This is a genomic window from Streptomyces sp. NPDC102437 (genome assembly GCF_044765565.1).
In the GTDB taxonomy this organism is placed as follows: Bacteria; Actinomycetota; Actinomycetes; order Streptomycetales; family Streptomycetaceae; genus Streptomyces.
This window is the reverse complement of record NZ_JBIWKI010000019.1, coordinates 1-112566: the sequence shown is the minus strand read 5'-3', so window position 1 is coordinate 112566 and position 112566 is coordinate 1. Positions and strand designations below refer to the sequence as shown.

The following is a 112566-nucleotide window of genomic DNA, read 5'->3' as shown; positions in this document are numbered from 1 at the left end:
GCGCACCTGCACCCGGGCCCGGGGCAGTCCGCTGCCGGGCTCGTAGGGGCGCGGTGCGAGTCTCGTCCACAGCAGGACCGAGTCGGGAAGCGGGTCGCCGGAGGCGACGCCGAGGGTGAACGGGTCGTCGCCGATCTTCTTCGCGTCCAGTTCGGCGGCGCTCGCGGTGCCCGCGGCGGGCAGGTTGACCGAGAAGGCGAGCGCGGCGGCCGCGCCGGTGACGGTGAGGAAACGGCGGCGCCCGACCTGCCTGGCGGCGTCGCGCATCTCCTGCTGGTGCGATGAGTGTGTCATCTGTCCCTCCCCTGGCTGGTGATGTACTGCGGCAGTTCACCGGCCCAGCGCATCGGGCGGCTGTCGTGTTCGCGTCGCCCGGGCGTCGGGGGGATGAGGAGTGCGGCAGCAATGGTCCCCGGGGACAAAGCACGCATCCCATGTGCCTCCTCGGCCGCGGGCGACCCTGGGCGGCCTCGCGCACCCTCGGGGCGGCAGGGCGTACGCTGCGGCGTCATGAGCAACAAACTGTTGAATTCCGACCCGGAGCCCGGCCCGGAGTCCGGTCCGAAGACGGCGGTCGTGACGGGCGCGGGCTCCGGCATCGGCCGCGCGGTGGCGCTCGCTCTGACCGGTGCCGGCTGGTCGGTGGCGCTCGCGGGCCGGCGGCCCGGACCGCTCGCCGAGACGGCCGCGCTGGCCGGGGAGCACGCCCGGGTGATCACCGTCCCCGCCGACGTGTCCCGCCCCGAGGACGTGACCGCGCTCTTCTCCTCGGTACGGGAGTGCTTCGGCCGCCTCGGTCTGCTCTTCAACAACGCGGGTACGTTCGGCCCGCGTTCGGTCCCCGTGGAGGACCTCTCGGTGGCGGACTGGCGAGCGGTGGTGGACGTGAACGTGACGGGCGCGTTCCTGTGCGCGCAGGCGGCGTACCGGCTGATGAAGGAGCAGGACCCGGAGGGCGGCCGGATCATCAACAACGGCTCGATCTCCGCCCATGCGCCGCGCCCGCACTCGGTCGCCTACACCACGACCAAGCACGCGATGACGGGGCTGACGAAGTCGCTGTCGCTGGACGGGCGTCCGCACCGGATCGCCTGCGGGCAGATCGACATCGGCAACGCGGCGACGGACATGACCGAGCAGATGCGGACCGGCATCCTCCAGGCCAACGGCGAACTCGCGGTCGAGCCGGTGATGGCGGCGGCGGACGTGGCCCGGACGGTGCTCCACATGGCGGAGCTGCCCCTGGAGGCGAACATGCAGTTCGCGACGGTACTGGCGACGGCGATGCCGTACGTGGGGCGCGGCTGACGGGGCGTCCCCGACAAGCAGCCCACGAAGGGCAGTTGCCCCGCCGCCCGAAGGGGCGATTCCGCTCCGGCCGTCCGGGGCGGGAATGCCCCGGGCCGCGACACGGTTGACCAGCGGCATGAGCCGTCATCCGGACACCCAGGTCCTTCGCTACACCGCGTTCTCCGCCGACCCCGAGGGCGGCAATCCCGCCGGGGTGGTCCTCGACGCGTCCGGACTCGACGGCGCCGCCATGCTGGCCGTCGCTGCGGAGCTGGGGTACAGCGAGTCGGCGTTCCTGACCGGGCGGGGAGAGCCGGCCGGTGCCGGGGCGCCGGGCGCCCGGGAATACACCATCCGCTACTTCAGCCCGAAGGCCGAGGTCCCGTTCTGCGGCCACGCCACCGTCGCGACGGCCCTCGCGCTGGCCGAGCGCGACGGCCCCGGCGACCTGGTGTTCAACACGCTCGCGGGCACGGTCCCGGTCACCGTCACCCGGGAGGGTGCCGAGCTCCGCGCCACGCTCACCAGCGTCGAACCGGACGTCATGGACATCGCTCCCGACGACCTGGCCGAGGCGCTCGCCGCGCTGGACTGGCCGGCCGCCGGTCTCGACCCGGCCCTGCCGCCCCGGATCGCCTTCGCGGGCGCCCGCCACCTGGTGCTGGCCGCCGCGACCCGTGAACGTCTCGCCGACCTCTCCTACGACTTCGCGCGCCTCGAAGCGCTGATGCACCGGCTGGACCTGACGACCCTGCAACTGGTGTGGCGGGCCGCACCGGACGTCTTCCACGTCCGCGACCCGTTCCCGGTCGGCGGCGTCGTCGAGGACCCCGCCACGGGCGCGGCGGCGGCCGCCTTCGGCGCCTATCTCCGCGACCAGGGCCTCGTTCCCGAGGCTGTCGTCCTCACCCTCCACCAGGGCGAGGACATGGGCCGCCCCGGCACACTCACGGTCGAACTGCGGGCGGACGACGCCCGGGTACAGGTGAGCGGAACCGGAACCCGCATCGGGGGCTGACCGGTCCTGGCAGGCTGGGCACCATGGACCAGCAGAGCAGCCACGCCCACGAGGACCACGACCGCGAGGACCGGAGCCCCGGCACCTGGCGGACGATCGACGAGCTGCACGACTGGCTCGACGCGGAAACCGGCATCCCGCCCGAGCAGGATCTGCTGCTGAGGATGCTGAAGCTGTCCGAGGAGGTGGGCGAGGTCGCCCAGGCCGTCATCGGGGCGGTCGGCCAGAACCCGCGCAAGGGCGTCGGCCATTCCTGGCAGGACGTGGAGGCCGAGCTCTGCGACGTCATCGTGACGGCGATGGTGGCCCTGCGCACCCTCACCCCCGACGCGGCAGCCGTCTTCGACCGGCATGTGCGACGCGTCGCGACACGTCCGCGCGCCCCGCTCGCCCCGTCCCCGCAGCCCCCCGGCACCGCGTCCTGACCAAGGGTCACGGGGCATGGCGGGGCGGCAACAGGTGGCTGAACAACGGGCGACCAGCTCTGGGGGCTACGATCGCGGGCACCGGAGCGAGACCAGGAGTGCCGACCGTGTCCGAACCACGCATCGCCGTATCCGTCATCACCATGGGCGATCGCCCGAAGGAGGTCGAGGCCCTGCTGGCCTCGGTGGCCGGCCAGGACGTCCGTCCACACCGGCTCGTCGTGGTGGGCAACGGGTCGCCCCTCCCCGACTTCAGCACGCTTCCCGGCCTGTCCGATCTGTCCGGCGGGGTGACCACGATCGAGCTGCCCGAGAACCTGGGCTGCCCCGGAGGCCGCAACGTCGCCCTGCAGAGGCTGGCGGAGTTCGGCGACGTGGATGTCGTCATCGAACTCGACGACGACGGGCTCCTGGTCGACAACGGGGTGTTCCGCAAGGTCCGGGAGCTGTTCGCCGCCGACCCGCGGCTCGGCATCGTCGGCTTCCGGATCGCCGACGAGCACGGCGAGACCCAGCGCCGCCACGTGCCCCGGCTGCGCGCCACCGACCCGATGCGGGGCGGCCCGGTCACCGCGTTCCTGGGCGGCGGCCACGCCTTCTCCATGAAGATGCTCGCCCAGACCGGCCCCTGGCCCGCGGAGTTCTTCTTCACCCACGAGGAGACGGACCTGTCCTGGCGAGCGCTCGACGCGGGCTGGAAGATCCTCTACGAGCCCGATCTGCTGCTCCAGCACCCCAAGACCTCCCCGGCCAGGCACTCCGTCTACTACCGGATGACGGCCCGCAACCGGGTCTGGCTGGCCCGCCGGAACCTGCCCCTCCCGCTGGTCCCGGCCTACCTGGGCACCTGGACCCTCCTCACCGTGGCCCGCACCCGCTCGGCGACGGGTCTGCGCGCCTGGGCCGGCGGCTTCGCGGAGGGTGTCCGTACCCCGTGCGGGCGAAGGCAGCCGATGCGCTGGCGCACGGTGTGGCGGATGACGAAGCTGGGACGGCCGCCGGTCATCTGAACCGTCGGCCCCGCGGCCGGATCACGACGCCCGGATCCGCGTCCCGGCCCATGGTGCGGCTCCGAGTTCGGCATCATGGGCCGCTGCTCCGGTCGTCTTCGTACGGGAGGATCTGCCGCAGCAGGCCCCTGGGGTGACCGCGTCTGCGCCATTCCCTCGGGTATCCGACGGAGACCTCTTCGAAGCGCACCCCGTCGTACCAGGTAGTACGGGGTATGTGCAGATGGCCGTAGACCACCGCCGCCACGTCGAACGACCGCCGGTGCCAGTCGGCGGTGAGCCGGGTGCCGCACCACTGGGCGAACTCGGGGTACCGCAGGACGTCCATCGGTTCGCGCACCAGCGGCCAGTGGCCGGCGAGGACCAGCGGGATCCCGGGATCGTGTGCCGCCAGCCGCTTCTCCGTCTCCGCCACCCGCTCCCGGCACCAGGCGTCACGGCTCGGGTAAGGGTCCGGGTGCAGCAGGAACTCGTCGGTGCACACCACCCCCGTCCGGTACGCGTAGGCGAGGGACTCCTCCTTGGTCGCCGTGCCCGGCGCCCGGAAGCTGTAGTCGTACAGCACGAACACCGGCCCGACGGCCACCGGGCCGTCGGGCCCGGACCACAGCGGATACGGATCCTCCGGGGTGACCACCCCGAGGCTCCGGCAGAACCCGACCAGGTGCTCGTACCGCTCCTGGCCCCGCAGCCGGACCGGATCGCTCTCGGGCGTCCACAGCTCATGGTTCCCCGGGGTCCAGATCACCCACTTGAACCGGCCCGCGAGCAGCCGTAACGCCCACTCCACGTCCGCCATGCGCTCCGCCACGTCACCGGCGACGATGAGCCAGTCGTCGTCCGAGCCGGGCCGCAGGGACTCGGCGAGGGAGCGATTGTCCGCCATCCCCACGTGCAGGTCGCTCACCGCCAGCAGAGAACCGCGGCTTCCATCGGTGCGATCGGACATGCAGAACCCTCCCACGCAGTGACTGAACGAATAGTGCCCCAGCGCGGACCGACCCGGCCGGTGGCGGCCGGAACCGGGCTGCCGGAACTGGCGACCGGAACGAGCCGAGGGATGATGGAGACGTCCGTGGACGCGGCGCGGGACCGTCGGCAGGGCAGGGCCGGTAGAGGGAGCTGAGTACGAGGTGGACGGCATGACCCTCCCGGGCGCCCCCGGGCACAACGGGCTCCCGTTCGCGGACGGCGCGGCCGGGGCCCTGCTCGACGGGGACGGACTGATCATCGGCTGGACACCCGCGGCGGAGGAGCTGTTCTCGCTCCCCGCCGACCAGGCCTGCGGCCGTTCCGCCATGGAGCTGCTCGCGGATCCGGACGGCTGGCCCGAACCGCCCGGCGAGTACCGGACGAGCTCCTGGTACGGCGAGACCACGGTGCGTACCGGCCGGGGCGAGGAGCTGGGCATCGCCTACCAGGTGCTCCCGCTGACGGGCGACGGCACCGGGACGTCCGCGGGCGCGGCCCGGTTCTTCGTGCTGTGGGCGCCCGCCGGGACGGTCGCCCGGTGGCAGCAGGACCAGGCGTTCACCCGGGAGCTGTTCCTGCAGGACCGGCTGGGTCTCGCCGTGTTCGACGCGGAACTGCGGCTGGTCAGGACCAACACCCATCTGATGCCGTACTCCGGCCTCCTGCCGGATCTGCGCAACCATCGGCTGGGGGACTTCCTGGAGGCGCCGGGCGCGGCGGCGATCGAGCTGCGGCTGCGCGAGGTGCTGCGGACCGGCCGCCCGCTGATCCTGGCGGAGGAGACCGTACGGACCATCGAGGATCCCGGCGGCGGGGTGGTGATGGCCGTCTCGGCGTTCCGGCTCCAGGCGCCGGACGGGCAGGTCTTCGGCGTCACCGCGCTGTTCACGGACATCACCGAGCAGCGCCGCTCCGACGAGCGCCTGGCGATCCTGCACCGCGCCACCGCCGCCGTCGGCGGATCGCTGTCCGTCACCGGCACCGGAGAGGAACTGGCCGCCGTGCTGGTGCCCGGCCTGGCCGACCTCGCCGTGGTGGAGATCGCCCGAGCGGTGTTCACGGGCGAGGAGCCGGCTCCCGGCAAGGACGGGACGGTGCCCCTCCGGCTGACCGCGGCGGCCGGGGAACGGGCCGGGGAGGTGGCGACCGGCACCGTGGTCCCGGCCGATGCCCGCTGTGCCCCGGCCGTCGGAGAGTCCCCGGTGTCGATGACAGCCCCACTGCGGGCCCGGGGCAGTTTCCTCGGCCGGGTGACCGTACGACGCGGCCCCGACCGGCCCGACTACGCGGCGGCCGACCTGGACCTCCTGTGCGAGATCGCCGCCCGCGCGGCCCTCGCCCTGGACAACGCCCGCCGCTACACCCGGGAACACCGGGCCGCCATCGGCCTGCAGCGCAGCCTGCTGCCGCCCGCGCAGGCCGAGACCGTCGCGGTGACGACCTCCGGCTTCTACCTGCCGGCCGACACCGCCAGAGGCGTCGGCGGCGACTGGTTCGACGTGATCCCGCTGTCCTCCGCCCGGGTCGCCCTGGTCGCCGGGGATGTGATCGGCCACGGTCTGGGGGCCACCGCCACCATGGGGCGGCTCCGTACCGCCGTCCGCACCCTCGCCGATCTCGATCTGGAGCCGGACGAGCTGATGGTGCACCTCGACGACCTGGTCTCCCAGCTCCGAGACGAGCCCGGACAGCCGGACGAGCTGGACGAGCTGGACGAGCTGGACGGACTGGACGGACTGGACGGACTGGATGAAGCCGTCGGATCAGACGGATCGGGTGGACCAGGTGGACAGGGTGCGTCCGGCCGGTACGACGGACCTGATCGGCCCAGCCCGGTCACCCCACCGGACGAAAGCGGGTCGCACAGCGGTCTTCTCCGGGCCGACCCGGTCGGCGCCACCTGCCTGTACGCCGTCTACGACCCGGTGTCACGGCGCTGCGCGATGGTCTCCGCCGGACACCCCCCGCCCGCCGTCGTGGACCCGGACGGGACCGTCTCGTACGTGCCCCTCAACCCCGGGCCGCCGCTGGGCGTCAACGGTCTGCCCTTCGAGGTGACCGAGGTGGAACTGGCGCCCGGCAGCCTGCTCGCGCTCTACACCGACGGGCTGATCGAGGGCCGCGACAGCGACCTCGACGAGGGCATGGCCGAACTGAGCCGCCGGCTGGCCCGCCCCGGCGCCGCCACCGCACCGTTGCGCGAACTCGGCCAGGAGATCATCTCCGCCCGGCCCGCACACCAACTCGCCGACGACGTGACCCTGCTGCTCGCCCGCACCCATGCGGTGCCGCCCGGCAACACGTCCGCCTGGCCCGTGGCCGCCGACCCGGCCGCCGTCGCCCAGGTCCGGCAGGACGCGGCCCAGCAGCTGCGCGAGTGGGGGCTGGAGGAGCTCGTCTTCACCACCGAGCTGGTGCTGAGCGAGCTGGTCACCAACGCCATCCGGCACGCCGGCGGCCCGGTCGAGGTGCGGCTGATCCGTGCCGGGCAGCTGACCTGTGAAGTCTCCGACCCCAGCGCCACGCAGCCCCGCATGCGCCGGGCCCTGCTCACGGACGAGGGCGGCCGCGGCCTGTATCTGGTCGCGCAGCTCACCACGCGCTGGGGCAGCCGCTACACCCGGCGCGGCAAGACGATCTGGGCCGAGCAGCCGATCCCGGACGCCGTGGACGCCGAAACCATCTGACCGGCCCGTCACCTCCGTACCGGCTGAACGGGCCGAACCGGCCGCACGCCCGAACTGGCCAATCCGGCCGCACGCCCGAACCGGCCGATCCGCTTCCCGTCACGTCGGCCCGCCTCCGCCGCCCGCCGTACCGGCTCACTGAACTCCCGTACGCCAGCAGCCGGTTACCCGCCTTTGACGTCCGGCCCACCCATCGGACGGCTTCCGTCGGCGTGCACGACCCCGGCGCGCATCGCCCCCGCCGGGCCGTACGGCGACCCGGACGACCTCTTGAGTACCCCAACGCCCCCATGCTAGAAAACGCTTACCACGCTGGCATTCCCGCACTGGCTCACTCTCCCCCGGAGCTTCGATGACAACTGCATGGTCCCGTCGTGCCCTGCTGGCCACGGGCGGCGGTGCGGCGCTCGCCCTCGGCCTGCCGACCGCCGCGTCCGCCACCGGCTCCGCAGCCCTCCCCGCTTCCGCCACCACCACCGCCGACGCCGCCGACGAGTTCGCCGCCCTGCGTGCGAAGTGGCGCGATCTGTACCTGGGAACCGGCTTCAGCCCGACCGCCGAGCCCTTCAAGTCCAAGCTCGCCGACCTCGGCACCCAGGCAAGCGGTTTCCTTTCCACGATGGCCCCCGCGCGCGGCTCCCTCTGGCCGGACCTGGTCTATCTCGACCCCGAACCGGACACCGACACCGAGTCGTTCAACTTCTCCGCCAACATGAACACCGGTTACAACCGGCTGCGCACCATGGCGGAGGCGTACGCCCAGCCCGGCACCGGCGTCACCGGCGACACCGGCCTCAGGGACGCGGTCATCACCGGCCTCGACCACCTGTACGCCGACGTCTTCAACGAGTCGACCGCCCGTTACGGGAACTGGTGGAACTGGCAGATCGGCGCGCCCCAGGCCCTCATGGACACCTGCGTGCTGCTGTATGACGCCCTGTCGGACGCCCAGCGCGCCAACTACTGCAATGCCGTGGACAAGTTCCTGCCCGACTCCGCCGTCGGCTCGTACACCGGCACCAGCACCGGCGCCAACCGCGTCGACCTGTGCCGCGGCATGATCCTGCGCGGCATCGTCGGTGCCAACGCCGCCAAGGTAGCGCTCGCGGTCGCCGCGCTCTCGCCGGTCTTCCCGTACGTCACGACCGGCGACGGCTTCTACCCGGACGGTTCGTTCGTCCAGCACACCTCCATCCCGTACATCGGTGGCTACGGCGCGGTCCTCAACGACGGTCTCGGCCGGCTGTTCGCCCTGCTGCGCGGTTCGGCCTGGGAGATCACCGATCCGGGCAGCCGGCAGTTCCTCGACACCATCGACGCGGCCATCGCCCCGTTCATCTACGACGGCCTGATGATGGACAACGTCTCGGGCCGCGGCATCACCCGCGCCGGCACCAGCGACCACACCCGTGCCCACGGCGTGATGGCCTCCATCGTGCTGCTCGGCATGGGCGCCGGCCCCGAGGAGAACGCCCGCTGGCGGGCCATGGTCAAGGGCTGGCTGCAGCGCGACTACTACGCCCCGGCACTCAAGGCCGGCTCACTGAGCCTGGTCAACACCGCCCGGCTGCAGACCCTGTTGGACGACACCGCCGTCACCGCGTCGCCGGAACCGGCCGCGCACCGGGCCTTCCACAACATGGACCGGGCCACCCACCGCCGCCGCGGCTGGGGCGCCGGTCTCTCGATGGCCTCCGAGCGGATCGCCCACTACGAGTTCGGCAACGGGGAGAACAAGCGCGGCTGGCACACCGGCGCGGGCTGGCTGCAGTGGTGGGGCGACGGCGCGGGTCTCGAACAGTACTCGGACGCGTACTGGCCGACCGTCGACCCGTACCGGCTGCCCGGCATCACCGTCTCCCGGAAGAAGCTCGCCGACGGGCAGGGCGGCGCCTGGGCCAACCCGAAGCCGGGCACGAAGTGGGTCGGCGGCACCGGCGACGGCGAGTTCGGCACCACCGGCCAGCACCTCCAGGGCCTGGCGAGCACGATGCGCGCACGCAAGTCGTGGTTCTGGCTCGACGACTGCGTGGTCTGCCTCGGCTCCGGCATCACCTCCGCCGACGGCGCGGCCGTCGAGACGGTCATCGACAACCGCTGCCTCGGCGCGAGCGGCACACAGCGGCTGCTGCTCGACGGCGTGGCCCAGCCCGCCACCCAGGGCTGGACCACCACCCGCACCACCACCTGGGCCCATCTCGACCGGCATGCCGGATACGTCTTCCCCGGCGGCACCGAACTGCACGCGCTGCGCGAGGAGCGCACCGGCGCCTGGAAGGACATCAACGACGGCGGCACGACCACGCCCAACTCCCGCCGGTACGTGACCCTTTGGAAGGATCACGGCACCGACCCGGCGGACAGCTCCTACGCGTACATCCTGATGCCCGGCGCGAGCAGCAAGCGCACCGCCGATCGCGCCGCGGACACCGGCTGGCTGCAGATCCTCGCCAATGACGCCGGACGCACCGGCATCCGCGTTCCCTCCCTCGGCTTCACCGGCGTCAACTTCTGGGCGGCGGGCACGGCGGGCAAGGTCACGGCGAGTGCGCCGGTCTGCGTGCAGATCCACGAGAAGCGCGACGGCACCGCCACGATCAGCGTCTCCGACCCGTCCCGCACCGTCACCGGCCTCACCCTCACCTGGAAGCGGCCCGTCAAGTCCGTCCTGTCCAAGGCGGAGACGGTCACCGGCGTCCAGACCGGCTCGTCGGTGACCATGACCTTCGGCGACCTGAGCCGGAGCCGCGGCGCCACGCACACGGTGCGCGTCCGGGTGCAGTGACCACGGGCCTGATGCGGTGACCACGGGATGGCCCGGCGTGCCCTTCGGGTGCCGCCGGGCCATCCTGGGCTCCGGGATTGCGGGGCTCCGTGGCTTCGGGATTGCGGTTGCCGCAGGGCTTCGGGGTTGCGATTGCCGCAGCGGCAGCTTCTACCGTCCTGACCAGGGCCGGAAAGACCGGCCCGGTGAGGTGGTCGTGAGGGGCGGCGATGGTCTGGCCGATCGCGGAGGTCGCCCGGATGTCCGGTGTGACGGGCGAAGGTGCCGCCTGCCCCGGCTCACTCGGTTTCCGCCCGCCCCGGCTCACTGGCGGCATCGCCCGGCCCGCGCCGGAGGGCCGCGTCGAGCAGGGTCACCAGTTGCCCGACCCGTTCCTGTGCCTGCTGCCGGTCGTGCGCACCGGTCATGAGCAGGTGGTGGACGGTCCCCACCAGGGCGAGGGCCGCGGCGGCGGTGTCGGCCCGTTCCGCGATCCGGCCGCCCCGCCGTTCCGCGTCCAGGTAGCCGGTGATCGCGTCCTGGACCGTGTCGAAGCCCGGCGCACCGCCCGCCAGGGCCTCGCGGATGTGCGAGGAAGCCCCGGGGCGGGTGAGCGCCAGCCCGGCGACGGTGGGGCCGGCCGAGGACAGCAGCGCGAGAGCGGTGCCGTGGAGGTTCTCCGCGACGGTGCCCTGCCCCACCCGCCCCCGGAGCTCCTCGGCGTGCCGGGCCACCCGCGCGAACCGGTCCAGGACCAACTCCGCGACGAACTGGTCCAGTCCGCGGAAGTGGGCGTGCAGAAGGCCCTTCGCGCAACCCGCCTCACCGGTGATCGCCCTGCTCGTCAGGGCGCCCGGCCCGTCCCGCTCCAGCACCCGCTCCGCAGCGGCGAACAGCCGCTCGCGGACGTCCGGAGTCGTCACACCACGCGGTGACACGGCGTCCCTCCCTCTCAGCCCGTTTACAGTATGGGCGATTGCCCATACCTTGAATGGGCGCCCGCCCATACTAGTTGCTCCGAGGCCCGCGGGCGCCTGAATCCAGGGGAGATCCGCGTGCGCCACATCGCCAACAAGGAGCAGGACCAGGCATGGAACGGTTACGAGGGGAGCTACTGGGCCGCCAACCAGGACCGCTGGGACGGTGTGAACGGAGGGTTCGACGAGCCCCTGCTCGCTGCCGCGGCCATCACCGCACAGGACCGCGCCCTCGACATCGGCTGCGGTGCGGGGCGCACCACCCGGCTCGCCGCGCGCCGGGCGAGCGGCGGGCAGGCGCTGGGCCTGGATCTGTCGGCCCCGATGCTGGCCCGTGCGCGGGAGTCCGCGCGGCGCGAGGGGATCGGCAATGTCGCGTTCGAGCAGGCGGACGCCCAGGTCCATCCGTTCGGGCCCGTGCTCTTCGACGTCGCGATCAGCCGCTTCGGGGTGATGTTCTTCGCCGATCCCGTCGCCGCCTTCGCCAACATCGGGCGAGCGCTGCGCCCCGGCGGCCGTATCGCCTTCGTCTGCACCGCGCGGGCTGACCGGAACGAGTGGCTCCAGGCCATTCGGGGGCTGGACGGCCTCCTGCCCTCCGGCGGGCTGGGCGCCCCGGGCCCCGGCATGTTCTCGCTGGCGGACCCGGAGGCCGTGCGTGACGTACTGTCCCGCGCCGGGTACGAGGCCATCGCCTCGACGCCGGTCGAGGCGTACGGGACCTGGGGGCGGGACGCCGCCGACGCCGCCGCCTTCCTGCTGGGCTCCGGCCCCGGCCGGCATCTGATGAGCCGGGCCGGGGAGGACGACCGGGACCGGGCCCGGCGGCGGCTCGTCGCCCTCCTGCGGCCCCATGAGCGGGAAGGCGCAATCCGGTTGCGCAGTGCCGCCCGGTTGGTCACCGCACGACGGCCCGGGTGAAACGAGGGGCGGCGTCCGCCGCCGGGGCGGACGCCCACCCCCGGCAGCGGGCGCCGCCCGGCCGCAGTCGTCGAGGAGCACCCGCCCCTTTCAGGCCGTGGCCTTTTCCGGCCGGTCACCACTGCCCACAGCCTCACCCGAGTCCCCGGCGGCGGGTGCGGTACGCAGGGTCAGCAGGGCGGCGAGAGCGCCGACCACCGCGAGGGCCGCGGCGCCGAGGAAGGCGGCGGAGAAGCCGTCGGTGAGCGCCACCGGGTTTCCCTGCTCACCGGCGCCGTGCGCGGCGGCCAGTGCCGTCATGGCGGCGAGCCCCAGTGCGGAGCCGACCTGGTAGCTGGTGTTGACGATCCCCGAGGCGAGACCGCCCTCCTCCGGACGGGCGCTGGAGAGCGCGGTGCCGAGCGACGGGATGAACGCCAGCGACATACCCACCGCCGAGAGCAGGGAGGCGGGCAGCACGTCGACGAGGAAGTTCCCGTCCGGGCGGGCGAGCGAGAGCCAGAACATGCCCGCCCCGAGCGCGAACAGCCCCAGGACGATGAGGGGCTTGGGCCCGAACCGGGAGATCAGCCGCGGCGCCAGGACGATCATCATGATCATGATGGCGACGGTCATCGGCAGCAGCGCCGAGCCGGAGGCGAAGGCGCCCAGCCCCAGAACCTGCTGGAGGTAGAGGTTGAGGAAGAACCACATGGGGATCCACGCGGCGGCCATGAGCAGCTGGGCGATGTTGGCGCCGGCCAGGTTGGGCGCCCGCCAGATGCCCAGCCGCATCAGCGGTTCGCGCCGCTTGGCCTGGATCGCGACGAACGCGGCGATCAGGGCCGCACCGGCCAGGAGGACCCGCCAGGTCTCGGCCGAACCCCAACCGGTCTCGGGAGCACGGACGATGGCGTAGACGGCCGCGGCAAGACCCGCCGTGACGGTGACCGCGCCGGCCAGATCGATCGAGCCGCGCCGCCCCGCTCCCGAAGGCATGACGGCGGGCGTGGCGATCAGGACGACGAGGGCGACGGGGATGTTGATGTAGAACACCCAGGGCCAGCTGGCGTACTGGGTGACGACCCCGCCGAGGAAGACTCCTGCGGTACCGCCGGCCGGGGCGGCCGCGCCGTACAGCGCGAAGGCCTTCCCCAGTTCCTGGGGTCGCGAGCCGAAGAGGGTCATCAGCAGGGTGAGGGCGGACGGCGCGATCAGCGCGGCACCCACACCCTGCAGGGCCCGCCCGGTCAGCTCGACCCAGACCTCACCCGCGAGGCCCGCGGTCAGGGACCCCGCGGCGAGGACGACCCATCCGACGCTGAACAGGCGCCTGGCGCCGAGCAGGTCCGAGAGCCGCCCGCCGAGCAGCAACAGCCCGCCGAAGGCGACGACGTAGGCGTTGAACACCCACGACAGGTTCTCCTGGGAGAACCCCAGGTCGGCCTGCATCTCGGGCAGGGCCACGCCGATGATCGACGTATCCATGATGACGATGAACTGGGCCAGGGCGATCAGCGCGAGCGCGGACCATCTCCGCGAATCGGTTGACGCGTTCGGTGATGCCGACATGGTCATAGCGAGCACTCCTATACGGGAGGGGGGTATCTACGCGTCGTGAATATACCCCCCCGGGGTATCAATGACCAGCGCCTGGCGACACGGGACGGCCGACGGGTTCCACTCGCAGCCGGGCCGGTGGCCGTCAACACGGCGTACCAGGTACTCACGGACCTCGGGCTGAAGTCCGGGGAGACCGTGGTCGTGGACGGGGCCGCCGGTTGGTGTCGGGTCCGTGGCCGTGCAGCTCGCCAGGCATCTCGCCGCGACCGTGATCGGTACGGCGAGCGAGCGCAACCACGCGTACCTGCGCGCACTCGGCGCCGAACCCGTGACGTACGGCGAGGGGTTCGCCGAGCGGGTCCGCGCCGTCGCCGCGAAACGCGTGGACGCGGCGTTCGACGCTGCCGGGAAGGGCTCGCTGCCGCCCCTCGTCGAACTCGTCGGCGGCCCGGACCGCGTGGTCACCATCGCCGATCACCGGGCGGCGGAGCACGGCGTACGTTTCGCGTCCGCCGGCCCCGACGCGATCCGTGAGCGCCTTGAGCAGGCGGCCGCGCCGGTCGTGAGCGGCGGACTCACCCCGTCCGTGGCGAGGACGCACTCCCTGTCCCGGGCCACCGACGCCCACCGGGAGAGTGCGGGCGGCCATGTACGCGGCAAGCTGATCATCACGCCGAACTGACGGAAGGAGCCGCCCCACCGGCAGGCTGCGACCATCACGCCTATCGTTAAAAGATGAGTAAAGCCGAGCATGAGACCGGTCCCCAAGGGGCGCTTGTCTGCCCGGTCTGCAAGCAGCCCGTGACCGCGGTTGTGAAGAGACGGCACAAGAGTCTCGGAATCTTCGTACCCGTGTGGCACCCCGGCCCCTGCCACAACCCCGAATGCCCCGAATACCTGGAGGCCCCGGCCCCGGAGCAACCTGACCACCAGGACACCTGACACGGCCGAGTCCGGCGAGTCGCCCGCCTCCCGGCGTGCGGCTCATCGGGCGCGCCGCGAATGCGGCCGCAGGCGCTCCTCCCTCACATCGAAGCAAGCTCTCCACGAATCCACTAATTGCGAAATTCTGCAATTAACTACATGCTGTATTGACCGTGCCCGTAGGCAGCCGCGCGCACGGCCGACGGAGCACCCCGAGACATCGGGGTGGTGAAGGGAGTCCGAAGACCGTGCCGGTTCCGCTGTACCAGGCCAAGGCCGAGTTCTTCCGGATGCTCGGGCACCCGGTCCGCATACGCGTGCTGGAGCTGTTGCAGGACGGGCCGAAGCCGGTAAGGGATCTGCTCGCCTCGATCGAGGTGGAGCCGTCGGCGCTGTCCCAGCAGCTGGCGGTGTTGCGCCGCTCCGGCATCGTCACCTCGGCCAGGGAGGGCTCGACCGTTGTGTACGAGCTGTCCGGTGGGGACGTGGCGGAGCTGATGCGCGCCGCGCGCCGGATCCTGACCGAGATGCTGGCCGGGCAGAACGAACTCCTGACCGAGCTGCGGGAAGCCGAGGTCTCGGCGGAGTGAGTACCGTGCTCGCCCGGTCCTGGGGCCGGGTCGCCTCCCTGCTGCCGGCCCGCGCCGACTTCGCGGCCATGGGCCGCAACCCGCGTCGCGATCTGCTCGCCGGTCTGACCGTCGCGATCGTCGCGCTGCCGCTCGCGCTGGGCTTCGGCGTCTCCTCCGGGCTCGGCGCCGAGGCCGGACTGGCGACCGCCGTGGTGGCGGGCGCGCTGGCAGCGCTGTTCGGTGGCTCCAACCTCCAGGTGTCCGGGCCGACCGGAGCGATGACGGTGGTGCTGGTGCCGATCGTGGCCCGGTACGGACCGGGCGGGGTGCTGACGGTGGGGCTGATGGCCGGCGTGCTGCTGATCACGCTCGCGCTGCTGAAGGCCGGCCGCTGCATGCGCCTCATACCGGCGCCGGTGGTGGAGGGCTTCACGCTCGGCATCGCGTGCGTCATCGGACTCCAGCAGGTGCCGAACGCGCTGGGGGTGGCCAAGCCGGAGGGCGACAAGGTCCTGGTGGTGACCTGGCGCGCGGTCGAGGAGTTCGTACGGACCCCGAACTGGACCGCCGTCGCCCTCGCGGTGGGTGTGGCGGCCGTGATGCTGCTGGGTGCCCGGTGGCGGCCCGCCGTCCCGTTCTCCGTCGTCGCGGTGATCGCCGCCACCCTCGCGGCTCAGCTGCTCCACCTGGACGCGGCCGCTCCGATCGGCGACCTGCCCTCCGGGCTGCCCGCGCCCTCCCTCGGCTTCCTCGACCCGTCCGCGCTGGGATCGCTGCTCGCCCCGGCCGTCGCGGTCGCGGCGCTGGCCGCGTTGGAGTCGCTGCTGTCGGCGACCGTCGCGGACGGCATGACGGTGGGCCAGCAGCACGACCCGGACAAGGAGTTGTTCGGGCAGGGCATCGCGAACCTGGCGGCCCCGCTGTTCGGCGGAGTCCCCGCCACCGCGGCGATCGCCCGTACCGCCGTCAACGTCCGGACCGGCGCGGGCTCACGGCTCGCCGCCCTCACCCATGCCGCCGTCCTCGCCGTGATCGTCTTCGCCGCCGCCCCGCTCGTCTCCAGGATCCCGCTGGCCGCACTCGCCGGGGTGCTGCTGGCGACCGCGATCCGGATGGTGGAGGTCGGTGCGCTGCGGGCGATGGCCCGCGCGACCCGCTCCGACGCGATCGTGCTGGCACTGACCGCCGTCGCCACACTCGTGCTCGACCTGGTCTACGCGGTGATCATCGGCCTGGTCGTGGCGGGAGCCCTGGCGCTGCGGGCGGTCGCCGGTCAGGCCCGGATGGATCAGGTCGACTTCAGAGCGGACCTGCCCGGCGAGCACAGCGACGAGGAGCACGCACTGCTGGCCGAGCACATCGTCGCGTACCGGATCGACGGGCCGCTGTTCTTCGCCGGCGCCCACCGCTTCCTCCTGGAGCTGAGCGAGGTCGCCGACGTCCGGGTGGTGATCCTGCGGATGTCGCGGGTGTCGACGATGGACGCCACCGGCGCCCTGGTCCTCAAGGACGCCGTGGAGAAGCTGAACCGGCGCGGCATCGCCGTGCTGACCTCCGGGGTGCGCCCCGCCCAGCGCCGAACCCTGGAGTCGGTCGGCGCGCTGGATCTGCTCCGGCGGGAGGGCCGGGAGTACGCCACCACTCCCGAGGCCATCGCCGGAGCCCGTGCCCACCTGCACCGGGCCGGAGTCCTGCCCGCCGCCCCCGAGACCTCCGGGGCCGTCCGGTGAGCGCCCAGCCCGACGCCCTGCCCCTGCGGCACGTCCTGACCCTGCCCGCGATGGGCTCGGCCGTGCGGATCGCCCGCGAGACCACCGAGCAGGTCCTCGCGGAGTGGGGCATCGGCCCACGCCATCCCGCCGCCGATCCCGCGCTGTTGATCATTTCCGAGCTGGTCACCAACAGCGTCCGGCACGCGGCCCCGCTGTCCCCGAACCTCACCGTGATCTACGCGGCCGGCCAGGACACGTTCGCTTTCGGCGTCCACGACCGCCATCCGTACCAGCCCCCGCTCATCCAGGCAGTCACCGGGGCCGGCAGCGGCGGCGGACTGGGCACCATCATGGAACTCACCCTCGGCCTGGGCGGCACCGCGGTCGTCCGGGGCGACGCGGACGCCGGAGGCAAAAGCATCTGGATCACCCTCCCCCTGCGAAAACCCCCGCACGAAACCTGACGCAAGCAATGCCCGGAACAGACAAACAGACAACACACGAACGAACGAGGCAAGGAAAGACCATGAGCGATACGACCGAGGCACTGCCGCCGTGCCCCGAGTGCTCCGGTGTGTACACCTACGAGACGGGTGCACTCCTCACCTGCCCCGAGTGCGGCCATGAGTGGTCGCCCGCCTCCGCCGAGCCTGCCGGCGAAGGCGCGGCCGGAGGGATCAAGGACGCGGTCGGCAACGTGCTCGCCGACGGCGACACCGTCACCGTGATCAAGACCCTGAAGGTCAAGGGCAGCCCGAGCGGCATCAAGGCCGGCACCAAGGTGCGCAACATCCGCCTCGTGGACGGTGTGGACGGCCACGACATCGACTGCAGGATCGACGGGTTCGGCTCCATGCAGCTCAAGTCCAGCGTGGTCAAGAAGGCCTGACCCGCGCTTTTGGCCTCCCCCGGCCGCGCCCCGCCCGGGGCCGCGGCCGGGGGGCGACGAACGTCCCGCTCGCGCCTCCCTCGTTGCTAACCTTGGCAATTCCTGAAGTCATCACATCGGTGTGAGGGCGCGAGGATGTCCTCATGGTGAAGAGTTTTGGGTGGATGCGATGCGCGGTGCACGCACGACAGCGGCCGTCCGGCATCCCGGCGGCCCCTCTGGGCGCGGGAAGGGCGCGGTGAGCGCCCCGCTGTACCAGCTGAAGGCCGAGTTCTTCAAAACGCTCGGCCACCCGGTACGGATCAGGGTGCTCGAGCTCCTGAGCGAGCGGGAGCACGCGGTCTCCGAAATGCTGACCGAGATCGGCGTGGAGGCGGCCCACCTCTCCCAGCAGTTGGCCGTCCTGCGCCGGGCCAACCTCGTCGTCCCCCGCAGGGAGGGCTCGGCCGTCTACTACTCCCTGGTCAATCCACAGATCGCGGAGCTGCTGCGGGTCGCCCGGAGCATCCTGTCCGGCGTACTGGCCGGCCAGGCGGAGCTGCTCGCCGACCTCAAGGCCGCCGAATCCGGCACCACCACGCCCAGACACCGCAAGCCGTCCTAGGGCCTGCCTGGATCCGGCGTGCGGGCCGATCAGGACGCGAACCGAAAGAAACGCGGCCAGGCCGATCACAGCCTCTGCATAGTGCATGAGCTGGTCGACGGCGCGCCCGTGGACGGCGAGGTTGATCGTGGGCGGCTGATTATCACCGTAAGGTTCACCGATCTCTTCGAAGCCGCAGGCACCACATTGCCCGAGGCCGGAAAAGGTCTGCATCCGTGCAGTGGTAGCGGGGCATTACCCGCCGACCCTTATGGGCAAAGCCCACGGTTCCTCGGACACTTGAGGTCACGGATCGTATCGAGCAACCGGAAAGCGCACTCGGACCGGTTTCGGCTGCGGCCTCAACCCCGTGGTCGCCTGACCCCGCTCGAGGCGGCCGACGGTCCGGAAAGTACGAAGCATCCGCTGGAGCCAGGGCGTTGAGCATGCCACACGCTGAACGCAGCTCGGAGTCGGCCAGTTGACGCCGGGCGCAGGTCCGCCAGACCTGAAGTCGTTCCGGTAGCGCGGAAACAGGTGTGGACAGTACGTGCGGCGCAAGCACCGCCTCCCACGTCGGGTCCGGCGACTTCATCAGCTGCACACGACGAAAATCCAGGTCTGCGAAGTGGATGCGTAAGACTCCGGCCATGGACCAAGGCCGGCTCCGCTGAGGGTCCGACCAGCTGGGCCGGCACAAACACCCGGGTTCATCTCTCCGGCCGTGAGCCGTTGCAGGAGATTCGGCCCGGGTCGACGCTCGCGCGATGCCGCACCGTGACACCGACCAGCTCGGTGAGGACCGCAGGCACGACAGCCACTTCCTCAAGGACCACGCCGATACCCACGGAGCAACAGCCACCGGCCCGACAGCGTGGGCGAAGACGCCGGTCGTGCGCCACGCGGCGTGCCAATCCCGCGGCCACCTGTACGCGCTCACGGCGAGTGTCCCCCGATCCAACGGAAAAGGGCCCCTGGCCAGGAAATTCACTGGCCGGGGCCCCTGTGGCAGACGAGTCGGGCTGTACGCCGGGTTCTGTCGCCCGGTCGCCTCGCGGCGGCCGGGGAGACGGCCATCCATCTAGGACCGGCATTGCTGCCGGCCTCGTGCGGTCTACCCGCGAACTCGGGCGGGCCGCCCTCGATCATTCGCGCAGGGCCGTCTTGCGACGGCCCCTCTTGACCTTGCTCCGGGTGGGGTTTACCTAGCCGCCTGAGTCACCTCAGGCGCTGGTGGTCTCTTACACCACCGTTTCACCCTTACCGAGGACCGAGGTCCCCGGCGGTCTGTTTTCTGTGGCACTGTCCCGCGGGTCACCCCGGGTGGCCGTTAGCCATCACCCTGCCCTGTGGAGCCCGGACGTTCCTCGGGGAGATCCGAGGATCCCCACGCGGCCGTCCGCCCGGCTCGTCTGCCGTGCCGACCATGCTACCCGTCCGCCGGAGGCCGCCGACCAGGCCCGGGTTCAGATTAGTTCCCCGGTCTGCAGATCAAAGGCGAACGGCGCCGGGAGCGTGAGCCGCTTGCCGAACGGGATCGTGCGGTGCTGGCGGTAGTCGTCGCCCTCCGGGTCGCTGAACAGCGTCAGCGAGGACTGCTCCCGGTCCACCAGGAGGTAGAGCGGGATGGGTCCGCGGGCGTAGCAGTGACGCTTGTCGGTGCGGTCCGCCCGGGGCTTGGTCGAGGTGACCTCTACGACGAGCGCCACCCCCTCGCACGGCATCCAGGGGTCGCCTCCCCGGTACAGACGCAGTTCGGTGGGGGCGAAGGTGCCACCGGGAATGACGTGGTTCTTGGGACAGCGCCCGCCGCTGCTCAGCTTCAGCCCTTTGTTCCCGGAAAAGTCCATGTCGGTCCGGGCCGGCCTGATGACCCGCTTCATGATCAAGCTGATGTAGTCCTCGTGGTCCTTCCTCGGTCGCTCGCCAGATTGGGACATCGATGGACCCGCCGTCCGTGAGACGGGAGTAGGTCCCTCGATCGTGGCACGGGCGGGTCCGGTACGGAGGGGTGCGCGGCGAGCGCTTGACCTTGCCGCAGCGTCAAGGTTTCTACTGGAGCCATGCGCATCGGAGAGCTAGCCGCGCTCGTCGGGGTCACCTCGCGGGCGGTCCGGCACTACCACCACATCGGTCTGCTTCCCGAGCCCGTGCGCCGGGCCAACGGCTACCGCGTCTACAGCGTGCGGGACGCCGTGGTGCTGGCCCGGGTCCGGCGGCTCACCGAGCTCGGGCTCGGGCTGGACGAGGTGCGGGACGTGCTCGCCGATGCGAAGGGGCACGAGCTCATGGAGGTACTGGCCGGGCTGGACGCGGATCTGGCCCGGCAGGAGAGCGAGATCCGGGAGCGGCGGCGTCGGCTGGCCCGGCTGCTGGACGGGCCGGTCTCCGCCGAGGAGCCCGTGTCGCCGGCCCTCGCCGAGCTGCTGGGTACGGTCCCGACGACCGGCTCCCCCATGGCCGCCAAGGACCGCGAGCATCTCGTGCTGCTGGACACCACGGGCGCCGGCGGCGAGATCCACGCCGCGCTGGCGCCGCTGGCCGAGGAGCCGGCCATGCACGCGCTGTACGAGAGGCTGGACGCGCTGGCCGGGGCGGCCGTGGACGATGCCCGGATTCCCCCGCTCGCCGCCGAACTGGCGGCTGCCGTGCCGGACGGGGTGCTGGCGGCGATCCCCTCGGAGGGGCCGGCCATGACGGGGCTCGGCGAGGCGCTGCTCGACGACTTCGCGCCCGCGCAGGCCGAGGTGGTGCGCCAGGTGATGGCGGCCCTGGCGGAGCGCGTGGCGGGGGAACGCGCGGGCGGTCCGGTTCCACGCGGATGATCCGCCGGCCGCCGTGGCCGCGCTCACGCAGGGGCGAAGAGCACCTTGGACGAACCAGGATCCGCCCGGTCCAGCCTGACCCGTAGCCGCTCCCCCAGCGGGAGCTTCGCGTCGCCGCTCTCGATCCGGGCGACAACGGCCGGTTCTTCGATGTGGACGGTGCCTGTGGTGGGTTGCTGTTCCGAGACGTCGACCACGTACGCGTCGAAGACCTCGCCGATCCGGTCCTTGAGCAGCGCGGCCTCGACCAGGTCGACGCACTCGCGCTCGACGGTGTTGGCACGCCTGGTTCCGTCCGCCATCTCCTTCGCCAGGCCCGGCAGCGCGGCACGGACCCACTCGGGCGGGTCCTGTTCCGCGACGGCGGCGAGGCACAGCTCGGCGGCGTAACGGTCGACGAGGCGCCGCAGCGGGGCGGTGCAGTGCGTGTAGAGGTCGGCGACGGCGGCGTGGACGGCGCGGGTGGGGAGTTCGCCGTGTTCGAAGACGGTGTAGCCGGCGCCGCGCAGGAGGGTGGTGCACTCCTGGAGGAACGCGGCGTGGCCGACCTTCCTCGGGTCCAGGGAGCGGACGACCTGGGCGTACGGGACGTGGTGCGGCCAGTCGATGTGCAGCGCCTCGGCGGAGCGGCGGAGCCGGGCCACGGCGCCGTCCGGAGCGACCGGGAGGGTCCGCAGGATGCCGGTTCCGGTCTCGGCCATGAGGTGGGCGGCGGCCATGCCGGTCAGCAGGGAGATCTGGGCGTTCCAGCCGTTCGCGGGCAGCGGGGCGCGGTATTCGAGGCCGTAGCCGCCGTCGCGTTCGACGATCTCCTGCTCGGGCACGTTGAGGGAGATGCCGCCGCGGGCGACCTCCTGCTCCTCGCGGAGCCGTCCGATGTCGCGGAGCAGGGCCACGGACTCCTCGGCGGTGCCGGAGTCGATCTGGCGCTGGACTCCCGCGTAGCCGAGCTTGGCGCGGCTGCGGACGAGGGCCCGGCGCACCGAGGTGGCGACGACCGCGCCCTCGTTGTCGAGGTCGATCCGCCAGAGCGCGGCGGGGCGGGTCCGACCCGGCAGGAGGCTGGCGGCGCCCTCGGAGAGCGAGGTGGGGTGGAGCGGCACTTTGCCGTCGGGGAAGTAGAGGGTCGTCACCCGGCGGTGGGCCTCGGTGTCGAGCGCTCCGCCGGGGCGTACGAAGGCCGCGACGTCGGCGATGGCGTAGTGCACCCGGTAGCCGCGTCGGCGGCGTTCGAGGTGCATGGCCTGGTCGAGGTCGGTAGAGGTGGGCGGGTCGATGGTGAGGAACGGCAGGTCCGTCGCGTCCTCGTGTGCCGATACCGCCGGGTCCTTCGCCGCCTGTACCGCTTCGGCGAGGACCTCGGCCGGGAAGTCGTCGGGAAGGTCGAGCTCGGTGCGCAGTTTGCGCAGGGACGCCCCCAGCGGGGTGTCGGCCGGCCCGGTCATACGCAGATGGCGGCGGGGCATGGACCGAGCGTATGGCGGGGCGGGGCGGGCGGCATCCCGGGTGGCGGGCCGGACGGTGCCGGCGGGGCCGGGTGGCGGCCGGACGGCCGCGGGCGTGGCCGGGCTGCGGACGGGACGGCTCCGCGGTCCCCGTACGCTGGCGCCAGGGGGGCTGGTCCCGTCGCCCCGACCGTGCGTACGAAGGAGAACCGCCGTGCTCGTGCTGTTGCCGCCCTCCGAAGGCAAGGCCGCCTCGGGGCGCGGTGCTCCGCTGAAGCCGGAGTCGCTGTCGCTGCCGGGGCTGGCCGAGGCGCGGGCGGCGGTGCTCGACGAGTTGGTCGAGCTGTGCACGGCGGACGAGGAGAAGGCCCGTGAGGTGCTCGGGCTGAGCGAGGGACTGCGCGGCGAGATCGCGAAGAACGTGGAGCTCCGGACGGCCGGGACGCGTCCGGCCGGGGAGATCTACACGGGCGTGCTGTACGACGCGCTGGACCTGGCCTCCCTGGACGCGGCGGCCAAGCGGCGGGCCGGGAAGTCGCTTCTGGTCTTCTCCGGGCTGTGGGGCGCCGTGCGGGTGGGCGACCGGATTCCGACGTACCGCTGCTCGATGGGCGTGAAGCTGCCGGGCCTGGGCGCGCTCGGGGCGTACTGGCGCGACCCGATGGCGCGGGTGATGCCGGAGGCCGCCGGGGACGGGCTCGTCCTGGACCTGCGGTCCTCGGCCTACACCGCGGCCTGGAAGCCGAAGGGCGAAGTGGCCCGGCGCACGGCGAGCGTGCGGGTGCTGCACTCCCAGCTGGTGGACGGGGTCGAGAAGCGGTCGGTGGTCAGCCACTTCAACAAGGCGACGAAGGGGCGGATGGTCCGCGATCTGCTGGTCTGCGGTGCGCGGCCGAAGGGGCCTGCGGAGCTGGTGGAGACGTTGCGCGGGCTCGGGTACGTGGTGGAGGCCGAGGCTCCGGCACGGGCCGGGCGGGCGTGGTCGCTCGATGTCGTGGTGACGGAGATTCACTGAGCCGCAGACCGCCCGGGGATGGGGCCACCGGCGATCGCGTGTTGCATCATGTGCAACGCTCGTTGCGTACGATGATGCTGTCGCGCAAGATGAGCGCATGACCTCCTCTGTGCTGGACCTTGCCCCCGTCGTGCCCGTAGTCGTCCTGGAGGACGCCGCCGACGCGGTGCCGCTCGCACGGGCCCTGGTCGCGGGCGGGCTCCCGGCCATCGAGGTGACGCTGCGCACCGCCGCCGCGCTGGACGCGATCGGGGCGATCGCTGCCGAGGTGCCGGACGCGGTGGTCGGGGCAGGCACGGTGATCTCCGTACGGAATGTCGCCGACACCGTCGCCGCGGGGGCCCGGTTCCTGGTCAGCCCCGGCTGGACGGACCGGCTGCTGGACGCGATGAAGGCGTCGGGGGTGCCGTTCCTGCCGGGTGTCTCCACGACGTCCGAGGCGGTCGCGTTGCTTGAGCGCGGGGTCACCGAGATGAAGTTCTTCCCGGCCGAGGCGGCCGGCGGCACGGCGTATCTGAAGGCGCTCTCCGCGCCGCTGCCGCAGGCCCGGTTCTGCCCGACCGGCGGCATCTCGCTCGCCTCCGCGCCGTCGTATCTTGCGCTGCCCAACGTCGGCTGCGTGGGCGGAAGCTGGATGGTTCCGGCAGATGCCGTCGCGGCGAAGGACTGGGCGCGGGTGGAGCGGCTGGCCGGCGAGGCGGCCGCGCTGCGCGGCTGATCTCCCCTGGGATGCGGGGGCCCCGCCCCCGCCCCCGCCTCACCGCAAGTGCGATGTGTCGTTCAGCAGTCGGACCGACGCGTTGCCGTCCGCGTAGTACGCCACCGCCGAGACCGAGGCCGCCGAGAGTTCCATCCGGAACATGGCCTCCGGCGGGGCGCCGAGTGCCAGTCGGATCAGGGTCTTGATCGGGGTCACATGCGTGACCAGGAGGACCGTGCGGCCCGCGTAGCGGGTGGTGAGGCGCTCGCGGGTGGCCGACACGCGGCGGGTGACCTCGGCGAAGCTCTCGCCGCCGCCGGTGGGGGCCGCCTTCGCGGAAGCCAGCCAGGCGTCCAGGTCGGGGCCGTAGCGCTCACGCACCTCGGCGAAGGTCAGGCCCTCCCACGCTCCGAAGTCCGTCTCGCGCAGGCCCTCCTCGATCCGGACCTCCAGACCGAGCCGGGCGGCCACCACGGCCGCCGTTTCGCGGCAGCGGCGCAGCGGGGAGCTGACGATCTCCTCGACCGTGCCGCGGGCGGCCAGGGACCGGGCGATGCACTCGGCCTGGTGGCGGCCGGCCGCCGAGAGCTCGGGATCGCTGCCGCCGCTGCCCGAGAACCGCTTCTCGGGGGTGAGGGCGGTCTCGCCGTGCCGGAGCAGTACGAAGGTGGCGGGCGTCCCCAGATCGGGTGCCGCGGCCCAGCCGACCTGGGGGGCCGACGGGGAGGCCGCGGCCGGCCGGGAGGCCAGGGCCGCGCGGGCCTTCGCCGCGCCCGCCGCCGCGTCACCGGGCGGGCCGGAGACCGGCGGCAGCGCGGAGACCCCCGAGGACCGGGTGGTGTCGAGGGCGGCCGTCGACGCCGACGGCTCCCACTGCTTGCCGCGCTTGCCCGCGTCCATCGCCTCGTTGGCGAGCCGGTCGGCGTGCTTGTTCTTCTCGCGCGGGATCCACTCGTACGTGACGGCGGAGGCCGGCAGGATCCTGGCGGCCTCCGCCGCGAGCGGCTTCATGTCGGGGTGCTTGATCTTCCAGCGGCCCGACATCTGTTCCACGACCAGCTTGGAGTCCATCCGGACCCGCACCTGGACCGCGCCGTCCGCCGAGTCCGGCACCAGCGCCTTCGCCGCCTTCAGGCCCGCGATGAGGCCCTTGTACTCGGCGACGTTGTTCGTCGCGACACCTATGTACTCGGCGGCCTCGGCGAGGGTCTCCCCCGTCACCGGATCGATGACGACCGCCCCGTAACCGGCGGGCCCGGGGTTGCCCCGGGATCCGCCGTCGGCCTCGATGACGAACTCGCGCGGCTGGGTCATTACAGGCCCGACTCCGCCGTACGGACCAGGATGCGGTGGCAGTTCTCGCAGCGCAGGACGGTGTCCGGGGAGGCCGCCTTCACGTCGTTGACCTCGGTGATGTTCAGTTCGAGGCGGCAGCCCTCGCAGCGGCGCTGGTAGAGGCGGGCGGCACCGACCCCGCCCTGCTGGGCGCGGAGCTTGTCGTACAGCTTCATCAGGTCCGCGGGGACGGAACCGGCGACGACCTCGCGCTCCTTGGTGACGGTCGCGGCCTCCTCGTCGAGCTCCTTGGTCGCGGCGTCGCGGCGGGCGGTCGCGTCGTCGGCCTTGGCCTGGACGGCGGAGACCCGGTCGGACAGCTCGGTGACGCGCTCCTGGGCGGACTCGCGGCGCTCCATCACTTCGAGGACGATGTCCTCCAGGTCGCCCTGGCGCTTGGCCAGCGAGGTGATCTCGCGCTGGAGGCTCTCCAGGTCCTTCGGCGAGGTGACCGCGCCGGAGTCGAGACGCTGCTGGTCGCGGGCGGCGCGCTGGCGCACCTGGTCGACGTCCTGCTCGGCCTTGGTCTGCTCGCGGGCGGTGTCGCTCTCCTCGGTCTGCGAGGCGACCAGCAGGTCACGCAGTTGCGCGAGGTCGTTGGTGAGCGAATCGATCTCGGCGTGCTCGGGCAGCGACTTGCGCCGGTGCGCGAGCTGCGACAGGCGTACGTCGAGGGCCTGGACGTCGAGGAGTCGGATCTGGTCGGCGGGCGCGGCGTTCAGTTGGGGGCTCCAGAAGAGTGGTGGGTGGTGGTGGTCCAGGGGTCGGTGACCTGCTTCGAGACGTGGACCCGCAGGTCCCATCCGTGGCGGTCGGAAATCGCGTCGAGCTGTGCCGCGGCCTGTTCGCACCAGGGCCATTCGGTGGCCCAGTGGGCGGCGTCGATCAGACCGAGCGGGGAGTGCTGGACGGCTTCGGAGGCCGGGTGGTGGCGCAGGTCGGCGGTGAGGAAGGCGTCGACCCCCGCGGCGCGCACCGCGTCGAAGAGGCTGTCGCCGGAGCCGCCGCTCACCGCGACGGTGCGCACCGTTGCCGCCGGGTCGCCGGCGAGCCGGATTCCCTGCGCGGTGGCGGGCAGCCGGGCGGCCGCGCGGGCGGCGAAGTCGGCCAGGGTCTCGGGGCGGTCGAGCACGCAAATCCGGCCGAGGCCGCGCCGCCCCTTGGGGTCGGACGGGTCCGGCACGAGGGGGCCTTCGACGCGCAGGTCGAGCGCACCGGCCAGGGCGTCGGAGACGCCCGGGTCGGCGGTGTCGGCGTTGGTGTGGGCGACGTGCAGCGCGATGTCGCGCTTGATGAGGGTGTGTACGACCCGGCCCTTGAAGGTGTCGGCCGCGACCGTCGTCGTACCCCGCAGATAGAGCGGGTGGTGGGTGACGATCAGCTGGGCGCCGAGCCGGATCGCCTCGTCGGCGATCGCGTGGACGGGGTCGACGGCGAAGAGCACGCGGTCGACGGGGGCGTCCGGGTCTCCGCAGACGGTGCCGACCGCGTCCCAGCTTTCGGCCCGCTCGGGCGGCCAGAGAGCGTCGAGCTCGGCGAGGACATCAGACAGACGGGGCACAAGCAAAGGCTACCTGCCCTCCGTGCCCCGTCGCCCAGGGCTGCGGCGGTCCGTGCGGACCGCCACATACTGCTCGGTAACCGTTACTTCACGAGGTCGGCGCGGAGGTCGTCGAGGACCAGGTTCGCGGCGGTGACACCGAGGCCGAGGTACCAGGTCTCGTCGGAGACGTTCTTGGCCCGGCCCTCCTTGACGGCCTTCAGGTTCTTCCACAGCGGGTTGGCCTGGGTGGTGTCGCGCTTGGTGGCCTTCACGTCGCCGTAGACACCGGTGAAGATCCAGTCGGCGTCGGCCTCGTCGATCTTCTCCGGGCTGATCTCGGCGGCGAGGTCGTCGATCTGCTGGTTCTTGGGCCGCGGCAGGCCGGTGTCGTCGAGGATGGTGCCGATGAAGGACGCCTTGGCGTAGAGGCGGATGCGGTCCGGCAGGTAGCGGACCATGGAGATGGTCGGCTTGTCGGGGCCGATGTCCTCGCCCAGCTTCTTCGCCTTCGCCTCATAGGCGCCGAGCTCGCTCTTCGCCTTGGCCGTCTTGTCCAGCGCGGCGGCGTTGAGGAGGTAGTTCTCCTTCCAGGTGAAGCCCGGACGGATGGAGAACACGGTCGGCGCGATCTTGGAGAGCGCGTCGTACTTGTCGGCGGCGCGCAGCTGGCTGCCGAGGATCAGGTCCGGCTTCAGGCCGGCGATCGCCTCAAGGTTGAGGTTGTTGATCGTGCCGACGTTCTTCGGGTTGCCCGCGTCCTTCTTCAGGTACGAGGGGATGGCCGCGTCGCCCTCGGAGGGGGCGTAGCCGACCGGCTTCACACCCAGCGACACGACGTTGTCGAACTCGCCGACGTCCAGCACCACGACGCGCTCGGGGGCGGACTTGATCTCCGTCTTGCCCATGGCGTGGGTGAGCGTCCGGGGGAACTCGCCGGCCTTGGCGTCCGTCCCGTACTCCGCCGTCTTCTTCGCGGCGTCACCGAAGTCCTTGCCGCCCGTGGCGACGGCCGCCTTCTTGTCGCCGCCGTCCGACTTGGCCGAGCCGCCCGACTTTCCGTCGTCGCTCCCGCAGGCCGAGAGGGAAAGGGCGGCGGCCACCACCAGGCCGACTGCGGCGGTGCCGCGGCGACGAAGGGACATCACTTGCTCCAGATGTAAGGGACAAACGGGCGTTTCTTAGGGCTGCCTAACCTTACCCACCCGCCTCGGGCGCAGCACAGCCGCCCCCTCCCCTTCAGGCGAATCCGGTCATCACCACCCTTATGTGTGAAGAGGTGGGTCTCGTGTTGTTCGGCAGGAAGTGCGAAAACTAGCTTCGGTTGCCGGAGGTGACCAGCCCATGACTTTCTGTGCAACCGGGAACGGGGCCGCGGAGGCGACCGGGGCCGCCGGAGACGCCGAGGTCCCGAGGGAAACGGTCCTGGAGGACAGCGCGCCTGACGACCCGCCGGACGGGGCCGGCGGACCGGGCGGCGCGCCCATCGGATCGCCCCCCGCCGCGCTGCCCGTCGCGCCCGCGTTCACGATCTCCGCGGACGGTTCGTACGCGGCCCGGCTCGCGCTCGCGAAAGTGGCGGCCGATCCGCCCGGCGGGGCCGACGGGGCGGGCGAGGCGTGGTTCGTGGAGCGCTGGACGCTCGACGGGCCCGAGCCGTACGCCGTGCCGCTCCCCCTCGACCAGCCGGAGGAGCCGGACGCCGAGGTGCTGCCGCTGGCCGACGGGCGGGTGCTGATCCGGCGCCGGGTCGCGGACCGGCACACGGTGTCGCTGCTCTATCCCACCGGCCCCGGGACCGGTGAACTTCCGCTCGGCACCATCGAATCCGCGGAGCTGACCCTGCTGCCTCCCTCACCGGACGGCGCGAGCGCGTACGCGCTGTCGGCCGGTGCGCGCGCCACCTCCGTCTGGCTGGTGGCGGGCGGCGCTTTCGGCCCCGAGCTGGTCGCGGAGGTTCCGGGGCGCTGCTCCGGCGGCGTCTGGCTGGACCGGGCGGGCCGGATGCTGGCCCTGGACCGGGAGATGCCGGGCGGCGGCCCGGTCAAGGCGGTCGCCGTGGACCTGGAGCGGGGCGGCGAAGTGACGCCGCTGCTGCAGATCGCCCCGGAAAGCAATGACCGGCTGCTGCTCGCCGACCCGGACAGCGGGCTGCTGCTGATCCGCTCGGACGCACCGGGGCACGACCGGCTGGGGTGGGGGGTGCTCGGCAGCTGTCTGCCGGTGCGCTTCCCGGAGTGCCTGCGCCCGGCCGATGCGGCGGTGACACCGTTCGCCGTGCAGCCGGGCCAGATGCTGATGCCGGAGAGCTGCGCGGTGGCGCTGCGGATCGACGGCGCGGCGGGCAGCTGGGTCGGGGTGTGGCGCCCGGCCGGGCGCCGGCTGCACCAACTCGCCGCCCCCGAGGGATGGCAGGCCGGCCACGGGGTGTGGTCCCGGGACGGTGTGCTCGGACTTCCGTACGCCGACGGGGACGTGGCGTGCGGGGTGGCCCTGCTGGAAGCTCCGGCGGACGACGGACGCGGGGTGTGGCCGTCGTCGGCGACCGGCGCGGGAAGCGGTACGCAACCCTCCGCCGACGTCGCGCCTCTACCCGTGTGCAAGCCGGTTCCACTGGGGCAGGCGGCTCTCACGGGGCGCCTGGTGCCTGGTTAAGATCTGGGGCCCGGGCTGCGCAGCCGTGTCCGACGGTCGCCGACGGTGACCGTGCCGGGGCTCGGCCGGCGCGATCGGCCCTGGTGACACACATATGCAAGCGATCACAACGGGGTGACTTCCCACATGTCTGAAGCCCGAACCGATGCGACCCAGACGCGTCCGGCCGACGCCGACCGGGCCGAAGCCGACGGCTCCGGAAAACACCGAGGGGGTGAGTCGGTGGACGACGCCTCCGCGGAGCCGCACGGCCGCCACCGTCGCCCCGCCGAGGGGGACAGCCGGGCGGCCTGACCGCGCGGAACATCGACGAGGAGGACGAGGCACGGGTGGGCCCCGGCAGCCGCTTGGCTGCCGGGGCCCACCCCTTCCCCCGTTCGACGTCGTCAGCCCCGCTTCAGGCCGAGCACCTCCGCCGCGGCGAAGGTCTCGTTCGGCGGGCGGTCCTCGTAGTACGGCGAGATCAGCTCGTCCAGTTCATCGAAGGAGAACGTCTCCTTCGAGGAGTCGAACTTCGCCGCCACCCTGGGGCGTTCGACGATCGCGACCATCCCGCCGTGCACCACGAGCAGCTGCCCGTTGACCTTGGCAGCGGCCGGCGAGGCCAGATAGCCGACCAGCGGCGCGACATGCTCGGGGGCGAGCGCGTCCAGCCGGCCGTCCGTCGGTTCCTGGAAGCCGGCGAAGACGTCCTCGGTCATCCGGGTGCGGGCCCGCGGGCAGATGGCGTTGGCGGTGACGCCGTACCTGGCCAGGGCCAGGGCCGTGGAGGTGGTGAGGCCGACGATGCCGCCCTTGGCCGCCGCGTAGTTCGGCTGGCCCGCCGAACCGGCCAGGAACGCCTCGGACGAGGTGTTGATGATCCGTCCGTGGACCGGGCCGCCGGACTCCTTGGAGCGGGTGCGCCAGTGCGCGGCGGCGAAGTGCGTGGTGTTGAAGTGACCCTTGAGGTGCACCCTGATGACCGAGTCCCACTCGTCCTCGGTCATCGAGAAGATCATCCGGTCGCGCAGGATGCCCGCGTTGTTGACCAGGATGTCGAGCTTTCCGTACGTGTCGACGGCCAGCTCCACCAGGGCGCGGGCCTGTTCGTGGTCGGAGACGTCGCCGAGGTGCGCGACGGCCCGGCCGCCCGCCGCCCGGATCTCCTCGGCGACCTCCTCGGCGGGCGTCGCGGACGCCTCGCCGGAGCCGTCGCGGCCCGGCTGCCCGTAGTCGTTGACGACCACGGACGCGCCCAGCCCCGCCAGTTCCAGCGCTTCGGCGCGTCCGAGGCCGCGGCCCGCGCCGGTGACGATCGCGGACATGCCGTCCAGGGGAAGTGACATCGGAATCTCTCCAGTCCTCTCGGGAGGGGGCGGGGCGGTGGTCAGAGCTCGACGCAGGTGCGCAGCGACTCGCCGGTCCGCATCTGGTCGAGTGCGTCGTTGATCCCGTCGAGCCCCACCCGGTGGGTGATCATCGATTCGAGGTCGATCCGGCCGGCCCGCCAGAGCGCGATGGCCCGTTCGTACGAGCGGAGCACGTCGCCGCCCCCGTACATGGAGGGCAGGATCCGCTTCTCGTCGAAGAACAGCTCGAACATGTTGACCTGGAAGTTGTCGTCCATCGCACCCGCGCCGACGACGCACAGGGTGCCGCCGCGCCGGGTGTTCTCGTACGCCGTGCGTGCGGTGGCCGACTTGCCGACGACCTCGAAGACGTAGTCGAAGCCCTCGCCCGTGGTGATCCGCTGCTTGGCGTCGGCGAACTCGTCGGGCGACACCGCCTCGGTCGCGCCGAACCGCAGCGCCGCCTCGCGCCGCGAGGCGACCGGGTCCACGGCCACGATCTGGGCGGCGCCCTGCACCCTGGCGCCCTGGATGGTGGAGATGCCGACGCCGCCGCAGCCGATCACGGCGACCGACGAACCGGCCTCCACCTTCGCGGTGTTGATGGCGGCGCCGAGCCCGGTGGTCACCCCGCAGCCGATCAGCGCGGCGATCTCGAACGGCACGTCGTCCGGGATCGGCACCGCGCAGCCCGCGCCGACGACGACCTCCTCGGTGAAGGTGCCGGTGCCCGCGAAGCCGAACACATCGCCGCCCGGGCGCTTGAAGTTGGGGGTGCCCGCGTTCATGAAGCCGGCCAGGCAGAGGTGGGTCTGGCCGCGCTTGCAGGACGGGCACGCCCCGCAGGCGGGCAGCCAGCAGACCAGTACCCGGTCCCCGGCGCTGAGACCGGTGACGCCGTCGCCGACGTCCATGACCTCGCCGGCGCCCTCGTGGCCCGGGATGAACGGGGCGGGCTGTGGCAGCACGCCGCTCATCGCGGAGACGTCGGAGTGGCACAGCCCGGTGGCCCGGATGCGGAGCCTGACCTTGCCGGGGCCGAAGCCCACCGCCTCGACGTCGTCGAGTACTTCGAGTTTCTCCTGGCCTATCTCGTGCAGTACGGCTGCGCGCATGGTGCGGCTCCCCTCATGGGCATGTGGAACTGGGCCTGCGGTCCTCTTGGAGTCGGTCGGTCCGGGACGGGGTCAGGAGTGTTCGACGAAGGTGTCGCCGAGAACCATGGCGTTGTCCCGCTCCACGGCCCTCACCTCGACCCGCACCTGGTTCTCGGACGTCCACATCTCGATGCGGAGGGTCTCGCCGGGGAAGACGATCCCGGTGAAACGGGTGCGGTAGGAGCGGATACGGGTCACATCGCCGCCGAGGACCGTGTCGGTGACGGCCTTGAGCGTGATGCCGTAGGTGCACAGTCCGTGCAGGATCGGCCGGTCGAAGCCGGCGAGCGCGGCGAATTCGGGGTCGGCGTGGAGCGGGTTCCAGTCCCCGGAGAGGCGGTAGAGCAGCGCCTGGTCCGGCCTGATGGGGCGCTGCACGATGTGGTTCGGGGCGATCGCGGGGTAGGCGGCCCGTTCGGACGGGCCGCGTTCACCGCCGAAGCCGCCCTCGCCCCGTACGTAGATCTGGGCGTCGTTGGTCCACAGCGGGCCCTCCTCGTCGGCGGCCTCGGTGCGCAGCACCAGCACGGCCGCCTTGCCCTTGTCGTACACCGCGGCGACCTTCGAGGTCACTTCGGCGCTGCCCTTCACCGGGAGCGGCCGGTGCACCCGCACGCTCTGCCCGCCGTGCAGTACGGCGGCGAGGTCGATGTCGATGCCGGGCGAGGAGAGTCCGCCGACGACGCCCATGCCGGCGCCCGCGACGGTGGCGAAGGAGGGCAGCACCTGGAGCCGGGACTCCAGCGTGTAGCGCAGCTCGGCGGGGTCGGTCGCGGCATCGGGGCGGTCGGGACCGAAGCCCGCGCCGATCCCGAGATGGTAGAGCTGGACGTCCTTGTGGCCCCAGCTGATCCGGGTGGAGCGGGGTTCGGCGGCGAGAGCCTTTTCGGCATCAATGGGCATGGGAGAGCTGCTCCTTGATGGTGGGAAGACCTCGGCGCGGCCGTCCGCACCGTCGGCCGCACCGAGGTCGCGCGGGACCGGCCGCCACGCCCGTTCTAGAACGCGTTCTAGCCGATGAACCCATGTATAACGCAGTGCCCAGCGGTTGGGAAGACCACTGCTGACGTAGCGTCAGATTCCTTGGTGGGCCTGCCCACCGATGTCGGAGGCGGCCCGCCGGCTCGCGCCGCGCGACATGGACGCGGCGCTCACACAGGTCGTCGACATCGAGTCCGTCGGCCGGCAGGCCCTCACCGAGATCCGGGAGGCCGTCACCGGCTACCGGGAGGGCAGCCTGGCTGCCGAACTGGACCGGGCCCGCTCCGCGCTGACCGCCGCCGGCATCGAACCGGTGCTCCGACGCTCGGGACCACCGCTCGCCCCGCAGACGGAGGCGCTGCTGGGGTGGGTGGTGCGGGAGGCCGTCACCGACGTCGTACGCCACTCCCACGCGACCACCTGCTCGTTCGTGGTCGAGGGCACGGCCGGACGGGTCCGGCTGACGGTCACCGACGACGGCCGCGGCCCCGACCCGGACGCCCCGGCCACGCCCGGCATCGGCGGGACCGGACTGACCGGGCTCAACGAACGCCTCGCCGCGGCGGGCGGCAGCCTCCACGCGGGGCCCGGGGCCGGAGCGCGGCTTCGTGGTCACGGCACAGCTCCCGGTGGACGAGGCGGGCCCGGCGGACGCGGCCGGCACTCCCGCTACCGCCACGGGCCATACGCTGGGACGGTGAACGAGATGCCGCAGGACCACCGTCCGGCCAAGTCCGTACGTGTGCTGCTCGCCGAGGACCAGGGGATGATGCGGGGCGCGCTCGCGCTGCTGCTCGGTCTGGAGCCCGACATCGAGGTCGTCGCGCAGGTGGCCGCCGGGGACGAGATCGTGGACGCCGCGCTGCTCTCGCGCCCCGATGTGGCGCTCCTCGACATCGAGCTGCCGGGCCGCAGCGGGCTGGACGCCGCCGCCGATCTGCGCGAGGAGGTACCGGACTGCCGGGTGCTGATCCTCACCACGTTCGGCCGCCCCGGCTGTCTGCGCCGGGCGATGGAGGCCGGGGCGGCGGGGTTCCTGGTCAAGGACGGTCCGGTCGAGGAGCTCGCCGCCGCGATCCGCCGGGTGCTGGGCGGGGAGACGGTGATCGACCCGGCGCTGGCCGCCGCCGCGCTCAGTGCCGGCCCGAGCCCGCTGACCGCGCGGGAACGGGACGCGCTGAACGCCTCGGTGGACGGGGCGACGGTCGCCGACATCGCGGCGAAGCTGCATCTGTCCGAGTCGACGGTGCGGAACTACCTGTCCGCGGCGATCGGCAAGACGGGGACCCGCAACCGGATGGAGGCGGTGCGGGCGGCACGGCAGCAGGGGTGGCTGTAGGCGTGGGTGCAACGCCTGCGGCCCCGCGTCTCAGCGCCGGGCCGACCGGGCGCGGACGGGCCTCTCGTCTCAGCGCCGGGCCGACCGGGCGCGCGGCAGCCAGAGCACCATCAGCAGCAGCCCGCCCAGCAGCACCGTGCCGGCCGTCCGGAAGGCGAGCGCGTACCCGGCCGTGAGCTCCTCCGGCCCGGTGCCGCCCGCGGTGCGGGCCGCCGCGACGGTGGAGAGCACGGCGAGACCGAGCGCACCGCCCATCGTGCGGGAGGTGTTGACGAGCCCGGAGACCAGACCCGCTTCGCCGGGGGCCGCTCCGGTGATGGCCAGCGAGGCGAGCGGAGTGGACGCCAGGCCCGCACCGGCCATCATCAGGATCCCGGGCAGGCAGACCGAGGTGAGGTACGAACCGTCGGCGCCCATCGTGGACTGCCAGCCGAAACCGGCCGCGGCGATCGCCGTACCGATGAGCGCCAGGTTCTTCGTGCCGGTCACGGCCATCACCCTGGGCGCGCACTTCGAGCCGAGGACGATCGCCAACGACGTGGGCATCAGGGCGAGTCCGGCCTCCAGCGGGCTGTAGCCCAGCACGGCCTGGGCGTACACGGTCATGAAGTACCACATCGAGAACGTCGCCGAACCGAGCACGAACATCGCCGCGTTGGCCGATGTCACCGCCCGCGCCCCGAGCACCCGCAGCGGCATCAGCGGCTCCGCCGTCCGGGCCTCCACCGCCACGAAGACGCCCAGCAGGGCCACCCCGCCGAGCAGCGGTGCCAGGGTCGCCGTCGCGGCCCACCCCGACTTCTCGGTGTGCACGATGCCGTACGCGACGCAGGCGAGGCCCACCGTGACCAGCACCGCGCCCAGGAGGTCGATCCGCCGCCGGTCCCCGGCCCGGCCCTCCACGAGCCGGACGGCGGCGCCGGCCAGGACGAGCACCCCGATGGGCACGTTGACCAGCAGCACCCAGCGCCAGGAGAGCAGATCGGTGAGCGCCCCGCCGATCAGCCCGCCGGCCGCGCCGCCGCCCGCACCGACGGCCATCCAGGTGCCGATCGCCTTCGTCCTGGCCGGACCCTCGGGGACGGCGGTGGTGAGCAGGGTCAGGGTGGCGGGGGCGAGCACGGCGGCGCCGAGCCCCTGCGCGGCGCGGGCGGCGAGCAGCTGCCAGCCCTCCTGGGCGAGCCCGCCGGCCAGGGAGGCGGCGGTGAACAGGCCGAGGCCTATGAGGAACATCCGCTTGCGGCCGTATATGTCCGCGGCTCGTCCGCCGAGGAGCATGAATCCGGCGAACGCGATCGAGTAGGCGTTGAGCACCCACTGGAGTCCGGCGGAGCTCATCCGGAGGTCGGAACGCATCGACGGCAGGGCGACGTTGACGACCGACACGTCGAGCACGACGAGGAACTGACCGATGCAGGCGGCGAGCACCGCCGCCCAGGCGCGGGTGCTGGCCCGCTCTCGCGGCGGTGCGGGCGTGGTGACGTCAACCATGTCCGTCATACTCGCACCCGCGCATCGCCCCGTACATCGGTATTCGGGCCTACCGCCGCAGCAGCGTCACCACCGCCGCTCCACCGAGCCCGATGTTGTGGGCGAGGCCGACCCGGGCGTGCTTCACCTGCCGGTTTCCCGCCTCGCCCCGCAGCTGCCAGGTCAGTTCGGCGGTCTGGGCGATGCCGGTGGCACCGAGCGGGTGTCCCTTGGAGATCAGCCCGCCGGACGGGTTGACCACCCAGCGGCCCCCGTACGTGGTGGCGCCCGACTCGACGAGCTTGCCGGACTCGCCCTCGCCGCACAGCCCGAGCGCCTCGTAGGTGAGGAGTTCGTTGATGGAGAAGCAGTCGTGCAGTTCGATGACGTCCAGGTCGGCGGCCGAGAGCCCGGACGCCTCGTAGACCTGCCGGGCGGCGGCCTGCGACATCGGCCGGCCCACGGCGTCGATGCAGGTCCCCGAGGCGAAGGAGTCGCCTGTGTCGGTGGTCATGGCCTGGGCGACGATCTCGACCGCCCGCTCGCCCAGGCCGTGGGTCTCGACGAAGCGTTCCGACACGACCACGGCGGCCGCCGCGCCGTCCGAGGTGGGTGAGCACTGGAGCTTGGTCAGCGGGCGGTGGACGGTCTTCGCGGCGAGTATCTCCTCGACCGTGTACGGGTCCTGGAACTGGGCGTACGGGTTGTTCACCGAGTGCCGGTGGTTCTTGGCGCCGACCGCGGCGAGCTGCGCCTCGGTCGTCCCGTACCGCTCCATGTGCTCGCGGGCCGCGTTGCCGAATATCTGGGCGGTGGGCGGGCTCATCTCGAAGCCGTGGGCGGCGGCCATGATCCCGTAGTGCCGGGCGACGGGTGACGTCTTGAAGTCGGCGGCACCGCCGTCCGCGCCGCCGCCGCCGAGCGCGCCGCGCGTCATCTTCTCGAAGCCGAGCGCGAGGACGCAGTCGCTGCCGCCGCCCTCGACGAACTGCCGGGCCATCATCAGTGCGGTGGAGCCGGTGGCGCAGTTGTTGTTGACGTTGTAGACGGGGATCCCGGTCAGGCCGAGTCCGTACACCGCGCGCTGACCGGCGGTGGAGGGCTGGAAGCAGTAGCCGACGACGGCCTGCTGGATCTGCTCGTAACGGACCCCGGCGTCGTCGAGCGCCGCCGTACCGGCCTCCTTCGCCATGTCCCAGTACTGCCAGTCGCGGGTCTCGGGCTTCTCGAACTTCGTCGTTCCGACACCGATGACGTACGCCTTCATGAGCTTCATGGGCTTCATGGCAAGTCCCTTCAATCGCGCGGGAGGCCGAGGATGCGCTCGGCGACGACATTGAGCTGAACCTGGGTGGTGCCGCCCGCGATGGTCAGGCAGCGGGACATCAAAAAGCCGTGCAGGGCCCGCTCCCCCGGCCCCTCGCCGGCCGCGCCCGCGGGGCCGAGCAGTTCGAGGGCGAGTTCGGCGACCTTCTGCTGGTGGGTGGTCTGGACGAGCTTGCGGACGGAGGCACCCGCGCCGGGTTCGAGCCCGGAGACCTGCTGCATCGTGGTGCGCAGCCCGATGCAGCCCAGTGCGTGGGCCTCGGCGGCGAGTGCTCCGATGCGGGCCCGGCAGGCGCCGTCGAGTTCGCCGGAGCGGGCGATCAGCGCCTCCAGACCGGTGTCGAAGGTCATCTGGTCGGCCATGTGGACGCGTTCGTTGCCCAGGGTGTTGCGGGCGACCTTCCAGCCGCCGGCGGGCTCGCCCACGACGGCGTCGGCGGGCAGCAGGACGTCGTCGAAGTACACCTCGTTGAAGAGTGCGTCGCCGGTGATCTCCTTCAGCGGCCGGATCCCGATGCCCGGGGTGTTCTTCATGTCGACGAGGAAGTAGCCGATCCCCTGGTGCTTGGGGGCGTCCGGGTCGGTCCTGGCGAGCAGGATCCCGTGGTCGGCCCACTGGGCGGCGCTCGTCCACACCTTCTGGCCGTTGATCCGCCAGCCCTCGTCGGTCCGTTCCGCCTTCGTGCGCAGCGAGGCGAGGTCGGATCCCGCGTCGGGCTCCGAGAACAGCTGGCACCACAGGAGTTCGCCGCGCAGGGTGGGCAGCAGAAAGCGCTCCTGCTGCTCGGCCGTCCCGTGGGCGATGAGCGAGGGCACCACCCAGGTGGCGATCCCGAGGTCGCTCAGCTTCACCCCTTGTTCCTTCAACTCCTGCTGGATGGCGAGTTGTTGCACGGGGCCGGCACCCAGGCCGTAGGGGGCGGGGAGGTACGGGGCGGCGTAGCCGGTCGGTGCGAGGGCGCGGCGGGCGGCCTTGGGGTCGAGGCCGCGGGCGGCGGCGACGGCCTCGCGCGCGGCGGCCCGGTGGGCGGCGGCGTCGGAGGGGAGTTCGAGGGCGAGCGAGCGGCGCGCCCCGCCCTCGGCCAGCCGGACGGCCCGCAGCCGGTGGCTGTCGCCGGTCCCCAGCAACTGGCGGGCCACCAGGGCCCGGCGCAGATACAGATGGGCGTCGTGCTCCCAGGTGAAGCCGATGCCGCCGAGGATCTGGACGCAGTCCTTGGCGCAGCCGTACGCGGCGTCGAGGGCTTCCGAGGCGGCGAGGGCGGCGACCATGGACCGTACGTCCGGGTCCGTCTCCTCGTCGGCGGCGCGGGCCGCGTCCCATACCAGCGCACGGGCCCGCTCGACGCGTACGAGCATGTCGGCGCAGAGGTGCTTGACGCCCTGGAACTGCCCGATGGGGCGGCCGAACTGTTCGCGGACCTTGGCGTGTTCGGCGGCGGTGTCCAGTGCCCTGGCCGCGGTTCCGCAGGCTTCGGCGGCGAGGAGGACGGCGGCCAGGTCGCGGACGCGGGTGGTGCCGGTCCGTACGAGGCGGCCGGCGGGGACGAGTACGCCTTCGGCGTGGACCTCGGCGGTGGGCCGGGTCGGGTCGGCGCCCCGGTGCGGGCGCGCGGTCAGCCCCGCGGTGGCGGAGTCGACGGCGAACCAGAGGGTGCCGGTGGCCGTTTCGGCGGACAGGAGCAGCAGGTCGGCCTCGGCGCCGGAGAGGACGGGCGGCGCCGTGCCGTCGAGCAGATGGCCGTCCTCGTGCTCGACGGCGGTGAGGGTGCCGGGGCCCAACGCGACGGCGCCGACGCGCGTACCGGACGCGAGGTCGCGCACGAGGCCGGGCGGGCCCGCCGTGTGCAGTACGGCGGCGGCCAGGGCGCTCGACAGGTACGGGCCGGGGAGCGCGGCCCGGCCGGCCTCTTCGAGGACCACGGCCAGATCGAGGATCCGGCCGCCACCGCCCCCGTGCTCCTCGGGCAGATGGATGGCGAGCAGGCCCTGTCCGGCGAGCCCGTCCCAGTACCCGGGGCGCACGCCGTCGGCACCGGGCCGGTCCGCGTCGAGGAGTGCGCGGATCTCCTTCGGCGGTACGGCGCGCGCCAGCCAGCCCCGTACGGACTGCGCCAACTCCCTGTGTTCTTCGGTGATTCCGATGCCCATGCGGATCCTCGCCGGTCGCAGCCACTGGAACGGCGCAAGAGTAGAACACGTTCCATTCTGACGGAAGGTCAGATGACGGAGGGATCTCCGCGCGCTCCGGCCGAGTGCGCCGTAGTGCCCCCGTTCGCACCGCGTTCACCGGAATACCGCGCGCAGCGGGAAGGTTTCACGGTGCACACACTTGGCGGTCGGGCGCTGCCCGCCCGCGCCGCCCGCATGCCTGCCCAGAACCTCGATCACGCCGCCCGGAGGCCGCACGTATGCCACAGACGACGAACGGACAGCACACCGGGGAACTCCCCGATCCGAGGCCGCGCAGGGCAGGTGGCGGGGTCGTCCCCGTGCTCGCCTTCGCGGGCATCACCGTCGCGGTGATGCAGACCCTGCTCGTCCCCGTCATCAAGGACCTGCCCGCCCTTCTCCACACCGATCCGTCGAACGCCACCTGGGTGATGACCGCGACGCTGCTCGCGGGGGCCGTCGCCACCCCGATCACGGGGCGGCTCGGTGACCTCTACGGCAAGCGGAAGATGCTGCTCGCCAGCCTCGCCGTGATGGTGGCCGGCTCATTGATATGCGCCTCCACCGACGACCTCGTGATCATGATCGTGGGACGCGCGCTCCAGGGCTTCGCCATGGGCGCCATCCCGCTGGGCATCGGCATCATGCGCGACGAACTGCCGCCCGAGCGGCTCGGCTCGGCGATGGCGCTGATGAGTTCCTCGATCGGGGTCGGCGGCGGCCTGGCGCTGCCCGCCGCCGCGCTGGTCGCCCAGCATTCCGACTGGCACACCCTGTTCCTCGGCGCGGCCGGTCTCGGTGTGCTGTCGATGGCGCTCACCTTCCTCGTCGTGCCGGAGCCCACGCTGCGCGCCCCCGGCCGGTTCGACCTCGTCGGCGCGCTCGGGCTGTCGCTCGGCCTGGTCTGCCTGCTGCTGCCCATCACCAAGGGCAGCGACTGGGGCTGGACCTCGGGCAGCACCCTCGGGCTGATCGGCGCCGCGCTGGTGATCCTGGTCCTGTGGGGCCTGTTCGAGCTGCGCAGCCCGGCCCCGCTGGTCGATCTGCGGACCACGGCCCGGCGCGAGGTTCTGCTCACCAACCTCGCCTCGATCATGGTCGGGGTCGCCTTCTACGCCGTCTCGCTGGTCCTGCCGCAGCTGCTCCAGCTGCCGGCGTCGACGGGGTACGGCCTCGGGCAGTCGATGGTGGTCGCGGGGCTGTGCGTGGCGCCGCTCGGCCTGACGATGATGCTCGTCGCCCCGCTTTACGCCCGGCTGTCCGCCCGCCGGGGCCCCAAGGTCTCGCTGATGCTCGGCATGCTGGTCATCGCGATCGGTTACGGGGCCGGGCTCGGGCTGATGAGCGCCGCCTGGCAGACCGTGGTGATCGCGGTGATGCTCGGCGCCGGCATCGGGCTCGCCTACTCCTCGCTGCCCGCGCTGATCATCGGGGCCGTCGACCCGTCGGAGACCGGTGCGGCCAACGGCCTGAACACGCTGATGCGGTCGATCGGCACGTCGGTGTCGAGCGCCGTGATCGGCATGGTGCTGGCCAACACCTCGGTGCGCAGCGGCGGGGCCGTGCTGCCCTCGATGGAGGGGTTCCGCATCTCGTTCCTGATCGCGACGGGCGCGGTGGTGATCGGACTGGTGCTGGCCTCGTTCCTGCCGTCGCGGCGCGAGGCGATGCGCCCGGCGCTGCTGGCGAGCAGTGCCGGGGACGCCCAGGACCCGGCCCCGGCACCGGGCACCTCCCGCCCGGCCGCCGGTTCGGGCGGCTTCCGCGGCCGGGTGCTGGACGGGGACGGCGCCCCGGTGGCCCGCGCCAATGTCACGCTGATCGACCACCGGGGCCGCCAGGCCGGTCTCACCGTGACGGACGGGGAGGGTCACTACGCGCTGGCCGCCCCGCACGGCGGCGACTTCGTGCTGGCCGGGTCCGCCACCGGGTACGCGCCGAGCGCCCGCCCGGCCGCGTACCCGGGCGACGGCCTGCCGGTCGACGCCGATCTGGTGCTGGGTGTCAGCGCACCGGAGCGTCGAACCGCGGTGTCGTCGTGAGCAGATGAGAGACGTCCGACCCCGCCGGAAGCTCCTGCGGCTGCGCGCCGCGGGTGAACAGCCGGGCGGGGCGGGCGCCCTGCACCCGGGCCTGGCGCCCGTCGACCCGCAGCCACGATCCCTCGCGCAGGCCGAGCACCGGTACGTCGTTCTCCTCCAGGAATTCGGTGAGCCGCTCCTCGCGGGTCTCGCCCTTGTGGGTGCTGGCCGGGTCCGGGTCCAGATAGTGCGGGTTGATCTGGAACGGGACGAGGCCGAGCGTCTCGAAGGACGGCGGCTGCACGATGGGCATGTCGTTGGTGGTGCGCAGGGTGGGCGCCGCCATGTTCGTCCCGGCGCTGGCCCCCATGTACGGCAGCCCGTTGCGTACCGCCTCGCTCACGGCGTCGCGCAGACCGGTCCGGTACAGCGCGCTCAGCAGCCGGAAGGAGTTGCCGCCACCGATGAACACGGCTTCGGACGCGGCGAGTTCGGCGACCGGGTCGGCGTTCTCGTGGACCCCGCGGACGGTGATGCCGTGGGGTTCGAGGGCCTCGCGGACGCGCGCGGTGTAGGCGGTGTAGTCGGCGAGCGCGTAGGGGACGAAGGCCAGCCGGGCACCGGCGGGCAGGAAGCCGGTGACGGTGTCGATGGCGTGTTCCAGATAACCGCGGCCGTGCTGGGTGGAGTTGGAGAGCAGCAGCAGATTCATGGGGTTCCTCTTGGTTCTCTTCCGGATCATCAGGCGGTACGGGGGCGACGGGTGCGGGACTTCGGGCGCTGCGGAGGGTGGGTGAGCCGCCGCTCCAGCATCCGGGCCGCGTGGCGCAGTGCGTCGAGCCGGTCGTCCGGCGCGTCCCCGAAGAGCTCCGAGGCGCCGCCGAGGCTGAGGCTGCCGTACGGTTCGCGGCCCAGGAAGACCGGTACGGCGACGGTCGCGATGCCGGTGTCGTACTCGCCGACCGTCCACGCGTAACCCTGGGCGCGGATCTTGAGGAACTCCTCCTCCAGCCGGTCCGGGTCGGTGACCGTCCGGTCGGTGAAGCGGGCCATCGGGCGGCCCCGGAAGAGCCGGTGGCGCTGCTCGTCGGGGAGGTACGCGTAGTACGACTTGCTGGTCGCCCCGGCGTGCGCCGGATAGAGCTCGCCGACCAGCGGGTAGTACCGCAGCGGCCCGGCCTCCCCCTCCTCGGCGGCGACGCACCGCATGTGGAAGCTGTCCGGCAGACAGAAGAGCACGGTGTCGCCGGTGACCCGGCGCAGCTCCTCCAGGACCGGCCCGGCCAGCAGCTCCAGCGATCCGGAACGCTCCCAGAGCCTGCCCAGGCGCAGCACGGCGGGGCCGATGCGGTAGCGGCGGGTGACCGGGTCGGAGACCAGGAAGCCGCGCCCGGCAAGGGTGGCGAGCAGCCGCTGGGCCACCGAGGTGTCCCAGCCGAACTCCTCGGCGACCTCGGTGACGCCCCAGTCGGGCCGGGTCCGCTCGAAGGCGAGCAGCACCAGGAGCGCCCGGTCGACGGTTTGCAGGGCTCCGGCGGGGGTGCGCCGGTCCAGATCGAAGTCCGCCATCGTCATCTCACCATTCAGACGTGAATTGCAAATAACGGGAAACAGTTGCGTTCAACGCTATCCGATCCCGAATGTGGCTTCAGCACCCCGCCCCGCGCTTCCCCCGCCGGACAGGCCCCAGCGCCGGCCCGGGTGCCCGGATGAGCGAGAAAGGCCCCCCATGTTGAAGTACGTGCTGGACATCGTCGATCTTCTGGACGATCCCCAGGTCAATGGCAAGACGGTCGTCGAGTACCTCGGCTCCGTGAGCGGGACCGAGGGCTCGTCCGCACAGGTCACCACGGTCACCGGCGAGCAGGGCTCGACGGACTTCGTGATGGTCCGCATCCCGGGCTCCCACGGACGTACGTCCGGTGGCAGCGCCCGCACGCTGGGCGTGGTGGGCCGGCTCGGCGGCATCGGCGCCCGGCCCGAGGTGACCGGTCTGGTCTCCGACGCCGACGGCGCCGTCTCGGCGATCGCCACCGCCGCCAAGCTGCTCGACATGCGCCGCCGCGGCGATGTGCTGCCCGGCGACGTGATCGTCGCCACCCACATCTGCCCGAACGCGCCGACCGAGCCGCACGACCCGGTGCCGTTCATGGGCTCACCCGTGGACATCGCCACCATGAACCGCCACGAGGTGACCGGCGAGATGGAGGCCGTGCTCTCCATCGACACCACCAAGGGCAACCGGATCATCAACCACAAGGGCCTCGCCCTGTCGCCCACCGTCAAGGAGGGCTGGGTGCTCCGGGTCAGCGAGCAGCTGGGCGAACTGCTGGCCGTGGTGACCGGTGAGCCGTTGGTCACGTACCCCGTGACCACGCAGGACATCACCCCGTACGGTAATGGGGCACACCACATCAATTCGATCCTTCAGCCCTCCACCGCGACGGCCGCCCCGGTCGTCGGCCTGGCCATCACCTCGGCCGCCGCGGTGCCCGGCTGCGGTACGGGCGCGAGCCACGAGACGGACATCGCATCCGCCGCCCGCTACGCCGTGGAGGTCGCCAAGGCCTTCGGCGGCGGTCGACTGGACTTCCACGACGCGGTGGAGTTCGACAACCTCGTCAGCCGCTACGGGTCACTGACGCACCTGCAGACCTTCGGCCGTACACCCCAGGAGTCCTGATGGCAGCCACCCCGCAGGCCGAGGCCGTGGCCCCCGAGGCCAAGAACATCGGCAGCGACGACTACGCGCTCTCCCGCGTGCCGCGCGACAAGCGCTTCGGCTTCTGGTCGATGCTGCTCCAGTGGCTCGCCCAGTCCGGCTCGATCTCGCAGTTCACCCTCGGCGCCACCATCGGTGTCGGCATGACGTTCGGGGACGCCTTCCTCGCCTTCACTCTCGGCGCGGTGATCCTGGAGATCGTGATCTTCGCGATCGGCCTGGCCGGTATGCGCGAGGGCCTGGCGACCCCGATGCTGACCCGCTGGGTCGGTTTCGGCCGCAACGGCTCGGCACTGGTCAGCTTCGTCATCGCGGTCAGCCTGGTCGGCTGGTTCGGCGTCCAGAACACGATCTTCGGCAACAGCGTCTCGACTCTGGTCGGCGGCCCGTCCTGGATGTGGTGCGTGCTGGCGGGCATCGCCATCACCGCGCTGGTGATCTTCGGCTTCAAGTACATGGCCGTCTTCGCCAAGATCGTGACGCCGCTGTTCTTCGCGATGGTCGCCTGGTCGATCGTCTCGACACTGAAGGACCACTCGCTCAGCGACCTGATCCACTCGCCGCCGCCCGGCCAGACGATCCCGCTCGCCGTCGCCGCCACCGCCATCGCGGGCGGTTACATGACCGGTGCGATCGTGTCCCCGGAGATGACCCGGTACAACCGCAAGGGCTCGCACGTCTTCCTGCAGAGCGCCTCGTCGATGATCCTCTCCGAGTACATCGTCGGTCTGACCGGGGTGCTCCTGGGCCACCTGGTCAAGAGCAACGAGGTCTCGCACATCGTGCTCTCCACCTCCGGCGCCTTCGGCGTCATCGTGGTCCTGATGTCCACCGCCAAGATCAACGACTGGAACCTGTACGGCTCCTCGCTCGGCGTCGTCAACTTCTTCCAGGTCGTCTTCGGCAAGCGGCTGCACCGCGGCGCCGTCACGATCGTCCTCGGCATCGCGGGCACGGCGCTGTCCGCGGTCGGGATCATGACCCACTTCACCGAGTTCCTCTCGGTCCTCGGCGTCGCCATCCCGCCGATCGGCGGCATCATCGTGGCCGAGTACTGGGTCGTCAAGCGGATGCGCAAGCCGCTGGACGAGACCCGCGAGTCCGAGACCCTGCCGAGGACCTCCCCGACCTGGGTCCCGATGTCCATCGCCATCTGGATCGCGGCGTTCTGCGTCGGGAAGTTCTACGATGGCGGCATCCCGGCCCTGAACTCCCTGGCCACCGCCTTCATCCTGTACAGCGCCCTCGGCCTGCTGGGCTGGGTGAAGCCGTACGGCACCTCCACCCTGGACGACGAGGGCCACACCGCCGCCCCCGCCGCCCGCGCGACAACCCCCGTGGGAGCAGCATGACCACCGCCGGTTCCTCCGTCCCCTTCGTCCCGGCCTCCGACCGGGCCCAGGACGAGGTCGTCGAACTCTGCGCCGAACTGATCAGGTTCGACACCTCCAACCCCACCAGCAACGAGCGCGCGAGCGCCGACTGGGTGGTGGGCCGCCTCGCCGAGGTGGGCATCGAGTCCGAGCTGGTCGAGTCCGCCCCGGGCCGCGCCAGCGTCATCGCCAAGATCGCCGGCAGCGACCCCGGGCGCGGCGCCCTCCTGGTCCACGGCCACCTGGACGTCGTCCCGGCCGACGCCTCCGAGTGGCAGGTCCCGCCGTTCTCCGGCGAGGTCCGCGACGGCTACCTCTGGGGCCGCGGCGCGATCGACATGAAGGACACGGTGGCCGTCATGCTGGCCACCGCCCGCCACTTCGCCCGCACCGGCACCAGGCCGTCGCGCGACCTGGTCCTCGCCTTCCTCGCCGACGAGGAGGCGGGCGGCAAGTTCGGCGCCCACTGGCTGGTCGAGCACCGCCCGGAGCTGTTCGCCGGGGTCACCGAGGCGATCGGCGAGGGCGGCGGCTTCTCCTTCGCCATCGACGACACCCGCCGCCTCTACCCGATCGAGAACGCCCAGCGCGGCATGGCCTGGATGGAGCTCACCGCCACCGGCCGGGCCGGCCACGGCTCCTCCCCCAACGACGAGAACGCGGTCACCGACCTCGCCGAGTCGCTCACCCGGATCGGCCGCGAGACCTTCCCGATCCGGCTGATCGAACCGGTCCGCGCCCTGCTGGAGGAGGCGGCCCGCCTCTACGGCGTCGAGTTCGACGAGGACGACATCGAGGGCAGCCTCGCGAAGCTGGGCCCGGTCTCCGACTTCATGCAGGTGGTGCTCCGCAACTCCGCGAACCCCACCATGTTCGAGGCCGGCTACCAGACCAACGTCATCCCCGGGAAGGCGACCGCCCGGGTGGACGGCCGCTTCCTCCCCGGCCACGAGCAGGAGCTGATCGACACCATCGACAAGCTGCTGCTCCCCTCGGTCACCCGGGAGTGGGTCAACCACGACATCGCGCTGGAGACGACGTTCGACGGCCCGCTGGTCGACGCCATGTGCGAGGCCGTGCGCGCCGAGGACCCGGACGGCCACCCCGTCCCGTACTGCAACCCGGGCGGCACCGACGCCAAGGCCTTCACCCACCTCGGCATCCGCTGCTTCGGCTTCAAGGGCCTCAAGCTCCCGCACGACCTGGACTACGGCCGTCTCTTCCACGGCGTGGACGAGCGCGTCCCGCTGGAGGGCCTGCGCTTCGGCGTCCGCGTCATGACCCGCCTCTGGCAGAGCTGCTGACCTCACCGCCACGGCCCACCTACCACCCTGACCCGGGCTCACCCCTAGTACGCCCCGTCGACACCATCGGCGGTGGCGTACGACCTGGCCGGTAGGGTGCCGGGCATGGGAGCAATTTCCGCTCGGCCCGCCGGGCGTCCCACTTCGTGGTGGCGCGAGCAGTGCCTCGGACTGCTCGACGCGGGTGATTGGTACGAGCTGTATCGCGCGGCGAAGGCCTGGCGGGTCAGCGGCGGCGGATCGTTCACTCCGGATGCCTGGCTGATGGATGTGTGCTCGGCCCTGCTGCACGACCGGCCGAGGACCGCGCTGCACTGCTGCGACATGGCGCTGAGCACCTGGATCGAGCGGCCCGGCGACCGGGCCGTGCTGCGCTTCGTCCGTGGTCTGGTGATCGCCGACCACGTCAAGGATCCACTGCGCGCCCTGGCCGACCTGGAGTCCGCGCTGCACGGCCCGGACTGGCTGGCGGCGCAGGCCGCGCACGAGCTGGAGCGGGTGACAAAGGAGGCGGAGCGTTCGCGGGTACGCAGGCCCCGCGCCGCTCCCGCGCCCGAGCTGGACGCGGACTACCGTGACCTGATCTTCTCGCAGGCCTCGTCCCCCATCCCGGCACCGGTGGATCCCCCGCCGGCGGACGGAGCGGTCCCCTCCCTCTGGGACCCGGCCATGAGCCGCCTGCGGCGGCCCTGACCTCCGAGGCCCCGACTCTCTTGTCAGCTCCGACGAGGAGAGCATGCGGCTCATGTGCTTCTGCCCGGCTGTGGCAGGGCGGCCCCGGGCGTGCGCCCGCCTCACAGGGAACGGATCAGGCGACAGCGGCCGGACGAACTGTCCATCGACATCAGGCAGTTCATGTCGGCGCATCAACACCCGGCCGCGATCCAGCCACGCGAGATCTTTTGAAGGCGCCGCCTGGCCCGGGCCGGTGGCCGGGGCCAGGTTGGACCGATCGGCACGCGATCCCCCTGGAAAGGGGCATGAATCGGTATGCCCGTCGCCCCACAGGCCCCGGCCCGGATCCCGGATCAAGTCCCGGCCCGAGGCCGTATGCCGCCCGGCTGGTGGGGCGGGCCCCTTCCGGGGTGCGGCCGTATCTGGAGTTACTGCGGCTGGACCGGCCGGTGGGATCCTGGCTGCTGGTGGTGCCCGGATGGATAGCCCTGGGAGCGATCGCCGGGCCCCGGGACGGGGGCCTGCTCGGGTTGTTGCTCCTGGTGTACGGGTGCTGTCGAGGGGGGCCGCCTGTGGCCTCAACGATGTGCTGGACGCACGGTTCGACGCTCAGGTGCCGCGTACGGCGGGGCGGCCCGTCGCCTCCGGGCGGCTGGCGGCCGGGCGGGCCCTGGTGCTGTGTGTCGCGGTGGGTGCCGTCGCTCCGCTGGTGATGGGGTTCTGGAGTGTGGAGGCCGTGGTGTGGGCGGCGGCCGGGGCGCCCCTCGCGGCGGTGTATCCGTGCATGAAGCGGGTCACCCACTGGCCGCATGTGTGGCTGGGGATCACCATCAACTGGACGGTGCCGCTGGTGTACGTCCTGCTCACCGGAGCGATCGGGCTCGGGGGCGGGGCGCTGTACGGGGCGCTGATCTGCTGGGCCGTGGGGACGGACGTGATCTACGCCTGCCAGGACCGGGCGGCCGATGTGCGGGCCGGGGTGCGGTCGGCCGCCGTGCTGCTGGGGCGGCGCAGCCGGGTGCTGGTGGGCGGCGCGTACGCGGGGTGCGTGGTGCTGCTCGCCTGGTTCGGGGTCGCGGCCGGGCTCGGGCCGCTGTACTGGCCCGGACTGTGCGTGGTCGCGGGGCAGTTGGGGTGGCAGGTGTGGCGGGCCGAACCTGCGGATGCCGGGGCCTGCGGGCGGGCGTTCGCGACCAATCCGCTGTGCGGACTGCTCGTGGCCGTGCTCGCCGGGCGGGCCGGTAGCCTCGGCTGAGGGACACGAACCCTGGAGGTGCTGGTGGGACTGCGGGAACGGATCGCGAGGGAACTCACGGCGACCATGCACGGCGGGGAGCTCAAGCTGGAGCGGTACGCGGGGCCACCGGGTGATCCCGGGCTGTTCGGGATCACGCCGGGGGATCCGGTGTGGCGTGTGCACGGGCAGGCCACCGGGATGCTCACCGGCGGGTTCGCCGCGCTCATGCTCCAGTCGCTGCATCCGCTGGCCATGGCGGGGGTCGACCAGCACTCCGACTTCCGCGCCGACCCGGTCGGGCGGCTGAACGGAACCGTACGGTTCATCACCGCGACCACCTTCGGCTCCTCGGCCGCCGCCCGCGAGGTGATCGACCTCGTCCGCCGGATCCACACCCGGGTGCGCGGCACCGCCCCCGACGGCCGGCCGTACCGCGCGGACGACCCCGATCTGCTCACCTGGGTGCACACCGCCGAGGTACACAGCTTCCTCGCCGGCCACCAGACCTACGCACCCCGGCCACTCCGGCTGACCCCCGCCGAGTGCGACGCCTACTACCGCCAGGCCGCCCCCATGGCCGAGGCGCTGGGCGCACGGAACGTACCGCGCACCTCCCTCGAAGCCGAGCGCTACCTGGCGCGCCTGCGCCCCCAACTACACGCAACTCCAGCCGCGTTGGACTCGGTACAGTTCCTTCGCGGCTTCGGACGCACACGACGGGAACGGCTGGTCGTACGCCTGCTCACGAACGCCTCGGCCGGACTCCTCCCCGCCTGGGCCCGCGCCGAACTCGCCATCCACCGACCGGCCTTCGTCCGCACCGGCTGGGACCGGCCCCTGGCGACGGCCGTGGGACGCACCCTCCAGTGGGGGATCGGGCCCTCCCCGATCCAGGCAGCCGCACGGGGGCGGCTGGCGGGGGCGCCGCAGGGATGACGCCGGGATCCACGAGGCGTCCGGCGACAGCACGTTCGGCGCAGGGGACCCGGCGGCCCGCCGGGTTTCATGACGAGGCGCGGTCAGGCTTCCGCCGCCTCGGGCAGAGCAGAAGTGGTCGGCGTGACAAAGGCCCCTGCTGCTCCGGGGGCGGCCCCGGCCCCGCCGACACCTCCGGCGAGGGCGTACGGCACGATAAGGCGCCGTCGAAACGCATACCCCTCACCACCGCCCCCACCAGGAGGAACCCGTGCCCGCCGAGTCCGCTGTCGAGCCGTCGCCCGAGATTCTCGCCGCCTTCCGGGCCGCCAAGGGCTTCATGCCGGTGAGCGAGGGGCTCGCGCTGTACGCGGCCGCCACCGAGGCCGCCGCGCTGGGGCTGCCCGTCCTGGAGGTCGGCACGTACTGCGGCCGCTCCACGATCCTGCTCGCCGACGTGGCGCGGGAGGCCGGCGTGACGGCCCTCACCGTCGACCACCACCGGGGCAGCGAGGAGCAGCAGCCGGGCTGGGAGTACCACGACCCGACCGTGGTGGACCCGGAGGTCGGGCGGATGGACACGCTGCCGACCTTCCGCCGTACCCTGCACGCGGCGGGTCTGGAGAACCACGTCGTGGCACTGGTCGGGCGGTCCCCGCAGGTCGCGGCGGTCTGGGGCGGGAAGCTCGGGTTCGTCTTCATCGACGGCGGCCACACCGACGAGCACGCAGGCGGCGACTACGAGGGCTGGGCGCCGCATGTCGCCGAGGGCGGGCTGCTGGTGATCCACGATGTGTTCCCGGACCCCGCGCACGGCGGCCAGGCCCCGTACCGCATCTACCTGCGGGCGCTGGAGTCCGGCGCGTTCACCGAGGTGTCCGTGACGGATTCGCTGCGGGTGCTGCGGCGTACCGGAACCGGCATCTGAGGGCGGCCGTCCGAGTGCCCGGATAGCATCGCGTGGTGCCGTACGACGAGAGTGTTCCCCCCACCCGGCGCCGCCGGTCCCTGCTCGCCGCCACCGCGCTCGTCGCCGTGTGCCTGACCGCCGCGGGCTGCGGCGCGGGCGACGCCGGCGCCGGGACGCGGGCCGAGCCCCGGCAGGGTGGTGGCGGTACCTCGGCCCCGCCGCCGTCGAAGAGCGCTCCGGCGCCGGAGAAGGAGAAGGCGTCCGCGTCCCCCACACCCTCCGCGAAGACATCGAAGCCGTCGAAGCCCACCGGCAACGGGGCCACCGGGCCGCTGTCCGGGAAGACCGTCGTCATCGACCCCGGACACAACCCCAACAACCATCTGCACACCGGTGAGATCAACCGCCAGGTGGACATCGGCACCACGCACAAGGAGTGCGACACCACCGGCACGTCCACCAACTCCGGTTACGCGGAGGCCCGGTTCACCCTCGACGTATCCCACCGGCTGCGCACACTCCTCCAGCAGCAGGGCGCGAAGGTCGTGCTGACGTACGACAACGACCGCGCGTACGGGCCGTGTGTCGACGAGCGGGCCCGGATCGGCAACGAGGCGGGGGCCGATGCCGTGGTCTCGGTGCACGCGGACGGTTCCGCGGTCGGCAACCGCGGCTTCCATGTGATCCTTCCCGCGTCGGTGCGGGGCGGGAAGGCCGACACCTCGAAGATCGTCGCGCCCTCGCGCGATCTCGGAACCAGGATCGCCGGTTTCTTCGTCCGTGATACCGGAAGTGCACCTTCCAATTACGTCGGTGGCAATAGCGGGTTGGACACCCGAAAGGATCTGGGCGGACTTAATTTGTCGACCGTGCCCAAAGTGTTCATCGAATGCGGCAATATGCGTGATCCGAAGGACGCCGCACTGCTCACCAGTTCAGGCTGGCGCCAGAAGGCGGCGCAGGGCATCGCCGATGGCATCAGCAGCTACCTCAAGGGGTAGCAAGAGGTAGTTCTGAGGCGATATTGGGGGGAAGCGCGTCCGAGGGCCGGGCAGGGGCACAACCCGGCCAGGCAGACGATAGATTCATCCGTACGATGGGGAGCCGCCCCCGAGCTTCACGTTGTGCCCGCCGTACCCGTACAGGCGGCAGCGACGACCGCCCCGACGAGACGACCGACTAAGGACCTTCACGTGAATATCCGCTCCCTCACTCGAGGCGACGGCGTGGTGATCGGAGCAGCGGTCGTGCTGTTCATCGCCTCTTTCCTCGACCTCTTCGGCTACGACTGCCCTGCGGGCATCAACTGCTCCAACTACAACTCGCCGAACGCCTGGGACTCGCTCGGCATCCTGATGAGCATCTTCCTGGCCGGGATCATCGGTGCGGCACTGGTCGTTGTCGGCCGTTCCATGCCGGCCCGCAAGGTCGTCGGTCTCGACCTCGGTCAATTCGGTGCCGCCTTCTGTGTCTTCGCACTGTGGTCGGGCTTCTGGACGACCATCGACGCCAGCGACACGGGCGCCGGAATGATCCTCGGCCTGCTGGCCACGATCGTGCTCGCGGGCGGCGCGGTCGCCACCCCGCTGGTCCCCGCGCTCAAGGCCCCGCTGGTGAGCGCCCCGCGCCCGCAGGCCGTGCAGCCGCCGTACGGCGGCCAGCCGCAGCCCGGTCAGGGATACGGCTACCCCGGTGCCCAGCAGCCCTCGTACGGCGGCCAGCCGGGTCAGCAGCAGCCCTACGGTGCGCAGCCGCAGCCCGGCCAGCCGGAGCCGCAGCCCCAGGGGAACGCCCAGCAGGCTCCCGCCGCGGGTGGCGCGCCGGCCGGTGACTTCACCCCGTTCTGGTTCGCGGTGCCGGTGGCCCGCCCGCTGTACGGGGAGGACGGTTCGCCGTCGCCGATCGCCGAACTGGCGCCCGGCACCTGGTACCTCGCGGTGGAGCAGCGCGGTCCGGGCCTGATCGCCCAGACCCAGGACGGCCGTCGCGGCGTGCTCCAGGACACCACGGGCATCCAGCGCGGCTGAGCCCGCCACAGGCAGTACGACAGTGGCCCTCCGACCCTTCCGGGCGGGGGGCCGCTGTCGTACCCTCCGTCCGTACCTCATTTCCTGACGCAGGGTCAGAACTACTGGGAGGCGGCGGACATGCGGCTCGGACTCGCGCTCGGATACTGGGGCCGTGGCCCGAACCCCGCCCATCTGGAGCTGGCCAGGGAGGCCGAGGCGCTGGGGTACGCGTCGGTGTGGACGGCGGAGGCCTGGGGGTCGGACGCGTTCACCCCGTTGACCTGGATCGCCGCACACACCTCTCGCATCCGGCTGGGCACCGGCATCGCGCAGATGGCGGCGCGCACCCCGACCGCGACCGCCATGCACGCCCTCACCCTCGACCACCTCTCCGGCGGCCGGATGATGCTGGGCCTCGGGCTGTCCGGGCCGCAGGTGGTGGAGGGCTGGTACGGGCGGCCGTTCCCGAAGAGCCCGTTGACCGCGACCCGGGAGTACGTCGACGTCATCCACCAGGTCCTGGCCCGCGAGGCCCCCGTCGAGCTGGACGGCCGGTTCCACTCCCACCCGTACAACGGTCCGGACGCCACCGGTCTGGGCAAGCCGCTGAAGCCGATCACTCATCCGCTGCGGCCGGGGCTGCCCGTGCTGCTCGGGGCGGAGGGTCCGAGGAACATCGCGCAGACGACAAGGATCGCGGACGGCTGGCTGCCGCTGTACTGGTCGCCGATGCGCACCGATGTGTACGAGGCCTCGCTCACGGACCTGCCCGAGGGATTCATGATCGCGCCGATGGCGCGGGCCCTGGTCTGTGACGATGTCGCGGAGGGGCTGCTGCCGGTGAAGGCGATGCTCGGCTTCTACATCGGAGGGATGGGCCACGCGGCCCGTAACTTCCACGCCGATCTGATGGCGCGGATGGGGTTCGAGGAGGAGGCGCGGCGGATCCAGCAGCTGTTCCTCGAAGGGCGCAAGCAGGAGGCGGTGCTGGCGGTGCCGGACGCCTTCGCCGACGAGATCTCGCTCGTCGGACCGCGTGAACGGATCGCGGAGCGGCTGGAGTTGTGGCGCAAGGGACCGGTCACCGATCTCCTGGTGACGGCGCCGGACCCGCACACCCTGCGAGTGCTCGCGGAACTCAACTAGGGCCTGGGCGGGCCGGGTCGGTCGGCCAGGTGCCGGCGCCTGCCTGTGCCGGGCGTCCGCTCCGTCGTGTCGCGGTGCGCTCCCAGGGCTGGGGGTCGGGGTAGGTCAGGAGTTGCAGGGTGCTGCCCCACGGGGTGCGCAGATACGCGAACCGGTTGTGCTCCCCCGCCTCGGGGCCCGGCAGCGGCTGCGGTCCGGCGAGGAGCGAGGCGCCCGCGGCCACGCAGTCCCGGACCGCCGCGTCCAGGTCGTCGGCGTACAGCGCCACGTGCTGCCAGCCGAAGTCGCAGGGCAGCACGGGGGGTTCGCGGCGGGGGCCCTGGAACTCGCAGAGCTCGATGCCCGGTCCGCCGCCGGGCAGGGCAAGCATCCTGATCGCCAGCTGCTGGGTGCCCGCCGGGACACCGAGCCGCCGCTCGACGTCCGGGCCGCCGTTCGGGCCGTCCTGGCGGCGCAGGGTGTCGTAGAGCACCTCGGCGCCGAAGGCTCTCGCGAGGAAGAGGGTGGCGGTCTCCAGGTCGGGGACCGTGACCCCGATGTGGTCGATGCCTCGCACGCTTGTGGCCGTCATGGCTTCACCGCTCCTGTCCCGGGGCCGCGCCGATGGCCCCGTCCGTCCCGGAGCGGGCCCGCTCCGGGATCGTGCCCCCGCGTGACCAGGCCAGGAGTTCATCGGCCGGCCAGGTGGTGACGACGCGTTCCGCCGGGACCAGGCACTCCTCGGCGCGGGCGCAGCCGTTGATCTGCCAGTCCAGCTGTCCGGGTGCGTGGGCGTCGGTGTCGATGGCGAAGAGGGTGCCCGCCGCGACGGCGCGGCTCAGCAGCCTGCGGGGCGGGTCGAGCCGTTCCGGCCGGCTGTTGATCTCCACCGCGGTGCCGGCCTCGGCACATGCGGCGAAGACCGCGTCCGCGTCGAACCGGGACTCCGGGCGTTTCCGGCCCGCGACCAGCCGCCCCGTACAGTGCCCGAGGATGTCCGCCCGCGGGTGGCGGACGGCCGCGATCAGGCGCCTGGTCATCTCGGCCGGGTCCATCCGCAGCTTGGAGTGGGCGGAGACCACCACGACGTCCAGCCGCTCCAGCAGCTCGTCCTCCTGGTCGAGGGAGCCGTCGGGGAGGATGTCGCACTCGATGCCGGTGAGCAGCCGGAACGGCGCCCACCGCGCGTTGAGCTCGGCGACCGCGTCCAGCTGGCGGCGCAGCCGGTCCGGGGAGAGCCCGTTCGCCACGGTCAGCCGGGGAGAGTGGTCGGTGAGGGCCGCCCACTCGTGGCCCAGCTCCGCCGCGGTGCTGCCCATCTCCTCGATCGGGCTGCCGCCGTCCGACCAGTCGGAGTGCAGATGGCAGTCGCCGCGCTGGAGGGCGAGGAGCTCCGCGCCGCCCTCGGCGGGCCGGGCCGTGGCCTCCGCCTCCAGGCGTTCCAGATAGCCGGGCACGTCCCCGGCCACCGCCTCCCGGATCACCTGCGCGGTCTTCGGGCCGATGCCCTTGACCGTCTCCAGCGAACCGGCCGCCGCACGCCGGACCGCCTCGCCGTCCGGCATCGCGGCCACGGCGTCGGCGGCCGCGCGGAACGCCCGCACACGGTAGGTGTCCGCCCTGCCGCGTTCGAGCAGGAAGGCAATCCGTTTCAGGGCGCGGACGGGCTCCATCGGCACCTCCACGGGGCCGCCGGACACTACGGGCTCTCCCATCCAGCTTCGCTCAGCCCGGCCCGGCCCGCACAGCGGCACCGGGTGACGGCTCAGCCGAACGCGGCGCGCTCCAGCCAGAAGTCCAGCAGCTCCGCGTCACCGAGCACCTCGACCCGGTCGCTGTCCGGCGCCAGGCGCCGGTTGAAGACCAGCATGACGTCGGTGAGCGGGCCGCGCAGCGCGACGGTGGCCTTCTCGTGGGCGCTCCGCCAGGCGAAGCCGTCCTCGCCGAACTCGATCAGCCATTCGGCGCCGGGCACGTCCGTGGCGTGCAGATGGATGGACCGCCCGGCCCCGGTCAGCTCGGCGGCCTCCCTGTCGCCCGCGGCCCGCGCGAAGGCCACGATCTCCAGCCACTCCTCGATCGTGTCGGCGGCGAGCTCCGGCGCCACCTCGTACCCGGTGGCCGCGGTGAGCGCCGCGTCGGCGTGGTGGACGATCGTCTCGTGCGCCATCCGGCGTGCCCAGAAGCCGGTGCTCCCGTCCCAGCCCCAGGACCACACCTTCTGTTCCGGGCCCGCGGCCCGGAGCGCCTCGACGGTGCCTGCCGCGCCGTCCGCCAGCCAGGCGTCGAGCGCGGCCGGGTCGTCGCTCCCGGGGGCGGAGTCCGGTACCTGCTCCGACGGGACCACCTCGGTGGCCCGGGTGCGTACGATCTCGCCGACCCAGCGGTGGGCCCGGCCGACGTGGAGAACGAGCTCGCGCAGGGTCCAGTCGGGGCAGGTCGGGACGGTGGCACCGAGGTCCGCGTCACGGATCGTGGTTCTCAACGCGTCGGTGCGCGCGATGATTTCGTCACAGTACTGGTCGTGTGTGAGTCGGCTCATGCCACGCACCCTAGTTCGATCTTGGGCCGAACCCCACCGATTACCCACCGATTACCCGCCGAGCTGCGAGGCGCTGGGCACCTTGTCCTTCACCTCGGCGCCCGCGCTGCTGCCGGCCGACTTGATGCTGTTGATCACGCCCTCGAAGGCGCCGATGTCACCCGCGCCCGCCTCGCCCTTGCGGAGCTTCTCGCCGAGCCCCTTGAGCGATTCGATGCCGGCCGTCAGCGGCGCGACCGCCTTGGACAGCAGCGGATCGCCCTTGGCGTCGGACACCGCCGCCTTCAGCCGGTTGTAGGTGAAGCCGCCCGCGAGCCCGGCCTTGACCAGGGTGAACGTCCGCCCGTCCGCGCCCTTCTTGAACTCGCCCGCGCGGTACGGCTTCACGATCCACTGGTACGTCGCCCCGGCCGCGAGCCCGGCGTTGGCGACGAACCGCGCCTTGGCGAACTTCTGCGCCCGGGCCGACGACGTGCCGCTCGGGGACGCGGAGCCGCTCGCGCTGTTGCCGTCGCCGCCACCGCACCCGGTGGCGCCCACGACCAGGTCGCAGCACAGCAGCGGCGGGAGGACGAGACGGCGCAGCAGTACGGAACCGGTCACGGCAGAACTGGGCACAGCGGGCCTCCCTGGCCGGGCACATCAGGGCGATCTCTACGGTGAGTGACGAGATCGGCCACTCTCGGTAAGGTTCGCCCGGCCGTGGACGGCGTGCCACTCGGGAAACGCCGTCCGGGCCCCGCTCCGCCTCCGCTCGGACTCCAGGTCTTTCGTTTGGATCAGGCCGGATCAGCCCGGCATGATCCGAACGAGAGGCCCTAACGGCAGCAGTCCGGCTCCAGTCCGCGCGGCAGGTGTTCGCCGCCGAAGACCTCCGCGGTCGCCTCGTCGCCGCCGAGCGCGGCCACGGCTAGCAGCAGCGATCCGGCCGTCCAGGTGGTGAGCTCCTGGGGCCAGAAGTCCCGGTCGCCCTCGAAGACGTAACCGGTCCAGTACATGCCTCCCTCGGCGCGCAGGTGCTGGATGGACTGGAGGATCTCCAGCGCCCGGTCGGACTCGCCCATCACCCAGAGCGCCAGGGCGAGTTCGCAGCTCTCGCCGCCGGTCACCCAGGGGTTGGGCAGCACGCAGCGCACCCCGAGGCCGGGGACGACGAAACGGTCCCAGCTCTCCTCGATGCGCTCCTTGGCGGCCGCCCCGGTGAGCGCGCCGCCGAGGACCGGGTAGTACCAGTCCATCGAGTAGTGACTCTTGTCCAGGAAGCGTTCCGGGTGGTTGCGGATCGCATGGCTCAGCGCGCCGGTCGCCAACTCCCAGTCGGGCTGCGGCTCCTCGCGCCGTTCGGCGATGGCGAGCGCGCAGCGCAGCGCCTGGTGGATGGAGGAGCAGCCGGTCAGCAGCGCGTCGTCGACCGGGGTTCCGTCGGCCTCGCGCTTCCAGCCGATCTGGCCGCCGGGCCGCTGGAGCCGCAGGACGAACTCGACGGCGGCGTAGACGGTCGGCCACATCCGGTCGACGAACGCGTCGTCACCGGTGGCGAGGTAGTGGTGCCAGACGCCGACGGCCACGTACGCGCAGAAGTTGGTCTCCAGCGAGCGGTCGGTCGGCCGGTCCGGGTCGCCGTCGTGGTACGCGGCGTACCAGGAGCCGTCCTCGTTCTGGTGCCGGGCCAGCCAGTCGTACGCGCGCTCCGCTGCGGCGTGTTCGCCCGCCGCGTCGAGGGCCATGGCGGCTTCGGTGTGGTCCCACGGGTCGAGGTGGTGGCCGCGGAACCAGGGCAGGGCGCCGTCCTCGCGCTGCACGGCGAGGAGGGCCGCTACGGTCTCGGCGGCCTGCTCGGCGGTGAGGACCCCGGGCAGTACGAGGTGCTCGGTCTGCTCGGGAACGGTCACGCCTCGGCCTTGGCGAGGTCCTCGGCCGCGGCGGCCACGGGCAGGTGCGGCTTGGTCGCGTACGCCACGAAGCTCTTGCCGACGACCGGGTTGAGCAGCTGCTCGGCGACCCGGGTGGCCATGGGCTTCTTCATGATGTCCCAGACCAGCAGCTTGTGGTACGCGCGGACCGGCAGCGCTGCGTCCTTGCCGTCGCGGCCCACTCCGAACGCGCACTTCAGCCACCAGTACGGCGAGTGCAGGGCGTGGGCGTGGTGGGTGCCGTACGGCTTGAGGCCGGCGCCGCGGATCTTGCCGAGCAGTTCGTCGGCCTTGTAGATGCGGATGTGGCCGCCCTCGACCTCGTGGTAGGCGTCGGAGAGCGTCCAGCAGACCTTCTCGGGGCCGTAGCGCGGCACGGTGATCGCGATCCGGCCGCCGGGCTTGAGGACCCGGACCATCTCGGCGAGTACGCCCTTGTCGTCGGGGATGTGCTCCATGACCTCGGAGATGATCACGACGTCGAAGGACTCGTCGGGGAACGGCAGGTTGAGCGCGTCGCCCTCCATCGCGGTGGCGGTGGCGCCCTCGGGGGCCTCGCCGGCCTCCTTCATCGCGGCGAACCACTTCGCGACCTCGCGGATCTCCTCGCCGTTCTGGTCGAGGGCCACGACCTGGGCGCCGCGCCGGTAGCACTCGAAGGCGTGGCGTCCGGCGCCGCAGCCCAGGTCGAGCACTCGGTCACCTGCGGCGAGCGGGAAGCGGGTGAAGTCCACGGTCAGCACGAATGCCTGCTTTCGCGGTCGGGGGGAGGGCGGGGGCGGGTACGACGGGAACGGTCGGCGGTGTCAACGGCGGCGGCCGGGGCGCGCGGCTCCGGACCGGGCGTCGATCGCCTCGCGGTAGAGGGCGGCGGTTCCGATGGCGGCCTGCTTCCAGGTGAAGCGGGAGAGCACCCGCTCGCGGCCCGCGGCGCCGAGCCGGGCGCGCAGCTCCGGGTCGCCGAGCAGCCGGGCGAGCGCGTCGGCCAGCGCCCCGGCGTCGGCGGGCGGGACGGCCAGGCAGGTCTCGCCGTCCGGGCCCGCGACCTCGGGGATCGCGCCGCCGGTGGTGGCGACGAGCGGGGTGCCGGTGGCCATGGCCTCGGCGGCGGGCAGCGAGAAGCCTTCGTACAGCGAGGGGACACAGGCGATCTGGGCGCCGCGCACCAGGTCGACGAGCTCGGCGTCGCTGATGCCCTTGACGAACTCGACGGCGTCCTGGAGTCCGTGCCGCTCGATGGCCTGGGCGACCGGTCCGTCCTCGGCCCGCTTGCCGACGACCACGAGGTGCGCCTTCGGGTTGCCGGTACGGAGCTTGGCGAGCGCCTCGACGAGGTGGACGAGGCCCTTGAGCGGGACGTCGGCGCTGGAGGTGGTGACGATCCGGCCGGGCACCTCGCCGACCGAGGGGTCGGGCGACCAGAGGTCGGTGTCGGCGCCGATGTGCACGACGTGGATGCGGTCTGGGCGCACCCCGAGGTGGTCGACGATCTCCTGCTGGGAGGAGCCGGAGACGGTGAGCACCGAGGGCAGCCGGCGGGCGACCCGCTTCTGCATGCGGGTGAAGCCGTACCAGCGGCGTACGGAGGCTCGTCGGCGGCGGGTGTCGGCGGCGTCCAGGTCGAGCTGCCGATCGACGGTGATGGGGTGGTGGATCGTGGTGACGAGCGGGGCGCCGAGGTCCGCGAGCAGTCCGTAGCCGAGCGTCTGATTGTCGTGGATGACGTCGAACTCGCCGCGGCGGGCGGCGAGATGGCGCCGGGCCCGCAGGCTGAAGGTGAGCGGTTCCGGGAAGCCGCCGGTCCACATGGTGGCGACCTCGGCGGCGTCGATCCAGTCGCGGTACTCGCCGCGCTTCGGGGTGCGGAACGGGTCGGGCTGGCGGTAGAGGTCCAGGCTCGGCAGCTCGGTGAGCGGGACGCCCTCGTCGAGCACCGGATAGGGCTGGGCGCCTATCACCTCGACGCTGTGGCCGAGGCGGGCGAGCTCGCGGGCGAGGTGGCGTACGTAGACGCCCTGGCCGCCACAGAAGGGGTTGCCCTTGTAGGTGAGGAGTGCGATGCGCAACGGACGGTCGTCGGCGGTGCCGGACGTGTCGCTGCCCGTGCGGGGGCCCGACTCTATGGCCTCAGCGGTCACACTCGGCCCCCTTCTCCCTGCGTGTTCGCCGGAGCGTAACCGCTCACGCTAATCTAGAACAAGTTTCAGACTGGATCGTTCAATGAGCTACGAATCTACCGGCAGGTAGCGTCGGTGCAACGGCCGGATCAGGTGATTCGCGCCACCACCGGGCACGCTGGCATGCTGTGCGCCCCCGGGAGACCGAGCGCCTCCCTCCGGTCGCGGACAGAAGCCATGGATGGGGACACATGACAGCTGAGGCCAAGCCGGCATCGCCGCCCCTGACCGAACGCCAGGAGGCCCGCCGCCGCCGCATCCTGCACGCCAGCGCCCAGCTCGCCGGCCGGGGCGGTTTCGAGGCGGTGCAGATGCGCGAGGTCGCGGAGGAGGCCGGGGTCGCCCTGGGCACGCTGTACCGCTACTTCCCGTCCAAGATCCATCTGCTGGTCGCCACCATGCAGGACCAGCTCCAGCACATGCACACGACGCTGCACAAACGCCCTCCGGCCGGCACGGACCCGGCACAGCGGGTCGCCGACACCCTGATGCGGGCCTTCCGCGCGCTCCAGCGCGAGCCACATCTGGCGGACGCGATGGTGCGGGCGCTGACCTTCGCGGACCGCAGCGTCAGCCCGGAGGTGGACACCGTCTCGCGGATCACCACGGCGATCATCCTGGACGCGATGGGGCTGGAGCATCCGACGCCGGAGCAGCTCTCCGCGGTCCGCGTCATCGAGCACACCTGGCACTCGGCGCTGATCACCTGGCTCTCGGGGCGGGCATCGATCGCCCAGGTGAAGATCGACATCGAGATGGTCTGCCGGCTGATCGACGTGACGAAGCCCACGGAAGCCCACTAGCACATACAGACCCCCGTTTCGCGGCGTTTTCACCACACTCCTCTCACTGTTCTGACCGAAAGGGCCACAAGCGGCTCCTTATCATGATCATGACCAGTACCGACGGAGAGGAAGACATGGCTGACCAGTCAGTAACCGCAGGCGGCGCGACGGGCACGCAGGCCCCGGGCGGACCGGGATTCGGCGCGCAGCCGCCGGCCGGTTACGGGTACCCCGGCGGTGCTGCGCTGCCCAGCGGCAAGGCGACCGCCTCGATGGTTCTCGGCATCCTCGGCCTGATTCTCATCCCGATCATCCTGCCGATCATCGCGCTGTGCCTGGGCATCTCGGCCAAGCGGATGGCCGACCGGGGCGAGGGCGGCGGCCGCGGCCAGGCGGTCGCGGGCATCGTGATGGGCAGCGTCGGTATCGCGTTCGCCGTGCTCGGCATCATCGTGGCCACGGTCCAGGGCATCGGCGCGATGTAACGGGCCACCGCCCAGAAATCGCGCACCGCGTACCGGCCGCGCCGGGGAACCGTACGATCCGGTCCCCGGCGCGGCTTCGGCTTTGCCGGTCGGCCCCACGGACCCATGTGCGGCCCCCACATGTGCATCGAGTCAGGTGGGGCGGTCTGCACCATGTCGACGGCTCCACGGTGTTCATACGGTTCGGCGACATCACATGAACTCGCCGAGGAGCCGGTCACCATGCGTCGCAGAGCCACAGGCACCGCCCGTCACCGCAGATCCCTGCACGCCGCCGTCGCGCTGGCCTCCGCCGGTCTCGCGCTCGCCGGGTGCACCGCCGCCGGGAAGGCCGGCGAGAACGACTCCGGCGGGGGCTCGAAGGACGGAACCGTCAAGGTGGGACTGGTGTACTCCCGGACCGGGCTCCTCGCGGACTACGGGAAGCAGTACCGCGACGGGTTCATGGCGGGTCTGGACCACGCCACGAAGGGCACCGGCAAGGTGGCCGGGCACGGGGTCGAGGTCACCGAGCGGGACGACGCGGGCGACCCCGGCAAGGCGGTCTCCGCCGCCAAGAACCTGATCGGCAAGGGCTACAAGGTGCTGGCGGGCACCACCGATTCCGGCGTGGCGCTCCAGATGGCGCCGCTCGCCGCCCAGAACAAGGTGCTGTACATCAGCGGCCCGGCCGCCACCGACGCCGTGACCGGCATCAACGAGTACACCTTCCGCTCGGGCCGGCAGTCCTACCAGGACATCCTCACCGCCGGGACGATGCTCGGCGAGGCCAAGGGCAAGAAGGTCACGGTGCTGGCCCAGGACTCCACGTTCGGCCAGGCCAATGTCGCCGCCGTGAAGGCAGTCCTCGGCGCCAAGGGCGCGAAGGTCGGCTCCGTGATGGCTCCGCCCAGCGCCACCGACCTGACCCCGTTCGCCCGGCAGGTCAAGGCGGGCGGGCCCGATCTGGTCTTCGTCGCCTGGGCCGGCTCGACCGCGCCCGCACTGTGGACCGCGCTGGACCAGCAGGGCGTGCTGGAGGCGGGCAAGGTCGTCACGGGCCTGGCCGGAACGGCCTCGTACCCGGTCTTCGGCGACGCCGGTTCCAAGGTGTCGTTCCTGGCGCACTACTTCCCCGGCGCGGGCGGCGGCAACGCCGTGGAGAAGTCCATGATCGACTCGGTCGGGAAGGCCGGCGGCACCCCGGACCTGTTCACCCCCGACGGCTTCACCGCCGCGCAGATGGTGGTGCGCGCGATCGAGGAGGGCGGCGCCACCGACACCGCCGCCATGGTGAAGGCCCTGGAGGGCTGGAGCTTCGACGGGGTGAAGGGCAAGGAGCAGGTCCGGGCCGAGGACCACGCCCTGGTGCAGCCGATGTTCGTCGCGAAGCTCAACGGGAAGGGCGCCACTGCCCGGCCGGAGCTGGTGAGCACCGCGCCGATGGACGAGGTGGCGCCGCCCGCCAAGCCCTCGGCGGGCTGACCGGTGGCCGTACCGGACACCACCGCACGGCGCACGGCCGGGGCGCGGAACACCGCCCCGGTGCTCCAGCTGACCGGGCTCGGCTGGGGCGTCGGCGGGGCGACGATCGTCGAGGACGTCACGCTCGGCGTCCACGAGGGCGAGTTCCTGGCCTTCATCGGCCCCAACGGGGCGGGCAAGACCTCCCTGTTCAACCTGATCAGCGGGTTGACCACGGCCACCTCCGGCACCATCGCGCTGGACGGCACCGACATGACGGCCGACCCCGCGCACGCACGGGCGCGGCGCGGCATCGGCCGCACCTTCCAGACGTCCAGCCTCTGGCCGGCGATGAGCGTGACCGACCACGTCCGGCTGGCCGCCCAGGCAGCCCGTGGCGGCTCCTACCGGCTGTGGCGGCGGGCCTCCCGGTACACCGCCGAGGTGGACGGCGTACTGGAGCGCACCGGCCTGGGCCACCGGGCAGGGGCGACGGCGGCCGAGCTGTCGCACGGCGAGAAGCGGAAACTGGAGCTCGCGGTGCTGCTGGTGGGCGAACCACGCCTCATGCTGCTCGACGAGCCGATGGCCGGGGTCAGCGCGGAGGAGGTCCCCGCGCTCACCGAACTCATCCGCACCCTGCACCGCGACGAGGGCCGCACCGTTCTGATGGTCGAGCACCACATGGACGTACTGCTGGGACTGGCCGACCGGCTCGCCGTGATGCACCACGGAAAGTTGCTGGCGCTGGACACCCCCGAGGCAGTGACCGCCGACCCGACCGTCCAGCAGGCCTATCTCGGGGAGGGGCTGTGACCACCGGACCCCTGCTCGCCGTACGGGACCTGCGGGTCCTGATCGGCGGCCGGCACATCCTGCACGGCGTCGACCTGGACGTGGCCCGGCACGGCGTGACCGCCCTGCTCGGCCGCAACGGCGCCGGTAAGACCACGACCGTGCGCGGCGTCCTCGGTCTCGTCCCGCGCGCCGGCAGCGTACGGCTGGACGGCGAGGAGACCGTGGCGATGCCCACCCATACCGTGGTGCGCCTCGGCATCGGTTACGCCCCCGAGGACCGGGGTGTCTTCGCCGGGCTGACCGTCGCGGAGAACCTGCGGCTGGCCGAGCGGCGCGGCGCCGAGGGGCCCGCGTACGGACTCGTCCATGAGCTGTTCCCCGAACTGAAGCTCCGGGAGAAGCAGTTGGCGGGGACGCTGTCCGGCGGGCAGCAGCAGATGGTGGCGATCGGCCGCACCCTGCTGAACGGCAACCGGCTGATCATCGCCGACGAACCCACCAAGGGGCTGGCGCCCAAGGTGGTCACCGAGGTCGCCCAGGTGCTGGAGCGGGCGGCCGAGGCGGTGCCGGTGCTGCTCGTGGAGCAGAACCTCGCCGTCGTGCGGCGCCTGGCCGAGCACTGCGCGGTGCTCGCCGACGGCCGGACGGCCCACCAGGGACCGGCCGCCGAGCTGCTGGGCGACGCGGAGACGGCACGGCGGCTGCTGGGTGTCGGACACGGCCCGGCCACCGAAGCACCTTCCGTGGAGGGGGATTCCTGATGTCCACCGTCGTTCTGCTCACCATGACCGGACTCGGTCTGGGAGCCCTCTACTTCCTGATCGCGTCGGGACTCTCGCTGATCTTCGGCCTGATGGACGTGCTCAACTTCGCGCACGGGGCGCTGCTGTCCATCGGCGCGTACGGCACCTGGTGGGCGGCGTCCGGCCATCTGCCCGGCGCCGGTCCGGACGGGGCGGGCTTCGTCCTCGCGGTCCTGTTCGGTACGGCGGTGGGCACCGCGGCCGCCGTGCTGCTGGAACTCGCCGTCGTCCGCCCGCTCTACACCCGGCCGCGCGAGCAGGTGCTCGCCACCGTCGGGGTGGGGCTCGCCGTCCCGGCGCTGCTGTCGGGCATCTGGGGTTCGGACGCCCGTACCTTCCCGGGCCCGAAGGCGCTGTCCGGCACCTTCGGCCTGTTCGGCGCCCAGGTGCCGGTCAACCGGCTGGTGCTGGTCGCGGCGGCCCTCGTCGTACTCGTGGCGCTGCGGCTCTTCCTGGGCCGCACCCGGCACGGACTGGTCGTACGGGCCGGGGTCGAGGACCGGGCGATGGTCACCGCGCTCGGCATCGACGTAAGGAAGGCGTTCACGCTCGTCTTCGCGATCGGCGGCTGCGTGGCCGCGCTCGGCGGGGCGCTCGGCGGCCTGTACTTCGGCTCGGTCGACCCGCGCCAGGGCACCTCGCTGCTGATCTTCGCGTTCGTCGTGGTGGTCACCGGGGGCATGGGGTCGGTGAGCGGCGCCGCCGTGGCGTCCGTCGTCATCGGCCTGGTCCAGCAGTTCGCCAACTACTACACCGCAGCGGGCCTCGGCGACCTGGCCGTCGTCGTCCTGCTCGCCGCGCTGCTGCTCGTACGGCCGCGCGGACTGACCGGGAGGCTCGCGTGAGCACCGCCACCGAGACACACCACCGCACCGGCGAGGAACACCCGGCCGCGCGAGCCCCGGCGAGCACCGCCCGGCTGCTGCGCCGCTGGTGGCCCGCCGCCGCACTGCTGGTCCTGGCCCTCGCCCCCTTCAGCGCGCTGCCGCTGCCGGGGCTCCTGGACGGGCCGCTGGGCAGCCCGGGAAGTCTCCAGCTCATCGCGACCTGCCTGCTGTTCGGCGCGCTGGCGACCGGTTACGACCTGCTGCTCGGCCGCACCGGGCTGCTCTCCTTCGGGCACGCCCTGTACTTCGCGGCGGGCAGCTACGCCACGAACACGTTCCTGCTGGAGGCGGGTCTCCCGTTCGCGGTGTCCGCACTGCTCGGCGTCTGCTGCGGGATCGTGCTCGTGCTGGTCCTGGGGTCGGTGAGCCTGCGGGTCACCGGCATCGGCTTCTCCATGGTGACGCTGGCGTTCGCCCAGGCCGGGTCGATCCTGGTCTCCCGCAACCCCGGCGGCCTGACCGGCGGCGAAGAGGGCCGGGCCGCCCCCGCCGGCCTGCTGCCGTCCGGGCTGGTGGGCATCGAGAACACCGCGAACCTCTACTGGCTGGCCCTCGCCTACCTCGTCCTGACGCTCGCCGTCGTCCACCGGGCGGTCAACTCCCCCACCGGGCGCGTCTGGGAAGGCATCAAGGAGAACGAGCGCCGGGTGGAGGTGTTGGGGCTGAAGCCGTACGGGTTCAAGCTCACCGCCTTCGTCCTGGCGGGCGCGCTGGCCGCGCTCGGCGGTCTGGTGCACCTGCTGCTCACCGGCGGCTCGACCCCGCAGACCACCACCTCCGACTTCACCCTGTCGCTGCTGGTGATGGTGGTGCTGGGCGGGTCCGGCACCCGGTGGGGGCCGATGGCCGGCGGCATCCTCTACACCTGGGCCGATCACCGGCTCGGCGACCTGGCCGGCTCGGGCGCGGTCGCCGAACTGCCCGCGGTGCTGCGAGTACCGCTCTCCCAGCCGCTGTTCCTGCTCGGTGTGCTGTTCGTGGCCGTGGTACACCTGCTGCCCGGCGGACTGGCCAGGCTGCCGTCCCGGCTGGCCGCGGCACGCCGCGGGGCCGCCGCAACCGAAACGCTCCCTGAACACCGTGAGGAGAACACACGCCCGTGATTCCGTACGAAGAGGTACAGGTCCCCGTGGCCGGAGGCGAGTTGGCGGTGCTGCGGTGGCCGGCCCGTGAACCGGACGCACCGGTCGTCGTCGCCCTGCACGGCATCACCGCCAACGCGCTGTCCTGGGGGCCGGTGGCAAGGCTGCTGGACGGCCGCGTCACCCTGGTCGCGCCGGATCTGCGTGGCCGGGCCGGGAGTTCGGCGCTGCCCGGCCCGTACGGGATCACCGCGCACGCCGACGACGCGGCCGCCGTGGCCGCGGCGCTGGGCACGGGCCGGGTGGTGCTGGCGGGCCATTCGATGGGCGCGTTCGTGGCGGCGCTGGCCGCCGTACGGCACCCGGAGCGGTTCGGGCCGCTGCTTCTGGTCGACGGCGGCATCGGCTTCCCCGCCCCTACGCACCTGACCCCGGACGAGCTGCTGACCGCCGTGATCGGCCCGGCCATGGACCGGCTGTCGATGACCTTTCCCGACCGGGCCGCGTACCGCTCGTTCTGGCAGGTGCACCCCGCGTTCGCGGATGCCTGGTCGGACGAGGTGGACGCGTACATCCAGCGCGATCTGACCGGGGACGAGCCCGCCCTGCGCTCCACCTGCCGGATCGAGGCGGTGCGCACCGACGGCATCGGCCTCTTCGACGAGGAGGTGCTGTCGGCGGTACGGAAGCTGCCCGTCCCGGCGACGCTGCTGTGGGCGCAGCGCGGCCTGATGGATGAGGAGCAGGGCCTGTACGACGAGACCCGGCTGGCGGCGGCGGACCTCGGGGGTACGCGGCTGACGCCGGTGGCGGTCCCCGACGTCAACCACTACACGGTGCTGACCGGGGACGTGGGCGGCAAGGAGGTCGCACGCCGGCTCCTGGACCTGTCGGGGGCCTGAGGGGGCGGGGGCAGGGGCGCCCGGGGCGCTAGCGGTCCCGGCCGCCGCCCGCCAGCAGGTGGAGGCGCAACGCGAGTTGCAGCTCCAGGGCGCGCCCCGGCTCGTTCCAGTCGCGGCCCAGCAGAACCTGCACCCGGTCCAGCCGCTGCACCACCGTGTTGACGTGCACGTGGAGTTCGTCCTTGGCACGGACGAGGCTGCCCCCGGAGCCGAAGTAGGCGCCGAGGGTGCGCACCAGGTGGGTGCCGCGCTGCGCGTCGTACTCCAGCAGCGGGCCGAGCGTCGCGGAGACGAAGCCGTCGACGTCCTGCGCGTTGCCCAGCACCACGCCCAGGAAGCCGAGTTCCTCGACGCAGGCCCCCTCGCCCGTGCGCCCGAGGACCCGCATCGCGCGCAGACAGCGGGCGGCCTCCCCGTACGCGGCGGCCAGTTCCCGGGCGCCGCGTGCCGGGCCGGCGGCGGCGACGGTGACGGGGGTCTGGGCAAGCCGGCCGAGCTGGGCCGCCGCCGCGCGGGCCACGTCGCCCGCGGCCGGTCCGGGGTCGTCGGCCGCCACCAGCAGCACCACGGCCCCGGCGTGTTCCGCGCTCACCCCGTGGATGCCCCCGCCGAACAGATAACGCATCGCGGCGGGAGCCAGCCGCTCCCGGGCCCCGCCCTCGGCCACCAGCAGCAGATGCGGGCGATCGAGGTCGATGCCCAGGCGCCGGCCGCGTTCGGTGAGTCCGGCCGGGTCGCGGTCCGCGCCGGTCAGCAGGTCGGACACCAGCTCGCCGCGTATCCGGTTCTCGGTCTCGGCGACAGTGCGCCGCAGCAGCAGGAGCAGTCCGGTGACGACCGAGGCCCGCTCGAACAGCCGCCGGTCGGAGTCGTCGAGCTGTCCGCGTCGGTGCAGGACCAGTCCGGCCAAAAGTTCCTGCCCGGCGAGGACGGCGCAGATCCACCGGCCGTCGCGGTGCACGGCGCGGGCGCCGGTACGGGACTCCTCGGCGGTCTCGGCCAGCCATCCGGCGTCCATGCCGTCGGCGGCGAAGTCCGCGCCGTCGGGCCGGACGGCCGCCAGGGGCCGCCCGCCGGGGTCGTGGATGGTCAGCGGGGAGTCCAGCAGCCCGGCGACCGCCGTCGCGACGTCCTTGACGTCCCGGCCGCGCAGCACCAGATCGGTCAGCCGGTCGTGGGACTCCTCGGCCCGTCGCATGGCCGCGGAGTGCGCCCGTACCACCGCGTTGGCCTCGGCCAGCTCGGCGTTCGCGCCCGCCAGTTCGTCCAGTGCGGACCGGGTGTCGGCGAGCGCGCGGGCGGTGTCGATGGCGATCGCGGCATGGGCGGCGAGCGAGCAGAGCAGGGCGACCTCGTCGGGGCTGAACACGCGGGGCGACCGGTCGGCGGCGAAGAGGACACCGATGACCTTTCCGGCCCCGCCGCGGCTGGAGCCGAGGAGGAGCGGCACTCCCAGAATGGCGATGAGCCCCTCGTCCAGTACCCCAGCGTTGATGTTGCGGGTGTGGTGGAAGCGGTCGTCGGTGCGGTAGTCGGGGGTCGCGTACGGTCGCGCGGTCTGCGCCACCAGGCCGCCCAGCCCGTGGCCGAGCTCCAGCCGCAGCCGCTGGAAGACCACCGACACCGATCCGTCGGTGACCCGCATGTAGGTGTCGCCCGCCTCCTCGTCGGGGAGGGTGAGGTAGGCGGTGTCCGTGCCGAGCAGCATCCTGGCCCGGCGGACGATCGCCTTGAGCACGTCGTCGAGGTCGCGGGAGGCGGCCAGGTCGCCCGCCGTGTCGAAGAGAGCGGTGAGCTGGAGCTCGCGGCGGCGGTGCTGGCGCAGGGCGCCCCTGATCCGCAGGGCGGTGGCGGTGGCCCGCTCCACCTCCGCCAGGTCGCCGGCGGGCACCCCGGCGGCCCGCGCCTGCGAGGAGACGGCGCCCAGCGCTTCTGCGGGGGCGTCGTCGGCCAGCAGATCGAGCAGGCGTCGCAGATGGGGCGCGGCGGAGGCGGAGGTCGAGGCGGAGGTGGACGGTTCAGACATGGGCGGCCGGGATTCGTAGGAGGCGGGGGGCGGTTGCCGGTCCGGGCGCCGACCCGGGGGTCCGGTCGGCGGCCCGGCCTCCGCCCCGGGGTCAGTTGGCGGTCCAGCCGCCGTCCATGGAGAGCGAGGTTCCGGTGATGTGCCCGGTGCGCGGCCCGCAGAGCCACAGCACGGCCTCGGCGACGTCAGCGGGCTCGATCAGCCGCTTGATGGCGCTGCGTTCCAGCATGACCCGGCCCACCACCTCCTCCTCGGAGATGCCGTGCGTACGGGCCTGGTCGGCGATCTGGTTCTCGACCAGCGGGGTGCGTACGTACCCGGGGCAGACGCAGTTGCTCGTCACCCCGTGCTCCGCCGCTTCGAGCGCGACCACCTTGCTGAGTCCCTCCAGTGCGTGTTTGGCCGTCACATAGGCCGACTTGTAGGGGCTGGCCCGCAGTCCGTGCACCGACGAGATGTTGACCACGCGCCCCCAGCCGCGTTCGTACATGCCCGGCAGGGTCCGGCGCAAGATGCGGAACGGGGTCTCCACCATGACGCGCTGGATAAGTGCGAAGCGGTCCGGCGGGAATTCGTGCACGGGCGCGACGTGCTGGAGCCCGGCGTTGTTGACCACGATGTCCGCGTCGGCGGGCAGGGCGTCCACCGCGTCGGGGACGGCGAGGTCGACCACCCACGCCGTCCCGCCGATCGCCGCCGCCAGGCTCTTCGCCGCCTCGGCGGCCTTGTCCACGACGTGCACATGGGCGCCGGACGCCGCCAGGGCCTGTGCGCAGGCCCGCCCGATACCGCTCGCGGCGCCGGTCACCAGCGCGGTGCGCCCCGCGAGCGGCGGGTTCGCGGAGGGCGGGGCGGTGAGCGGGGCGGGCCCGGGGGCCGGGCGCTGAGGAGTCTCCATGGCCGTCACCGTAAGGAGGCCGGGGCCCACGTCACACGGGGTCGGTGCACACACCGTCGTACACCGGCATGGTGGCGGCACACATGGGGCGGGTCCGGCGGCGGGCCGTACCGCTGCACGGTGACGGCGCTCGACGGATCGGGCACCCCGGCGCCGCCTCGCCCCAGGGCGGCCACGACCGGCGCCGCCCCGGCGCGGTGCTTCACGGCGACCGACTACGCGCAGGTGGCGGCGGGCCGGGCGCACACCACCGGGGGTCTTGTGTACGCCAACGGCTCGGACCGGGACATGGGCCTGTACAACGTCTTCGTCACCCACACCCGGCGGGAGTCGCCGCCCGGACACTTCGTGATCGCGGACACGGGGTGCACCGCCTGAGAGGCGCCCGGTCCGGCGGGCGCGGTCAGGTCCTGCGCGGTCAGGTCTTGCGCAGGTCCGGGGCCGGGACGCCGATGAGCAATCGTCGCAGGGCGTCCCACGCGGCGCGCATCGCACGGGTGAGGGCGGGCGGGTCGCTGCCGACGAGGCGGACCCACGCCCCGCAGTCGTCGGGCAGGGTGCTCACCCCGAAGAGCTGACCGGCCGGTGCGAGCGCCTCGTGGAGGGCGTCGGCGACGTCGGCGGCGGAGGCGAGCGGAGTGACCGCGTACAGCGAGGCCATCAGGTCGTGATCGCCGAAGACGGCGCGCCCGGTGACCCCGCCCGGCCCCTGTGGGTCGAGGCGGACGGTGTCCACGGCCAGGAGCGTCCCGTCGGGGCGCCGGATCTCCAGATCGCTGAAGAGCATGCGGTAGGCGTGCCGTTCACCCCGGGCCAGCCGCCCGGCCGCGATCGTCTCGCCCAGCAGCACGGTGGCGGTCGCGTCGACAGTGACCCGGGTGTGCTGGTAGAAGCGGGCGTCCCGGTAGGGGATGAGGGCGTCCGGCAGATACTCGACGTAACTCCCCTTCCCCGCCGTCAGGTTGACGATCTGGGTCGCGTGGTCGAACTCCATCCGGTGCACCTTGGTCGCGGCCTGGGTGGTCAGATGGACCGAGGTGCCGGGGCCGCAGTCGATGTCGATGCGGTTGCGGTCGGCCTGGATGATGCCGCCGCCGGTCGACATCAGATAGGTCACCGGAAGGTCGGGCCGCAGCGGGTCGATGTACAGCGGGCGGATGATCTGCAGCGGTGACTTCTGGTACCGGTCGACGAGTTCGGTCCGCCCGCCCACCCGTGCGTAGCCCAGTTCGAGCAGGCCGACCTTGCCGGGGCGCCCGGCGGCCAGGGTGTCCGGGGTGCCGGTGAGTCCGAGCATCGGGGCCGGTACCCGCCGGGGTTCGTAGTGCGCGGGGTCCAGCCGCGCGGGCGCCTCGGTCACGCGGAGGCCGTCTCCTGCGCGGTGTCGTGGGCGGTTTCGTGGGCGGCTTCGTGCGACAGCAGGAAGTCGGCGATGGTGCCGAGGCCGTCCCCGGTGAGCGAATTGGTCAGCACCACCGGCCGGCCGTCCCGGACGCGGTGCGCGTCCGACTCCATGACGTCGAGATCGCACCGCACGTAGGGAGCGATGTCCACCTTGTTGATGACGAGCAGCTCGCACTCGGTGATGCCCGGTCCGCGCTTGCGCGGCATCTTGTCGCCCTCGGCGGTGTCCAGCACGAACAGGAACAGGTCCACCAGGGCCGGGCTGAAGGTGAGGGTCAGGTTGTCCCCGCCGCTCTCGAAGAGCAGGGTGTCCACCTCGGGGAAGCGCTCCAGGAGTTCGTCGGCGGCGGCCTGGTTCATCGTCGGGTCGTCACGGACGGCGGTGTGCGGACAGGCCCCGGTCTCCACGCCGACGATCCGGTCGGCGTCGAGGATCCCGGCCAGGGTGCGGCGCACGTGCGCGGCGTCCTCGGTGGTGAAGATGTCGTTGGTGATGACGGCAGGGGTCCGGCCGCGCTCGATCAGCACCGGGACGAGCGCTTCGATCAGGGCCGTCTTGCCGGAACCGACCGGTCCGGCGATCCCGACGCGCAGCACGCCGTCCTTCGGCCGCCGCATGAGCTCGTCGGGGCCGTGGTCGTGGTTGTGCCTGGCCTGCATGGGGTCGTGCATGGTGTTCCTGTCCTGGTGGGGTGTGTGGGGTGGTGTGGGTGCGGTGGAAGGGGTTCGGGGGTGCCCTGCGGGACGGATCTCAGCTGGCGAACAGCCGTGCCTCGGCGCGCTCGTGGCGGCCGGCCATGACGTCCGCCACCGGGACGCAACCTCCGATGTCGGCGAGTTCCCGCCCCAGGGCCGCTTCGACGGTCTCCTCGATCACCGGGGCGGCGCCGTGCAGTACGACCTGCGCCCGGCGGTGGTCGGTCAGCCGCAGCCGCAGGGCGGCCCCCACGAAACTGGCCGCGAAGGCGAACAGTTCGCAGGTGACCGCCTGGCGGACGGGCAGCCCGTTGCCCGCGTGGACGACGGCGGCGACGACCGGCTGGCAGCCGCGTACGGCACCGTCCCGGTAGAGGTCCCGGTACCGCTCGACGGGCGCGGTGCCGTACACCTCGCCGGCCAGGTCCAGCAGTTGCCGTCCCGTGCGGACGGCGGCCTGCCGGGCCTCGCGGCCCAGTTTGGCGGCGTGCAGCCGCTGCTCCACGGCCACCACCTCCTCCCAGTCGTCGGCGGTGACCGCACGGTGGGCGAGCGAGAGGGCGGTGGCGTCGGCCGGGCCCACGCTGTGGCGCAGCAGGTCGTGCAGGAGCGCCGGCAGGCCGGACGGGGTGACCGCGCGGGCCTGCTGGAAGCCCTCCAGGCCGTGGGAGAGGGTGTAGTAGCCGCTGGGGAAGGCCGAGTCGGTGAGCTGGAGTCCGGTCAGCAGGGCCGGGATCGGGATCGGGTCGTTCACACCGGGATTTCCGTTCGGGCGGTCGTGAGGTGATGCGGTCGTCGGGCGATGCGGTCGTCAGACGATGTAGAAGAGGTGGTTGAGCGGCAGCCGCTCGGCCGGCTCGATGGTCGCGGGCTCGCCGTCCGCGGTGACCTTGTACGTCTCCGGGTCCACCTCGATGCGCGGCAGCGCGTCGTTGCGCACCATGTGCTGCTTGCCGATGGTCCGGCAGCGCTGCACGGGCTCGATCCGTCGTTGCAGCCCCAGCTCCCCAGGGACCCCGGCGGCGATGGACGCCTGCGACATGAACGTCACCGAGGTGCGCTGCTTCGCCCGGCCGTGGGTGCCGAACATCGGTCGGTAGTAGACCGGTTGGGGCGTCGGCAGCGAGGCGTTCGGGTCGCCCATCAGGGCCCAGTTGACCATGCCGCCCTTGATGATCAGCCTGGGCTTGGCGGCGAAGGAGTGGATCGGCCAGAGCACGATGTCGGCGAGCTTGCCGGGCTCCAGGGAACCGATCACGTCCGCGGCGCCGACCGCCGTCGCGGGGTTGATCGTCAGCTTGGCCAGGTAGCGCAGGACCCGCGCGTTGTCGTTGCGGGAGCTGTCCTCGGCCAGCGGGCCGCGCATCTCCTTGCAGTGGTGTGCCGTCTGGAAGGCGCGCAGGAAGGACTCGCCGACCCGGCCCATGGCCTGGGAGTCGGAGGAGAAGATACTGATGACCCCGAGGTCGTGCAGCACGGTCTCGGCCGCGATCGTCTCGGCCCGCACCCGGCTGTCGGCGAACGAGACGTCCTCGGGGATGTCACGGGACAGGTGATGGCAGACCATCACCATGTCCAGCAGCTCGTCCACCGCGTTGACCGTGTAGGGCAGGGTCGGGTTGGTGGAGGCAGGCAGTACGTTGGCCTCGCCCGACACCCGGATGATGTCGGGGGCGTGGCCGCCGCCCGCGCCCTCGGTGTGGAAGGTGTGGATGGTCCGGCCGTCGATCGCCGAGAGGGTGTCCTCGTAGAAGCCGCCCTCGTTGAGGGTGTCGGTGTGGATGGCCATTTGTACGTCGTGCTCGTCGGCGACCCGCAGCGCGGTGTCGATCGTGGCGGGGGTGGCGCCCCAGTCCTCGTGCACCTTGAGCCCGGCCGCTCCCGCCTCGATCTGCTCCCGCAGCGCCTCGGGCAGGCTGCCGTTGCCCTTGCCCAGCAGTCCCACGTTGACCGGCAGGTCCTCCACGGCCTCCAGCATCCGGTGGATGTTCCAGGGTCCGGGGGTGCAGGTGGTGCCGTTGGTTCCGTCGGTGGGTCCGGTGCCGCCACCGAAGAAGGTGGTGATGCCGTTGGACAGGCCCTCCTGGGCCTGCTGGGGCGCGATGAAGTGGATGTGCGTGTCGACGCCCCCGGCGGTGGCGATGAGGTGCTCGCCGGAGATCACCTCGGTGCCGGGGCCGATGACGAGCTTGGGGTCGACACCGTTCTGCAGATGCGGGTTCCCCGCCTTGCCGACGCCGACGATCAGGCCGCCGCGGACCCCGATGTCGCCCTTGACCACGCCGAGGACCGGGTCGAGGACCACGACGTTGGTGACGACGAGGTCCAGGGCGCCCTCGCGGTTCAGCGCGGAGGGGTCCTGGGCCATGCCGTCCCGGATGGCCTTGCCGCCCCCGTAGACGGCCTCTTCCCCGTAGGACCCGGCGTTGTGGTCGTACTCGACCTCGACGATCAGGTTGGTGTCGGCCAGGTGGAACCGGTCGCCCACGGTGGGACCGAACAGGTCCGTGTACTGCTTGCGCGGGATGATCGCCATCAGTTCCGCTCCTCTTCGTTGTTCTTCTCGGTCCCGGATCCGGGACGTGCGAAGCCGAGTTCCGCGGCGCGGCGGAGCGCGTCGCGCCGGGTGTCCGGGGCGGACAGGCCCCCGTTGACGAGTCCGGCGAAGCCGTTGAGCCGGCCGGTGCCGCCGAAGGCGCACAGCTCCACCTCGCGGGTGTCGCCGGGCTCGAAGCGCACGGCGGTCCCGGAGGGAATGTCCAGGCGCATGCCGTAGGCGGCCTCGCGGTCGAAGCGCAGGGCGCGGTTGATCTCGAAGAAGTGGTAGTGGGAACCGACCTGGACGGCCCGGTCACCGGTGTTGGCGACGGTGAGCATGGTCCTGGCACGGTCGGCGTTGATCTCCACGGGTTCGTCCCCGTAGAGGTAGTGGGCTCCGCCCGACATCTGTATCTCCTCTGGGTCCGGGACGTCTCAGGCGCTGATCGGGTCGTGGCAGGTGACCAGCTTCGTCCCGTCGACGAAGGCCGTCTCGACCTGGAGGACGGTGAGCATCTCCCGTACGCCGGGCATCACGTCGTCGCCCGAGACGACCCTGCGGCCCAGCTCCATGCATTCGGCGACGGTGTGGCCGTCGCGCGCGGCCTCCAGAACGGCCTCGGTGATCAGGGCGGCGGCTTCGCTGTAGTTGAGCTTGGTCCCCCGGTCCCTGCGGCGGCGGGCCAGGTCCGCGACCACGTAGACGTGGAGTTTGTCGATTTCCCGCGGTGCGAGGTTCATGGCGTCACATCAGCTTTCTCGAAGGCGATTCTCGAAGGCGATTTCTCGAAGTTGTTTTCTCAGGATGTTTCTCGAAGTTGCTTCCCGAAGGAGAACCCGGGCCGGTCCAGAGCCGGAGCGGCTGCCAGGAAGAGCCAGGTCGTCACGGTGAACGGCCAGGTGAAGGGGGTTGTGCCGAACGTCTGGGCGAAGGCTTCCCAGGCGGCACTGAAGGGGACCGAGGCCACGGCGGCAAGCGCGGCGTACCCGGCGGTCCAGGGGGTGAGGGTCAGGAAGGTGGCGGTCAGCGCGATCGCGCAGAGCACCGCGTTGTAGCCGTACAGCCCCTCGGTGATCCTGTCCGCGGGCAGCCCCGCCGCACAGGCGGTGAGCAGCGCGAGAACGCTACCGCAGACCGCCGCGAGGGCCGCGGTCCGGGAGGCGACGAGGAGCCCGGCGAGCAGGATCAGGCCCGCGTACCAGTTGTCCAGGAAGAAGATCTGGCCGAGGTTGTTGCAGAAGGCATGCCACGCCTCGGCGGCCGTCAGCTCGGTGAACCCCGGAACCCGGGCGGCCACGCCCGCGGTGACCGGGGCGCCGGGCAGTGCGATCGTCAGCGCTCCGGCGACCAGACAGTAGGGGGCCGTCAGGACCGGCAGCCCGAGCGGAACCAGGAGCCGCCCGGCGGCAGCGGTCAGCACCGAGCAGACGACCGCGCCGAGCACGACCGGCACGGCGGTCTGCCACGAGGCGCCGAGCCGTACTGCGAGGGCGATTCCGGTCAGGCAACCGCAGTAGCCCTGAAGCCCTTTGCCCACTGGCTGCCGGTCGGCCCCCAGCAGGACCGCCGCCCCGGCGGACGAGGCGGCGCCGAGCAGGCCGTACACCCCGATACGCCAGCCTCCGGCGAACAGCGCGAGCGTGAACAGCAGCCCGGACCAGGGGCTGGAGACGAGTGCCACCTGGGCGACGCCGCGCAGTTGCACGAGTCCGGCGCGGAGAGAGGACCGGTCCGGTCCCGGCACCGCCCGTTCTCCCTGCGCCGCCTGTTCCGCTGCGGGCATGTCATCTCCTTTGAGGACATGGCGAATTGACCCGCATCCGCCCGGCACCCCGGGGATCGGGACCTTGATCAACAATCTGTTGAGACGGTACGCCCGGTAACAACGCGACAACGGCGCCCAGTTGGCGCGTCCCGACGTGACGACACGAACACGGTCAGACATGTCCGCAGATGAGGGGCGCGCCTGAAGGGCGCCCGGCGGGGTGTCTCGGCTCCACGTCCGAGGGATCCTTGGTCAGAGGTTGAACGTTTCGTACCTGTTGCTTGACCGATCGTTTGACGGAACAGGGAAGTCGCAGCCGCACGCCTTCCCGCACACTCAGGGATTTCGACCGGGAACACGTACGCATTACCGGCGCCGATAAATGCCGGGTCGCCCGACGCGCCGCGGCCCCGCACCACTTCAACGGTAAAGTCGTCCCGGCAACACGCACGACCCCGTCGCCGGTGTGCGCGCGCCGCACCGCCCGCACACCGACGACAGGGTCGGACCGCGGCCACCGAAGCGGGACCGCGGAAATATTCACCCGGGGGAGGCAGCAATGCTATTCGCCTACATCTTTTCCGCCGCCATCGCCGTAGGGACCGTTTTCTATATCGTTCACCTTTTTCTCCGCGACCAGATGATCGATACACACGGCCGGGAGATTCGGGCCCTGGTGGAGGACGTTCGCCGCGTCGCCGAATATGACGGCAGTTCCATCACCATTGAATACCGTCTCTCATGACACGAGGACGGCGAAACCAAGTACGCGGAGGGCAGGGAAACCATCCTTGCCCGCCGCTCTTCTCAGGTACACAAGGGCTGCGAGATCGATATCAAGTACCTGGATGACGACCACATTTCATTCGTCTTCGACAAGTGACCCGCCGGACGGCCCTCGGTCCTCCTCGGCCCTCAGTCCTCCGGCGGAAAGACGACCTCCCCCGTCCCGGTCAGCGTGATCGTGATCGCCTCGACGGGGCACCCCTCGGCAGCCGTGAGGACCTTCTCGTCGGCATCGGTCTCCGGGTGCGACGGGCGCGACTGCCGGGCGGAGTCCAGCGCGAACCGGCCCGGCGCGTGGTTCAGGCACATCCCGGAGCCGATGCAGATGCTCCGGTCGACCTCGACGGCCCAGCGGTCCCCCATCACGCCCCCTCGTATCCGGCCGGCAGGTGGATCATCTTGTGCTCGAAGTACTCGCCGTACCCCTCGGGTCCGAACTCCCGCCCCAGGCCGGAGTTCTTGTAGCCGCCGAACGGGCCGAGCATGTCGAGGCTGAAGGTGTTCACGCTGTACGTGCCCGTCCTGACCCGGCGGGCGATGTCGATGCCGCGTTCGGTGTCGGCGGTCCAGACACTGCCGCTGAGGCCGTAGTCGGAGTCGTTGGCGATCCGTACGGCTTCGTCCTCGTCGCCGTACGGCAGCAGGCAGATGACGGGGCCGAAGATCTCCTCGCGGGCGATGCGCATGGAGTTGTCCACGTCTCCGAAGAGGGTCGGCTCGACGTACCAGCCCCGCTCCTGGGACGCCGGACGTCCGCCACCGGTAAGGATCTTGGCGCCCTCGTCCTGCCCGATCCTGATGTAGTCCAGCGAGCGTTGCTGCTGGCGTCGCGCGACCAGCGGGCCGAGTTCGGTGGCCGGGTCGAGCGGATCGCCCACCTTCAGCGCACCCGCCGCGGCGGCGAACGCCTCGGCCGTCTCGTCGTAGCGGGAGCGCGGTACGAGAATGCGGGTCTGGGCCACGCACGCCTGGCCGTTGATCATCCAGGCGAAGGGGACGATGCCCGCCACGGCGGTGTCCAGATCGGCGTCGGGGAGGATCACGGCGGCGGACTTGCCGCCCAGCTCCAGGGTGACCCGGGTGAGATTGCGGGAGGCGACCTCCATCACCCGGCGCCCGGCGGCCACCGACCCGGTGAACGACACCTTGTCGACGCCGGGGTGCCCGACCAGGTACTCGCTGACCTCGCGGTCGGCCGGAAGGATGGAGAGCACGCCCTCCGGCAGTCCGGCATCGGCGGCGATCTCGGCCAGGATGTAGGCGTCCAGCGGCGATTCGGGCGAGACCTTGAGCACGGCGGAGCAGCCGGCCAGCAGCGCGGGCGCGAGCTTGGCGGCGGCGGTGAACTGCGGAACGTTCCACGGCACCACGGCCGCGACCACCCCGACCGGCTCCCGCCGCACCAGCAACGGCCCGAGCGCCCCGCTCCGCCGCTCCTCGTACGCGAATTCGCGGGCGACGGTGATCGCCGAGTCCCACACCATCATCGCGGCGAGGGCCTGCACCATGACGCTCGACGTGTACGGCGTGCCGTTCTCCGAGCTGATGACCCGGGCGATCTCCTCGTACCGGACGGCGAACGCGTCCTTGATCCTGGTCACCACCGCGATCCGCTCGTCCAGGCTCATCCTGGGCCAGGGCCCCTCGTCGAACGCCCGCCGCCCGGCGGCGACGGCCGCGTCCACGTCCGCCTCACAGGCATGGGGCACCCGGCCGATGACCTGCTCGGTGTGGGGCGAGACGACCTCGATGGTGTCCCGGCCCAGCGGATCGACCAACTCCCCGCCGATGAACAGTTTTCCGTGTTCGACAAGCTCGGTCATGACTGCTGCCTCCCGCGGCGCGGTGCGTTGCCCGAATCGACGTCCGGTCCGGGTCGACATCCGACTCGATGTCCGACCGGGTGTCCGACTCAGGATCTGACTCTGTGTCAGAACTGATACCAGTTCCAGTTCCAGTAGTCCACGTCCGTGACAACACCCCGAACCAGATGGTCGACCGGGGCTACTACTGGAACAAGTTCTCGTTACAGTGGGCCCGACGCGCCCACACGCGGGCGCGACGGATCGCAGCCGCACGTCGCCGAGAGAGATGGGGACCTCATGACGCAGGTGACCGACCACGGCGGGGGCGTGCACAGCATCAAGGTGCCCATCCCGGACAATCCGCTCGGCCACACCCTCGTGCACGTCCTGGACACCGATCGGGGACCGGTCCTGATCGACACCGGATGGGACGACCCCGAGGCCTGGGACACGCTCTGCGCCGGACTCGCCGCCGTCGGTACGGAGATGGCCGACATCCACGGGGTGGTCATCACCCACCACCACCCCGACCATCACGGGCTCTCCGGGCAGGTGCGCGAGGCCTCCGGGGCCTGGATCGCCATGCATGCGGCGGACACCGCGATCGTGCGCCGTACCCGGGAGTCCGAACCCGGCAGGTGGCTGACGTATCTCGCGGCCAAACTCACCGCGGTCGGAGCGCCCGAGGCGCATCTCGCGCCGTTGCGGGCCGCCGCGGCCGACGGGGGCCGGATGCGGACGCTGCCAGGGCTGCGGGCCGCGCTCCCGGACCGCGAGATCGTCCCCGGTGAGCTGCTCGATCTGGCGGGGCGCAGGCTGCGGGCGATCTGGACGCCGGGGCACACGCCGGGGCATGTGTGCCTGCACCTGGAGGAGGAGCACCCCGGCAGTCTGCCGGGCCGGGGGCGGCTCTTCTCGGGGGATCACCTGCTGCCGGGTATCAGCCCGCACATCGGGCTGTACGAAGACCCGGACGACGCCACGGCCACCGACCCCCTCGGCGACTACCTCGACTCGCTGGAGCGGATCGGCCGGCTCGGGGCCGCCGAGGTGCTGCCCGCCCACCAGTACGCCTTCACCGATGCGGCGGGGCGGGTACGGGAGCTCCTCGGGCATCACGAGGAACGGCTGACCGGGCTGCTCGGGCTGCTGGCGGAGCCGCTGACGCCGTGGGAGCTGGCCGAGCGGATGGAGTGGAACCGGCCCTGGGAGCAGATCCCGCACGGCTCCCGGAACATCGCCGTCTCGGAGGCGGAGGCGCATCTGCGACGGCTGGTGAAGCTCGGGCGCGCGGAGGCGGTGGCGGGCACCGATCCCGTGACGTACGTCGCGGTGTGAGGGGTGGAGTGCCTCGCGGTGTTGGCGGTAGCGTCCGGTGGCGTGCGCTGCTGTGCGAGGCGTGGCGGTCCGGTGGGGTGCGGCGCGGTGTGACGGTCGCGTGCCTCGCGGCGCGAGCGCGGCCTGCGGTGCGGAGCGGAACGGCGTGATGTACGTCTCGGTGTGATCAGGGGCGCTCCTCCCGGCCCGGACCCCGCCCGGACCCGCCCGGTACAGTGTGCGGGTCGTCATCATGCCCGTTCAGGGGGAAGCCGGTGCGAATCCGGCACTGACCACGCAGCCGTGAACCGTCTTCGCAGGCGGTGAGTCGGAATGCCCTGTCCGCGGTCGTGACCGGCTCGGACCACCGGATCCCCCGGTGGTCGGCACCGTCGAGGTATACGGAGCCGGAGCCTGGTGCCTGAGCGTGCCTGTGCCCGGTTCACCCCGCAGGAGAGGCCCCGCCCGCCATGACCGTACGTCGCAGCGCAGCAACGCTCGCCGCCACCGCCGCCGTGCTCTGCGCGGCCGCTGCGCCGGTCGCGGTGGCAGCGCCGTCCCCGTCGCCCTCGCCGTCCGTCGCGCTGCCTTCCGGGCTGTACGGCACGGCGGACCCCACCTACGACGGCGTGTGGCGGCAGTCGATGGCCTTCCTCGCCCAGCGGCTCGAAGGGGTCACCCCGGCCGCGAAGTCGGTGGAGTGGCTGATCTCCCAGCAGTGCGCCGACGGTTCCTACGCCGCGTTCCGGCCCGATACCGCCAAGCCGTGCGACGCGAAGACCGTGCGGGACACCAATGCCGCCGCGGCCGCCACCCAGACCCTGGTCGAGGTGGGCGGGCACCGCGAGACCGTGAACAACTCGGTGCGCTGGCTGAAGTCCGTGCAGAACGAGGACGGCGGCTGGGGCTACACCGCGGGCGCGCCCAGTGACGCCAACTCGACCTCCCTGGTGATCGGCGCCCTCGCCCGCCAGGGGCAGCGGCTCGCGGACATCACGACGCCCGGCGGCAAGACCCCCTACGACCCGCTGCTCACGCTCGCGATCCCGTGCGGCGGGAAGGACGGTGGCGCCTTCGCGTACCAGGCCGACAAGAAGGGCGGGCTCGCCGCCAACGCGGACGCCACCGCGGCCGCCGTGCTCGGCACGATGGGCAAGGCGATGGCGGTCGGGAACAACGCCGCGGGCAAGGCGCCCAGTTGCCGGCCCGGTTCCGGGCTCACGCCCGAGCAGGCCGCCCAGAACGGCGCCCACTACCTCACCGGTGCCCTCGCCGGCAGCGGCCACCTGAACCAGGCGCCGATGCCCGGTGCCACCGACACCACCCCGCAGCCCGACTTCGGCAACACCGCGGACGCGGTCGTCGCGCTCTCCGCGGCCGGCCACCAGGACAAGGCGGCGGGGGCCATCTCCTGGCTGAAGAAGAACTCCGCGGACTGGGCCGCCCAAAGCGGCCCCGCCGCCTACGCCCAGCTGATCCTTGCCGCCCACGCGACCGGCGACAACGCCCGGGACTTCGGCGGCGTCGACCTGGTAGCCCGGCTGAACGCGGCCGGCCCCGAGCCCGCCGCCGTGGTGACGCCCGACCCGTCCGCCGACACCGGGTACGAGCCCACGGAGAAGGACCAGGTCCACAGCGGCGACGACGTGATCGGGGGCGTGTGGTGGTACATCGGCATCGGCCTCGTCCTCGCCGCGATCGCGTTCTTCCTGATCAGCGGTCGCCGGAAGAACAGGCAGCCGTGAGGCGCGCGGGACGGACCACCGCGCTGCTGGTGGTCCTGGGCGCCGTCTGGGCCCTGCTCGGCGCGGTACCGGCCCAGGCGGCCGGCTACCGGTACTGGTCGTTCTGGGAGAGCGCCGGCTCCGACTGGACGTACGCCACCCAGGGCCCGTCCCTGGTCCGGCCGGACGACGGGGCGGTGCAGGGCTTCCGGTTCTCGGTCAGCGAGGACTCCCAGGACTCGGCGAAGCCGCGCCGCGCCCCCGACTTCGCGAAGATCTGCGCGGACACCCCGGCGAAGGACGGCACCAAGCGAATAGCGCTCGTCATCGACCCGGGCACGGCCGCGGACGCCCCGGCCGGTGAGACGCCGCCCGCGCCGCGTACCGCGTGTGCGCGGGTCGCCCCGGACGCGAGCGCGGCGGAGGCGCTCGCCTCGGTGGCGAAGCCGCTGCGCTACAGCAGCGACGCGATGCTCTGCGCCATCACCGGCTACCCGGGCTCCGGCTGCGGCGAACAGGTCTCCGGCGACGGGCAGGGCACGCCCGCCGGATCGGCGTCCGCCTCGGCCACACCGGCCGGATCCGCCGCGTCCTCCGGTTCCGGCGGCTCCTTCGGCCCGTCCGCCGGGGTGCTCGTCGGTGTCGGTGCCGTGCTTCTGCTCGGCATCGCCGCGGTAGTGCAGTCCCGCCGCCGCCGCGGATGACCGCCCAGACCGGCTCCGCGGTCCTGGCGCGCCGTCGTCCGCTGCGCGCCCCCGAGGCGACCCGGAGCAACGCCCTGCCCGCCGGGGCGTGGTGGCTGTGGGCGCTCGGACTCGCCACCGCCGCGTCCCGGACCACCAATCCGCTGCTGCTCGGGCTGCTGATCGCGGTGGCCGGCTACGTGGTCGCCGCGCGTCGTACGGACGCGCCGTGGGCCCGTTCGTACGGGGCGTTCATCCGGATCGGGCTGTTCGTCGTCGGTGTGCGGCTGGTCTTCTCCGTCTTCCTCGGTTCGCCGATCCCCGGTACGCACACGGTGTTCACGCTCCCCGAAGTGCCGCTGCCCGACTGGGCGAAGGGGGTCAGGATCGGCGGCCGGGTCACCACCGAGCAGCTGCTCTTCGCGCTGTACGACGGGGCGAAGCTGGCCACGCTGCTGATCTGCGTCGGGGCGGCGAACTCGCTCGCCAACCCGGCCCGGCTGCTGAAGTCGCTGCCGGGCGCGCTGTACGAGGCGGGGGTCGCCGTCGTCGTCGCGATGACGTTCGCGCCGAACATGGTCGCCGACGTGATGCGGCTGCGCACCGCACGGCGGCTGCGGGGCCGTGCGACCGGCGGCATCAAGGCGGTCCTGCAGATCGGACTGCCGGTCCTGGAGGGCGCGTTGGAGCGGTCGGTCGCGGTGGCCGCGTCGATGGACGCGCGCGGCTACGGGCGTACCGCCCAGGTCCCGCCCGCCGTCCGCCGCACCACGAACGTCCTCACGCTCGGCGGGCTGCTCGGAGTGTGCGCCGGTACGTACGGGCTGCTGGCCGCGCAGGGCGCGGTGTACGGGCTGCCGGTGCTGATCGCCGGGCTCGTCGCCGCCATTGCCGGGCTGCGGCTCGGCGGGGCCCGCTCGGTCCGTACCCGCTACCGGCCCGACCGGTGGGGCGCGCGGGCCTGGCTGGTCGCGGGTTCGGGTGTCGCGGTGGCGGGGGCGATGATCTGGGCGGGCGTTGTCGACGAGTCGGCGCTGCACCCCGGGGTCGTCCCGCTGGTCGCGCCGGTGCTTCCGCTGTGGCCCGCGGCGGCGGTGCTGATCGGGCTGCTGCCCGCGGTGGTGGCGCCGGTGCCGCCGGTGGGTGCGGTGGGCGCGGTGGGCGCGGCGGCGGGTGCGGCGAATTCCAAGGAGATCCAGTGATCCGGTTCGAGCAGGTCTCGGTGCGGTACGAGGGGACGGAGCGCCCCACCCTGTCCGGGGTCGACCTGACCGTGCCCGAGGGCGAGCTGGTGCTGCTCGTCGGCCCGTCCGGGGTCGGCAAGTCGACGCTGCTGGGTGCCGTTTCCGGTCTGGTGCCGCACTTCACCGGCGGCACGATGAGCGGCCGGGTCACGGTCGACGGGCGTGACACCCGTACCCACAAACCGCGTGAACTCGCCGACCTCGTGGGCACGGTGGGCCAGGACCCGCTCTCCCACTTCGTCACCGACACGGTCGAGGACGAGCTGGCGTACGGCATGGAGTCGCTGGGCCTGGCGCCCGACGTGATGCGGCGGCGGGTCGAGGAGACCCTGGACCTGCTGGGGCTCGCCGGCCTGCGCGACCGGCCGATCGCCACGCTCTCCGGCGGTCAGCAGCAGCGGGTCGCGATCGGTTCCGTCCTCACCCCGCACCCGAAGGTCCTGGTCCTCGACGAGCCGACGTCCGCCCTGGACCCGGCGGCGGCCGAGGAGGTCCTCGCCGTGCTGCAACGGCTGGTGCACGACCTGGGTACGACGGTCCTGATGGCGGAGCACCGGCTGGAGCGGGTGGTGCAGTACGCGGACCGGGTCGTCCTGCTGCCGTCGCCGGGCGCCGCCCCGGTCGTGGGCGGGCCCGCGGACGTCATGGCCGTCTCCCCGGTCCGCCCGCCGGTCGTCGCGCTGGGCCGGCTGGCGGGGTGGGAGCCGCTGCCGCTCTCGGTCCGCGATGCCCGGCGCCGGGCGGCGGACCTGCGCGAACGGCTGGCGGCGGTGCGTCCTCCCGCTCCGGGGCCGGTGGCCGCTCCCGCCCCGGTGCCGCTGAGCCCTTCCCCCGTGCGGCGCGGTGTGCTGGCCCGGCTGCTGGGGCGCGGCGCGCGGACCGCCGAGGTGCCCGAGCCGGTCGCCGACGTCACGGCCCGGGTTGGACGGCTCGGCGTACGGCGCGGGCGCGTCGAGGCACTGCGCCGGGTGACGCTCACCGTCGCCCCCGGCGAGACCGTCGCCCTGATGGGCCGCAACGGCGCGGGCAAGTCCACCCTGCTGGCCACCCTCGTCGGCATGGTCGAGCCCACCACCGGCACCGTCCTCGTCGGCGGCCGGGCCCCGCACCGCACCCAGCCGCGCGAGATGGTGCGCCGGGTCGGGCTCGTACCGCAGGAACCGCGCGATCTGCTGTACGCGGACACCGTCGCCGCCGAGTGCGCCGCGGCGGACAGCGACGCGGGCGCCGCCCCCGGCAGCTGCCGGGCCCTGGTCTCCGAGCTGCTGCCCGGCGTACCGGACGACACCCATCCACGCGATCTTTCCGAGGGCCAGCGGCTCGCGCTCGCCCTGGCCGTCGTGCTCACCGCGCGGCCCCCGCTGCTGCTCCTGGACGAGCCGACCCGTGGCCTGGACTACGCGGCGAAGGCCCGGCTGGTCGGGGTGCTCCGGGGCCTCGCGGCCGACGGCCACGCGATCGTGCTGGCCACGCACGATGTGGAGCTCGCCGCGGAACTGGCGCACCGGGTGGTGATCCTCGCCGACGGGGAGGTCGTCGCGGACGGGGAGACCCGGCAGGTGGTGGTCTCGTCCCCGGCGTTCGCCCCGCAGACCGCGAAGATCCTCGCCCCGCAGGAGTGGCTGACCGTGGCCCAGGTGCGCGCCGCGCTGGGAGAGCCGTCATGAGCGGGCGCCAGGTGCGGCCGGTACGGCTCGGGCCGCGCGCGATCGCCGCGCTCGTTCTCATCAGCGCGATCGGGGTGGTCGCGTTCGGCTGGCCGCTGCTGGCCGGCCCCGGTGCCGGTCTGGCGCACTCGCAGGACGCGCCGTGGCTGTTCGCCGCGCTGCTGCCGTTGCTGGTCGGGGTGGTCGTCGCGATGATCGCGGACTCCGGTCTGGACGCCAAGGCGGTGGCGATGCTGGGGGTGCTGGCCGCGGTCGGCGCGGCCCTGCGGCCGCTGGGGGCGGGCACGGCAGGGCTGGAGCCGATGTTCTTCCTGATGGTGCTGAGCGGCCGGGTGCTCGGGCCGGGCTTCGGCTTCGTGCTCGGCTCGGTGACGATGTTCGCCTCCGCGCTGCTCACCGGCGGGGTGGGGCCGTGGATGCCGTTCCAGATGCTGTCGATGGGCTGGTTCGCGATGGGCGCGGGCCTGCTGCCGGGGCCGGACCGGCTGCGCGGGCGGGGAGAGCTGCTGATGCTGGCGGGGTTCGGCTTCGTGGCGTCGTTCGCGTACGGCACGGTGATGAACCTGTACGGCTGGACGATCGTGCCCCCGGCCGGCTCGGGCATCTCGTTCCACGCGGGCGATCCGCCGGCGGACAACCTGGTCCGCTTCCTCGCGTACTGCGCGGCCACCTCGCTCGGCTGGGACCTGGGCCGGGCGGTGCTCACCGCGGTACTGACGCTGGCCGTCGGTCCGGCGCTGCTGAAGGCGCTACGGCGGGCCACCCGCCGGGCCAACTTCGAGGCCCAGGTCACATTTGACGCTCCCCGCGAGTGAGGGCTCCCACAGTCCCTTGGTCCTCCACTACGCGGGGTAGTCGCCGGCCGGGAATCGGGGGCCCGCCTCGGCGCCGCGTCCGACCTGCCATGACGCGTTCGGGTCGGTCGTGGGGGCCCCGGGCCCTTCGGTCCGGCTACGAGGCGGGCTCGTATCCGGGGTCGTTGCCATGGCTGAACGCCGCCGCTAACACTGGACGAGTCGCCGAGCACCGCAGGGTCCGCCGAACCGGACCGCGGTCGACGAAGACCGGTCCACCCGCACGACCGCACGATCCGGACCGGCCCGCGACTCCCCCGTACCCGACGTCAGGACTCTCTGTGTCGTTCGCCCGAAACATCCTCGCCAAGCCCCGCACCGCCCGCCGCAAGTCCGCCGTCGCCGGCGCCGCCGTACTCCTCGGCGCCACCGGTCTGGGTCTCGGCGTCACGCCGGCCATGGCCGCTCCGGCCGCCGCGCCGGCGTCCGTCGCAGCGAGCGCGCAGGGCACGGCGAGGGCCATGATCGGCGACGCCGCGCAGTTCCAGTGCTTCAGCAACATCGTTCAGCACGAGAGCGGCTGGAACCACACCGCCACCAACGCCTCCTCCGGCGCCTACGGTCTCGTGCAGGCCCTGCCCGGCTCGAAGATGGCCTCCGCCGGTGCCGACTGGAAGACGAACCCCTCCACCCAGATCAAGTGGGGCATGGACTACATGAACTCCCGCTACGGCAGCCCGTGCGGCGCCTGGTCGTTCTGGCAGGCCAACCACTGGTACTGAGCCGACGGCTCGTACACAGGCAGATCCGAAGGCCCCGACCACCGGTCGGGGTCTTCGCCGTACCCGGCCCTCACCCGTCCGAGCGAATAGGACACTTGATATCACTTGGCCAACTTAATGACTGGTTAGTCCATTTAGGCGCTTTTAGCTCGCGCCTCCGTTCCCAGCGGCGACCGGCGCGTTGTCCCTTCCGTGGAACCACGAGAATTCTGGGAGCGGAACACCGTCCTGGCGGAAGCTTTCTGCGCCAGCGACGAACGCATGCGCCGCGCACAGGCGGTGCTGGACGAGACACAGGCGGAGCGGAGCCGAACGCTGGCCGCCTTCGCCGTCACGGTCGGCGACGACGGTTCGATCGCGGACTTGATGGGCCTGAACGAACGCGAGGTGCGGTTAGCACGACGCACCGTCGGCCGCGCCGACGCACGGTCCCTTGCCCTGGAGCTCCTGAGCCAGGCCTCGCCGACGAAGGGCCAACCGGCGGGGAAGCCGTCCGCCGCACCGGAACGCGCCGTGCCGCACCCGGCCGACGAGACCCCCGCACCGCCGTCGGACGCACCACGGCCCGCCCCGGCCCGGACACCGGCCGTGAGCGTGCCCGCGGCCGCACCCCCCACTCCGGCCGCGCCCCCGACACCCGCCCAGGCTCCGACGCCGATTCCGGCCCCGATTCCGGCCCCGGCTCCGGCCCCGGCGACTACCGGGGTCCTGGCCCACATCCCGGCTCCGTCTCCGCCTGCCGAGGTGGAGCACACCGTCATCTGGTCGCCGAGCATGGACTCCGTGCTGCTGTGGAGCTGGGAATCCGGTCTCGATCTGCAGACGGTGGCCGCCGAACTCGGCCTGGAGGTACGGGCACTGCTGATGCGCGTACAGGAACTCGCCAACGACGGGCTGATCACGCTCGCGCACCCGGTCGCGGACGTCAGCCGGTCCGGGCGGCACCGCCGCCACGAGGAGGGATACGCGGCGCTGTTCAGCCCCACCGCCACCTTCCCCACCCACGTACCGTACTGAGGCACGCCCCGTCGCCCCGGCGACGTGGGCCCCGGCCGGAGCGCCGGCCGGGGTTCCCCCCACACGCCTCACTTCCCCCTGCTCTCCCCCTCGCTCCTCTGCCCCTCGCTCCTCTGGCCCCCCGGGCCGGCGCGCTCAGCGCCGCGCGGCCACCGTGTCGAACCAGCGGACGATCTGCGGACCCGACTTCATGTACGTGGTGTTGTGGTCGGCCTCGCCCTGGTCGACCACCGGGGCGTCGACACCCCGCTCGGCCAGATCGGCGGCGCAGTGGCGGGCGTTGGCGACAGGGACGTCGGTGTCGCCGGACGAGGAGTAGAGCCGCACCGGAACGTCCGGCTTCCAGGCGCAGTTGCCGTCCTGGGCGCGCGCCGCGGCCAGCAGTCCGCCGGTGGGGTGCTGGAGCCGGCGGTAGTAGTCGTCGGTGAGCAGTTCCTTCAGCGTCGCGGGCAATGCCGGGATGATCTCCTCCTCGGTGTGGTTCGTGTCGAAGAGGTCGTCCACGATCGCGGCGTACGGCTTCCGGAACGCCTCGGAGGGGTCCTTGTAGAGCGGGTGCAGTCGGCTCTGCGCGGTGAGGTAGTACGACATGTAGAAGACGGCGCTGGTGTCGTTGACCCGGCCGTCGAACAGAGCAGGTGTCTCCGCGTGCTCGATGTCGTAGGGGCCCGATACGGGGGCGAGCGCCCGGAGCCTGAAGTGCCGGTCGGCACCGCCGTCCAGCGCCTTGCCCAGAGCCATCGCGACCTGGCCGCCCTGGGAGAAGCCGCCGGCGTACACATCGCCGGTGAGCGGCCGGTCCAGGAGTCGCGCGGCGGTGCGGGCGGCCCTCAGCATGTCGACGGAGGCGGTGACGGCGGACCTGGTGTCCATGTACGGGTGGCGTCCGGGCCCCTTGCCGAGGCCCAGGTAGTCGGGTGCGGCGACGGCACGGCCCGCCGAGGCGTGGAGGTACGGGGCGTAACGGCCGAAGTCCTCGCCGACGGAGGGTGCGTAGTCGCGGTGGGCCATGGTGCCGTGGGTGTCGGAGACCAGGTCGAGCCGGTGAGGACCGCCCTTGGGCAGGGCGAGGAGGCCGGTCGCGGTGGTGGGGGCGCCCTGGGGGGTGACGGTGCGGTAGGTGAGGCGGTAGGCGCGCAGTCCGTGGCGGACGGTGCCGGTTTCCATGCCGCCCGAGGCGAGGAACCGGGCGACGTCCGCGCGGTCGAGGTCGGACACGGGGGTGACGCTCAGCAGGGCTCCTCTGCCGTGCGCGGTGTACGGGTGCTGCGCCCCGGGTGCCTTCGGGGTCCCGGGTGTCCCGGTGACCCCTGCGGGCTGTTGCGCCACGGCCGGTGCGACGCCGAGGGCGGCCAGGACCATCACCGCGGCGGCCGCCGTCGTCCGGCGGGCGATGCGTCGCCGATTACGTGAAGTCCGGTGTCCCGTACGGAGGTTGTCGTTGTCCATGGCCACGACGCTATGCGGCCGGGCGCCGCGCCGACATCGGCGTGGCCCCCGGCCCGGGGTGCACCTGACAACACCCCCGGGCCGGGGGCCACCCTTCCGCGGGCGCTTCCGGTCAGAGCCGCTGGATGATCGTCCCGGTAGCCAGCGCGCCGCCCGCGCACATCGTGATGAGCGCGAACTCCTTGTCGCGGCGCTCCAGTTCGTGCAGCGCCGTGGTGATCAGCCGGGCCCCGGTGGAACCCACCGGGTGACCGAGCGCGATGGCTCCGCCGTTGACATTGACCTTTTCGAGATCCTGCTCGAAGACCTGTGCCCAGCTCAGCACCACGGACGCGAAGGCCTCGTTGATCTCGACGACGTCGATGTTCTTGAGCGACATCCCGGCCTTGCCGAGCACCGCGCGGGTCGCGTCGATCGGCCCGTCCAGGTGGAAGTGCGGGTCCGAGCCGACCAGGGCCTGGGCGACGATCCGGGCGCGCGGCTTGAGTTTGAGCGCCCGCGCCATCCGCTTGGAGGCCCACATGATCGCGCAGGCACCGTCGGATATCTGCGAGGAGTTGCCCGCGGTGTGGATGGCGGTGGGCATGACCGGCTTGAGCCGGCCGAGCCCCTCCATGGTGGTGTCGCGCAGCCCTTCGTCCCGGTCGACCAGCCGCCACATGCCCTGTCCGGCGGCCTGCTCCTCCTCGGTGGTCGGCACCTGGACGGCGTACGTCTCCCGTTTGAACCGCTCCTCGGCCCAGGCCACGGCGGCCCGTTCCTGCGAGATCAGCCCGAGCGAGTCGACGTTCTCCCGGGTCAGTCCGCGCTTGCGGGCGATGCGCTCGGCGGCCTCGAACTGGTTGGGCAGATCGACGTTCCACTCGTCGGGCCAGGGCTTGCCCGGTCCGTGCTTGGAACCGCTGCCCAGCGGCACCCGTGACATGGCCTCGACGCCGCAGCTGATGCCGACATCGACGACTCCGGCCGCGATCATGTTGGCCACCATGTGGGAGGCCTGCTGCGAGGAACCGCACTGGCAGTCCACGGTGGTCGCGGCGGTCTCGTACGGAAGGCCAACGGCGAGCCAGGCGTTGCGGGCCGGGTTCATGGACTGTTCGCCGGCGTGGGTGACGGTGCCGCCGACGATCTGTTCGACGCAGTCGGCGTGAATGCCGGTGCGGCCGAGGAGTTCTCGGTAGGTCTCGCCCAGCAGGTAGCCGGGGTGCAGATTGGCGAGCGCCCCTCCGCGCTTGCCGATGGGGGTGCGTACGGCTTCGACGATGACGGGTTCCGCGGCCATGAGCTCGTCCTCTCCTCGCACTTCCGCAGGGGCGTCCCGGCGCCCACGGATGGAACTAGTACGCGTTCTAGTTCTGCAAGCAGTCTTATGAGGCTTACCCCCGGTACGCAAGAGTGCTGCACGCTCCTTGCGCACCACTTCATACCGGCCTCACTCACCCTTCACGCAACAGAACGGACCGCCGCTCTTGCCAGTTGTAGAACTCGTTACTACCTTTCCGTCAACATCTGATGGGTCGTCAGGCAACGTTCCGGCGACCCTCGGACCGACCTGGAGCTGCCGATGTCCTGCCCCCATCTGCCCGCAGGGTTCGACTTCACCGATCCCGATCTGCTCCAAGACCGCATCCCGCACCCCGAGTTCGCGCAGATGCGGCAGACCGCACCGGTCTGGTGGTGCGCCCAGCCGACCGGCCTCTCCGGTTTCGACGACGAGGGCTACTGGGTCGTCACCCGGCATGCGGACGTCAAGTACGTCTCCACCCATCCCGAGCTGTTCTCCTCGAACACCAACACCGCGGTCATCCGCTTCAACGAGTCGATCAGCCGGGACCAGATCGAGGTCCAGAAGCTGATCATGCTGAACATGGACCCGCCCGAGCACACCCGGGTCCGCCAGATCGTCCAGCGCGGCTTCACTCCCCGGGCGGTGCGCTCCCTGGAGCAGGCGCTGCGCGACCGCGCCCGTTCGATCGTCGAGACCGCGCTCGCCTCCGCCGACGAGGCGGGATCGTTCGACTTCGTCACCAACATCGCCGTCGAGCTGCCGCTCCAGGCGATCGCGGAACTCATCGGCGTACCGCAGGAGGACCGGTCCAAGATCTTCGACTGGTCCAACAAGATGGCCGCGTACGACGATCCCGAGTACGCGATCACCGAGGAGGTCGGCACCGAGGCGGCCATGGAGATCGTCTCGTACTCGATGAACCTGGCGGCCGCCCGCAAGGAGTGCCCGGCCAAGGACATCGTCTCCCAGCTGGTCGCCGCGGAGGGCGAGGGGAACCTCTCCTCCGACGAGTTCGGCTTCTTCGTGATCCTGCTCGCGGTGGCCGGCAACGAGACCACCCGCAACGCCATCAGCCACGGCATGCACGCCTTCCTCACCCACCCCGACCAGTGGGAGCTCTACAAGAGCGAACGACCGGAGACGACCGCCGAGGAGATCGTCCGCTGGGCCACCCCCGTGGTCTCCTTCCAGCGGACCGCCACCCAGGACACCGAACTGGGCGGACAGCGGATCAAGAAGGGGGACCGGGTCGGGCTGTTCTACTCGTCGGCCAACAACGACCCCGAGGTCTTCGAGAACCCGGAGACCTTCGACATCAGCCGCGATCCCAACCCCCACCTCGGCTTCGGAGGCGGCGGGCCGCACTTCTGCCTCGGCAAGTCCCTCGCCGTGATGGAGATCAACCTGATCTTCAACGCGATCGCGGACGTGCTGCCCGATCTGCGGCTGGTCGACGATCCACGGCGGCTGCGCTCGGCGTGGCTCAACGGGATCAAGCAGCTTCAGGTCAGCACCAGGAACTGACCCGCTCCGTCCGTACGCCGAAGACGAACGCCGGAAACCTGCGCCGGAGACGCGCTTCCCGCCGAACCCCCGCACGGGAGGCGCACAACGGCGCGAGGATCATGGCGGGCATGCACGCCCTGCTCTCCGCCTTCGCACCCATCTGGATACTCACCGCGATCGGTTACGCGGTCGGCCGCAGCGGACTGCTCGGCGCGCAGGCGGAGGCCGTGCTCGGCCGGTTCGTCTTCCATGTGGCCATGCCCGCCGCGCTGTTCACCATGGTCTCCGGGGCCCGGCTGAACACCTTCGCCAACTCCTCGATGGTGGCCTTCGCGGCGGGCACCGCGCTGGTCTGCGGTCTCGGGTTCATGGCGGCCGGGCGGCTCTTCGGACGGGGCACGGCGGACCGGGCGATCGGCAGCATGACCTCGGGCTACGTCAACTCCGCCAATCTCGGCATCCCGGTGGCGGTCCAGGTGCTCGGTGACGCGTCGTTCGTCGCCCAGATCATCCTGTTCCAGGTCCTGTTGGTCTCCCCGGTGGTCCTCGCGCTGCTGGACTCGGGGACGGGGGCAGGGGCGGGCTCCGGGAAGGCCGTCGTGTTCCGGCGGATGCTGACCATGCCGGTCCGCAACCCCATCATCATGGCCTCGTTGCTCGGGGTCGCCGCGTCCGCGCTCGGACTGCGGCTGCCGCACGCGCTCGCCCACTCCTGCGATCTGCTCGGCGCCGCCGCCGTACCGACGGCCCTGATCACACTGGGTCTGTCCCTGAACTCGCGCCCGGCCGCGCCGGGTTCGGCGGAACTCGCGCAGAACACGACACGGCCGGGGCGCACGGCGCGTCGCGAGGTGGTCGTGACGGTGGCGCTCAAGACGCTGGTCCAGCCCCTGACGGCCCTGGCCGTCGGCGGCCCCCTGCTGCATCTGCCCGAGCACCAACTGCTCGCCGTGGTGCTCTGCTCGGCGCTGCCGACCGCGCAGAACGCCTTCATCTACGCCCAGCAGTACGGTCTGGACACCCGGCCGGCCCGCAATGCCGTGGTGGCCTCGACGGTGGTCTCCATGGGCACGCTCTCCCTCGCCACCTGGGCCCTGGGAACGACCGGCCCCTGAGCCGTTCGAGTGGCGGCCCCGGGCCGGCGGGCGGATGCTGGTCAGGCGGCGATCCACGCCGAAGGGGTGCCAGGACGAGGTGTTCGTCCCGGCACCCCTTCGGCCCTTTCGAGGGCTCAGCCCGCCAGCGCCTCGCGCACGCCCGAGGACACGGCACTGTTCGTCAGGAGGTCGTTGTGCTTGAGGCAGTCGGTCCGGACATTGACCGCCCCGGACAGTGCGGTGCTGCTCGTCGGGGTGATCTGCTCGTCGCAGGCCGACCAGAACGTGCTGTACTGCACGGATCCGGGGGTCTCGTCGTCGCCGTTGAGCCGGGACAGGACGTACGAGCCGGGGGTCATGTCCCGGCACCCCTGGTCCCAGAGAGCGCAGAGGTACGCGACGCTCGTGCCGTGGTTCGGTCCGGCCAGGGACACCCAGCGCGCCACCTTCTGCCGACCGCCGCCGAAGGCGACGTACCAGCGGGTCGGGAGGCCGCCCAGGCTGTGGGCGACGAGGTCCACCTGCTGGGCACCGGTCGTGCGCAGCACCTCGTCGACGTAGGAGCCCAGGCGGTCGGCGAGTACTTCGTTCGTGGACTGCGTGGTGTCGTAGCTCCAGGCGAACAGCCGGTCCCTGGAGTATCCGCCGCTCTCGAAGTCGGTGATCATCCGGTCCCACACGCCGGGGCCCGCGTTGCGGCCGTGCACGAAGATCACCGGGTTCCGCCCGGTGTCCGTCCGCGCCGGCGCGGCGACGGCCGGTCCCGCCATCAGGAACCCGGAGACCAGGGCCAGGAGGACGATCATGACGATGCGACGCATGACGGCCTTTCAATTTGACGCGGACATGACGTACCGATCCTGGGCCGCCGGCATCCTGGCCAAACCCGGATCGCCCGCCGGCCCGGACCCGCTTGCCATCCGCCCCCTCAGAGCTGTTTGCTGCTCACCCCTTCGTCCGGCGATCTCGGCACCGGCACCGGCCGTTCGAGCTCTTCCCGCGGCTTCGCCGCCGCCGGCACGGCCACCGGCCGCAGCCTCCGCGGCCCGGACAGCGCATGGGTGAGCGCGAAGCCGAGCGTGACCACGGTCGCTCCGCCCACCGCGTCCAGCACCCAGTGATTGGCCGTGGCGACGATCGCGGAGACCGTGAACAGCGGGTGCAGCAGCCCCAGCGCCTTCATCCAGGCCCTCGGGGCCAGCACGACGACGACCGCACCGCACCAGAGCGACCAGCCGAAGTGCAGCGAGGGCATCGCCGCGTACTGATTGGTCATCGCGGTCAGGCTCCCGTAGTCCGGCTTCGCGAAGTCCTGGACGCCATGGACCGTGTCGATGAAGCCGAGCCCCGGCATCAGGCGCGGCGGGGCCAGCGGGTAGAGCCAGAAGCCCACCAGCGCGAGCAGTGTGGCGAAGCCGATGGTGGTGCGGGCCCAGCGGTAGTCGGCGGGGCGCCGTACGTAGAGCACACCGAGGATCGCCAGCGGCGCGATGAAGTGGAACGTCGAGTAGTAGTAGTCGAAGAAGGCCCTCAGCCGGCCGACGTCCACGACCGCGTGGTTGACCCTGTGCTCGATGTCGATGTGCAGCCACTGCTCGATGGCGTGGATCTGCCGGCCGTGGTGTTCGGCGATGGCGCGGCCGGCCGTCGCCGCGAGCCTGACCTGGGCGTACGCGGCGTACACGACCCTGATCAGGAGCAGTTCCAGCAGCAGGTTGGGCCGGTTCAGTACCCGCCGCCAGAACGGCAGCAGCGGAATCCGGCTCCAGCGGGCCGGGACCGGGGCGGCGCGGTCCGCGGGAACCGGGTGCTGCCAGTGCTCCGAGGCGCGCGGCAGGAACGGCACGGCGCAGGCCGCGGCGAGCGCGGCGGTCAGCAGCACGTTGTCGCGCACGGGGAAGAGCGCCTCGATGTTCGGCAGCAGCGCCGTCCCCGGCAGCGTGATGACGAGGACCACGACGGCGGGCCAGACCAGCCGGTCGCAAGCCCGCCTCCCGACCCGGCCGACCACGGCGAGCAGCACCCAGAGCAGCTGGTACTGCCAGGCGGTCGGCGAGACGGCGACGGCGACGCAGCCGGTCACGGCGACGGCGAGGAGCAACTGCCCGTCGCCCGCGTACCGGGCGGCCCGGCGCAGCCCGAGGAGGCAGCCGACGGCCGCCAGCGCCACGAAGAGCGCCACCTCCAGCGGGCCCGTGAGCCCGAACCGGAGCAGGGCGCCGTGCAGGGACTGGTTGGCGAGGCTGTCCGCGCTGCCACCGAGCCCGGAGCCCGCGACATGGTGCACCCAGTACGTCCACGAATCGCCCGGCAGCGCGGCCCAGGCGAGCACCGTGCAGACGGCGAACACCACGCCGCCGGTCGCCGCGGCCTGCCGGCGCCCGGTCAGCCGGAGGAGCACGGCGAAGAGCAGCACGGTCGGCTGAAGCGCGGCCGCCAGCCCGATCAGGACGCCCGAGGCGCGTTCCCCGCGGACCGCGGAACAGCCCAGCAGCACCAGCAGGACCGGCAGGACGCTGGTCTGCCCCAGGTGCAGCGCGTTGCGGACCGGCAGCGAGAGCATCAGCAGGCTGATCGCGACGGGCGCGGCCAGCAGCGCCGTGCGGCGGGCCACCGGCCCCGGCAGCGCACGTGCGGCGACGATGCCCAGCGCGGCGACGAGCAGCAGCGAGCCGAAGGTCCAGACGACGCCCAGGTTCTGTTCCGCGCTGCGGATCAGCGGTTTCAGCACCAGTCCGGCGAACGGGGTGCCGGTGAACCGGTCGCTGTCGTACAGCGACCCCGGCACGCGCAGGACGCTCTTCCCACTGATCCAGGCCGTCAGGTCGGTGAGCCGTTCGCCCGGTGGCTGCCCTATCACCACCGCCATCTGCCGTACGGCCAGCGCGGCCACGATCAGCCAGAGCAGGACACGGGCCGCCCCGGTCCTCGCTCCGGTCGCCGGATCTCCACACACACTGCGCTCCGCATTCGCCACGCCGCGCCGGCCCTCCCGCCGTTCCGGTGCCCGCCCCTCGATTCGATCCGGGCACGCTGTGGAACCATCGCATTACGCTACGAGACAGCCATAATCAGCCTTGTCGGCGCTTGACCCCCATACCGGTTTTATCCGAATACGCTTTCGCACAGTCGAAATCGGAGCCGGTATCGGAGCCGGAACCGCAACCGGAACCGAGGCCGGAACCGGATCCACGGCCCGTACGTCCTCCCCCGTGCTGTCGATCACGTTGTCGATCACGGGGGAGCCGGACGGACATGCGATGCGCGAGGGTGAAGCGGAGTGCGCGGGGCACGCGGGGCGTGCCTGGCAGGGAGCGCGGATGGCCGGCGCGGGCGCTGTCACTGCTGCTGATGCTGGTTTCGCTGCAGCTGGGGTCGCTGATCAGCCCGGCGTACGCCTGTGGCTGCGGGGCCATGGTCCCGAGCAAGGACGCCCAGGTCTCGGTCGACCGGGAGACGTCGGTGGTGGACTGGGACGGCCGGACAGAGCAGATCGTCATGCGGCTCACGGTGCGCGGGAACGCCCCCGAGGCGGCCTGGATCATGCCGGTGCCGCACCGCGCGAGCGTGGAGCTCGGTGATCCCGGGCTCTTCTCCGAGCTCTCCGTCCTCACCGAGCCGGAACTCGTGACCAGGCACTACTTCTGGCCCCGCTCCCACGACTGGCCGTTCGCCGGCTCCGGCGGTGCCGGGGACTCGGCCGCCGCTCCGTCGGCCGGGGCCCCGGCGGTCGAGGTGGTCGGCCGGGAGCGGCTCGGCCCCTTCGATGTGGCACGGCTGGCCGCGACCGACCCGCAGGCGCTGGAGGAGTGGCTGCGGGACAACGGCTTCGACCTGCCCGACCGGCTGGCGACCGCGCTGAAGCCCTACGTCGACCAGAAGTGGGAGTACGTCGCGATCCGCCTCGCGCCCCGGGACAGCGGCACTCCGCTCGTCGGCTCGCTCGACCCGCTGCGGCTGCGCTTCGCCAGCGACCGGCTGGTCTACCCGATGCGGTTGTCGAAGCTCGCCTCGACGCCACAGCAGCTCGGCCTGTACATCCTCGCCGAGCACCGGATGGAACCGCGCGGCTCCATCGGCGGCGATGCGCCGGAGGCGACGTACGCGGGCAGGATCGACCCCCGGTCGGCGGTGGACGACACGAGGGCGCTCCGGGAACTGACGGGCGAGAAGCCGGTGTTCCTCACCGCGATCGAGCAGTCGTTCCCGCAGCCGGAACGGATCCACGACGATCATCAGCTGCGTGCGGCCGCCGCCGACACCCCGTACCGGACGAAGGTGCACGAGAACCAGCTGCTGACCGTGGGCGGCGTCCCCCTCTGGGTGCTGTCGCTGCTCGCGGCCGTGCTGGTGGCGGTCACCACGGTGCCGCTGGTGCTGCGGGCCCGGCGGCGGGACGCGAGGGGCAGGGGATCCGAACAGTTGCGTACGGGGTGAAGGGCGGCATCCGTCAAACCATTGGTCCGCTTGATCGTGTTCAGGTCAGAATGACCGGCATGACCTGGACACTGGCCCCCGAACCGTTCGACTCCCCCGACTCCTCGCTCCTGCGTCGCGACTACTACGACGAGGTCGCCAGCCGCTACTGGGGACGGCCCGCCGCCGCCGGGGAGATCGAAGAGGGGCTCACCGGCGACGGCGCCGACCTGCTCGTCCCGCCCACCGGTCAGTTCGTCGTCGGCCGGTTCGACGGGAAGCCGGCCGCCTGCGCCGGGCTGCTGGTGGTGGACGCGGACACCGCGGAGCTGACCCGCGTGTTCGTCCGCCCCGGGCACCGCGGCACGGGCGGTGGCGGACTGCTCCTGACGGCCGTCGAGAACGCGGCGCGCGCCTTCGGCGTACGCGCCGTCCGGCTCGACACCCGCCACGACCTGGTCGAGGCGCGCGGGCTGTACGCCAAGCACGGTTACCGGGAGGTCCCGGCGTTCCACCGGCGGCAGTACGCGGAGCACTGGTTCGCGAAGGAGCTGAGCCCGAGGCCGTAGGGGGCGGAGCGTACCGGGCTCGCGGGGTTCAGGCCGCGTGGTCCCGCTTCGGTTCGGGGCTGTGCGGCCGTTCCCTGCTCGACCCGTTCGTCTCCGCGGTCAGCTCCTCCACCAGCCTGACCAGATCGGTCGGCCGGTCCGGCCCCCACCAGTCGCCCAGCAGCTCGGCCATGGACTCCTCACGTGCCTCCGCGAGCTTCACCACGGCTTCCGAACCCGCCTCGGTGAGCACCAGTTGCACGCCCTCGCGGCGGGCCAGCCCGCGTTCCTCCAACTGCCGGGCAGCGTCGCTGATCACCCGCAGCGGCACCGGGGTGATGTCGGCGAGCATGGCCGGTTCGACCGTGCCGTGCCGTTTGATCCGCAGCAGCATCCAGCTCGCGGCGGGCAGCAGGTCGTAACCCGCCCGCTCGGTGATTTTCACGTAGATCTCCCGGCGCCCCGCACGCGTGGCGAGCACCGAGAGGGCGCGGGCGCATTCGTCGTACGAGGACCGCTCGACCGGGTTCGACGCCAGGGTCTCGCTGGCCTCCGGAGCGGTCACCGAGCCGCGCAGCTTGTCCTCCTTGAGGAACCAGGCGAAGGCGAAGGCGATCAGCACGACGGGGGCCGCGTACAGGAACACGTCCGTGATCGACGTCGCGTACGCGTGGAGCACCGCCGGCCGCAGCGCGGGCGGCAGTTGCCCGATGGCCCGCGGGTCGGAGGCCAGCCCGTTCACACCGGCCCCGGGGGGCAGCGGTTGCCCGGCGAGCGCGACAGTCAGTTTGTCGATGAGCCGGTTGGTGAAGATCGTGCCGAACACTGCGACGCCGAACGAGGCGCCGATGGAGCGGAAGAAGGTGGCACCGGAGGTGGCGACGCCGAGATCCTCGTACGTGACGGCGTTCTGCACCACCAGCACCAGGACCTGCATCACCAGGCCGAGCCCCGCGCCGAAGACGAAGAAGTAGCTGCTCATCACCCAGGTGCTGCTGGTCTCCGTGAGCCGGTGCAGCAGCAGGAGTCCGATCGCGGTGAGGCCGGTGCCCGCGATCGGGAAGACCTTCCAGCGGCCGGTGCGGCTGACGATCTGCCCGGACGCGGTCGAGGTGATGAGCAGGCCCAGCACCATCGGGAGCATGTGCACACCGGACATCGTCGGTGAGATGCCGTGCACCACCTGGAGGAAGGTCGGCAGGTAGGTCATCGCGCCGAACATCGCGAAGCCGACGACGAAGCTGATGACGGCGACGAGGGTGAATGTCCTGATCCGGAAGAGCTTCAGCGGGATGACGGGTTCGGCGGCCCGGCGCTCCACGTACACGAAGGCGATCAGCAGCAGGACGCTCAGGACGGCGAGGCCGATGATCTGCGCCGAGCCCCATGCCCAGGTGGTGCCGCCGAGCGAGGCGACGAGGACCATGCAGGTGGCGACGGAGGCGATGAGGAAGGTGCCGAGGTAGTCGATGGTGTGCTTCGTGCCGCGGACCGGGATGTGCAGCGCGGCGGCGATCACCAGGAGCGCCACGACGCCGATCGGCAGGTTGATGTAGAAGACCCACCGCCAGCTGAGGTGCTCGGTGAACAGACCGCCGAGGAGCGGTCCGAGGACACTGGTCGCGCCGAAGACCGCACCGAACAGGCCCTGGAACTTGCCGCGTTCGCGCGGCGCGACGATATCGCCGACGATCGCCATCGAGAGCACCATGAGCCCGCCGCCGCCGAGGCCCTGAAGAGCCCGGAAGCCGATGAGCTGAGGCATGTTCTGGGCGATGCCGCAGAACGCCGAGCCGATGAGGAAGATGACGATGGCGGCCTGGAAGAGCTTCTTGCGGCCGTACTGGTCGCCGAGCTTGCCCCAGAGCGGGGTCGCCGCGGTCGCCGCCAGCAGATAGGCCGTGACCACCCAGGAGAGATGTTCCAGGCCGCCGAGGTCGCTGACGATGGTCGGCAGTGCGGTGGAGACGATGGTCTGATCGAGTGCGGCCAGGAGCATGCCGAGGAGCAGCGCACCGATGGCCACGAGGACCGACCGTGTGGAGCGCTCCTCACCGGGGGCCGGGGTCGGGGCCGGGGGGCTCAGGTGCTGGGCCATGGACATCTCCTCGGGTCCGCTACATCCCCATCCTGGCCTTTTCATGCCGTTACGGCCTGCCGAGTCGGCGTTACGGGAACCGGTCGGTGACCAGCCGGTCGCGTTCCGCCGCCTCCGCCCGCGTTCCGCCGTACCGACCACCCGAAACCGGCGGAATTGGCTTTCTCGGACCGGTTTTTGTATCGTGATGGAACAAAGTAGCCTCCGCCCGCCACCCCCTGACCGGCGGGCGAGGCTGCTTGTTCCCTTTCCCGCGTCGTCGCTTCCCGGCGTCGTCACTCCCCCGCGCTCTGGAGCCCGCCCATGCCGGCCACCGTCATCACCGCCCGCGCCCTCCTCCTGGACATGGACGGCACCCTGGTGAACTCCGATGCCGTCGTGGAGCGCTGCTGGCGGCGCTGGGCGCTGCGCGAGGGGCTGGACCCGGAGGCCGCGCTCAAGGTCGTCCACGGACGGCAGGGGTACGCCACCATGGCGGTGCTCCTCCCGGACCGCCCGATGGAGCAGAACCACGCGGACAACCGGGCCATGCTCGCCGAGGAGACCGCCGACACCGATGGGGTCGTACCGATCGGCGGCGCACCCGCCTTCATGGACGCGATCAGCGGGCTGCCGCACGCCCTGGTCACCTCGGCGGACGAGGCGCTGGCCCGGACCCGGATGACCGCGTCGGGCCTGCGGATGCCCGCCGTCCGCGTCACCGCCGAGAGCGTGGGCGCCAGCAAGCCGGATCCCGAGGGCTTCCTCAAGGGCGCGGCCGAGCTGGGCTTCGACCCGGCGGACTGCGTCGTCCTGGAGGACTCGGAGGCGGGCATCGCGGCAGGCCGGGCGGCGGGGATGCGCGTCGTGGGCGTCGGCCCGCGCGCCGGAGCGCTCTCCCCCGACGCGCACGTCGAGGACCTGACGCGGATCCGGGTGGAAGCGGCCCCGGACGGCTCGATCCGACTGCACATCAGCGCGCGCTGACGTCACTCCCGGTGCGGCCGGCCCCGCGCCACCAGTTCGAGCACCGTCGTGACGGCCGCCGCCTGCACGGCCATCAGGGCGACCAGTACGAACAGCTGCACGGCCCCCGCCTGCACGGCCATCAGGGCGACCAGTACGAACAGCTGCACGGCCCCCGCCTGCACCGGTGAGGCGCCGCCCAGCAGCATGCCCACGAAGGCCCCGGGCAAGGTGACGAGCCCCACCGTCCGGGTCTGATCGAGCCCCGGCAGCAACGCGTCCGACGCCGCGGTCCGGGCGATCTCCAGCCGCGCGTCACGGTCGAGCAGCCCGAGCGCCATCCCCGCCTCCACCTCCCCGCGCCGGGTCGTCAGCTCGTCCAGCGCCCGCCTTCCGCCGAGCACGGTCGCGGTCAGCGCACCGCCGATGAGGATGCCGGCCACCGGGATCAGCGCGATGCCCCGGACCGGCACGAGCCCGGTGAGCAGCAACAGGGCGACCACCGGAACGACCCCTGCCGCGATCGGCAGCGCCGCCCACCACCAGGTGCGATTGCGGGTGACCCGGCGGCCCGCGGTCCGTACCGCCACGGCGTACATCAGCGCCACGAACCCGAGCAGCGGCGCCACCGAGTGGACCACCCAGCCGATGAGCAGGGAAACGGCGGCGAGTTGGACCGCGGCCCGCAGCCCGGCCGGCGGGATCTCGCGCGACCGGCCGAGCGAGGCCAGAGCGGCGACCGTGGCCGCCGCCGCGAGCAGCAGCGCGAGTACGACCCCGAGCGTGATGTCGACCGGTAGCAGCACGCCGCGACCCTACGACCGGCCCGGCCCGACCAGTCGCGCGAATCGGTCGTCCACACCCATGGATTGTCGCCGCGTCAGCCTGTGCGCCCGCGCAGATGTGGACGTACGCCCCCATGCCCCAGTCCTGTTCGTCAGAACTCTTGATGTGACGTGACCATGTCGCCACTCTGTTACCTGGTGCCCACCCCACGGAAACCTGGCACGGCCACGATGGCCGGGCTTCACGGGTCACCCGCCCAAGGTCCCCCCACATCAAGGGAGTTCGTATGTCCGGTGTCTACGCGCGTCGCATCGCCGTCCTCGCCGCATCCGCCGCCTTTGCCGCAACCACCGGCCTGCTCACCGCCCCCGCCGCGCAGGCAGCCATGCCCACCCCGGTCTCCGCCTCGACCGCCCGCACCTACCTCAGCGAACTGACCGTCGCCGCCGAGGGCTCGTCGAGCGGCTACAGCCGTGACAAGTTCCCCCACTGGATCACCCAGTCGGGCGCCTGCAACACCCGCGAGGTCGTCCTGGAGCGCGACGGCACGAACGTGACGCAGGACTCCAGCTGCGCCGCCGTCAGCGGCACTTGGTACTCGGAGTACGACGGCGCCACCTGGACCGCCGCCTCCGATCTGGACATCGACCACATGGTTCCGCTCGCCGAGGCCTGGCGGTCGGGCGCCAGCAGCTGGACGACCGCCGAACGCCAGGCGTACGCCAACGACCTGACGCGTCCTCAGCTCATCGCGGTCACGGACAACGTCAACCAGTCCAAGGGCGACAAGGACCCGGCCAACTGGATGCCCTCACGCACCGCGTACAAGTGCACGTACGCGCGCGCCTGGGTCCACGTGAAGCACTACTACGACCTGACCGTCGACCCGGCCGAGAAGAGCGCCCTGCAGTCCGTCCTGAACAACTGCTGAGCCCAGGTACGGAGCCGTGCGCACCGCACGGCTCCGTACCCGCAGGCGCACCCCTTCCCCACCCCCGCCCCGGCGCGTTTTCGGCCGAGTACGGCCGGTCCCGGCCGGTGCCCGCGCACCCCGGGAGCCCGACGAGCAGCGGTGGCCGGCGCACGGCGCCGAGCCGGCCCGCCGACCGCCCGAGCACCCCCTTGCCACCCCGGCCCGCGGAGAGCCGGGGCACGGTCCTGCCGCGGCCCCTGCCGCCACTGGTACACAAAGCGTCGCCGGAGCGTTCGGAGCCGCCCCCCTCCCGACACTCCGGCGACGCTTTGTTGGCTGTCGGGGCGATATACCCCATACCTGCGCAGCCGTGCCGCGCACCCCCGCCCAAGCGCCGGGCGGCGCCCCGGGACCCGCATCCGGCAGCTGACCTGCCCGCCCGCGCACACCTCGCCGCCGGACGCCCCGGAGCCGGTTTCCGCCCCGCCCGGAGCCGGACCGGACGGCGGAGCGGCGGGCTGCCCGCACGGCACGGACGGACGGAGACGCCGCCGGCCCAGTGGTACACCACCGGCGGACCATGGCTCGACAGCCGGCCCGCTCCCCTCACTCCACATGGCCGGAAAGTTGCGCCGCCATTGGTTCAGGCCAAGTCGGCAGGGAGAGGTTCGCAGTTGGGGCGGTTTCGAACCGGAGTCCGACCGAAAACCAGGGGCGCGACTTTCAGCCAGTCGACAGAATGTTGAACTTGCAAGCATTGGTGAGGTTTCCCTAATCTGACGCACTCAATCGGTTCACGTCCCCACCAGACCGAAGGAGCCCTCCCCCCATGCACACACGCTTGAACCAGGCTCAGCCCTACGCCCTCGGCCTCTTCCGGATCGTCATCGGCCTGTTCTTCACCTGCCATGGCGCCGCGTCGCTCTTCGGCGTCCTCGGCGGCACCATGAACGGCGGCTCCATACCCGCCGGCACCTGGCCCGGCTGGTACGCGGCGGTCATCCAACTCGTCGGCGGCGCCCTCGTGACGGTCGGACTCGGCACCCGCATCGCCGCCCTGATCTGCTCCGGCTCCATGGCGTACGCGTACTTCAAGGTCCACCAGCCCGAGGCCCTGTTCCCGCTGCAGAACGGCGGCGAGCCCTCGGCCGTCTTCTGCTGGGCGTTCCTGCTCCTGGTCTTCACCGGCCCCGGCACACCGGCCCTGGACCGGCTGTTCGGCCGGGGCGGCACGGAGCACGAAAAGGACCGCGCACCCGAGCAGGCACCGCCCGTAACGGTCTGAGCCACTCGTTCCCGCACCCGCCGCCCACGGACCGCTCTCCCGCAGCCGGCGCGGCGCGGACCGCGCCTCACGTACGTACGGCGGACCGCCCTCACGTACGTACGGCGGGCGACTCCTCACGTACATCCGGCAGAACACCCGGAACCGATGCTTCCCATTTCCGGATGTACGTGAGGTTCCCAACATCGTTCGTATTTTGTGGATCACCGGATGAACGCCAGGCGTACGCTCTACAGCTGACCCTGCCGCTCCTGCCGCTCCCCTGCGACGTCGCGGCGTTGTTCCGAATCGGGGAGTAGTAGGTGCTTGAGAGTGTGGGCGCGCTGACCGGCAGCCCATGGATCTACGCCGTGGTCGCCCTTTCGGTGCTCCTGGACGTCTTTCTGCCCCTGCTTCCCAGCGGGGTCCTGGTGATCACCGCCGCCACGGCCGCCGCCGCCGGTTCGACGACCGTCGCGGGCGCGGGCGCCGCGGAACAGGTGACCGAGGTTCCCTCGCTCCTCGCCCTGATCCTCTGCGCGGCCACCGCCTCGGTGCTCGGCGACCTCGTCGCGTACCGGCTGGCCTGGCGCGGCGGGGAACGACTGGACCGGGCCATAGCCCGCTCCCGCCGCCTCACCTCCGCGCAGGAGCGCCTCGGTGCCGCCCTCGCCCGGGGCGGCGGCATCCTCGTGATCATCGCCCGCTTCGCCCCGGCCGGACGCTCGGTCGTCTCCCTTGGCGCGGGCGCCGCGCACCGCAAGGTCAAGGAATTCCTGCCCTGGTCGGCCCTGGCGGGTGTGGCATGGGCCGTCTACAGCGTGGGCCTCGGCTACTTCGGCGGCCAGTGGCTCGGTGCGACGTGGGTGGGCACGGCCGTCTCGGTCCTCGCCCTGTTCATGGCGGGCGCCCTCGCCGCGTATCTCATGCGCCGCCCGGCGGCGGAGGCGGCCGCCGCTGCATCGGCGACCGCCCCGGCCACTACGGCGTCCTGACCGCGCCTCGGACCTCCAGCCCGTCCAGCAGTCTGACGGTCGCCTCGGTGATCTCGTCGACGGCCCGGTCGAACACCTCCTGGTTGTGCGCGGCCGGGGCGCGGAAGCCGGACACCTTGCGCACGAACTGCAGGGCGGCGGCCCGGATCTCCTCCTCGGTGGCCTCTTCGGGGATGGCTGGCGGGCGAAGGGTCTTGATGCTGCGGCACATGACTCAAGTGTGAACCGCACCACTGACAACCGCCCGAATCGCCCTCGCTCCCCCGCGCCCCCGAAGCCCGGCTCCCCTCACCGAACCCGTTCGACGGCGGGGAACTCGTACGTATCGTCGAGGATCCCGGCCCCCGGCGCACGGAGCCCGAGCACGGCCCGGAAGTCCCCGTCGGGCACGGGCAGCCAGTTCGCCGCCGCGACCGGATCGTCCGGCCGCTCCCGCTGGACCCGGACCGTCAGCGAACCGTCCCGCGCATACACCGGGCCGCGCCCCGCCGGGTTCTCGCCGATCCGCTGACCGGCCGGGCCGTACCCGGTCATGTCGTACGCGGCCAGGGACCAGCCCGCCCCGGCCGGCGGCCGGCCCTCGAAGCGCAGCACGTAGGAGCGGGCCCCGTTCAGCCGCTCGCCCCCGGCGTCGCACAGGGTGTGGGCGTACACCGCCTCGTAACCGTGGACGCCCCACAGCGCGCTCCGTGCCGCCACCGCCCTGGTCCGGTAGGACGCCTCCCGGTCGGCGATCCGCCACTGAGGGGAGTCGATGGTCCCGACACCGTAGTGGTCGAGGTTGTAGTCGAAGAGATGCGGCTCCATCACCCAGCCCCCGCGCTCCGCATCGGCCCGGCTCACCTCCTCCACCCGTGCCCTGCCCCGCACCAGCCCCTCGGTCAGTGCGCGTACAAGGACGGCATCGGCACGGACGTAGGGCGAGGGCCCTTCCTCCAGCAGCCCCAGCCGCTGGAACCGGTCCTGATACGCCTGGTCGGGCGCGGACGGCGGGAAGTCGGCCATCCACACCCTGAGCTGCTCGAAGAACCGCAGCGCCTCGGGTACGTCGGGGTCGGGCGCGGGCAGCCCCGTGCGGTGGGCACCCGGTTCGACGTACGTGACGGTCAGCTGTTCCTGGAACGCGCTGACCCGCTCCGGGCCGTGGCCGCCGCCGGCATCGCAGGCGCTGCGGCCGATGACGGTGACGACGGAGGTGGGCGCGTCGATGACCCCGAGCACGCCGTCGGGCACGCGGCCCGCCCAGCCGGGGGGAACGACGAGCCAGTCACCGGCGTGGACGGGGGTGGTGCGGCGGCCGACGTACGCGAAGCTGTTGGTCCACGCGTCGACGAACTGCAGCACGCGGTACGCGCCGTCCGGATGCCCGCCGTCGGGGTCGGGGACGTGGAGCAGGACGGGCCCACCGGAGAGGTCGAGATGAGCGACGGACCGGACGGTGTCGTCACCGACGGACACGAAGGGCGTGTCGGCGGGCACCGGCCGGTCCGCGTGCGCGAAGTGGTTGAAGGGGGTGGGCGGCAGCGGACCGAAGCCCGTGTACATGGCGCCTTCGACCAGCGACAGGTCCCGGACCAGCGGATACCCGTAGACGTACGCCTCGGCGGCAAGAGCGACGAGTTCCACCGCTGCCTCCTCCCGGCCTCCGTGCCCGTTCTGCCCCCTCAGATGACCGCCCGCGAACGCTCCGTGCACAGGGCCCAGATGACGAACACGTCGATGGCGATGGAGACGACCGCCCAGATCGGCTGGTACGGCAGCCAGACGAAGTTGATGATCACGCTGATGGCGGCCAGCACCACACCCGTGGCCCGGGCCCATTCGGCACCCTTGAGGACCCCCCAGCCGACGACGGCGAGCACGATGCCGAGGACGAGGTGGATCCACCCCCAGGAGGACACATCGAACTTGAACGTGTAGTTCCTGAGGTGCGCGTAGACATCGTCGGTGGCGAGACCGGAGATGCCCTTGATCACTCCGAGGACACCGTCGACGAGCAACAGGACACCGGCGAAAATGACACCGCTGGCCGCCCAGGGATTGATGTCCCCCTGGCCGGCGGAACCGGCGGTGCCGGGCGTGGGCGCTGTATGAGCCATCGGAACTCCTCGGGCCTGATCGGGACTGCGGAACAGAACCGACCCTGCGCGCCACCTCCCCGCACGGCCACCCGGACGTACCCATCCGGGTGACCTCCAGAAACCCGCTCACGACGAGGGAAGCCGCGTCACCTTCGAGACCTTGCAGGTCATCTTGCCGGGGACCTTTCCCAGCCCCTGGGCCTTCTGCACCGACTTCCGCCCCGCCGCCAGATCGGTCGCCGTCGCCAGCCCCGAAGCCCGGCGCGTACCGTCCCCGTCCACGAACTCCACGGACACGATGTAGGACGCCTGGTCGTCGCCGTGGTTCACGATCTCCACATCCGCATCCGGCCACTCGGTCAGCGAGTCCACCTGGCACCGGGTGATCCGCACATCGCCCTCGCCGTCCGTGCCCTCCGGGGCCGGCAGCTCCGTGGGCGCGTCGGAGGCGTCACCCGGCGCGGGCGCACCGCTCGCAGCAGGGGACCCGCTCTCCGTGGCCTCCGCCCTCGACGGCTTCGACCCGGCCGTCGACGACGTGCCGCCCCCGCTCGTCACGGCGACCAGCACGCCGGCCGCCAGCAGAAGGACAACCCCGCCGATCACGGACAAGGTGACGATCAGCCCGGTACGCGACTTCCTGGGCGGCTGCGGATAGCCGTACGCACCGGGCGCGGGCTGCGGCCAGTGCGCGTACGGCGACGAGGCCGGCGGCTGCTGACCGGACTGCGGTTGCTCACCGAACTGCGGCTGCTGACCGGCCTGCGGTTGCTCACCAGGCTGCGGTTGCTGACCGGGCTGGGGCGGCGGATAGCCGTACGACATGTATCCCCCCTGGGACGGTGCTGACGTGACCAGGACACGTTACGGCGAGCCGGGGCTTGACTCTCCCGCAGGGGGAGGCCCGAGGGTTACGGACATGAACGGCGACGCACTCCTCCCGATCGGGGATCTGGCCAGGCGGACCGGGCTGACGGTGAAGACCGTCCGCTTCTACTCCGACCGCGGGATCGTGTCCCCGGCCGCCCGCAGCCCCGCGGGCTACCGCCTCTACGGCCCCGACGCCGTGGCTCGCCTCCGCCTGGTGCGTACTCTGCGCGAGCTGGGACTCGATCTTTCCACGACCCGCAAGGTCGCCGACCGCGAGCTCTCCCTCCCCGAGGTCGCCGCGACCCACGCCCAGGCGCTGACGGTGCAGATCCGTACGCTGCAAATGCGGCGCGCCGTACTGACCGCGGCGGCCGGGCGCGGTTCCACACCCGAGGAGCTGGAAGCCATGCACGAACTGACCATGCTCTCCGAGGACGAACGCCGTCACTTGATCGACGACTTCCTCGCCACCGTGTTCGGCGGCCCGGACGCCGCACCGGCATTCGCCGGAATCATGCGCTCGATGACCCCGGAGCTGCCCGAGAACCCCGACACCGAACAGGTCGAGGCCTGGATCGAGTTGGCCGAACTGACGCGGACCCCCGACTTCGCCGCCCTCATGCGCCGCCTCGCCACCCACGTATCGACCGACCTCACCCGCCCCCACCCCACCGCGACGATCCACACCCACGTCACCCCGGCCCTGCGAGCGGGCATCGCCCCGACATCACCCCGGGCCGCCCGGATCATCAAGGCGGTCAAGGCCGAATACGCCAACACCACCACGGGCCACGACCTGCTGACCTTCCTGAGAACGGCGAACGACCCCCGCCGCCGGCGCTACCTCCAACTGCTCGCCGTGATCAACTCCTGGCCACCCCCGAACGACCCGACCCCTGCCTTCACCTGGCTCATCGAGGCCCTCACCGACACAGCTGATGCGGCCGGGACGGGCCGAACCTAAACTGACGGAGGCCCAAAAACCCCAGGTGAGGGAGGCAGGTCATGGCCAAGCGAGGAAACAAGCGCCGCGCCCGCAAGAAGAAGAACGCCAACCACGGCAAGCGCCCCAACGCCTGAACCGAACCCCCGTGGTGCCCTGAGAAGCGCTCACGCTCCCCAGGGCACCACGGACGCGCCGGTGACGCATGAGCGGCCACCGGCAGGGCGGCCTCGGGAGAAGATGCCAACCGCCGGCTCCTGAAACTCAGGCAAGCTGCCGAGCGGGGGGCGCCCCGGTCGGCGGAGCACGGGCCCCGACCGGCAAGGGAGACACACCGGCAGTAGCCATTCGCACACCATGTGTTCGCACCCTGTCAGGATGATGCCGCGTCCGCGGACCCCGGGCTCAGGAGGACCATGACCGCCGACGAGAAGTTCCTTCCCCTGCACCGGCTGGTGTTCGCCGACCCCGGCCCGCCCCGGCACACAACACTGCCCGGCTCCAGCCCTGCCTGGCACTTCACGCGCTACGACGACGTCCGCCAGGTGCTGGCCGACGACCGGTTCACCCGGGCCCTGCTGCCCGCGACGGCCACCTCGCCCCTCACCGATGCCCCCGACGCCATGACCAAGCAGGACGGCGCCGGCCACCTGCGACTGCGCCACACCGTCAAGGGGGTCCTCACCCCTCGCGGGGTCGCCCGGGTGACGCCCATGGTCGCCGAGGTCACCGACCGGCTGGTCGCCGGGCTTGCCGAGCACGGCCCGCCCGCGGACCTCGTCGACCACTACACCCGTCCCCTGCCCATCGCGGTCATGAACAAGCTGCTTGGCGTCCACGACGTCGACGACACCCGGCTGCTGCACTGGACCGAACTCGCCTTCCCCGATCCCTCCGTTCCCGAGGACGAAACCGCCGAGGCGGCAAGCGAGTTCACCGAATTCGCCACCCGTCTCATGGCCGATCGCCGAAGCGCCCCGGGTCCGGACCTGATCAGCACCCTCGTACAGGCCGCCGACCGTGAAGGCGGCAGCATCCCCGAATCCCAACTCGTCAACTTCGTCAGCACGCTTGTGGTGGCCGGCTACGACACGACCATGACCATGCTGGGCAACGCCCTCCTCTACCTCCTGGACGAACGCCCCGAGGACTGGGCCCGCCTGGGCTCCGACGAAGCGGCCGCCGGAGTACTGGCCGAGCGTCTGATCCACCTGATCCCGCTCAACGACCCCGCGAAACACTTCAACCCGCTGCGGGCCACCGAAGACATGGAGATCGGAGGGGTGGCCATCCGGGCCGGAGACCTCGTCACCCTCGACCGCGGCGCCGCCAACCGTGACCCCGCGGCCTTCCCCGGTGACCCCTTCGCCGACATGTTCGCCCCGTTGGAACACCCCACCCTCGCCTTCGGCGGCGGACAGCACTACTGCCTGGGTGTCTCGCTGGCCCGCACGGAACTCCGCCTCGCCCTGCACCGGCTGGCCGCCCGGCTCCCCGGCCTGCGGCTGACCGTGCCGGTAGACGTCGTCGAGTGGCGCACGAGCGCGCTCACCCGAAGCCCCCGGCACCTGCCCGTGACCTGGTAGCCGCCTTCGAACAGCGAACAAATACCGGTTGCCCCTGGGCGATGGCGGCGGATCCAATGACCGGCAGGATCGCCGCCCTGGCAAACCCGCCGCACCGAGAGGCGACGAACGCGAACCGCCGCCCCTGCCGACGCCCGATCCGGGCGAACCGCGACCGCGCCACGCCAGGGGAGACGCCACCCGACGAGCACACCCTCGTCGCCGCCCGCAACGAATACACGGACGGGCCGCCCGGGCGCCCTCGCCCCGCTGACACCGCCCGGCTGGGCCGGGGCGGGCCGTCCGCGATGCTCGACGCGCTGGTAGATCGCATTGCTCGTTCGGATGCGCATCTCGTGCAGGTTCTGGCCCAGATGCCCAGGCTTGGACTCACGATGTGTCTCCTCGTGAGGGTGAAAGAACATGCCGACGTACGTCAGCTTGCTGAGCTGGACCGATCAAGGGGTCCGAAACTACAAGGACACCGCAAACCGCTCCGAGGCCTTCGGGGCAGCGGTACAGAAGCTCGGGGCGAAGCTCCTGAGCATCTACTGGACCGTCGGTCCGTACGACCTCGTGGCCGTCGTCGAGGCGCCAGACGACGAAACTGCCACGGCAGCACTCCTGCAGCTCGGCGGGGTGGGCAACGTCCGTTCCACAACTCTGCGGGCCTTCGGCCCAGAGGAGATGGACCGCATCATCGCCAAGGCGGCCGGCTGACGACCCACGTTGTCCAGGCCACGCAGCGCGAGGGCACGAGTCACCTGGACCGAATGCTGAAGCGACAGCGTCCAACCATGAGTGACCGCACCCGTTGATGTCAGAAGCAGACGTCGAAGGCCCCCAACCATGATCGGTTGGGGGCCTTCGCACTGGTGGGCGCGGACGGTTTCGAACCGCCGACATCTGCTTTGTAAGAACCCGTAAAGTAACGCCGTGTGATTCCCAGAACATTCTAGATCTTCCGAGA

106 protein-coding genes, 1 other RNA gene, 1 pseudogene and 1 riboswitch (1 of these 109 only partly in view) are annotated in these 112566 nt (G+C 72.0%); of the genes and pseudogenes, 61 read left to right on the top strand and 47 right to left on the bottom strand.

What is annotated here, in order from left to right; genetic code table 11:
• A protein-coding gene (locus tag ACIRJP_RS24290) for an alkaline phosphatase D family protein (protein WP_404177752.1) crosses the window boundary here: on the bottom strand, positions 1 to 294 show its start. It extends 1335 nt beyond the left edge of the window; 294 of the gene's 1629 nt are visible here — the first part of the coding sequence; its start codon is at positions 292 to 294; the stop codon falls past the left edge of the window.
• A gap of 216 nt (positions 295 to 510) precedes the next feature.
• Between ACIRJP_RS24290 and ACIRJP_RS24285 the strand changes: the two genes are divergently transcribed.
• The 4 genes from ACIRJP_RS24285 to ACIRJP_RS24270 all read left to right on the top strand — a co-directional run bounded on the left by ACIRJP_RS24285 (position 511) and on the right by ACIRJP_RS24270 (position 3743).
• A complete protein-coding gene (locus ACIRJP_RS24285) occupies positions 511 to 1308 on the top strand; it encodes an SDR family oxidoreductase (protein WP_404177749.1) in 798 nt (265 codons plus the stop codon).
• A 118-nt stretch (positions 1309 to 1426) separates the two neighbouring features.
• The gene (locus ACIRJP_RS24280) at positions 1427 to 2308 is read left to right on the top strand and encodes a PhzF family phenazine biosynthesis protein (RefSeq protein ID WP_404177746.1); all 882 of its coding nucleotides are present in this window, start codon (positions 1427 to 1429) and stop codon (positions 2306 to 2308) included.
• A gap of 23 nt (positions 2309 to 2331) precedes the next feature.
• Positions 2332 to 2733 carry a MazG-like family protein gene (locus ACIRJP_RS24275; protein WP_404177743.1) on the top strand — a complete coding sequence of 134 codons (402 nt, stop codon included), beginning with the start codon at positions 2332 to 2334 and terminating at the stop codon, positions 2731 to 2733.
• 107 nt (positions 2734 to 2840) lie between these two features.
• On the top strand, positions 2841 to 3743 hold the full coding sequence (locus ACIRJP_RS24270) for a glycosyltransferase (RefSeq protein WP_351251667.1): 903 nt from the start codon (positions 2841 to 2843) through the stop codon (positions 3741 to 3743).
• A gap of 73 nt (positions 3744 to 3816) precedes the next feature.
• Here ACIRJP_RS24270 and ACIRJP_RS24265 read toward each other — a convergent pair whose 3' ends face one another.
• The gene (locus tag ACIRJP_RS24265; protein WP_404177740.1) at positions 3817 to 4692 is read right to left on the bottom strand and encodes a metallophosphoesterase family protein; all 876 of its coding nucleotides are present in this window, start codon (positions 4690 to 4692) and stop codon (positions 3817 to 3819) included.
• 193 nt (positions 4693 to 4885) lie between these two features.
• On the opposite strand from ACIRJP_RS24265, the gene ACIRJP_RS24260 reads away from it, so the two are divergent.
• Together ACIRJP_RS24260 and ACIRJP_RS24255 are read left to right on the top strand one after the other, a co-directional pair.
• A complete protein-coding gene (locus ACIRJP_RS24260; RefSeq protein WP_404177737.1) occupies positions 4886 to 7402 on the top strand; it encodes a SpoIIE family protein phosphatase in 2517 nt (838 codons plus the stop codon).
• Between the two features lie 352 nt (positions 7403 to 7754).
• Entirely contained in the window at positions 7755 to 10187 is a 2433-nt protein-coding gene (locus ACIRJP_RS24255) for a polysaccharide lyase 8 family protein (protein ID WP_404177734.1), read from the top strand.
• Between the two features lie 278 nt (positions 10188 to 10465).
• On the opposite strand, the gene ACIRJP_RS24250 is transcribed toward ACIRJP_RS24255, so the two are convergent.
• Positions 10466 to 11104 (bottom strand): TetR/AcrR family transcriptional regulator, encoded by a 639-nt coding sequence (locus tag ACIRJP_RS24250; RefSeq protein WP_404177731.1) that lies wholly within the window; start codon positions 11102 to 11104, stop codon positions 10466 to 10468.
• Between the two features lie 117 nt (positions 11105 to 11221).
• Between ACIRJP_RS24250 and ACIRJP_RS24245 the strand changes: the two genes are divergently transcribed.
• The gene (locus tag ACIRJP_RS24245; protein WP_404177728.1) at positions 11222 to 12064 is read left to right on the top strand and encodes a class I SAM-dependent methyltransferase; all 843 of its coding nucleotides are present in this window, start codon (positions 11222 to 11224) and stop codon (positions 12062 to 12064) included.
• 90 nt (positions 12065 to 12154) lie between these two features.
• Here the strand turns inward: ACIRJP_RS24245 and ACIRJP_RS24240 are convergent, their stop codons facing one another.
• Positions 12155 to 13615 carry an MFS transporter gene (locus tag ACIRJP_RS24240; protein ID WP_404177933.1) on the bottom strand — a complete coding sequence of 487 codons (1461 nt, stop codon included), beginning with the start codon at positions 13613 to 13615 and terminating at the stop codon, positions 12155 to 12157.
• A gap of 223 nt (positions 13616 to 13838) precedes the next feature.
• Between ACIRJP_RS24240 and ACIRJP_RS24235 the strand changes: the two genes are divergently transcribed.
• From ACIRJP_RS24235 to ACIRJP_RS24210, 6 genes are all read left to right on the top strand, one after another.
• Positions 13839 to 14288: a zinc-binding dehydrogenase gene (locus ACIRJP_RS24235; protein ID WP_404177725.1), complete on the top strand. Its 450-nt coding sequence runs from the start codon at positions 13839 to 13841 to the stop codon at positions 14286 to 14288.
• Between the two features lie 490 nt (positions 14289 to 14778).
• Positions 14779 to 15120 carry an ArsR/SmtB family transcription factor gene (locus ACIRJP_RS24230; RefSeq protein WP_404177722.1) on the top strand — a complete coding sequence of 114 codons (342 nt, stop codon included), beginning with the start codon at positions 14779 to 14781 and terminating at the stop codon, positions 15118 to 15120.
• Positions 15117 to 16832, top strand: a complete 1716-nt coding sequence (locus ACIRJP_RS24225; protein WP_404177719.1) for a SulP family inorganic anion transporter — start codon at positions 15117 to 15119, stop codon at positions 16830 to 16832. The genes ACIRJP_RS24230 and ACIRJP_RS24225 overlap by 4 nt, the downstream gene beginning before the upstream one ends.
• Positions 16833 to 16882: 50 nt before the next feature.
• Positions 16883 to 17278: an ATP-binding protein gene (locus tag ACIRJP_RS24220; RefSeq protein ID WP_404177930.1), complete on the top strand. Its 396-nt coding sequence runs from the start codon at positions 16883 to 16885 to the stop codon at positions 17276 to 17278.
• A gap of 62 nt (positions 17279 to 17340) precedes the next feature.
• Positions 17341 to 17703, top strand: a complete 363-nt coding sequence (locus tag ACIRJP_RS24215; protein WP_358942399.1) for a zinc ribbon domain-containing protein YjdM — start codon at positions 17341 to 17343, stop codon at positions 17701 to 17703.
• Positions 17704 to 17941: 238 nt separating this feature from the next.
• The gene (locus ACIRJP_RS24210; RefSeq protein WP_404177716.1) at positions 17942 to 18307 is read left to right on the top strand and encodes an ArsR/SmtB family transcription factor; all 366 of its coding nucleotides are present in this window, start codon (positions 17942 to 17944) and stop codon (positions 18305 to 18307) included.
• 988 nt (positions 18308 to 19295) lie between these two features.
• Here the strand turns inward: ACIRJP_RS24210 and rnpB are convergent.
• Both rnpB and ACIRJP_RS24200 read right to left on the bottom strand, forming a co-directional pair.
• An RNA gene (gene rnpB, locus ACIRJP_RS24205) (RNase P RNA component class A) lies at positions 19296 to 19697 on the bottom strand.
• A 55-nt stretch (positions 19698 to 19752) separates the two neighbouring features.
• On the bottom strand, positions 19753 to 20226 hold the full coding sequence (locus tag ACIRJP_RS24200; protein WP_404177713.1) for a Uma2 family endonuclease: 474 nt from the start codon (positions 20224 to 20226) through the stop codon (positions 19753 to 19755).
• A gap of 123 nt (positions 20227 to 20349) precedes the next feature.
• Between ACIRJP_RS24200 and ACIRJP_RS24195 the strand changes: the two genes are divergently transcribed.
• Entirely contained in the window at positions 20350 to 21111 is a 762-nt protein-coding gene (locus ACIRJP_RS24195) for a MerR family transcriptional regulator (protein ID WP_404177710.1), read from the top strand.
• 23 nt (positions 21112 to 21134) lie between these two features.
• Here the strand turns inward: ACIRJP_RS24195 and ACIRJP_RS24190 are convergent, their stop codons facing one another.
• Positions 21135 to 22577, bottom strand: a complete 1443-nt coding sequence (locus tag ACIRJP_RS24190) for an RNB domain-containing ribonuclease (RefSeq protein ID WP_404177707.1) — start codon at positions 22575 to 22577, stop codon at positions 21135 to 21137.
• Between the two features lie 193 nt (positions 22578 to 22770).
• Here ACIRJP_RS24190 and yaaA point away from each other — a divergent pair, with 193 nt between their 5' ends.
• Together yaaA and eda are read left to right on the top strand one after the other, a co-directional pair.
• A complete protein-coding gene (gene yaaA / locus ACIRJP_RS24185) occupies positions 22771 to 23571 on the top strand; it encodes a peroxide stress protein YaaA (RefSeq protein WP_404177704.1) in 801 nt (266 codons plus the stop codon).
• Positions 23572 to 23668: 97 nt separating this feature from the next.
• Entirely contained in the window at positions 23669 to 24289 is a 621-nt protein-coding gene (gene eda, locus ACIRJP_RS24180; RefSeq protein ID WP_404177701.1) for a bifunctional 4-hydroxy-2-oxoglutarate aldolase/2-dehydro-3-deoxy-phosphogluconate aldolase, read from the top strand.
• Positions 24290 to 24328: 39 nt separating this feature from the next.
• On the opposite strand, the gene ACIRJP_RS24175 is transcribed toward eda, so the two are convergent.
• The 4 genes from ACIRJP_RS24175 to ACIRJP_RS24160 all read right to left on the bottom strand — a co-directional run bounded on the left by ACIRJP_RS24175 (position 24329) and on the right by ACIRJP_RS24160 (position 28291).
• Complete coding sequence (locus tag ACIRJP_RS24175) at positions 24329 to 25585, bottom strand: bifunctional RNase H/acid phosphatase (RefSeq protein WP_404177698.1); 1257 nt, start codon at positions 25583 to 25585, stop codon at positions 24329 to 24331.
• Complete coding sequence (locus ACIRJP_RS24170; RefSeq protein WP_404177927.1) at positions 25585 to 26328, bottom strand: zinc ribbon domain-containing protein; 744 nt, start codon at positions 26326 to 26328, stop codon at positions 25585 to 25587. The genes ACIRJP_RS24175 and ACIRJP_RS24170 overlap by 1 nt, the downstream gene beginning before the upstream one ends.
• On the bottom strand, positions 26325 to 27167 hold the full coding sequence (locus tag ACIRJP_RS24165; protein ID WP_404177695.1) for a Nif3-like dinuclear metal center hexameric protein: 843 nt from the start codon (positions 27165 to 27167) through the stop codon (positions 26325 to 26327). Before ACIRJP_RS24165 ends, ACIRJP_RS24170 begins: the two co-directional genes overlap by 4 nt.
• A gap of 83 nt (positions 27168 to 27250) precedes the next feature.
• Positions 27251 to 28291 carry an ABC transporter substrate-binding protein gene (locus ACIRJP_RS24160; protein WP_404177692.1) on the bottom strand — a complete coding sequence of 347 codons (1041 nt, stop codon included), beginning with the start codon at positions 28289 to 28291 and terminating at the stop codon, positions 27251 to 27253.
• A 199-nt stretch (positions 28292 to 28490) separates the two neighbouring features.
• On the opposite strand from ACIRJP_RS24160, the gene ACIRJP_RS24155 reads away from it, so the two are divergent.
• Together ACIRJP_RS24155 and ACIRJP_RS24150 are read left to right on the top strand one after the other, a co-directional pair.
• The gene (locus ACIRJP_RS24155) at positions 28491 to 29801 is read left to right on the top strand and encodes a hypothetical protein (RefSeq protein WP_404177689.1); all 1311 of its coding nucleotides are present in this window, start codon (positions 28491 to 28493) and stop codon (positions 29799 to 29801) included.
• Between the two features lie 126 nt (positions 29802 to 29927).
• A complete protein-coding gene (locus ACIRJP_RS24150) occupies positions 29928 to 30095 on the top strand; it encodes a hypothetical protein (protein ID WP_404177686.1) in 168 nt (55 codons plus the stop codon).
• Between the two features lie 92 nt (positions 30096 to 30187).
• On the opposite strand, the gene ACIRJP_RS24145 is transcribed toward ACIRJP_RS24150, so the two are convergent.
• The 3 genes from ACIRJP_RS24145 to ACIRJP_RS24135 form a co-directional block, all read right to left on the bottom strand.
• Positions 30188 to 31129, bottom strand: coding sequence for a 3-oxoacyl-ACP reductase (locus ACIRJP_RS24145; RefSeq protein ID WP_266737074.1), 942 nt, complete (start codon positions 31127 to 31129; stop codon positions 30188 to 30190).
• A 41-nt stretch (positions 31130 to 31170) separates the two neighbouring features.
• Positions 31171 to 32247, bottom strand: a complete 1077-nt coding sequence (locus ACIRJP_RS24140; protein ID WP_404177683.1) for a Zn-dependent alcohol dehydrogenase — start codon at positions 32245 to 32247, stop codon at positions 31171 to 31173.
• A 72-nt stretch (positions 32248 to 32319) separates the two neighbouring features.
• Positions 32320 to 33192 carry a MaoC/PaaZ C-terminal domain-containing protein gene (locus ACIRJP_RS24135; RefSeq protein WP_404177680.1) on the bottom strand — a complete coding sequence of 291 codons (873 nt, stop codon included), beginning with the start codon at positions 33190 to 33192 and terminating at the stop codon, positions 32320 to 32322.
• Between the two features lie 199 nt (positions 33193 to 33391).
• On the opposite strand from ACIRJP_RS24135, the pseudogene ACIRJP_RS24130 reads away from it, so the two are divergent.
• A pseudogene (locus tag ACIRJP_RS24130) lies at positions 33392 to 33814 on the top strand (sensor histidine kinase); the annotation flags it as partial.
• Positions 33815 to 33976: 162 nt separating this feature from the next.
• Complete coding sequence (locus ACIRJP_RS24125) at positions 33977 to 34609, top strand: response regulator (protein ID WP_404177924.1); 633 nt, start codon at positions 33977 to 33979, stop codon at positions 34607 to 34609.
• 69 nt (positions 34610 to 34678) lie between these two features.
• On the opposite strand, the gene ACIRJP_RS24120 is transcribed toward ACIRJP_RS24125, so the two are convergent.
• The 3 genes from ACIRJP_RS24120 to ACIRJP_RS24110 are packed head-to-tail and all read right to left on the bottom strand — an operon-like array spanning position 34679 to position 39556.
• A complete protein-coding gene (locus ACIRJP_RS24120) occupies positions 34679 to 36100 on the bottom strand; it encodes an MFS transporter (RefSeq protein ID WP_404177921.1) in 1422 nt (473 codons plus the stop codon).
• A gap of 49 nt (positions 36101 to 36149) precedes the next feature.
• Complete coding sequence (locus tag ACIRJP_RS24115) at positions 36150 to 37346, bottom strand: lipid-transfer protein (protein WP_404177918.1); 1197 nt, start codon at positions 37344 to 37346, stop codon at positions 36150 to 36152.
• 29 nt (positions 37347 to 37375) lie between these two features.
• Positions 37376 to 39556, bottom strand: coding sequence for an acyl-CoA dehydrogenase (locus ACIRJP_RS24110; protein ID WP_404177677.1), 2181 nt, complete (start codon positions 39554 to 39556; stop codon positions 37376 to 37378).
• A 260-nt stretch (positions 39557 to 39816) separates the two neighbouring features.
• On the opposite strand from ACIRJP_RS24110, the gene ACIRJP_RS24105 reads away from it, so the two are divergent.
• Entirely contained in the window at positions 39817 to 41619 is a 1803-nt protein-coding gene (locus ACIRJP_RS24105) for an MFS transporter (protein ID WP_404177674.1), read from the top strand.
• Here the strand turns inward: ACIRJP_RS24105 and pepE are convergent.
• Both pepE and ACIRJP_RS24095 read right to left on the bottom strand, forming a co-directional pair.
• Entirely contained in the window at positions 41582 to 42310 is a 729-nt protein-coding gene (pepE, locus tag ACIRJP_RS24100) for a dipeptidase PepE (RefSeq protein WP_404177671.1), read from the bottom strand. The two genes, ACIRJP_RS24105 and pepE, sit on opposite strands and share 38 nt — an antisense overlap.
• A 29-nt stretch (positions 42311 to 42339) precedes the next feature.
• Positions 42340 to 43167: an IclR family transcriptional regulator gene (locus ACIRJP_RS24095; RefSeq protein ID WP_404177668.1), complete on the bottom strand. Its 828-nt coding sequence runs from the start codon at positions 43165 to 43167 to the stop codon at positions 42340 to 42342.
• A gap of 160 nt (positions 43168 to 43327) precedes the next feature.
• Here ACIRJP_RS24095 and ACIRJP_RS24090 point away from each other — a divergent pair, with 160 nt between their 5' ends.
• The 10 genes from ACIRJP_RS24090 to ACIRJP_RS24045 all read left to right on the top strand — a co-directional run bounded on the left by ACIRJP_RS24090 (position 43328) and on the right by ACIRJP_RS24045 (position 53889).
• The gene (locus ACIRJP_RS24090; RefSeq protein ID WP_404177665.1) at positions 43328 to 44281 is read left to right on the top strand and encodes a DUF1177 domain-containing protein; all 954 of its coding nucleotides are present in this window, start codon (positions 43328 to 43330) and stop codon (positions 44279 to 44281) included.
• Positions 44281 to 45672, top strand: a complete 1392-nt coding sequence (locus ACIRJP_RS24085) for a cytosine permease (RefSeq protein WP_404177662.1) — start codon at positions 44281 to 44283, stop codon at positions 45670 to 45672. The genes ACIRJP_RS24090 and ACIRJP_RS24085 overlap by 1 nt, the downstream gene beginning before the upstream one ends.
• On the top strand, positions 45669 to 46997 hold the full coding sequence (locus ACIRJP_RS24080) for a M20/M25/M40 family metallo-hydrolase (protein ID WP_404177659.1): 1329 nt from the start codon (positions 45669 to 45671) through the stop codon (positions 46995 to 46997). Before ACIRJP_RS24085 ends, ACIRJP_RS24080 begins: the two co-directional genes overlap by 4 nt.
• A gap of 105 nt (positions 46998 to 47102) precedes the next feature.
• Positions 47103 to 47690 (top strand): hypothetical protein, encoded by a 588-nt coding sequence (locus tag ACIRJP_RS24075; protein WP_404177656.1) that lies wholly within the window; start codon positions 47103 to 47105, stop codon positions 47688 to 47690.
• 532 nt (positions 47691 to 48222) lie between these two features.
• Entirely contained in the window at positions 48223 to 48927 is a 705-nt protein-coding gene (locus ACIRJP_RS24070; RefSeq protein WP_404177653.1) for a 4-hydroxybenzoate octaprenyltransferase, read from the top strand.
• A gap of 24 nt (positions 48928 to 48951) precedes the next feature.
• Complete coding sequence (locus ACIRJP_RS24065) at positions 48952 to 49845, top strand: oxygenase MpaB family protein (RefSeq protein ID WP_404177651.1); 894 nt, start codon at positions 48952 to 48954, stop codon at positions 49843 to 49845.
• 250 nt (positions 49846 to 50095) lie between these two features.
• On the top strand, positions 50096 to 50752 hold the full coding sequence (locus ACIRJP_RS24060) for a class I SAM-dependent methyltransferase (RefSeq protein WP_404177648.1): 657 nt from the start codon (positions 50096 to 50098) through the stop codon (positions 50750 to 50752).
• A gap of 35 nt (positions 50753 to 50787) precedes the next feature.
• Entirely contained in the window at positions 50788 to 51735 is a 948-nt protein-coding gene (locus ACIRJP_RS24055) for an N-acetylmuramoyl-L-alanine amidase (protein WP_404177645.1), read from the top strand.
• Positions 51736 to 51927: 192 nt separating this feature from the next.
• Positions 51928 to 52761: a hypothetical protein gene (locus ACIRJP_RS24050; protein ID WP_404177642.1), complete on the top strand. Its 834-nt coding sequence runs from the start codon at positions 51928 to 51930 to the stop codon at positions 52759 to 52761.
• 120 nt (positions 52762 to 52881) lie between these two features.
• Positions 52882 to 53889, top strand: a complete 1008-nt coding sequence (locus tag ACIRJP_RS24045) for an LLM class F420-dependent oxidoreductase (RefSeq protein WP_404177639.1) — start codon at positions 52882 to 52884, stop codon at positions 53887 to 53889.
• Here ACIRJP_RS24045 and ACIRJP_RS24040 read toward each other — a convergent pair.
• The 7 genes from ACIRJP_RS24040 to ACIRJP_RS24010 all read right to left on the bottom strand — a co-directional run bounded on the left by ACIRJP_RS24040 (position 53882) and on the right by ACIRJP_RS24010 (position 60461).
• Positions 53882 to 54460: a VOC family protein gene (locus tag ACIRJP_RS24040; protein WP_404177636.1), complete on the bottom strand. Its 579-nt coding sequence runs from the start codon at positions 54458 to 54460 to the stop codon at positions 53882 to 53884. The genes ACIRJP_RS24045 and ACIRJP_RS24040 overlap by 8 nt on opposite strands.
• Positions 54461 to 54464: 4 nt before the next feature.
• Positions 54465 to 55541 (bottom strand): PHP domain-containing protein, encoded by a 1077-nt coding sequence (locus tag ACIRJP_RS24035; RefSeq protein ID WP_404177915.1) that lies wholly within the window; start codon positions 55539 to 55541, stop codon positions 54465 to 54467.
• Between the two features lie 92 nt (positions 55542 to 55633).
• On the bottom strand, positions 55634 to 56410 hold the full coding sequence (locus ACIRJP_RS24030; protein ID WP_404177633.1) for a maleylpyruvate isomerase family mycothiol-dependent enzyme: 777 nt from the start codon (positions 56408 to 56410) through the stop codon (positions 55634 to 55636).
• A gap of 51 nt (positions 56411 to 56461) precedes the next feature.
• A complete protein-coding gene (locus tag ACIRJP_RS24025; protein ID WP_404177912.1) occupies positions 56462 to 57013 on the bottom strand; it encodes a hypothetical protein in 552 nt (183 codons plus the stop codon).
• A gap of 215 nt (positions 57014 to 57228) precedes the next feature.
• Positions 57229 to 58302 carry a prenyltransferase gene (locus ACIRJP_RS24020; RefSeq protein ID WP_404177630.1) on the bottom strand — a complete coding sequence of 358 codons (1074 nt, stop codon included), beginning with the start codon at positions 58300 to 58302 and terminating at the stop codon, positions 57229 to 57231.
• On the bottom strand, positions 58299 to 59066 hold the full coding sequence (locus tag ACIRJP_RS24015) for a class I SAM-dependent methyltransferase (protein ID WP_404177627.1): 768 nt from the start codon (positions 59064 to 59066) through the stop codon (positions 58299 to 58301). Before ACIRJP_RS24015 ends, ACIRJP_RS24020 begins: the two co-directional genes overlap by 4 nt.
• A 63-nt stretch (positions 59067 to 59129) precedes the next feature.
• Complete coding sequence (locus ACIRJP_RS24010; protein WP_404177624.1) at positions 59130 to 60461, bottom strand: glycosyltransferase family 4 protein; 1332 nt, start codon at positions 60459 to 60461, stop codon at positions 59130 to 59132.
• Between the two features lie 230 nt (positions 60462 to 60691).
• On the opposite strand from ACIRJP_RS24010, the gene ACIRJP_RS24005 reads away from it, so the two are divergent.
• The 8 genes from ACIRJP_RS24005 (at position 60692) to ACIRJP_RS23970 (ending at position 67685) form a co-directional block, all read left to right on the top strand.
• Complete coding sequence (locus ACIRJP_RS24005) at positions 60692 to 61303, top strand: TetR family transcriptional regulator (RefSeq protein ID WP_351251577.1); 612 nt, start codon at positions 60692 to 60694, stop codon at positions 61301 to 61303.
• A 116-nt stretch (positions 61304 to 61419) separates the two neighbouring features.
• Positions 61420 to 61770, top strand: coding sequence for a DUF4190 domain-containing protein (locus ACIRJP_RS24000; protein ID WP_404177620.1), 351 nt, complete (start codon positions 61420 to 61422; stop codon positions 61768 to 61770).
• Positions 61771 to 61992: 222 nt separating this feature from the next.
• The gene (locus tag ACIRJP_RS23995; protein WP_404177617.1) at positions 61993 to 63234 is read left to right on the top strand and encodes a substrate-binding domain-containing protein; all 1242 of its coding nucleotides are present in this window, start codon (positions 61993 to 61995) and stop codon (positions 63232 to 63234) included.
• Positions 63235 to 63237: 3 nt separating this feature from the next.
• Positions 63238 to 64029, top strand: a complete 792-nt coding sequence (locus ACIRJP_RS23990) for an ABC transporter ATP-binding protein (protein ID WP_404177614.1) — start codon at positions 63238 to 63240, stop codon at positions 64027 to 64029.
• Positions 64026 to 64772 (top strand): ABC transporter ATP-binding protein, encoded by a 747-nt coding sequence (locus ACIRJP_RS23985; RefSeq protein WP_404177611.1) that lies wholly within the window; start codon positions 64026 to 64028, stop codon positions 64770 to 64772. Before ACIRJP_RS23990 ends, ACIRJP_RS23985 begins: the two co-directional genes overlap by 4 nt.
• Complete coding sequence (locus ACIRJP_RS23980; RefSeq protein ID WP_382934433.1) at positions 64772 to 65659, top strand: branched-chain amino acid ABC transporter permease; 888 nt, start codon at positions 64772 to 64774, stop codon at positions 65657 to 65659. Before ACIRJP_RS23985 ends, ACIRJP_RS23980 begins: the two co-directional genes overlap by 1 nt.
• Complete coding sequence (locus tag ACIRJP_RS23975) at positions 65656 to 66804, top strand: branched-chain amino acid ABC transporter permease (protein WP_404177608.1); 1149 nt, start codon at positions 65656 to 65658, stop codon at positions 66802 to 66804. The genes ACIRJP_RS23980 and ACIRJP_RS23975 overlap by 4 nt, the downstream gene beginning before the upstream one ends.
• On the top strand, positions 66801 to 67685 hold the full coding sequence (locus tag ACIRJP_RS23970; RefSeq protein WP_404177605.1) for an alpha/beta hydrolase: 885 nt from the start codon (positions 66801 to 66803) through the stop codon (positions 67683 to 67685). Before ACIRJP_RS23975 ends, ACIRJP_RS23970 begins: the two co-directional genes overlap by 4 nt.
• A 28-nt stretch (positions 67686 to 67713) precedes the next feature.
• Here ACIRJP_RS23970 and ACIRJP_RS23965 read toward each other — a convergent pair whose 3' ends face one another.
• Together ACIRJP_RS23965 and ACIRJP_RS23960 are read right to left on the bottom strand one after the other, a co-directional pair.
• Positions 67714 to 69711, bottom strand: a complete 1998-nt coding sequence (locus ACIRJP_RS23965) for a helix-turn-helix domain-containing protein (RefSeq protein WP_404177602.1) — start codon at positions 69709 to 69711, stop codon at positions 67714 to 67716.
• Between the two features lie 91 nt (positions 69712 to 69802).
• Positions 69803 to 70609 carry a 3-hydroxybutyrate dehydrogenase gene (locus ACIRJP_RS23960; RefSeq protein ID WP_404177599.1) on the bottom strand — a complete coding sequence of 269 codons (807 nt, stop codon included), beginning with the start codon at positions 70607 to 70609 and terminating at the stop codon, positions 69803 to 69805.
• Positions 70610 to 70729: 120 nt separating this feature from the next.
• On the opposite strand from ACIRJP_RS23960, the gene ACIRJP_RS23955 reads away from it, so the two are divergent.
• Positions 70730 to 70987 (top strand): hypothetical protein, encoded by a 258-nt coding sequence (locus tag ACIRJP_RS23955; protein ID WP_404177596.1) that lies wholly within the window; start codon positions 70730 to 70732, stop codon positions 70985 to 70987.
• Between the two features lie 40 nt (positions 70988 to 71027).
• Here ACIRJP_RS23955 and ACIRJP_RS23950 read toward each other — a convergent pair whose 3' ends face one another.
• The 7 genes from ACIRJP_RS23950 to ACIRJP_RS23920 form a co-directional block, all read right to left on the bottom strand.
• Positions 71028 to 71906: an urease accessory protein UreD gene (locus ACIRJP_RS23950; protein WP_404177909.1), complete on the bottom strand. Its 879-nt coding sequence runs from the start codon at positions 71904 to 71906 to the stop codon at positions 71028 to 71030.
• Positions 71907 to 71965: 59 nt separating this feature from the next.
• The gene (gene ureG, locus ACIRJP_RS23945) at positions 71966 to 72631 is read right to left on the bottom strand and encodes an urease accessory protein UreG (RefSeq protein ID WP_404177906.1); all 666 of its coding nucleotides are present in this window, start codon (positions 72629 to 72631) and stop codon (positions 71966 to 71968) included.
• 133 nt (positions 72632 to 72764) lie between these two features.
• Positions 72765 to 73463 (bottom strand): urease accessory protein UreF, encoded by a 699-nt coding sequence (locus ACIRJP_RS23940; protein ID WP_404177592.1) that lies wholly within the window; start codon positions 73461 to 73463, stop codon positions 72765 to 72767.
• A gap of 57 nt (positions 73464 to 73520) precedes the next feature.
• Entirely contained in the window at positions 73521 to 75245 is a 1725-nt protein-coding gene (ureC, locus tag ACIRJP_RS23935) for an urease subunit alpha (RefSeq protein ID WP_404177589.1), read from the bottom strand.
• The gene (locus ACIRJP_RS23930; RefSeq protein WP_404177586.1) at positions 75245 to 75655 is read right to left on the bottom strand and encodes an urease subunit beta; all 411 of its coding nucleotides are present in this window, start codon (positions 75653 to 75655) and stop codon (positions 75245 to 75247) included. Before ACIRJP_RS23930 ends, ureC begins: the two co-directional genes overlap by 1 nt.
• A 27-nt stretch (positions 75656 to 75682) precedes the next feature.
• Positions 75683 to 75988 carry an urease subunit gamma gene (locus tag ACIRJP_RS23925; RefSeq protein WP_266419767.1) on the bottom strand — a complete coding sequence of 102 codons (306 nt, stop codon included), beginning with the start codon at positions 75986 to 75988 and terminating at the stop codon, positions 75683 to 75685.
• Positions 75989 to 76047: 59 nt separating this feature from the next.
• The gene (locus ACIRJP_RS23920) at positions 76048 to 77031 is read right to left on the bottom strand and encodes an urea transporter (protein WP_404177583.1); all 984 of its coding nucleotides are present in this window, start codon (positions 77029 to 77031) and stop codon (positions 76048 to 76050) included.
• A gap of 541 nt (positions 77032 to 77572) precedes the next feature.
• On the opposite strand from ACIRJP_RS23920, the gene ACIRJP_RS23915 reads away from it, so the two are divergent.
• Positions 77573 to 77758 carry a hypothetical protein gene (locus ACIRJP_RS23915; protein WP_404177580.1) on the top strand — a complete coding sequence of 62 codons (186 nt, stop codon included), beginning with the start codon at positions 77573 to 77575 and terminating at the stop codon, positions 77756 to 77758.
• A gap of 170 nt (positions 77759 to 77928) precedes the next feature.
• On the opposite strand, the gene ACIRJP_RS23910 is transcribed toward ACIRJP_RS23915, so the two are convergent.
• The gene (locus ACIRJP_RS23910) at positions 77929 to 78162 is read right to left on the bottom strand and encodes a ferredoxin (protein ID WP_404177577.1); all 234 of its coding nucleotides are present in this window, start codon (positions 78160 to 78162) and stop codon (positions 77929 to 77931) included.
• On the bottom strand, positions 78162 to 79622 hold the full coding sequence (locus ACIRJP_RS23905) for an aldehyde dehydrogenase (RefSeq protein ID WP_404177574.1): 1461 nt from the start codon (positions 79620 to 79622) through the stop codon (positions 78162 to 78164). Before ACIRJP_RS23905 ends, ACIRJP_RS23910 begins: the two co-directional genes overlap by 1 nt.
• A 279-nt stretch (positions 79623 to 79901) precedes the next feature.
• Between ACIRJP_RS23905 and ACIRJP_RS23900 the strand changes: the two genes are divergently transcribed.
• From ACIRJP_RS23900 to ACIRJP_RS23865, 8 genes are all read left to right on the top strand, one after another.
• On the top strand, positions 79902 to 80942 hold the full coding sequence (locus ACIRJP_RS23900) for an MBL fold metallo-hydrolase (RefSeq protein WP_404177571.1): 1041 nt from the start codon (positions 79902 to 79904) through the stop codon (positions 80940 to 80942).
• Between the two features lie 204 nt (positions 80943 to 81146).
• A riboswitch (cobalamin riboswitch) is annotated at positions 81147 to 81282 on the top strand.
• A 109-nt stretch (positions 81283 to 81391) separates the two neighbouring features.
• A complete protein-coding gene (locus ACIRJP_RS23895; protein WP_404177568.1) occupies positions 81392 to 82666 on the top strand; it encodes a prenyltransferase/squalene oxidase repeat-containing protein in 1275 nt (424 codons plus the stop codon).
• Positions 82663 to 83349 (top strand): SCO2322 family protein, encoded by a 687-nt coding sequence (locus ACIRJP_RS23890; RefSeq protein ID WP_404177565.1) that lies wholly within the window; start codon positions 82663 to 82665, stop codon positions 83347 to 83349. Before ACIRJP_RS23895 ends, ACIRJP_RS23890 begins: the two co-directional genes overlap by 4 nt.
• Complete coding sequence (locus ACIRJP_RS23885) at positions 83346 to 84530, top strand: energy-coupling factor transporter transmembrane component T (protein WP_404177562.1); 1185 nt, start codon at positions 83346 to 83348, stop codon at positions 84528 to 84530. The genes ACIRJP_RS23890 and ACIRJP_RS23885 overlap by 4 nt, the downstream gene beginning before the upstream one ends.
• The gene (locus tag ACIRJP_RS23880; protein WP_404177559.1) at positions 84527 to 86239 is read left to right on the top strand and encodes an ABC transporter ATP-binding protein; all 1713 of its coding nucleotides are present in this window, start codon (positions 84527 to 84529) and stop codon (positions 86237 to 86239) included. The genes ACIRJP_RS23885 and ACIRJP_RS23880 overlap by 4 nt, the downstream gene beginning before the upstream one ends.
• On the top strand, positions 86236 to 87054 hold the full coding sequence (locus ACIRJP_RS23875; protein WP_404177556.1) for an ECF transporter S component: 819 nt from the start codon (positions 86236 to 86238) through the stop codon (positions 87052 to 87054). The genes ACIRJP_RS23880 and ACIRJP_RS23875 overlap by 4 nt, the downstream gene beginning before the upstream one ends.
• A 320-nt stretch (positions 87055 to 87374) precedes the next feature.
• Complete coding sequence (locus ACIRJP_RS23870; protein ID WP_404177553.1) at positions 87375 to 87815, top strand: transglycosylase SLT domain-containing protein; 441 nt, start codon at positions 87375 to 87377, stop codon at positions 87813 to 87815.
• A 261-nt stretch (positions 87816 to 88076) separates the two neighbouring features.
• Entirely contained in the window at positions 88077 to 88832 is a 756-nt protein-coding gene (locus ACIRJP_RS23865; protein WP_404177550.1) for a hypothetical protein, read from the top strand.
• A gap of 135 nt (positions 88833 to 88967) precedes the next feature.
• Here the strand turns inward: ACIRJP_RS23865 and ACIRJP_RS23860 are convergent, their stop codons facing one another.
• Both ACIRJP_RS23860 and ACIRJP_RS23855 read right to left on the bottom strand, forming a co-directional pair.
• Positions 88968 to 90281 carry an alpha/beta hydrolase family protein gene (locus ACIRJP_RS23860; RefSeq protein ID WP_404177547.1) on the bottom strand — a complete coding sequence of 438 codons (1314 nt, stop codon included), beginning with the start codon at positions 90279 to 90281 and terminating at the stop codon, positions 88968 to 88970.
• A 112-nt stretch (positions 90282 to 90393) separates the two neighbouring features.
• Positions 90394 to 91563, bottom strand: a complete 1170-nt coding sequence (locus tag ACIRJP_RS23855) for a steroid 3-ketoacyl-CoA thiolase (protein ID WP_404177544.1) — start codon at positions 91561 to 91563, stop codon at positions 90394 to 90396.
• A 282-nt stretch (positions 91564 to 91845) separates the two neighbouring features.
• Here ACIRJP_RS23855 and ACIRJP_RS23850 point away from each other — a divergent pair, with 282 nt between their 5' ends.
• Together ACIRJP_RS23850 and ACIRJP_RS23845 are read left to right on the top strand one after the other, a co-directional pair.
• Positions 91846 to 93093 carry a cytochrome P450 gene (locus ACIRJP_RS23850; RefSeq protein ID WP_404177541.1) on the top strand — a complete coding sequence of 416 codons (1248 nt, stop codon included), beginning with the start codon at positions 91846 to 91848 and terminating at the stop codon, positions 93091 to 93093.
• Positions 93094 to 93203: 110 nt separating this feature from the next.
• On the top strand, positions 93204 to 94190 hold the full coding sequence (locus ACIRJP_RS23845) for an AEC family transporter (RefSeq protein WP_404177538.1): 987 nt from the start codon (positions 93204 to 93206) through the stop codon (positions 94188 to 94190).
• A gap of 116 nt (positions 94191 to 94306) precedes the next feature.
• Here the strand turns inward: ACIRJP_RS23845 and ACIRJP_RS23840 are convergent, their stop codons facing one another.
• The gene (locus ACIRJP_RS23840) at positions 94307 to 94993 is read right to left on the bottom strand and encodes an esterase/lipase family protein (protein WP_404177535.1); all 687 of its coding nucleotides are present in this window, start codon (positions 94991 to 94993) and stop codon (positions 94307 to 94309) included.
• 107 nt (positions 94994 to 95100) lie between these two features.
• Complete coding sequence (locus tag ACIRJP_RS23835) at positions 95101 to 97080, bottom strand: bifunctional glycosyltransferase 87/phosphatase PAP2 family protein (protein WP_404177903.1); 1980 nt, start codon at positions 97078 to 97080, stop codon at positions 95101 to 95103.
• A 443-nt stretch (positions 97081 to 97523) separates the two neighbouring features.
• Here ACIRJP_RS23835 and ACIRJP_RS23830 point away from each other — a divergent pair, with 443 nt between their 5' ends.
• On the top strand, positions 97524 to 98609 hold the full coding sequence (locus ACIRJP_RS23830) for a DUF2330 domain-containing protein (protein WP_404177532.1): 1086 nt from the start codon (positions 97524 to 97526) through the stop codon (positions 98607 to 98609).
• 59 nt (positions 98610 to 98668) lie between these two features.
• The gene (locus tag ACIRJP_RS23825; RefSeq protein ID WP_404177529.1) at positions 98669 to 99157 is read left to right on the top strand and encodes a GNAT family N-acetyltransferase; all 489 of its coding nucleotides are present in this window, start codon (positions 98669 to 98671) and stop codon (positions 99155 to 99157) included.
• 28 nt (positions 99158 to 99185) lie between these two features.
• Here the strand turns inward: ACIRJP_RS23825 and ACIRJP_RS23820 are convergent, their stop codons facing one another.
• Positions 99186 to 101234 carry an MFS transporter gene (locus tag ACIRJP_RS23820; protein ID WP_404177526.1) on the bottom strand — a complete coding sequence of 683 codons (2049 nt, stop codon included), beginning with the start codon at positions 101232 to 101234 and terminating at the stop codon, positions 99186 to 99188.
• Between the two features lie 303 nt (positions 101235 to 101537).
• Here ACIRJP_RS23820 and ACIRJP_RS23815 point away from each other — a divergent pair, with 303 nt between their 5' ends.
• Positions 101538 to 102200, top strand: a complete 663-nt coding sequence (locus ACIRJP_RS23815) for an HAD-IA family hydrolase (RefSeq protein ID WP_404177523.1) — start codon at positions 101538 to 101540, stop codon at positions 102198 to 102200.
• A 2-nt stretch (positions 102201 to 102202) separates the two neighbouring features.
• Here the strand turns inward: ACIRJP_RS23815 and ACIRJP_RS23810 are convergent, their stop codons facing one another.
• Positions 102203 to 102985: an ABC transporter permease gene (locus ACIRJP_RS23810; protein ID WP_404177520.1), complete on the bottom strand. Its 783-nt coding sequence runs from the start codon at positions 102983 to 102985 to the stop codon at positions 102203 to 102205.
• Positions 102986 to 103251: 266 nt separating this feature from the next.
• Between ACIRJP_RS23810 and ACIRJP_RS23805 the strand changes: the two genes are divergently transcribed.
• From ACIRJP_RS23805 to ACIRJP_RS23795, 3 genes are all read left to right on the top strand, one after another.
• On the top strand, positions 103252 to 103896 hold the full coding sequence (locus ACIRJP_RS23805; RefSeq protein ID WP_404177517.1) for an HNH endonuclease family protein: 645 nt from the start codon (positions 103252 to 103254) through the stop codon (positions 103894 to 103896).
• Between the two features lie 811 nt (positions 103897 to 104707).
• Positions 104708 to 105163, top strand: a complete 456-nt coding sequence (locus ACIRJP_RS23800; RefSeq protein ID WP_404177514.1) for a DoxX family protein — start codon at positions 104708 to 104710, stop codon at positions 105161 to 105163.
• Between the two features lie 302 nt (positions 105164 to 105465).
• A complete protein-coding gene (locus ACIRJP_RS23795) occupies positions 105466 to 106137 on the top strand; it encodes a DedA family protein (RefSeq protein ID WP_404177511.1) in 672 nt (223 codons plus the stop codon).
• On the opposite strand, the gene ACIRJP_RS23790 is transcribed toward ACIRJP_RS23795, so the two are convergent.
• From ACIRJP_RS23790 to ACIRJP_RS23775, 4 genes are all read right to left on the bottom strand, one after another.
• On the bottom strand, positions 106124 to 106348 hold the full coding sequence (locus ACIRJP_RS23790; RefSeq protein WP_124717878.1) for a DUF2277 domain-containing protein: 225 nt from the start codon (positions 106346 to 106348) through the stop codon (positions 106124 to 106126). The two genes, ACIRJP_RS23795 and ACIRJP_RS23790, sit on opposite strands and share 14 nt — an antisense overlap.
• A gap of 77 nt (positions 106349 to 106425) precedes the next feature.
• Positions 106426 to 107763, bottom strand: a complete 1338-nt coding sequence (locus tag ACIRJP_RS23785) for a DUF1254 domain-containing protein (protein WP_404177508.1) — start codon at positions 107761 to 107763, stop codon at positions 106426 to 106428.
• Positions 107764 to 107801: 38 nt separating this feature from the next.
• Positions 107802 to 108236 carry a hypothetical protein gene (locus tag ACIRJP_RS23780; protein WP_404177505.1) on the bottom strand — a complete coding sequence of 145 codons (435 nt, stop codon included), beginning with the start codon at positions 108234 to 108236 and terminating at the stop codon, positions 107802 to 107804.
• Between the two features lie 108 nt (positions 108237 to 108344).
• A complete protein-coding gene (locus tag ACIRJP_RS23775; RefSeq protein WP_404177502.1) occupies positions 108345 to 109043 on the bottom strand; it encodes a hypothetical protein in 699 nt (232 codons plus the stop codon).
• A gap of 94 nt (positions 109044 to 109137) precedes the next feature.
• Between ACIRJP_RS23775 and ACIRJP_RS23770 the strand changes: the two genes are divergently transcribed.
• From ACIRJP_RS23770 to ACIRJP_RS23755, 4 genes are all read left to right on the top strand, one after another.
• Entirely contained in the window at positions 109138 to 110052 is a 915-nt protein-coding gene (locus tag ACIRJP_RS23770) for a MerR family transcriptional regulator (RefSeq protein ID WP_404177499.1), read from the top strand.
• 41 nt (positions 110053 to 110093) lie between these two features.
• Complete coding sequence (locus ACIRJP_RS23765) at positions 110094 to 110168, top strand: 50S ribosomal protein bL37 (protein WP_015034725.1); 75 nt, start codon at positions 110094 to 110096, stop codon at positions 110166 to 110168.
• Between the two features lie 279 nt (positions 110169 to 110447).
• Positions 110448 to 111617: a cytochrome P450 gene (locus tag ACIRJP_RS23760; protein WP_404177496.1), complete on the top strand. Its 1170-nt coding sequence runs from the start codon at positions 110448 to 110450 to the stop codon at positions 111615 to 111617.
• A gap of 402 nt (positions 111618 to 112019) precedes the next feature.
• Positions 112020 to 112316 (top strand): GYD domain-containing protein, encoded by a 297-nt coding sequence (locus ACIRJP_RS23755; RefSeq protein ID WP_404177493.1) that lies wholly within the window; start codon positions 112020 to 112022, stop codon positions 112314 to 112316.
• The last annotated feature ends 250 nt before the right edge of the window (positions 112317 to 112566 follow it).

Coding starts and splice junctions, on each gene's coding strand:
- ACIRJP_RS24285 (WP_404177749.1), top strand. CDS start 511: ATGAGCAACAAACTGTTGAATTCCGACCCGGAGCCCGGCCCGGAGTCC.
- ACIRJP_RS24280 (WP_404177746.1), top strand. CDS start 1,427: ATGAGCCGTCATCCGGACACCCAGGTCCTTCGCTACACCGCGTTCTCC.
- ACIRJP_RS24275 (WP_404177743.1), top strand. CDS start 2,332: ATGGACCAGCAGAGCAGCCACGCCCACGAGGACCACGACCGCGAGGAC.
- ACIRJP_RS24265 (WP_404177740.1), bottom strand. CDS start 4,692: ATGTCCGATCGCACCGATGGAAGCCGCGGTTCTCTGCTGGCGGTGAGC.
- ACIRJP_RS24260 (WP_404177737.1), top strand. CDS start 4,886: ATGACCCTCCCGGGCGCCCCCGGGCACAACGGGCTCCCGTTCGCGGAC.
- ACIRJP_RS24255 (WP_404177734.1), top strand. CDS start 7,755: ATGACAACTGCATGGTCCCGTCGTGCCCTGCTGGCCACGGGCGGCGGT.
- ACIRJP_RS24240 (WP_404177933.1), bottom strand. CDS start 13,615: ATGTCGGCATCACCGAACGCGTCAACCGATTCGCGGAGATGGTCCGCG.
- ACIRJP_RS24220 (WP_404177930.1), top strand. CDS start 16,883: ATGGGCTCGGCCGTGCGGATCGCCCGCGAGACCACCGAGCAGGTCCTC.
- ACIRJP_RS24215 (WP_358942399.1), top strand. CDS start 17,341: ATGAGCGATACGACCGAGGCACTGCCGCCGTGCCCCGAGTGCTCCGGT.
- ACIRJP_RS24200 (WP_404177713.1), bottom strand. CDS start 20,226: ATGTCCCAATCTGGCGAGCGACCGAGGAAGGACCACGAGGACTACATC.
- ACIRJP_RS24195 (WP_404177710.1), top strand. CDS start 20,350: ATGCGCATCGGAGAGCTAGCCGCGCTCGTCGGGGTCACCTCGCGGGCG.
- ACIRJP_RS24190 (WP_404177707.1), bottom strand. CDS start 22,577: ATGCCCCGCCGCCATCTGCGTATGACCGGGCCGGCCGACACCCCGCTG.
- eda (WP_404177701.1), top strand. CDS start 23,669: ATGACCTCCTCTGTGCTGGACCTTGCCCCCGTCGTGCCCGTAGTCGTC.
- ACIRJP_RS24175 (WP_404177698.1), bottom strand. CDS start 25,585: ATGACCCAGCCGCGCGAGTTCGTCATCGAGGCCGACGGCGGATCCCGG.
- ACIRJP_RS24160 (WP_404177692.1), bottom strand. CDS start 28,291: ATGTCCCTTCGTCGCCGCGGCACCGCCGCAGTCGGCCTGGTGGTGGCC.
- ACIRJP_RS24155 (WP_404177689.1), top strand. CDS start 28,491: ATGACTTTCTGTGCAACCGGGAACGGGGCCGCGGAGGCGACCGGGGCC.
- ACIRJP_RS24150 (WP_404177686.1), top strand. CDS start 29,928: ATGTCTGAAGCCCGAACCGATGCGACCCAGACGCGTCCGGCCGACGCC.
- ACIRJP_RS24145 (WP_266737074.1), bottom strand. CDS start 31,129: ATGTCACTTCCCCTGGACGGCATGTCCGCGATCGTCACCGGCGCGGGC.
- ACIRJP_RS24140 (WP_404177683.1), bottom strand. CDS start 32,247: ATGCGCGCAGCCGTACTGCACGAGATAGGCCAGGAGAAACTCGAAGTA.
- ACIRJP_RS24135 (WP_404177680.1), bottom strand. CDS start 33,192: ATGCCCATTGATGCCGAAAAGGCTCTCGCCGCCGAACCCCGCTCCACC.
- ACIRJP_RS24125 (WP_404177924.1), top strand. CDS start 33,977: ATGCCGCAGGACCACCGTCCGGCCAAGTCCGTACGTGTGCTGCTCGCC.
- ACIRJP_RS24120 (WP_404177921.1), bottom strand. CDS start 36,100: ATGGTTGACGTCACCACGCCCGCACCGCCGCGAGAGCGGGCCAGCACC.
- ACIRJP_RS24115 (WP_404177918.1), bottom strand. CDS start 37,346: ATGAAGGCGTACGTCATCGGTGTCGGAACGACGAAGTTCGAGAAGCCC.
- ACIRJP_RS24110 (WP_404177677.1), bottom strand. CDS start 39,556: ATGGGCATCGGAATCACCGAAGAACACAGGGAGTTGGCGCAGTCCGTA.
- ACIRJP_RS24105 (WP_404177674.1), top strand. CDS start 39,817: ATGCCACAGACGACGAACGGACAGCACACCGGGGAACTCCCCGATCCG.
- pepE (WP_404177671.1), bottom strand. CDS start 42,310: ATGAATCTGCTGCTGCTCTCCAACTCCACCCAGCACGGCCGCGGTTAT.
- ACIRJP_RS24095 (WP_404177668.1), bottom strand. CDS start 43,167: ATGGCGGACTTCGATCTGGACCGGCGCACCCCCGCCGGAGCCCTGCAA.
- ACIRJP_RS24090 (WP_404177665.1), top strand. CDS start 43,328: ATGTTGAAGTACGTGCTGGACATCGTCGATCTTCTGGACGATCCCCAG.
- ACIRJP_RS24085 (WP_404177662.1), top strand. CDS start 44,281: ATGGCAGCCACCCCGCAGGCCGAGGCCGTGGCCCCCGAGGCCAAGAAC.
- ACIRJP_RS24080 (WP_404177659.1), top strand. CDS start 45,669: ATGACCACCGCCGGTTCCTCCGTCCCCTTCGTCCCGGCCTCCGACCGG.
- ACIRJP_RS24075 (WP_404177656.1), top strand. CDS start 47,103: ATGGGAGCAATTTCCGCTCGGCCCGCCGGGCGTCCCACTTCGTGGTGG.
- ACIRJP_RS24045 (WP_404177639.1), top strand. CDS start 52,882: ATGCGGCTCGGACTCGCGCTCGGATACTGGGGCCGTGGCCCGAACCCC.
- ACIRJP_RS24040 (WP_404177636.1), bottom strand. CDS start 54,460: ATGACGGCCACAAGCGTGCGAGGCATCGACCACATCGGGGTCACGGTC.
- ACIRJP_RS24035 (WP_404177915.1), bottom strand. CDS start 55,541: ATGGAGCCCGTCCGCGCCCTGAAACGGATTGCCTTCCTGCTCGAACGC.
- ACIRJP_RS24030 (WP_404177633.1), bottom strand. CDS start 56,410: ATGAGCCGACTCACACACGACCAGTACTGTGACGAAATCATCGCGCGC.
- ACIRJP_RS24005 (WP_351251577.1), top strand. CDS start 60,692: ATGACAGCTGAGGCCAAGCCGGCATCGCCGCCCCTGACCGAACGCCAG.
- ACIRJP_RS24000 (WP_404177620.1), top strand. CDS start 61,420: ATGGCTGACCAGTCAGTAACCGCAGGCGGCGCGACGGGCACGCAGGCC.
- ACIRJP_RS23995 (WP_404177617.1), top strand. CDS start 61,993: ATGCGTCGCAGAGCCACAGGCACCGCCCGTCACCGCAGATCCCTGCAC.
- ACIRJP_RS23980 (WP_382934433.1), top strand. CDS start 64,772: ATGTCCACCGTCGTTCTGCTCACCATGACCGGACTCGGTCTGGGAGCC.
- ACIRJP_RS23965 (WP_404177602.1), bottom strand. CDS start 69,711: ATGTCTGAACCGTCCACCTCCGCCTCGACCTCCGCCTCCGCCGCGCCC.
- ACIRJP_RS23960 (WP_404177599.1), bottom strand. CDS start 70,609: ATGGAGACTCCTCAGCGCCCGGCCCCCGGGCCCGCCCCGCTCACCGCC.
- ACIRJP_RS23950 (WP_404177909.1), bottom strand. CDS start 71,906: ATGCTCGGACTCACCGGCACCCCGGACACCCTGGCCGCCGGGCGCCCC.
- ureG (WP_404177906.1), bottom strand. CDS start 72,631: ATGCGGCGGCCGAAGGACGGCGTGCTGCGCGTCGGGATCGCCGGACCG.
- ureC (WP_404177589.1), bottom strand. CDS start 75,245: ATGGCGATCATCCCGCGCAAGCAGTACACGGACCTGTTCGGTCCCACC.
- ACIRJP_RS23930 (WP_404177586.1), bottom strand. CDS start 75,655: ATGTCGGGCGGAGCCCACTACCTCTACGGGGACGAACCCGTGGAGATC.
- ACIRJP_RS23925 (WP_266419767.1), bottom strand. CDS start 75,988: ATGAACCTCGCACCGCGGGAAATCGACAAACTCCACGTCTACGTGGTC.
- ACIRJP_RS23920 (WP_404177583.1), bottom strand. CDS start 77,031: ATGCCCGCAGCGGAACAGGCGGCGCAGGGAGAACGGGCGGTGCCGGGA.
- ACIRJP_RS23915 (WP_404177580.1), top strand. CDS start 77,573: ATGCTATTCGCCTACATCTTTTCCGCCGCCATCGCCGTAGGGACCGTT.
- ACIRJP_RS23910 (WP_404177577.1), bottom strand. CDS start 78,162: ATGGGGGACCGCTGGGCCGTCGAGGTCGACCGGAGCATCTGCATCGGC.
- ACIRJP_RS23905 (WP_404177574.1), bottom strand. CDS start 79,622: ATGACCGAGCTTGTCGAACACGGAAAACTGTTCATCGGCGGGGAGTTG.
- ACIRJP_RS23900 (WP_404177571.1), top strand. CDS start 79,902: ATGACGCAGGTGACCGACCACGGCGGGGGCGTGCACAGCATCAAGGTG.
- ACIRJP_RS23895 (WP_404177568.1), top strand. CDS start 81,392: ATGACCGTACGTCGCAGCGCAGCAACGCTCGCCGCCACCGCCGCCGTG.
- ACIRJP_RS23885 (WP_404177562.1), top strand. CDS start 83,346: ATGACCGCCCAGACCGGCTCCGCGGTCCTGGCGCGCCGTCGTCCGCTG.
- ACIRJP_RS23875 (WP_404177556.1), top strand. CDS start 86,236: ATGAGCGGGCGCCAGGTGCGGCCGGTACGGCTCGGGCCGCGCGCGATC.
- ACIRJP_RS23865 (WP_404177550.1), top strand. CDS start 88,077: ATGCGCCGCGCACAGGCGGTGCTGGACGAGACACAGGCGGAGCGGAGC.
- ACIRJP_RS23860 (WP_404177547.1), bottom strand. CDS start 90,281: ATGGACAACGACAACCTCCGTACGGGACACCGGACTTCACGTAATCGG.
- ACIRJP_RS23855 (WP_404177544.1), bottom strand. CDS start 91,563: ATGGCCGCGGAACCCGTCATCGTCGAAGCCGTACGCACCCCCATCGGC.
- ACIRJP_RS23850 (WP_404177541.1), top strand. CDS start 91,846: ATGTCCTGCCCCCATCTGCCCGCAGGGTTCGACTTCACCGATCCCGAT.
- ACIRJP_RS23845 (WP_404177538.1), top strand. CDS start 93,204: ATGCACGCCCTGCTCTCCGCCTTCGCACCCATCTGGATACTCACCGCG.
- ACIRJP_RS23840 (WP_404177535.1), bottom strand. CDS start 94,993: ATGCGTCGCATCGTCATGATCGTCCTCCTGGCCCTGGTCTCCGGGTTC.
- ACIRJP_RS23830 (WP_404177532.1), top strand. CDS start 97,524: ATGCTGGTTTCGCTGCAGCTGGGGTCGCTGATCAGCCCGGCGTACGCC.
- ACIRJP_RS23825 (WP_404177529.1), top strand. CDS start 98,669: ATGACCTGGACACTGGCCCCCGAACCGTTCGACTCCCCCGACTCCTCG.
- ACIRJP_RS23820 (WP_404177526.1), bottom strand. CDS start 101,234: ATGGCCCAGCACCTGAGCCCCCCGGCCCCGACCCCGGCCCCCGGTGAG.
- ACIRJP_RS23815 (WP_404177523.1), top strand. CDS start 101,538: ATGCCGGCCACCGTCATCACCGCCCGCGCCCTCCTCCTGGACATGGAC.
- ACIRJP_RS23805 (WP_404177517.1), top strand. CDS start 103,252: ATGTCCGGTGTCTACGCGCGTCGCATCGCCGTCCTCGCCGCATCCGCC.
- ACIRJP_RS23800 (WP_404177514.1), top strand. CDS start 104,708: ATGCACACACGCTTGAACCAGGCTCAGCCCTACGCCCTCGGCCTCTTC.
- ACIRJP_RS23790 (WP_124717878.1), bottom strand. CDS start 106,348: ATGTGCCGCAGCATCAAGACCCTTCGCCCGCCAGCCATCCCCGAAGAG.
- ACIRJP_RS23780 (WP_404177505.1), bottom strand. CDS start 108,236: ATGGCTCATACAGCGCCCACGCCCGGCACCGCCGGTTCCGCCGGCCAG.
- ACIRJP_RS23775 (WP_404177502.1), bottom strand. CDS start 109,043: ATGTCGTACGGCTATCCGCCGCCCCAGCCCGGTCAGCAACCGCAGCCT.
- ACIRJP_RS23770 (WP_404177499.1), top strand. CDS start 109,138: ATGAACGGCGACGCACTCCTCCCGATCGGGGATCTGGCCAGGCGGACC.
- ACIRJP_RS23760 (WP_404177496.1), top strand. CDS start 110,448: ATGACCGCCGACGAGAAGTTCCTTCCCCTGCACCGGCTGGTGTTCGCC.
- ACIRJP_RS23755 (WP_404177493.1), top strand. CDS start 112,020: ATGCCGACGTACGTCAGCTTGCTGAGCTGGACCGATCAAGGGGTCCGA.